The 115,343-nt window shown below is 66.9% G+C and carries 93 protein-coding genes (1 of these 93 only partly in view); 54 read left to right on the top strand and 39 right to left on the bottom strand.

Annotation, left to right across the window (positions count from 1 at the left end; genetic code table 11):
* Nucleotides 1-249 carry the 3' portion of a YrhB domain-containing protein gene (locus ACGFNJ_RS06785; protein ID WP_393444245.1) on the top strand. 645 nt of this gene lie to the left of the window's left edge, so only the last 249 of its 894 coding nucleotides appear in the window; its start codon lies off the left edge, out of view; its stop codon occupies nucleotides 247-249.
* 113 nt (nucleotides 250-362) lie between these two features.
* Here the strand turns inward: ACGFNJ_RS06785 and ACGFNJ_RS06780 are convergent, their stop codons facing one another.
* Together ACGFNJ_RS06780 and ACGFNJ_RS06775 are read right to left on the bottom strand one after the other, a co-directional pair.
* A complete protein-coding gene (locus ACGFNJ_RS06780) occupies nucleotides 363-551 on the bottom strand; it encodes a hypothetical protein (RefSeq protein WP_393444243.1) in 189 nt (62 codons plus the stop codon).
* A gap of 379 nt (nucleotides 552-930) precedes the next feature.
* Nucleotides 931-1,161: a hypothetical protein gene (locus tag ACGFNJ_RS06775; protein WP_393444241.1), complete on the bottom strand. Its 231-nt coding sequence runs from the start codon at nucleotides 1,159-1,161 to the stop codon at nucleotides 931-933.
* 208 nt (nucleotides 1,162-1,369) lie between these two features.
* Between ACGFNJ_RS06775 and ACGFNJ_RS06770 the strand changes: the two genes are divergently transcribed.
* Nucleotides 1,370-2,353 (top strand): helix-turn-helix domain-containing protein, encoded by a 984-nt coding sequence (locus ACGFNJ_RS06770; RefSeq protein ID WP_393444239.1) that lies wholly within the window; start codon nucleotides 1,370-1,372, stop codon nucleotides 2,351-2,353.
* On the opposite strand, the gene ACGFNJ_RS06765 is transcribed toward ACGFNJ_RS06770, so the two are convergent.
* The gene (locus ACGFNJ_RS06765) at nucleotides 2,330-3,172 is read right to left on the bottom strand and encodes a hypothetical protein (protein ID WP_393444237.1); all 843 of its coding nucleotides are present in this window, start codon (nucleotides 3,170-3,172) and stop codon (nucleotides 2,330-2,332) included. The two genes, ACGFNJ_RS06770 and ACGFNJ_RS06765, sit on opposite strands and share 24 nt — an antisense overlap.
* A 300-nt stretch (nucleotides 3,173-3,472) precedes the next feature.
* Here ACGFNJ_RS06765 and ACGFNJ_RS06760 point away from each other — a divergent pair, with 300 nt between their 5' ends.
* Nucleotides 3,473-3,961, top strand: coding sequence for a DinB family protein (locus tag ACGFNJ_RS06760; protein ID WP_393444235.1), 489 nt, complete (start codon nucleotides 3,473-3,475; stop codon nucleotides 3,959-3,961).
* A gap of 255 nt (nucleotides 3,962-4,216) precedes the next feature.
* Nucleotides 4,217-5,266, top strand: coding sequence for a fatty acid desaturase family protein (locus ACGFNJ_RS06755; RefSeq protein WP_393444233.1), 1,050 nt, complete (start codon nucleotides 4,217-4,219; stop codon nucleotides 5,264-5,266).
* 10 nt (nucleotides 5,267-5,276) lie between these two features.
* Here ACGFNJ_RS06755 and ACGFNJ_RS06750 read toward each other — a convergent pair whose 3' ends face one another.
* The 6 genes from ACGFNJ_RS06750 to ACGFNJ_RS06725 all read right to left on the bottom strand — a co-directional run bounded on the left by ACGFNJ_RS06750 (nucleotide 5,277) and on the right by ACGFNJ_RS06725 (nucleotide 10,264).
* Complete coding sequence (locus tag ACGFNJ_RS06750) at nucleotides 5,277-6,377, bottom strand: AAA family ATPase (RefSeq protein ID WP_393444231.1); 1,101 nt, start codon at nucleotides 6,375-6,377, stop codon at nucleotides 5,277-5,279.
* On the bottom strand, nucleotides 6,374-6,985 hold the full coding sequence (gene pnuC, locus ACGFNJ_RS06745; protein WP_393444229.1) for a nicotinamide riboside transporter PnuC: 612 nt from the start codon (nucleotides 6,983-6,985) through the stop codon (nucleotides 6,374-6,376). The genes ACGFNJ_RS06750 and pnuC overlap by 4 nt, the downstream gene beginning before the upstream one ends.
* Nucleotides 6,986-7,057: 72 nt before the next feature.
* Nucleotides 7,058-8,095: a hypothetical protein gene (locus ACGFNJ_RS06740; protein WP_393444227.1), complete on the bottom strand. Its 1,038-nt coding sequence runs from the start codon at nucleotides 8,093-8,095 to the stop codon at nucleotides 7,058-7,060.
* A 103-nt stretch (nucleotides 8,096-8,198) separates the two neighbouring features.
* Nucleotides 8,199-8,873 carry a PhzF family phenazine biosynthesis protein gene (locus tag ACGFNJ_RS06735; protein WP_393444224.1) on the bottom strand — a complete coding sequence of 225 codons (675 nt, stop codon included), beginning with the start codon at nucleotides 8,871-8,873 and terminating at the stop codon, nucleotides 8,199-8,201.
* A gap of 66 nt (nucleotides 8,874-8,939) precedes the next feature.
* A complete protein-coding gene (locus ACGFNJ_RS06730) occupies nucleotides 8,940-9,842 on the bottom strand; it encodes a phosphotriesterase (RefSeq protein WP_393444222.1) in 903 nt (300 codons plus the stop codon).
* Nucleotides 9,839-10,264, bottom strand: a complete 426-nt coding sequence (locus tag ACGFNJ_RS06725; protein ID WP_393444219.1) for a carboxymuconolactone decarboxylase family protein — start codon at nucleotides 10,262-10,264, stop codon at nucleotides 9,839-9,841. The genes ACGFNJ_RS06730 and ACGFNJ_RS06725 overlap by 4 nt, the downstream gene beginning before the upstream one ends.
* 61 nt (nucleotides 10,265-10,325) lie before the next feature.
* On the opposite strand from ACGFNJ_RS06725, the gene ACGFNJ_RS06720 reads away from it, so the two are divergent.
* From ACGFNJ_RS06720 to ACGFNJ_RS06705, 4 genes are all read left to right on the top strand, one after another.
* Complete coding sequence (locus ACGFNJ_RS06720) at nucleotides 10,326-10,934, top strand: CGNR zinc finger domain-containing protein (protein WP_393444217.1); 609 nt, start codon at nucleotides 10,326-10,328, stop codon at nucleotides 10,932-10,934.
* Nucleotides 10,935-11,012: 78 nt separating this feature from the next.
* On the top strand, nucleotides 11,013-11,615 hold the full coding sequence (locus ACGFNJ_RS06715) for a YdcF family protein (protein WP_393444215.1): 603 nt from the start codon (nucleotides 11,013-11,015) through the stop codon (nucleotides 11,613-11,615).
* A 154-nt stretch (nucleotides 11,616-11,769) separates the two neighbouring features.
* Nucleotides 11,770-12,375, top strand: a complete 606-nt coding sequence (locus ACGFNJ_RS06710; RefSeq protein ID WP_393444213.1) for a TetR/AcrR family transcriptional regulator — start codon at nucleotides 11,770-11,772, stop codon at nucleotides 12,373-12,375.
* A gap of 31 nt (nucleotides 12,376-12,406) precedes the next feature.
* Complete coding sequence (locus tag ACGFNJ_RS06705) at nucleotides 12,407-13,096, top strand: response regulator (protein WP_393444211.1); 690 nt, start codon at nucleotides 12,407-12,409, stop codon at nucleotides 13,094-13,096.
* 4 nt (nucleotides 13,097-13,100) lie between these two features.
* On the opposite strand, the gene ACGFNJ_RS06700 is transcribed toward ACGFNJ_RS06705, so the two are convergent.
* A complete protein-coding gene (locus tag ACGFNJ_RS06700; protein ID WP_393444209.1) occupies nucleotides 13,101-14,549 on the bottom strand; it encodes a pyridoxal phosphate-dependent decarboxylase family protein in 1,449 nt (482 codons plus the stop codon).
* Nucleotides 14,550-14,778: 229 nt separating this feature from the next.
* Here ACGFNJ_RS06700 and ACGFNJ_RS06695 point away from each other — a divergent pair, with 229 nt between their 5' ends.
* The 4 genes from ACGFNJ_RS06695 (at nucleotide 14,779) to ACGFNJ_RS06680 (ending at nucleotide 19,378) form a co-directional block, all read left to right on the top strand.
* The gene (locus ACGFNJ_RS06695; RefSeq protein ID WP_393444207.1) at nucleotides 14,779-15,984 is read left to right on the top strand and encodes an acyl-CoA dehydrogenase family protein; all 1,206 of its coding nucleotides are present in this window, start codon (nucleotides 14,779-14,781) and stop codon (nucleotides 15,982-15,984) included.
* A 71-nt stretch (nucleotides 15,985-16,055) separates the two neighbouring features.
* Nucleotides 16,056-16,529 carry a flavin reductase family protein gene (locus ACGFNJ_RS06690; RefSeq protein WP_393444205.1) on the top strand — a complete coding sequence of 158 codons (474 nt, stop codon included), beginning with the start codon at nucleotides 16,056-16,058 and terminating at the stop codon, nucleotides 16,527-16,529.
* 44 nt (nucleotides 16,530-16,573) lie between these two features.
* Nucleotides 16,574-17,962 carry an MFS transporter gene (locus ACGFNJ_RS06685; protein ID WP_393444203.1) on the top strand — a complete coding sequence of 463 codons (1,389 nt, stop codon included), beginning with the start codon at nucleotides 16,574-16,576 and terminating at the stop codon, nucleotides 17,960-17,962.
* 27 nt (nucleotides 17,963-17,989) lie between these two features.
* Nucleotides 17,990-19,378, top strand: a complete 1,389-nt coding sequence (locus ACGFNJ_RS06680; protein ID WP_393444201.1) for an amino acid permease — start codon at nucleotides 17,990-17,992, stop codon at nucleotides 19,376-19,378.
* A gap of 72 nt (nucleotides 19,379-19,450) precedes the next feature.
* On the opposite strand, the gene ACGFNJ_RS06675 is transcribed toward ACGFNJ_RS06680, so the two are convergent.
* Nucleotides 19,451-20,680 (bottom strand): MFS transporter, encoded by a 1,230-nt coding sequence (locus ACGFNJ_RS06675; protein ID WP_393444199.1) that lies wholly within the window; start codon nucleotides 20,678-20,680, stop codon nucleotides 19,451-19,453.
* Nucleotides 20,681-21,120: 440 nt separating this feature from the next.
* Here ACGFNJ_RS06675 and ACGFNJ_RS06670 point away from each other — a divergent pair, with 440 nt between their 5' ends.
* The 3 genes from ACGFNJ_RS06670 to ACGFNJ_RS06660 all read left to right on the top strand — a co-directional run bounded on the left by ACGFNJ_RS06670 (nucleotide 21,121) and on the right by ACGFNJ_RS06660 (nucleotide 23,442).
* Nucleotides 21,121-21,267: a hypothetical protein gene (locus tag ACGFNJ_RS06670; protein ID WP_167837828.1), complete on the top strand. Its 147-nt coding sequence runs from the start codon at nucleotides 21,121-21,123 to the stop codon at nucleotides 21,265-21,267.
* A gap of 176 nt (nucleotides 21,268-21,443) precedes the next feature.
* Nucleotides 21,444-22,574, top strand: a complete 1,131-nt coding sequence (locus tag ACGFNJ_RS06665; RefSeq protein WP_393444197.1) for a serine hydrolase domain-containing protein — start codon at nucleotides 21,444-21,446, stop codon at nucleotides 22,572-22,574.
* A gap of 28 nt (nucleotides 22,575-22,602) precedes the next feature.
* Complete coding sequence (locus tag ACGFNJ_RS06660; RefSeq protein WP_393444194.1) at nucleotides 22,603-23,442, top strand: NAD-dependent epimerase/dehydratase family protein; 840 nt, start codon at nucleotides 22,603-22,605, stop codon at nucleotides 23,440-23,442.
* On the opposite strand, the gene ACGFNJ_RS06655 is transcribed toward ACGFNJ_RS06660, so the two are convergent.
* Nucleotides 23,417-23,698, bottom strand: a complete 282-nt coding sequence (locus tag ACGFNJ_RS06655; protein WP_393444192.1) for a hypothetical protein — start codon at nucleotides 23,696-23,698, stop codon at nucleotides 23,417-23,419. The two genes, ACGFNJ_RS06660 and ACGFNJ_RS06655, sit on opposite strands and share 26 nt — an antisense overlap.
* A gap of 135 nt (nucleotides 23,699-23,833) precedes the next feature.
* Here ACGFNJ_RS06655 and ACGFNJ_RS06650 point away from each other — a divergent pair, with 135 nt between their 5' ends.
* From ACGFNJ_RS06650 to ACGFNJ_RS06615, 8 genes are all read left to right on the top strand, one after another.
* On the top strand, nucleotides 23,834-24,727 hold the full coding sequence (locus ACGFNJ_RS06650; RefSeq protein WP_393444190.1) for a LysR family transcriptional regulator: 894 nt from the start codon (nucleotides 23,834-23,836) through the stop codon (nucleotides 24,725-24,727).
* A 122-nt stretch (nucleotides 24,728-24,849) separates the two neighbouring features.
* On the top strand, nucleotides 24,850-25,242 hold the full coding sequence (locus ACGFNJ_RS06645) for a VOC family protein (RefSeq protein WP_393444188.1): 393 nt from the start codon (nucleotides 24,850-24,852) through the stop codon (nucleotides 25,240-25,242).
* Nucleotides 25,239-26,099: a sigma-70 family RNA polymerase sigma factor gene (locus ACGFNJ_RS06640; RefSeq protein WP_393444186.1), complete on the top strand. Its 861-nt coding sequence runs from the start codon at nucleotides 25,239-25,241 to the stop codon at nucleotides 26,097-26,099. Before ACGFNJ_RS06645 ends, ACGFNJ_RS06640 begins: the two co-directional genes overlap by 4 nt.
* A gap of 54 nt (nucleotides 26,100-26,153) precedes the next feature.
* Nucleotides 26,154-27,629, top strand: a complete 1,476-nt coding sequence (locus ACGFNJ_RS06635; RefSeq protein WP_393444184.1) for a glycoside hydrolase family 76 protein — start codon at nucleotides 26,154-26,156, stop codon at nucleotides 27,627-27,629.
* A gap of 460 nt (nucleotides 27,630-28,089) precedes the next feature.
* Complete coding sequence (locus ACGFNJ_RS06630; RefSeq protein WP_393444182.1) at nucleotides 28,090-29,556, top strand: MCE family protein; 1,467 nt, start codon at nucleotides 28,090-28,092, stop codon at nucleotides 29,554-29,556.
* 119 nt (nucleotides 29,557-29,675) lie between these two features.
* Nucleotides 29,676-30,080 (top strand): MerR family transcriptional regulator, encoded by a 405-nt coding sequence (locus tag ACGFNJ_RS06625; protein ID WP_393444180.1) that lies wholly within the window; start codon nucleotides 29,676-29,678, stop codon nucleotides 30,078-30,080.
* Nucleotides 30,077-30,937, top strand: a complete 861-nt coding sequence (locus tag ACGFNJ_RS06620) for a TIGR03619 family F420-dependent LLM class oxidoreductase (protein WP_393444178.1) — start codon at nucleotides 30,077-30,079, stop codon at nucleotides 30,935-30,937. Before ACGFNJ_RS06625 ends, ACGFNJ_RS06620 begins: the two co-directional genes overlap by 4 nt.
* A 108-nt stretch (nucleotides 30,938-31,045) precedes the next feature.
* Nucleotides 31,046-31,372 carry a hypothetical protein gene (locus ACGFNJ_RS06615; protein ID WP_393444176.1) on the top strand — a complete coding sequence of 109 codons (327 nt, stop codon included), beginning with the start codon at nucleotides 31,046-31,048 and terminating at the stop codon, nucleotides 31,370-31,372.
* 76 nt (nucleotides 31,373-31,448) lie between these two features.
* On the opposite strand, the gene ACGFNJ_RS06610 is transcribed toward ACGFNJ_RS06615, so the two are convergent.
* From ACGFNJ_RS06610 to ACGFNJ_RS06600, 3 genes are all read right to left on the bottom strand, one after another.
* The gene (locus ACGFNJ_RS06610; RefSeq protein ID WP_393444174.1) at nucleotides 31,449-32,855 is read right to left on the bottom strand and encodes a M14 family zinc carboxypeptidase; all 1,407 of its coding nucleotides are present in this window, start codon (nucleotides 32,853-32,855) and stop codon (nucleotides 31,449-31,451) included.
* Between the two features lie 81 nt (nucleotides 32,856-32,936).
* Nucleotides 32,937-34,424 (bottom strand): M28 family metallopeptidase, encoded by a 1,488-nt coding sequence (locus ACGFNJ_RS06605; protein WP_393444171.1) that lies wholly within the window; start codon nucleotides 34,422-34,424, stop codon nucleotides 32,937-32,939.
* Between the two features lie 114 nt (nucleotides 34,425-34,538).
* A complete protein-coding gene (locus tag ACGFNJ_RS06600) occupies nucleotides 34,539-35,669 on the bottom strand; it encodes a diguanylate cyclase (protein WP_393444169.1) in 1,131 nt (376 codons plus the stop codon).
* Between the two features lie 238 nt (nucleotides 35,670-35,907).
* On the opposite strand from ACGFNJ_RS06600, the gene ACGFNJ_RS06595 reads away from it, so the two are divergent.
* On the top strand, nucleotides 35,908-37,527 hold the full coding sequence (locus ACGFNJ_RS06595; protein WP_393444167.1) for an amidohydrolase: 1,620 nt from the start codon (nucleotides 35,908-35,910) through the stop codon (nucleotides 37,525-37,527).
* Here ACGFNJ_RS06595 and ACGFNJ_RS06590 read toward each other — a convergent pair whose 3' ends face one another.
* On the bottom strand, nucleotides 37,528-37,968 hold the full coding sequence (locus ACGFNJ_RS06590; protein WP_393444165.1) for a hypothetical protein: 441 nt from the start codon (nucleotides 37,966-37,968) through the stop codon (nucleotides 37,528-37,530).
* Nucleotides 37,969-38,072: 104 nt separating this feature from the next.
* Nucleotides 38,073-39,065, bottom strand: coding sequence for an alpha/beta hydrolase (locus ACGFNJ_RS06585; RefSeq protein ID WP_393444163.1), 993 nt, complete (start codon nucleotides 39,063-39,065; stop codon nucleotides 38,073-38,075).
* A gap of 255 nt (nucleotides 39,066-39,320) precedes the next feature.
* On the opposite strand from ACGFNJ_RS06585, the gene ACGFNJ_RS06580 reads away from it, so the two are divergent.
* The gene (locus ACGFNJ_RS06580; protein WP_393444161.1) at nucleotides 39,321-40,367 is read left to right on the top strand and encodes a hypothetical protein; all 1,047 of its coding nucleotides are present in this window, start codon (nucleotides 39,321-39,323) and stop codon (nucleotides 40,365-40,367) included.
* A 36-nt stretch (nucleotides 40,368-40,403) separates the two neighbouring features.
* Here the strand turns inward: ACGFNJ_RS06580 and ACGFNJ_RS06575 are convergent, their stop codons facing one another.
* Complete coding sequence (locus ACGFNJ_RS06575) at nucleotides 40,404-41,957, bottom strand: AMP-binding protein (protein ID WP_393444159.1); 1,554 nt, start codon at nucleotides 41,955-41,957, stop codon at nucleotides 40,404-40,406.
* 203 nt (nucleotides 41,958-42,160) lie between these two features.
* Here ACGFNJ_RS06575 and ACGFNJ_RS06570 point away from each other — a divergent pair, with 203 nt between their 5' ends.
* Entirely contained in the window at nucleotides 42,161-43,705 is a 1,545-nt protein-coding gene (locus ACGFNJ_RS06570; protein ID WP_393444157.1) for an alpha/beta hydrolase, read from the top strand.
* Between the two features lie 148 nt (nucleotides 43,706-43,853).
* Nucleotides 43,854-44,381, top strand: a complete 528-nt coding sequence (locus ACGFNJ_RS06565) for an RICIN domain-containing protein (protein ID WP_393444155.1) — start codon at nucleotides 43,854-43,856, stop codon at nucleotides 44,379-44,381.
* 144 nt (nucleotides 44,382-44,525) lie between these two features.
* Here the strand turns inward: ACGFNJ_RS06565 and ACGFNJ_RS06560 are convergent, their stop codons facing one another.
* Complete coding sequence (locus tag ACGFNJ_RS06560; protein WP_393444152.1) at nucleotides 44,526-45,983, bottom strand: MDR family MFS transporter; 1,458 nt, start codon at nucleotides 45,981-45,983, stop codon at nucleotides 44,526-44,528.
* A gap of 692 nt (nucleotides 45,984-46,675) precedes the next feature.
* Between ACGFNJ_RS06560 and ACGFNJ_RS06555 the strand changes: the two genes are divergently transcribed.
* From ACGFNJ_RS06555 to ACGFNJ_RS06535, 5 genes are all read left to right on the top strand, one after another.
* The gene (locus ACGFNJ_RS06555) at nucleotides 46,676-47,563 is read left to right on the top strand and encodes a helix-turn-helix domain-containing protein (protein WP_393444150.1); all 888 of its coding nucleotides are present in this window, start codon (nucleotides 46,676-46,678) and stop codon (nucleotides 47,561-47,563) included.
* A 61-nt stretch (nucleotides 47,564-47,624) separates the two neighbouring features.
* Nucleotides 47,625-48,587 carry an esterase/lipase family protein gene (locus ACGFNJ_RS06550; RefSeq protein ID WP_393444148.1) on the top strand — a complete coding sequence of 321 codons (963 nt, stop codon included), beginning with the start codon at nucleotides 47,625-47,627 and terminating at the stop codon, nucleotides 48,585-48,587.
* 1,123 nt (nucleotides 48,588-49,710) lie between these two features.
* Nucleotides 49,711-50,637: a ParB/RepB/Spo0J family partition protein gene (locus ACGFNJ_RS06545; RefSeq protein ID WP_218023276.1), complete on the top strand. Its 927-nt coding sequence runs from the start codon at nucleotides 49,711-49,713 to the stop codon at nucleotides 50,635-50,637.
* 211 nt (nucleotides 50,638-50,848) lie between these two features.
* The gene (locus ACGFNJ_RS06540) at nucleotides 50,849-51,034 is read left to right on the top strand and encodes a hypothetical protein (protein ID WP_393444146.1); all 186 of its coding nucleotides are present in this window, start codon (nucleotides 50,849-50,851) and stop codon (nucleotides 51,032-51,034) included.
* A gap of 301 nt (nucleotides 51,035-51,335) precedes the next feature.
* A complete protein-coding gene (locus ACGFNJ_RS06535) occupies nucleotides 51,336-53,279 on the top strand; it encodes a lytic murein transglycosylase (protein WP_393444144.1) in 1,944 nt (647 codons plus the stop codon).
* A 152-nt stretch (nucleotides 53,280-53,431) separates the two neighbouring features.
* Here ACGFNJ_RS06535 and ACGFNJ_RS06530 read toward each other — a convergent pair whose 3' ends face one another.
* Nucleotides 53,432-54,919 (bottom strand): ABC transporter substrate-binding protein, encoded by a 1,488-nt coding sequence (locus ACGFNJ_RS06530; protein ID WP_393444142.1) that lies wholly within the window; start codon nucleotides 54,917-54,919, stop codon nucleotides 53,432-53,434.
* Nucleotides 54,920-55,106: 187 nt separating this feature from the next.
* Here ACGFNJ_RS06530 and ACGFNJ_RS06525 point away from each other — a divergent pair, with 187 nt between their 5' ends.
* The 5 genes from ACGFNJ_RS06525 (at nucleotide 55,107) to ACGFNJ_RS06505 (ending at nucleotide 59,752) form a co-directional block, all read left to right on the top strand.
* A complete protein-coding gene (locus tag ACGFNJ_RS06525) occupies nucleotides 55,107-56,453 on the top strand; it encodes an LVIVD repeat-containing protein (protein ID WP_393444139.1) in 1,347 nt (448 codons plus the stop codon).
* A gap of 84 nt (nucleotides 56,454-56,537) precedes the next feature.
* Complete coding sequence (locus ACGFNJ_RS06520; protein WP_393444137.1) at nucleotides 56,538-56,831, top strand: hypothetical protein; 294 nt, start codon at nucleotides 56,538-56,540, stop codon at nucleotides 56,829-56,831.
* 142 nt (nucleotides 56,832-56,973) lie between these two features.
* Nucleotides 56,974-57,570: a TetR/AcrR family transcriptional regulator gene (locus ACGFNJ_RS06515; protein ID WP_393444135.1), complete on the top strand. Its 597-nt coding sequence runs from the start codon at nucleotides 56,974-56,976 to the stop codon at nucleotides 57,568-57,570.
* 352 nt (nucleotides 57,571-57,922) lie between these two features.
* Entirely contained in the window at nucleotides 57,923-58,903 is a 981-nt protein-coding gene (gene sph, locus ACGFNJ_RS06510) for a sphingomyelin phosphodiesterase (protein WP_393444133.1), read from the top strand.
* A gap of 105 nt (nucleotides 58,904-59,008) precedes the next feature.
* Nucleotides 59,009-59,752, top strand: a complete 744-nt coding sequence (locus ACGFNJ_RS06505; protein ID WP_393444131.1) for an AAA family ATPase — start codon at nucleotides 59,009-59,011, stop codon at nucleotides 59,750-59,752.
* Nucleotides 59,753-59,755: 3 nt separating this feature from the next.
* Here ACGFNJ_RS06505 and ACGFNJ_RS06500 read toward each other — a convergent pair whose 3' ends face one another.
* Both ACGFNJ_RS06500 and ACGFNJ_RS06495 read right to left on the bottom strand, forming a co-directional pair.
* The gene (locus tag ACGFNJ_RS06500; RefSeq protein WP_393444129.1) at nucleotides 59,756-60,505 is read right to left on the bottom strand and encodes a class I SAM-dependent methyltransferase; all 750 of its coding nucleotides are present in this window, start codon (nucleotides 60,503-60,505) and stop codon (nucleotides 59,756-59,758) included.
* A 102-nt stretch (nucleotides 60,506-60,607) separates the two neighbouring features.
* Nucleotides 60,608-61,963, bottom strand: coding sequence for a DHA2 family efflux MFS transporter permease subunit (locus ACGFNJ_RS06495; protein ID WP_393444127.1), 1,356 nt, complete (start codon nucleotides 61,961-61,963; stop codon nucleotides 60,608-60,610).
* Here ACGFNJ_RS06495 and ACGFNJ_RS06490 point away from each other — a divergent pair.
* Nucleotides 61,950-62,153 carry a hypothetical protein gene (locus ACGFNJ_RS06490; RefSeq protein WP_393444125.1) on the top strand — a complete coding sequence of 68 codons (204 nt, stop codon included), beginning with the start codon at nucleotides 61,950-61,952 and terminating at the stop codon, nucleotides 62,151-62,153. The two genes, ACGFNJ_RS06495 and ACGFNJ_RS06490, sit on opposite strands and share 14 nt — an antisense overlap.
* Here ACGFNJ_RS06490 and ACGFNJ_RS06485 read toward each other — a convergent pair.
* The 6 genes from ACGFNJ_RS06485 to ACGFNJ_RS06460 form a co-directional block, all read right to left on the bottom strand.
* A complete protein-coding gene (locus tag ACGFNJ_RS06485; protein ID WP_393444123.1) occupies nucleotides 62,119-63,393 on the bottom strand; it encodes an MFS transporter in 1,275 nt (424 codons plus the stop codon). The genes ACGFNJ_RS06490 and ACGFNJ_RS06485 overlap by 35 nt on opposite strands.
* A gap of 106 nt (nucleotides 63,394-63,499) precedes the next feature.
* A complete protein-coding gene (locus ACGFNJ_RS06480) occupies nucleotides 63,500-64,420 on the bottom strand; it encodes a sulfotransferase family protein (RefSeq protein ID WP_393444121.1) in 921 nt (306 codons plus the stop codon).
* 21 nt (nucleotides 64,421-64,441) lie between these two features.
* Nucleotides 64,442-65,026, bottom strand: coding sequence for an adenylyl-sulfate kinase (cysC, locus tag ACGFNJ_RS06475; RefSeq protein ID WP_393444119.1), 585 nt, complete (start codon nucleotides 65,024-65,026; stop codon nucleotides 64,442-64,444).
* Nucleotides 65,027-65,043: 17 nt separating this feature from the next.
* Nucleotides 65,044-66,294: an aminotransferase class III-fold pyridoxal phosphate-dependent enzyme gene (locus tag ACGFNJ_RS06470; RefSeq protein ID WP_393444117.1), complete on the bottom strand. Its 1,251-nt coding sequence runs from the start codon at nucleotides 66,292-66,294 to the stop codon at nucleotides 65,044-65,046.
* A 36-nt stretch (nucleotides 66,295-66,330) separates the two neighbouring features.
* The gene (locus tag ACGFNJ_RS06465) at nucleotides 66,331-67,845 is read right to left on the bottom strand and encodes a GMC oxidoreductase (protein WP_393444115.1); all 1,515 of its coding nucleotides are present in this window, start codon (nucleotides 67,843-67,845) and stop codon (nucleotides 66,331-66,333) included.
* 140 nt (nucleotides 67,846-67,985) lie between these two features.
* A complete protein-coding gene (locus ACGFNJ_RS06460; RefSeq protein ID WP_393444113.1) occupies nucleotides 67,986-68,915 on the bottom strand; it encodes a LysR family transcriptional regulator in 930 nt (309 codons plus the stop codon).
* Between the two features lie 294 nt (nucleotides 68,916-69,209).
* On the opposite strand from ACGFNJ_RS06460, the gene ACGFNJ_RS06455 reads away from it, so the two are divergent.
* The 12 genes from ACGFNJ_RS06455 (at nucleotide 69,210) to ACGFNJ_RS06400 (ending at nucleotide 82,393) form a co-directional block, all read left to right on the top strand.
* On the top strand, nucleotides 69,210-70,154 hold the full coding sequence (locus ACGFNJ_RS06455; protein WP_393444111.1) for a GlxA family transcriptional regulator: 945 nt from the start codon (nucleotides 69,210-69,212) through the stop codon (nucleotides 70,152-70,154).
* A 39-nt stretch (nucleotides 70,155-70,193) separates the two neighbouring features.
* Nucleotides 70,194-70,922 (top strand): HD domain-containing protein, encoded by a 729-nt coding sequence (locus ACGFNJ_RS06450; protein WP_393444108.1) that lies wholly within the window; start codon nucleotides 70,194-70,196, stop codon nucleotides 70,920-70,922.
* 130 nt (nucleotides 70,923-71,052) lie between these two features.
* A complete protein-coding gene (locus ACGFNJ_RS06445; protein WP_393444106.1) occupies nucleotides 71,053-72,510 on the top strand; it encodes an amidase in 1,458 nt (485 codons plus the stop codon).
* 151 nt (nucleotides 72,511-72,661) lie between these two features.
* Nucleotides 72,662-74,449, top strand: coding sequence for an ABC transporter ATP-binding protein (locus tag ACGFNJ_RS06440; RefSeq protein WP_393444104.1), 1,788 nt, complete (start codon nucleotides 72,662-72,664; stop codon nucleotides 74,447-74,449).
* Nucleotides 74,446-76,179, top strand: coding sequence for an ABC transporter ATP-binding protein (locus ACGFNJ_RS06435; protein ID WP_393444102.1), 1,734 nt, complete (start codon nucleotides 74,446-74,448; stop codon nucleotides 76,177-76,179). Before ACGFNJ_RS06440 ends, ACGFNJ_RS06435 begins: the two co-directional genes overlap by 4 nt.
* Entirely contained in the window at nucleotides 76,176-77,279 is a 1,104-nt protein-coding gene (locus ACGFNJ_RS06430; protein WP_393444100.1) for a FecCD family ABC transporter permease, read from the top strand. The genes ACGFNJ_RS06435 and ACGFNJ_RS06430 overlap by 4 nt, the downstream gene beginning before the upstream one ends.
* Entirely contained in the window at nucleotides 77,276-78,331 is a 1,056-nt protein-coding gene (locus tag ACGFNJ_RS06425; protein WP_393444098.1) for a FecCD family ABC transporter permease, read from the top strand. Before ACGFNJ_RS06430 ends, ACGFNJ_RS06425 begins: the two co-directional genes overlap by 4 nt.
* Nucleotides 78,328-79,170 (top strand): ABC transporter ATP-binding protein, encoded by an 843-nt coding sequence (locus ACGFNJ_RS06420; RefSeq protein ID WP_393444096.1) that lies wholly within the window; start codon nucleotides 78,328-78,330, stop codon nucleotides 79,168-79,170. The genes ACGFNJ_RS06425 and ACGFNJ_RS06420 overlap by 4 nt, the downstream gene beginning before the upstream one ends.
* A complete protein-coding gene (locus tag ACGFNJ_RS06415; RefSeq protein WP_393444094.1) occupies nucleotides 79,167-80,003 on the top strand; it encodes a siderophore-interacting protein in 837 nt (278 codons plus the stop codon). The genes ACGFNJ_RS06420 and ACGFNJ_RS06415 overlap by 4 nt, the downstream gene beginning before the upstream one ends.
* A gap of 135 nt (nucleotides 80,004-80,138) precedes the next feature.
* Complete coding sequence (gene panD, locus ACGFNJ_RS06410; RefSeq protein ID WP_069161464.1) at nucleotides 80,139-80,546, top strand: aspartate 1-decarboxylase; 408 nt, start codon at nucleotides 80,139-80,141, stop codon at nucleotides 80,544-80,546.
* A 44-nt stretch (nucleotides 80,547-80,590) separates the two neighbouring features.
* A complete protein-coding gene (locus ACGFNJ_RS06405) occupies nucleotides 80,591-80,833 on the top strand; it encodes a phosphopantetheine-binding protein (RefSeq protein WP_393444091.1) in 243 nt (80 codons plus the stop codon).
* 48 nt (nucleotides 80,834-80,881) lie between these two features.
* Entirely contained in the window at nucleotides 80,882-82,393 is a 1,512-nt protein-coding gene (locus ACGFNJ_RS06400; RefSeq protein WP_393444089.1) for a tryptophan 7-halogenase, read from the top strand.
* A gap of 81 nt (nucleotides 82,394-82,474) precedes the next feature.
* Here ACGFNJ_RS06400 and ACGFNJ_RS06395 read toward each other — a convergent pair whose 3' ends face one another.
* The 4 genes from ACGFNJ_RS06395 to ACGFNJ_RS06380 all read right to left on the bottom strand — a co-directional run bounded on the left by ACGFNJ_RS06395 (nucleotide 82,475) and on the right by ACGFNJ_RS06380 (nucleotide 101,041).
* Nucleotides 82,475-87,055, bottom strand: a complete 4,581-nt coding sequence (locus ACGFNJ_RS06395; RefSeq protein WP_393444087.1) for an amino acid adenylation domain-containing protein — start codon at nucleotides 87,053-87,055, stop codon at nucleotides 82,475-82,477.
* A complete protein-coding gene (locus ACGFNJ_RS06390) occupies nucleotides 87,052-92,316 on the bottom strand; it encodes an amino acid adenylation domain-containing protein (RefSeq protein ID WP_393444085.1) in 5,265 nt (1,754 codons plus the stop codon). The genes ACGFNJ_RS06395 and ACGFNJ_RS06390 overlap by 4 nt, the downstream gene beginning before the upstream one ends.
* 106 nt (nucleotides 92,317-92,422) lie before the next feature.
* Nucleotides 92,423-93,421 (bottom strand): ABC transporter substrate-binding protein, encoded by a 999-nt coding sequence (locus ACGFNJ_RS06385; protein ID WP_393444083.1) that lies wholly within the window; start codon nucleotides 93,419-93,421, stop codon nucleotides 92,423-92,425.
* A gap of 39 nt (nucleotides 93,422-93,460) precedes the next feature.
* Entirely contained in the window at nucleotides 93,461-101,041 is a 7,581-nt protein-coding gene (locus tag ACGFNJ_RS06380; protein WP_393444081.1) for an amino acid adenylation domain-containing protein, read from the bottom strand.
* 294 nt (nucleotides 101,042-101,335) lie between these two features.
* Between ACGFNJ_RS06380 and ACGFNJ_RS06375 the strand changes: the two genes are divergently transcribed.
* Nucleotides 101,336-102,283 carry an AMP-binding protein gene (locus tag ACGFNJ_RS06375; RefSeq protein ID WP_393444079.1) on the top strand — a complete coding sequence of 316 codons (948 nt, stop codon included), beginning with the start codon at nucleotides 101,336-101,338 and terminating at the stop codon, nucleotides 102,281-102,283.
* Between the two features lie 6 nt (nucleotides 102,284-102,289).
* Here the strand turns inward: ACGFNJ_RS06375 and ACGFNJ_RS06370 are convergent, their stop codons facing one another.
* From ACGFNJ_RS06370 to ACGFNJ_RS06355, 4 genes are all read right to left on the bottom strand, one after another.
* Nucleotides 102,290-104,191, bottom strand: coding sequence for a sigma factor-like helix-turn-helix DNA-binding protein (locus tag ACGFNJ_RS06370; protein ID WP_393444077.1), 1,902 nt, complete (start codon nucleotides 104,189-104,191; stop codon nucleotides 102,290-102,292).
* A 291-nt stretch (nucleotides 104,192-104,482) separates the two neighbouring features.
* Nucleotides 104,483-105,541, bottom strand: a complete 1,059-nt coding sequence (locus ACGFNJ_RS06365) for a metallophosphoesterase (protein ID WP_393444074.1) — start codon at nucleotides 105,539-105,541, stop codon at nucleotides 104,483-104,485.
* A gap of 420 nt (nucleotides 105,542-105,961) precedes the next feature.
* Complete coding sequence (locus ACGFNJ_RS06360; RefSeq protein ID WP_393444072.1) at nucleotides 105,962-106,738, bottom strand: SAM-dependent methyltransferase; 777 nt, start codon at nucleotides 106,736-106,738, stop codon at nucleotides 105,962-105,964.
* Between the two features lie 123 nt (nucleotides 106,739-106,861).
* A complete protein-coding gene (locus ACGFNJ_RS06355) occupies nucleotides 106,862-107,902 on the bottom strand; it encodes a hypothetical protein (RefSeq protein WP_393444070.1) in 1,041 nt (346 codons plus the stop codon).
* A 412-nt stretch (nucleotides 107,903-108,314) separates the two neighbouring features.
* Here ACGFNJ_RS06355 and ACGFNJ_RS06350 point away from each other — a divergent pair, with 412 nt between their 5' ends.
* Nucleotides 108,315-109,448, top strand: a complete 1,134-nt coding sequence (locus ACGFNJ_RS06350) for an alpha/beta hydrolase (protein WP_393444068.1) — start codon at nucleotides 108,315-108,317, stop codon at nucleotides 109,446-109,448.
* 22 nt (nucleotides 109,449-109,470) lie between these two features.
* Here the strand turns inward: ACGFNJ_RS06350 and ACGFNJ_RS06345 are convergent, their stop codons facing one another.
* From ACGFNJ_RS06345 to gndA, 3 genes are all read right to left on the bottom strand, one after another.
* The gene (locus ACGFNJ_RS06345; RefSeq protein ID WP_393444066.1) at nucleotides 109,471-109,731 is read right to left on the bottom strand and encodes a hypothetical protein; all 261 of its coding nucleotides are present in this window, start codon (nucleotides 109,729-109,731) and stop codon (nucleotides 109,471-109,473) included.
* Between the two features lie 10 nt (nucleotides 109,732-109,741).
* Entirely contained in the window at nucleotides 109,742-111,076 is a 1,335-nt protein-coding gene (locus ACGFNJ_RS06340; protein WP_393444064.1) for a S8 family serine peptidase, read from the bottom strand.
* 113 nt (nucleotides 111,077-111,189) lie between these two features.
* Nucleotides 111,190-112,644 carry an NADP-dependent phosphogluconate dehydrogenase gene (gndA, locus tag ACGFNJ_RS06335; protein ID WP_393444062.1) on the bottom strand — a complete coding sequence of 485 codons (1,455 nt, stop codon included), beginning with the start codon at nucleotides 112,642-112,644 and terminating at the stop codon, nucleotides 111,190-111,192.
* A gap of 355 nt (nucleotides 112,645-112,999) precedes the next feature.
* On the opposite strand from gndA, the gene ACGFNJ_RS06330 reads away from it, so the two are divergent.
* Nucleotides 113,000-113,884, top strand: coding sequence for a siderophore-interacting protein (locus ACGFNJ_RS06330; protein ID WP_393444060.1), 885 nt, complete (start codon nucleotides 113,000-113,002; stop codon nucleotides 113,882-113,884).
* A 64-nt stretch (nucleotides 113,885-113,948) separates the two neighbouring features.
* Nucleotides 113,949-115,208: an enterobactin transporter EntS gene (gene entS / locus ACGFNJ_RS06325; RefSeq protein ID WP_393444058.1), complete on the top strand. Its 1,260-nt coding sequence runs from the start codon at nucleotides 113,949-113,951 to the stop codon at nucleotides 115,206-115,208.
* Nucleotides 115,209-115,343 lie beyond the last annotated feature (135 nt).

Here is a 115,343-nt window from a genome sequence, read left to right as displayed (position 1 = left end):
GAGCCGCTCGCTCTGTTCCCCGAGCACGATTGTCCCGACCTGGGCTGGGCCTGGGTGTATGGGTACACCACTGTCCGCTGGCTCGAGACCGGCGATCCGGACGCCGTGCCCCCGCCCGGCGGCGGCCCGATCGTCGTCGTCAAAGACACCGCCGACACCTGGATGCTCTCCGGCGCTCGGGATTACAACAAGCAACTCGCCGAGTACGCCGAACGGCATGGCTACCAGCACACCGTGCGGTACGGCTAGCGGCGTGCGGGGCGCAGCCTCGAGATGGGCTGGGCCCCATCGATACTGCCGCGGAAACGCAAAATGCGGGCGATGTTGCCGTTGTCGGCACATCGCCCGCATGGTGTCGGCTACTAGGCGCCGCTACCGGTTGCCAGCAGTTTCAGGATTTTGAGAATTTCGAGAACGGTTCCGGCCGAGCCGGAGTCGACCGATCCACTGGAGCTACCGGCGTCCGCCGCCGCGATACCGGCATCGGCTGCCGCAATTCCGGTGCCTGCCATCGCAATTCCCACAGCGGCAGCGCAGGTCACGCCGAACACGCACAATTTCCTCATACGTAACACAGTCCTCTGCAAATCGGAGCGTCCGGGACGCGGCGGTAGCGCGCGTCCCGGTTCACTGATCGGCGGCGATGTGCCACCTGAACCGGATTTATAGCACTGGGTTTGGTCTGTTCGACACTGTGGCGACTGCACGCAAATTGAACCTAAGAGCCCGCTATCTTGTTGGCGCACAATGTGTTCGACTGGTGCCGGTCACCAATCGAACGCCTCTGTGGATGCAGATCGACGCCATGTTCCGCGACTAGCCCTGTTGCTCAACGAAATTCGGAGTCGCCAATGGTCGGCCGGACTCCTCGAGACGCACGTGACGAAGGCTTCTTCGATCCGGGAAGGGGAGCAGTGCTGATCGGCGCGATCAGTCTTTGGTGGGGTCTGCGCCGGGCTTCTTGGATACCGAGTCGCCTGGTTCGATCGAATCCCACAGGGCGCGGTTCACTCGGACCTTGATGATGTTGCCGTCGTCGAGGCGGACGACCACGCGGCGATAGAGGTTCGCGCCGTCCAACAGTCCGCGTGACTTCTTGACCACGGTTCCCTGCCACTCCTGCTGTACCACTGGACCGACCTCCTCGCTCGATACCGACACCGTTGCCGCCTGTTGATGGCGCCCAGTCAGTCTGCTGGCTCGGGCAGGTCCGGGGCATCGCCTTGCCGGGGTATATCGCGGGATACCTGAGGCGTACGTGCGATCGTCTCAGCTGTTGACGGTCACTGGCCGTTGGTCTCGGCTCGAGCGCGGACCAGCAACGAGCACCTAGGCTGTTGGCAGCGAACACGGCGTGGATCGGCAGGTGATGGACAGCACGAAAGCGGAGGTCGGCTACTCGCACGGAGGGTTCTCGCTGGACTCCACCGGCGCGGGCGCGGTGTCTCGCGGTTTCGATGTCTTCCGGCACGGGTGGCAGACGCAGGTCGGTGACGGCTTCCCGCTGCCGACCTTCAGCCGGGCGACGACCGGTGATTTCCGGGTCAGGAGCCGGGTGGCGAAGGTGCGCGATGTCGCGATCACCGATCTCGACAGCGCATCTGTCATCCGGACGGCGGGCACCCCGTACGGCTATGCGGATCAGGCACGGATGTATGTGGTGCGCCGCGGCGTCTGGTCGTTGGGCGGCGGGCCCGATCGCGCCGAACACACGGTGCCTGCCGGACAGTTCCTGCTGCGGCATGGGCCGCCGCTGCACTTCGGGGCGGCGCCGCACACCACGGTGCAGATTCTCACGCTGCCCTCCGCCGTCTTCGATGTACGGCTGCGGAACCGGAGTTTCACCGCGTCGGCGGGCTCGGCCGAGATGCGCTTGCTGCTGGCCCACACGAACATGGTGCACGCGACGGTGACCGACCTCGGTCCTGCCGGTGTGCACGCCGCCCACGGCGCCATGATCGAGCTGGCCAAGGCAGTGGTGGCCGGTCGCTTCGACGATGCGGAAGCCGCGCTCAGGCCGCCGCTTGTCGAAGCGGCAAAGGTATTGGCGGACAGTCATCTTGCCGATCCCGAGTTGTCCGCGGCGATGCTGGCAGGGGAACTCAACGTCTCCGTGCGCACCCTGCAACGGGCGTTCACGGTGGCGGGGGAGTCGGTGACCAGCTACATCCGCCACCGCAGGCTGGAAGAGGCGCGGCGCGCACTCGCCACTCGGTCCCGGCTGCCGAGTGTCGCCGAACTCGCTGCGTACTGGCAGTTCTCCGACAGCAGCCACTTCGTCCGCGCCTTCAAGAAACGCTATGGCCAGACGCCCGTCGAGTACGCCCGCTCAGTGCGGGCCGCTGGGCCCTAAGGACTTGGCGGACAACACATCACGCGGTCCGATAGCGTCCGCGATGCTCAAACAGTCACTGCCGGAGAAGATTCCGAGTTCATAGCGCACGGAATCGGCGTCGAAGGAGTGGACGAGCACGCCGATCTCGTAGTCGCCGGGATAGGTGACTTCGCCGATGTAGTCGATGCGATACGACGACGGCGACAGATCTGGCACGAGCCCGCCTGCACCGAGTGCCGCCGCAGCGAACACCGCGACCGCCTCGTCGTACCAGGTGGCTTGGGCCAGGTAGTTGACGTGCTGATTGACGTCGACGTCACCTATCCGTGCACGTAGGGGAGCGAAGAACGCGTAATGCTCCCGTTGCTTGCGTTCGGCGCTCGGCTTGGCCGCTGTCGTCTCGCTCGAATCCGGTACGGACAGGTCGGTGAGATCCGCGATCAACTCGTCCGGAAGCGCAAGCGGCCCTGCGGAACCGAGGAGGAGCACGGTGGCGCCGCCGCTGCCGACCCGCCTGCCGCCGGCGAACACTGCTTGCTGGTAGGTGAACGATGACCGCCCGATGTGGCGAATGCCGGTGTGCACGACCGCGTCGGCGCCCGAACGATGGACGGGCGCAAGCACTTCGACTCGCTGGCTGACGAGAATGATCTGGTGCCTGCCGAATTCACCGGCGCCGACGAGCCTGCCGAATTGCGGCGTCTTCACCCGTATCCGCGCGTCCTCCAGCCAGCGGGCCATCCCGATCGCGCTCACCGCACCGTTGCGGCCGAGATCGCCCTGCCGCAGTCGGATATCGCACTGGGCCGGAAAGACAGGGTCGTTGATGGAAGCCATGAGAAAACCTTAGGAATGCCACCCAGACCTGCGCTTGAACAACCGCGCCAACTGGATAGAACATCCGCGCCACGTCCTGCGCTACGCTGATCGGACAGCAGCGCCTTCTGCCAGGCCTTGCCGCGGTGCCGATATCGGCCCGCCTCGCTCCGTGCGCACTCCCCGCGACGAGCACATCGAACACCCCTCTTCCCGGTCGTGCCATGACGCCGGACTTTCCCTCTTCAGAGATCCGCGGGACCGTCCTGCGCGATTCAGTCGATCGACACCAAAACGCACCAAGAAATGGAGTGAAACCCTATGAATATCAACCCAATTGCCAACGGCCCCGAGCGCGCGATCATCGAGGACATGCTCGACCGTAACCGCGAAGCCCTCATCGAGACCGCACGCGGCCTGTCCGAGGTCGACGCCCGCCGCCGACTCGTCGCATCGCTGACAACGCCGATCTCCTTGCTCAAACATGCCGCGGCCGCGGAACGGATCTGGTTTCAACGGTTCTGGGCCGGACTCGACGAATCCGACTGCGACGGCTACTCTCGCCGCGACGTCGGCACCTTCGCCGTCACCGACGACGAGTCGCTGGCCGATGTCATCGCCGAATTCGAGCGCGCAAGCCGGCGATCACGAGCCATCGCGGCCCGCTTCGACCTCGACGACACCAAGGAGAACCCGCGAGAGGGAATCGTCAGCATGCGCTGGACACTGCTGCTCATGATCCAGGAGTTCGCCAGGCACGCAGGTCACGGCGACATCCTCCGCGAACAGATCGACAAGCCCCTGGCCTGACCTGTTTCGGCCGAGGTCGGTGACTCGATCGTCGCCGACCTCGAGCCCGGGGTCGGCTCAACTTTCTGTTGGCCGGGTTCCGGTCTCACACTGCAGTCCTATTTCATGTCATACCAAGGTGTTACACGAAATGAGGATTCGGCCGTTAGCTTCGGTGTAGCGTACCGACGCACCTCGCGGCCTTCGATCGATCTCGACAGGTCGGCATCGAGCCGGGCGGAGGTGGCCTCTCCGACTCAGCTCTCAGGAAGATCTATGACGACAACGACTTTGGCCTCAGAGTCCATTCCGCGGCCGCCGCGGCGCGGCGCCGACGGTGACTACGCCCGGCTGTTGCGCCGGATCTCCGATGCGGGACTGATGGATCGGCGTCCCGGGTACTACGCCATCCGGCTCAGCTTGGTCGGGATTGCCTTCGTGGCGGGCTGGGTCGCGTTCGTCCTCGTCGGCGACTCGTGGTGGACGCTCCTGGTCGCGGCGCTCATGGCCGTGACCTTTGCCCAGGTCGCCTTGGTCATGCACGATGTTGCGCACCGCCAAGTCTTCCGGCTGCGCAGGCCGACGGAAATCGTCGGCCGCGTCGTCGGCAATGCCGGGATCGGCTTGGCGTACGGCTGGTGGCAGGACAAGCACACCCGGCATCACGCCAATCCGAACCACGAGGACCTCGATCCCGATGTGGCGCCGGACATTCTGGTCTGGTCGCAACGGCAGGCGCGGGCCAGCCGTGGTCTGGCGCGTCTCATCGGGCGGGCGCAGGCGTTCCTGTTCTTCCCCCTGCTGATGCTGGAGGGGCTGAACCTGCACCTGGCCGGCGTGCGCGCGCTCAGAAATCGATCGATCAAGCAGCGAAGTCTGGAGGGCGTACTGCTCTTCGGTCATTTTGCCGGCTACCTGGCCGCGCTGTTCGTGGTGCTGCCTGCCGACAAGGGCATCGCGTTCCTCGCGGTCCACCAAGCGCTGTTCGGTGTCTACATGGGCTGCATCTTCGCCCCGAACCACAAGGGCATGCCGACCTTGACCGGCGATGACCGCCCCGACTACCTGCGCAAGCAGGTGCTGACCTCCCGCAACGTGCGGGGTGGCGCGCTGACCGACTTCGCCCTTGGCGGACTCAACTATCAGATCGAACACCATCTGTTCCCGAGCATGCCGACCCCGAATCTGCGGCACGCCCAAGTGATCGTCCGCGACTACTGCGCCGAAATCGGCGTGCCCTATCACGAGACCGGGCTCATCGCCTCGTACCGCGAGGCCCTGCGCCACCTGCACCACGTCGGCGCACCGCTTCGCACCACCGAATGACACTCGAGTGTTAGCCCGAACTGGTTGCCGGGCGGATGTTTTCGGGCAATGGGTCCGCGAACTGCCATCCCTCGGCAAGCAGTTCGTCAACCGCAGCGACAGCTGCCGTCAGCCGCGTCGCTCGATCGCCGCGCATGATGCGGAACCGTCTTCCGGTGTGCGCGAGCTCTTCCCGGAAGCGGTCGGTCATCCACGGTCTGAGGTGTTCGCCGTCCCGGAGGCCGTCGTCGTCGAAGGGGACTCCGACATGGTCGGTCAACAGGTAGAGGTCCCGCCGAGTGCGGGCGGCGATCCGCTCGACCTCCGCGTTGCGCGTGCCCAGGTAGCGTTCGTGCCAGATGCCGGTGGCGAAAGAGTCGGTGTCGCAGATCAATACCGGTGCGCCGCTGCGCGCGGCCTGCTGTTCGTTCGCGTCCTGGCGGCGCGCGATCACCGGGAACTCCCCGGAGCTGAAGGACATATCCGGCCAGGTCGCCGTCGGGTCGGCGACCTGGGCCGCCGCCAACTTCTGCTCGGAGTATTCGCGCCCGTATTCGGCGACCCATGCGGTCGCTGCCCAGACCCCGCCGCGCTGCCGATAGTGCGCGGCCAGATCGATCGAAAGTGTGGTCGTCCCAGTGGATTCGGCGCCGAGGACGACGACCCGCCTGGCCAGCGCGGCCCGTACGGCCGGGTCGAGGAACTCCCAACAGCCGACCGGGTCCTGCCGAACGGCGGTGCCGGACACCGGGAATCGCGTGCGTTTCGGGTCGACGCAGATCGATTCGGCGCCGAATCGCCGCGCGAGCTCGGCCCCGTACTCCTCGGAGGTGAAGACGGCGTCGACCCGATCGGGCACGGCCGCACCGAAGATCGCCATGTGTGCGTCCCAGATTGCCGGGTCGCACAGGTCGACGGGGATCTCGTCCATCGTGCCGACGACCTCGACATCAGGGTGCGTCTCGCGCATCCACGCGACCCGCGTTGTCAGCGGAATCGATTCCACGGCAGACGCACACACCAGAACAGTGAGCCGCGCACACTGGTTCTGTGCGGTGCGCACCAGATGATGGTGTCCCGCGTGCGGCGGGTAGAACTTGCCGAGCACCAGGCCGTGGCCGAAGCGGGTCATGCGGTCGCCCGATGGACGTCGCGCGCACCAGGGCCGGTGTGCAGCGACCGTCGCCAGCGGAGCAGGCCCGTCACGCACAGCAGGAGGAACCCTGTGTACAGCAACGCCGTCAGATACAGGTCCTTATAGATGTAGAGCGGGATGTAGACGAGGTCTGCGGCGATCCACAGCAACCACGACTCCAGCAGCTTGCGGCACTGACCATAGGTGGCCATCAACGAGAGACCGGTGGTGAGAGCGTCCCAGAACGGCACGCTGGAATCGGTGACCTGGCTGAGCAACACCGTGAGAGCGAGCACCCCCACCGCTCCGGCCGCGACGAGCGCGACCCATTCATTGACAGTGGTCCGCCGCACCGGCAGGGCATCGGTGGCATTCGGTCCCGCGCCGTGAAGCCAGCACCACCACCCGTACCCGGCAAGCGTGATGAAGACGATCTGCAGCCCGGCATCGGCGTAGAGCCCGGCCTGAGTGAACAGCGCGATGAAGAAGATGTTGTTGGCGATCCCGATCGGCCAATTGGCGATGTGCTGCCGCCCGACCAGCCACACGCACACTGCACCCGTCGCGAACCCGAGGATCTCGGTCCAGCTTGTCGCCCAACCCACGAGGCCCCTCCCGTAATAGTCGTATCGACCATACTGTGGCAGGGGCGCGGCGCACGCGACGTCGCAGCCCGTTTACAACAGCGGCGACAGCATCAGGCTGTCGAGCTCGGGACCGAGTTCGCTGATACTGAAATCGCCCTCGATAAGCACGGCCGCTTCGCCGACCGCCAGATTCGGTGACGTACAGAGGGCGGTGTCACCGCCGTTGCCGGTCAACCACAGCAGTGAGGTCGAGGCGATGACATCGTCACGGTCCCAGTCCGGGATGTCGGCGGGCCAGCCTGCCCATGCGGCGAAGGTGGACATGTACGAGGGTTGCGCGAGGCCGAACGATTCGCCGTCGAGCATGGTGAAGCCGGCGTGTACTTCGCTGAGGAACTGGCGCGCCGCCGCGGGCAGTGTCGCCCAGAACGGTGGTCGCGGCTCAACGGAAAGGCGCGGTTCCCATCCCACCCACACCAGGATGTCACCGTTTGCGTCTTCGACGAAGTACAGCAGCGCCGCCCCTTCCAGATCCCAGTTGCAGACCCGCACGTCGCGCAGCCTGGTGCGCAATGTCGCAGCGAAACGGGGTACCAGGGCAAGAAAATCCGAGTTCCACAACGACATCGCCAGTCGTGCCCGCTCGCTCGGGTCCGGCGACGCGGCGATAGCACGCCACGGTCCGGTGTCAGCAACAGGAGAATCCGGCAGGTGAAGAGGACCGCCTTCCTCCGACAGCTCGAGCAGTTTGCGGATGCCGGAGACCGTCGTCGGCCCGTCGGGTTCGAGTTGATCCAGCAAGCGTGCATCACCGGCCGCTGCGGTCGCGACCACGTGGTAGAGCTCGCTGCGCACCTCATTCTCCAGCCGCACCTGATCGGCACGATAATCAGGATGGACACCGCGCAGCCATTCGGCGCCGCGACCTCGCTGCATCCAGTACACCGGCCGCGAGACCCACTGGAGATTCGTGGCTGTACGGGCCACGCGAAGCATCTGCTCCGAGGTGAGCTCGATGAACCCCGGAATCTGAATGATCTCAGCCAAGGTGATGATGCGTGCCGCCACTACCGCAGCCTCGAATTTCCCCTTGCCGATCAGGGCGGGGACGGAAAACTCATCCTGCATGACGACACGCTAATAGCGTCGGCGGAAGACGGAATCCTCAACGGCGGGAACAACGCCCGCCCTCTGAGTAGACGTGATCGGCGAAGCGGTGCCCCGGATATCTCTAGGCGTCGGCGACGACCCGACCGCCGAGCTTGATCCAGCCGTCAGCCTGCCACGCGGTGAACAATTGGGAGCCTTCCCCTTGAGTGATGGTCAGGTTGCGTTGCAGCAGCGCGGTGATCGCTACTGCCGCAGCACCTGTCGCCTCGTCCTCGGCGATGCCGAGCGTCGGCGCGAACATCCGCGAACGCAGCGCGCCGCCGTCTTTGTCGGTCCAGGCCCACAGATAGTGCGGCCCGCCTGCGAAATCGCCGGGCTGCAAGCGCGCCAGCTCCTGCACGTCGGACAGTTCGTGGAAGGTGAAGTCCGGCGTCCAGGCCGCGCGGGCGGTGATCCAGGTGAGGTCGCCCGCGTACTCGACCGCGACCGAACCGGCCGGGACCTCGAGCGCACGGATCGGTGCGTGATTGGTGGCGAACCACCATGCGGCGCCGACGCTGGGGTGCCCGGCGAACGGCAGCTCAACGGCGGGGGTGTAGATGCGCATGCGCGCGACACCGTCGACCGCGTCCTCGACGAAAACGGTCTCGCTGTAACCGAGTTCGGCAGCGAGTGCCTGCTGTGCGGATTCCGCGACGTCGGCGGCTCGGGCGATACCCAGTTCGTTCCCGAATCGACCGGCAGCGTCGGTGAACACCCGCACCACGTCGACCTTCGTGTTGGCGGAGACAGTCATGTTCGTGCCTTTCTCGATCTTGCAATACTTGCGTGGGTAAACGCCCGCACCATGGCGATGCAGGCTTCAATCGTGCCAACGCGCACTGAAGGCGTTGGCGGGGTTGGTGATGAAAATCGCTGTGGCGACGTCAGATCCGAGTTCACGTTCGATACTGGATCGCAACGTTCTGAGCAGATAGACCATTCCTGGTCCGTCCGCGGTCGAGCGCGCCGAGGCGAGCACGGTGTCGCCGCCGAGCAGGATCCGGTCGGCGTGTCCGCTGTCGACGAGGGCCGCGATACTGCCGAGCAGGCGCCAGTCGGTGCCGTGGTTGGCTCGCGACGGACCTTCGAAGCCGACGAATGCGCCCGCGGCGGCGATTTGCCGGTGCATCGTGCTGTCCGGGAAGCGGTTCAGATGACCGAGGATGATGTGTTGCGGTGGCACGCCGTGGGTTCCCGCGAGCTCGTCGAGTACCGCCAAGGCTGCGGTGCCGCCCTCGAGGTGGACACCGACAGGCGCTCCTGTCGCATGATGAGCGTGGGCCGCGGCGCTCATCACTGAGCTGGCGTGCTCGTCGATGTGGTGAAAAGCGCTGGCTATCTTGATGAATCCCGCGCGCACCGGTGCCGCGGTGAGCTCGTGGACGAACAACTCGGCGAGATCGTCTCGGCCGCGGGCTAATTCGGTGGGGTCGTAGTGCTTGGCCTGGTGCATCCCGGTGGCGGCGATCAGATGCACGCCGGATCGTTCGGACAGCTCGGGTAGGTCCGCCAGCCGCGCCCCCAACCCCCACGGTGTCCACTGCGCGACCGCCTGCCCGCCAAGCGCAGCGAACGAATTCAGTTCCACCAGAGCAGCATCCACGTCATCCAGTGCTTCCTCTGGTAACCGCGGTGAACGGAGGAACAGATGATCGTGTGCATTGCAGACGCCTAACCGCGCCGGCTCGATATCGCCGAGCACGGTGCGGATCCTGTCGGTCACCGGGCGGTTTCCTCGGCTTCGGTGAGCGCGGCGGTGGCCACCCGCAAGCCTGCCAGCGCCCTCGGCACCCCGATATAGGGCGCGAGATGCGCGAAGACCTCGAGGATCTCCTCGCGGGACAGTCCCACTCGCAGCGATGTTTTCACGTGTCCGTGCAATTGCGGATCCACGCCGCCGACGGTGGTGAGGGCGGCCAGGTTCAGCAACTGGCGATCTCGCAACGACAAATTCGTGCGCTGATAGGTCCCGCCGAACAGTGCGGTGACGATCCAGTCGGCGAATCCGGGCAGCGACTGCTCCAGGCCGGACAGTGCCGCGTGCTGGGTGGTCTGATCCTGGAGCAGATCCAACGTCCGGTAGCCCTCCTCGCGGTCGAATCGGGCCGGGGTCAGCTGCTGGGAGAGCGGAGAAATATGCGTCATGAGCGGGCTACCTCGAACAGTTGTAACGGGTTAGGCGTTACGACGGTAGCAGATGTAACGCATGAAGCGTTACGCTTTCCTGGTGGCGGACAAATACGCGTTCCGGTTCGACTGCGGTTCCACCTGGCTGAATCTGCTGGCCACCAAGGGCCGCAGTTTCAGTGCTGACCCGGTGGAACGACTCGGCTCGCCTGCCCGGTTCGCCGAGTGGCTCGAGCGCAGTGAGCTCCTTCCGGTGCGCGCACCTACCGCCGCCGAGCTCGCCCAGGCGATTCGGTTGCGAGAGACGTTGCGTGTCCTGGTGTTGGCGACCATCGACGGCACGGAACCACCGGCCGACTCGGTGACCGACCTGAGTGTGTTCCTTGCCGAACATGACGACCCGGTGCACTTGATCGCCGCCGACCGGGTACGCCGCGAGCCTCCGGCGACCGCGTCCGACGCGCTCGCCCGCATCGCCAGGCAGGCGGTCGATCATCTGACCGGCACCGACCGGGCCACGCTGAAGGTCTGCCCGGAACACGACTGCCGCGGCGTCTTCACCGACACCGCCGGTCGCCGCCGCTGGTGCCCGTCACCGGCATGCGCCAGCCGCGGGCGGGTCCGGGCGATGCGTGCCCGCCGCGCCACCGATCAGGCCACGAATCGAGGAGAGCCCGCACCCACGTAGCACCCTCGAACAGCGGTCCGGTCGCGCGTGGGAAGCGACCGCCACGTGGGAGTGGTCGACGTGTGAGGATGGCTAGTCATGGCACGGAAAATGTGGGTGGCTCTTGGGCTTTGCGGTTTCGTGGGGTGGGGCGAGTTCGTGCACTGGCGGGCCAGTCGGGCCGAGGTCGGTGTGCGATCGGGTGCTGGTTCCGAGGCGGTCGTCGTGCTCGGATTCCGGAACGGCCCCGGTGCGCGGGCGAACGCGCTGAATCGGTGGCGGGTGCGAGCGGCACTGCGCTCCATCGACCGCGCCGTCGGCACTTCGATCCTGATCTGCTCTGGCGGTAGCGGCGCAGGGTCGGTGTCCGAGGCGGCACTGCTGGCGCGATACGCGGTGGCGGAACGTGGTTTCGCCGGTCCGGTGCAGCTCGAGGATCGTTCGCGCAGCACCTGGCAGAACGTCGAAAACCTGATTCCATTGATCGAACACGTCGACCAGATCAAGTTCGTCTCGAACCCGCTGCACGCGCAGAAAGCGCGCCTCTACTTGCGGCACCAACGCCCCGATCTGGCGGCCCGGGTCGTCCGCTCCGTCGATTACCGTCTCGGCGAGGCGTTTCCGCTCAAACCCCTCTTCGCGTTATACGGACTCCGAGACCTCACTCGCGCCAAGCGCAGTCTTGCCGCGCAACAACTATGAACGTCTTTATCCGACAACGTAATTAACTGAGCATTCATCGATCGGCAGCTTCTGGGACCAATTCCATTGGGCAGCAATACCTGTTGGGCCACCAATAGTCCCATCATAGGATGTAGAGCATGTGCACCTGTCAGCTTCGATCGGACCGACGAGTATGGTCACACGTCCTGGGCTGTACCGAATATTGGGAGAGACACTGAACGAGGTCACCACAGACGGCCGCCGGTCGAAGGGCGAGCGTCGTCGGCGTGCACTGATCGAGGCGACCTTGCGGGTGATCGAGCGGGACGGCGCATCCGGCGTCACCCATCGCGCCGTCGCCAGGGAAGCGGGTCTGCCCACCACTGCGGCCACGTACTACTTCGACGGCGTCGACGGCCTGCTCACCGCCGCGCTGACCACCTGCATGGACGACGACGCCGAGAAGATGCGACAGCTCACCGTCGCGGCGGACGACTCCGACAGCCTGCACGCGCTCGCTCGGCTGATGGCCGAGATCGTCGCGACCCCCGGGCGGCTGCTCGCCGAGTTCGAGCTGTGCCTGCTCGCCTCGCGCAGGCCGGATCTGCGTGGACCGACGGACCGCTGGAAGGGTGCGCTCGCCGATTTCGCCCGCCGCTACACCGCGGACCCGGTGCGGATCCAGCTCTTCACGAACGCCTATGACGGCCTGCTGCTGCACGCCTTGCTCGCCGACCAGCCGCCGACGGTCGACGAGTTCGAGGCGATGCTGCGCGAGCTACTCCCCGATGCACGATGAGCACGGGCCGCGCGATGGCGACGCCGCCCCGATGACGATCCGCGTCCTGGTCGCCGATGCCCATGCGGCCGCGCGCGCCGGGTTCTGTCTGCTGATCGACTCCGCACCCGACATGCGGGTGGTCGGCGACGCCGCCGACGGCGACGCCGTCGTCGAACTGGCAGGCACGACGGAACCCGATGTGGTGCTGATGGATACCCACCTGCCCGGCACCGACGGGCTGGAGGCAACCCGGCGCATCACCAGCCATCCGTTGCTTTCCGGGGTTCGGGTGCTGATCTTCACCATCTACGACGATGACGAACACCTTTTCCGTGCGTTGGCCGCAGGGGCAAGCGGGTTCCTCCCGGTCAACACCGACCCGGAGGACCTCCGCAGTGCGATTCGTGCGATCGCGGCAGGAGAAGCGTGGCTCAATCCCCGGCACACCCGACGCGTCATCGACGAGTTCACCTCGGGAACCAAGACCAGCGTCCCCACCGCGACGGTGATCAAGCATTCGGTGATGGCCGAACTCAGCAATCGGGAGCAGGAGGTCTTCGCCCTGATCGGCCAGGGCCTGACCAATGCCGAGATCGCCGAACGGCTGCACCTCAGCCCGCTGACCGCCAAGACCTACGTCAGCCGCATCATGACCAAACTCGGTGCGCGGGACCGGATTCAATTGGTCGTCACCGCTCTCGGTTCCGGCGCGGCATGCCACGGCGTCCGCTGCGAGTGACCCGTTATCCGGGCACCGCGGCGACCGGCGCCGACATTCGCTCGTATCGCTCGAGATCGTAGGCGGCGCTCTTGATGATCCGCGCGGCTTCTTCGATCCGATCGAAGTGCGTGCGATGGGACACGATGCAGACGCGGATCACGAAGTTGCCGTCGAGAATGGTGCTGGACAGGAAGATTCGCTTGGAGGCGTTGATCCGGTGCAGCAGTCGCCGGTTGAATTCGTCGGCGTCGCCGTGCTGCGGGACGTAGCGGAATGCCACGGTCGTAAGGTCCGGTTCCAGCGGAACCTCGAAACCCGGTGTACCGGTGAGGTTGTCGTAGAGATATCGGGTGAGCGCGAGCTTCTCGTCGAGTGCGTCCCGGAAGGCGGCCATCCCGTGCAGCTTGATCGGCAGCCAGAGTCGCAGGCCGCGGAAGTCGCGCGACAGCTCCATGGAGTATTCGGAGAAGCTGGGAATCTGCTCCTCCAGGCCGGTGAGGTCCTGCAGGTAATCGGCGGAAACATGGTGTGCCGCGCGGAGTCTGGCGCCGTCGCGGACGATGAGGGCGCCGGTGCCGTACGGCACGAACAGTGCCTTGTGCGGGTCGAGGGTGATCGAGTCGGCGAGCTCGATGCCGTGGAACAGGGTCCGGCCGTGGTCGGTCATCCGGAACGGCCCGCCGTACGCCGCGTCGACGTGTAGCCACAGATCGTTGGCCCTGGCGAAGTCGCCGATGCGCGCGATCGGATCGACCGAGCCGGTGTTGGTCGTGCCCGCCGACGCGGTAATCATGAAGGGGCGCAACCCTGCCGCGCGATCGGCGGCCACCATGGCGGCGAGCGCGGCCACGTCCATCCGCAACGCGTCGTCGGCGGGCACGAGGCGCACCCTGGCTTTCGGGAATCCGGCCAGATAACCGGCTTTCACGCAGGACGCGTGCGCCTGCGCCGAGGTGTAGAGGACGCCGGTGGAAAAGTCCTCGTCCAACTTGGCTTTTCGGGCGGTGACCACCGCGGAGAAGTTGGCCATCGAGCCGCCGGAGGTCAGCACGCCGCGCGCCTGCTCGGGGTAGTCGAACATGTCGCACAGCCAGCGGACCGTTGTCGCCTCGATCTGCGCGATCGCGGGCGCCATCCCGGCCAGGCCGACGTACCGATTGAGCCCTGCCGCAATGAGATCGGCGAGGGCAGAGGTGTACAGGCCGCCACCGGGTATGTAGGCGAGGAAGCCGGGGCCGGAGCCGTTGATCGACTTCTTGGCGCTGATCGCCACGGTGTCGAGCAGGGTCTCGAACGACGTGCCGTGCTCCGGTGCGCTCTCCCGGAGACTGTCGGCCACCTCCATCGCCCCGTCCAGATCGGCGACGGGTGCATCCGGAAGATCTCTGATGAATTCCTCGACGAGCGCGAGCGCGGTCGCGCCCATCGCGCGCATTTCGAATGTGCTCGGCTCGAGTGGATGGTCTCGCATAAACCAACCGTAGCCAGCTGTCTCCGCTTTCGACAATTCCAGATGGAAACTGTATCCCCCGGGATACATGGCCGATAGGGAGTATCACCGCCGGGAGTACTCGCGAATTGTCACCGCCGGTCAGATGTAGTGCCGAATGGCTGCTGGATACAGTTTCGGCCGTCGCCGACGGAATGTCGGCGAACAAGAACGCTCGTATACCGCGAAATGAATACAAGGGAGCAATTGAATGTCCGGTTCGGTAGTCGGTGAATCGATGGACGCTGCTGCGTCCGATTACCTCGACGCTGCGGAAATCCTTTCTCGGGCCAAGAACACCGCGGCGGTCCTGCGTGAGCACGCGGTCGAGATCGAGCAGAACAGGCAGCTTCCGCAGACGGTGGTCGACCTCCTGCGCGGCACCGGTGTTTTTCGCATGGCAATGCCGAAAACGTGGGGCGGTCCCGAGCTGACGTCTGTTCAGCAGACCGAAGTAGTCGAGGCGCTCGCCACGGGTGACGCTTCTGCTGCCTGGTGCGCGATGATCGGCGCCGACTCCGGAATCTATTCGGGTTACTTGCAGGATTCCGTCGCCCGCGAGATGTTTCCCAGCTTGGATATGGTGGTCGCGGGCTTTGTCAATCCGATCGGCCGCGCCGAGCGCGTGCCCGGCGGTTATCTGATCAGTGGTCGATGGCCTTTCGGCAGCGGCGTCACCCATTGCGATTGGCTCGCGGCAGGCTGTCTGGTGTATCGCGACGGCGAGCTGGAGCCCGACACCGACGGCGACCCGACGCAATGGCGGGTGATGATGGCGCGTCCCAGCGATTTCGAGATCCACGACACCTGGTACACCACCGGCCTGGCAGGCACCGGCAGCCGGGACTACTCGGTGTCGGAACTGTTTGTGCCCGAGGAACATTCGTTCACTTTCGCGATCCCGCACCGCGAAGGACTTTTGCACAGAGCTCCCGATGCGATCGTCAGGAAGATGCCTGGCGTGCCGCTCGGCGTTGCCCGTGCAGCATTGGATTACGTCCGTTCGATGGCCGCGACTCGCGTCGACCGCACCACCGGCAAGCCGTGGGGGGAGAGCTATCGAGTGCAGATGACGATCGCCGAGGCCGAGATGGATCTCGCGGCGGCGCGCAGCGCGGTTTTCGCCAGCCTGGAACGGCAGTGGCACGGCTTGGCGAACGCGGAGCCACAGACCGCGGACGAGCGGGTTGCGACGGCGCTGGCCCGCCACAAGGCATTCCAGACCGCACGGTCGATCGTGGTTCAGCTGTTCAACCTCGTCGGCGGGTCCGCGATCTACCGGCCTTCGCCACTGGACCGCTGGCTCCGTGATGTCAACACCATGTGCCAGCACGCCGATGCCGGCGTGCAGAGCCTGCAGTCGGCCGGGGAATTGCTGCTCGGTGGCAACGTCCCGCAAAAGACCCTGCTCTGGTGAGAACGGCTGCTGACATGACTAGTGGTTTGACATATCCCGACCCCATCGCGCCTGCTGAGTTTCGTTCGCTGATGTCGACGTTTCCCACCGGCGTCTCCATCATCACCACCGGACGGCCAGGGGGCGCGGCGGCAGGCATGACGTGCTCCTCGGTCTGCAGCGTTTCGCTGGATCCGCCGACGCTGCTCATTTGTCTACGCAAAGGCAGCCAAACCCTGGATGCGGTGCTGCGCGAATCCACTTTCGCGGTAAACCTTTTGCACGACGGCGCCCGGTCTGCCGCGGAAGTATTCGCCTCGAACATCACCGGCAGGTTCGATCAGGTCGAATGGTGCAACGATCCCTCGTTCGGCGGACCGCACCTGATGCAGGACACGCATTCGATCGCGGACTGCCGCATCAGCCGAACACTGTCGGTCGGCGACCATCAGGTCATTTTCGGTGAGATCTTCCGGGTGACCCAGGAATCGCCGGAGCAGGCCAGACCGCTCATGTACGGACTGCGGCGGTTCTCGTCGTGGCCCGCCGAAGCGGAAGGGCGGTAACGACAGTGCCTTCCTCGACCATCGCTGCCGATGTTCGCGCGCCAGTGCGTCGCAATCTCCAGTTGATCCTTGCCCTGCTCGCGTTCGCTCATTTCATCATCGGGATCGACTACAACATCATGTTCGTCGCGCTCCCGGACATCGCCAGCGGGGTCGGGTTCTCCGCACAGACCCTGCAGTGGGTCGTGAGCGGCTATACGGTGGCGTTCGGCGGATTCCTGCTCTTCGGCGGGCGGGCGGCCGACCTGTTCGGGCGGCGCCGGATGTTCGTCTTCGGGTTGTTCCTGTACGCGGCGTCGTCCTTGCTCGGCGGCCTCGCAACCACGCCGACGATGCTGGTGGTTGCCCGCGCCGGCCAGGGAATCGGCGGCGCCTTCCTCACCCCCGCGACGTTGTCGCTGGTGACAACCACCTTCGCCGAAGGCCGGGAACGTAACCGCGCGTTGGCGATCTGGGCAGGGGCGGCGGGCACCGGGATGGTCCTCGGATCCCTGCTCGGCGGTGTGCTGACCGAGTTGTTCGGCTGGGCGGCGGTGTTCTATGTCAACGTGCCGCTGGCCTGCACCGGAATGCTGTTGGCCTACTTGCTCATTCCCGCCGACCAGGAGCAGATGACCGGCCGCAAGATCGACCTGCCCGGCGCGTTGACCGCAACGGCCGGATCGACCCTGCTCGTCTTCGCGCTCGTCCAAGGCCCGGAGTCCGGTTGGGCCTCGCCGACCATCCTCGCCAGCGTGGCGGCGGCCGTCGTGCTGCTCGGGGCGTTCCTCACCATCGAGGCGCGCAGCCGTGAACCGCTGATGCCACTGCGGTTGTTCCGCAACCACAACCTCAGCGCGGGCACCGTGGTGACCTTCCTGTTCATGGCCACGTTCGGGGTGCTGGCCTACTTCTTCAGCATCTACTTCCAGAATGTGCTGGGGTACAGCGCATTACGGAGCGGCCTCGCCTTCGTGGTGCCGTGCGCGGGCGTCCTCGTCGGCACCGTGCTCGGCGGGAAGCTGGCCACCCGTTTCGGGGTGCGGGCGACCCTGATCGGCAGCCTCGCCTCGGGCGCGCTGGGGACCATCGGATTCGGCCTCGCCGTCGGCCCGGACGGCGGCTTCGCCGAGCTGGTCCCCGGGCTCGTTGTGCTCAGCCTGGCGCAGGGCATCGTCTTCACGACCATGTACGCCGCCGCGACAACCGGTGTCGCCGAACAGGATCAAGGCATCGCGTCCGGCATTGCGACCACCGGTGAACAGGTCGGCAGTGCGGTGGGGCTCGCCATCCTCGTCGCGATCGCCAACATCGGGACCGAAGGCCGCACGGGCGAGGCGCTGCGCGTCGCCACCAGTGACGGCCTGCGGACCGCAGTCTTCGCTGCGGCCGCCGGTATCGCGTGCATGGTCCTCGTCGCAATGCGGTTCAAGCGGAACCCAGTCACATCCTGAAACAAGGCCAACCAATAGGGGTTACACATGCCTGGGACTGATAAGCCCGAGCTCGAGCACGCCCTGAAACCACGGCATCTGACCATGATCGCCATGGGCGGCGCGATCGGCACCGGTCTGTTCGTCGGCAGCGCGACAACGATCAGCAGCGCGGGGCCAGGGGCGCTGCTGTCCTATCTGATCGCCGGGGTGCTCGTCATGTTCGTCATGCGGATGCTCGGCGAGATGGTGGTGGCGATGCCGCTGGCCGGGTCCTTCGCCGCGTACGCGCGGCTCGCGCTCGGCAACTGGGCAGGGTTTACCATCGGCTGGCTCTATTGGTATGCCTTCGTCGTGATCGTGGCGATCGAGGCGATCGCGGGTGGCCAGATCGTGCACAGCTGGCTGCCCGCGGTGCCCGCATGGACGTTCAGCTTGCTGCTGCTCACCACCATGACCGCGGTGAACCTGGTCTCGGTGAAATCGTTCGGCGACTTCGAATTCTGGCTCGCCCTGGTCAAAGTCGTCGCGATCCTCGCCTTTCTCGGGCTCGGCGCCGCGTATCTGGTCGGTCTCTGGCCGGGCGGCAAAGGTCCTGATCTGACCAACTTGGTGGCCTACGGCGGTTTCATCCCGAACGGTGTCGGCGCCGTCCTCGCGGCGACGGTGGTGGTGGTTTTCGCGTTCGGCGGCGCCGAGATCGTCACCATCGCCGCCGCCGAGAGCCCCGAACCGGCCAAGGCGGTGGCCAAGGCGACCCGCACCGTGATGTGGCGCATCATCGTCTTCTTCCTCTGCTCGATCTTCTTGGTGGTGACGATCGTGCCGTGGCAGAAGGTCCATGCCGGGGAGAGTCCCTATGTCACGGCGATGACGGAGATGGGAATTCCGTTCGCGGGCACCGCGATGACCGTTGTCATCTTGACCGCGCTGCTCTCGGTGTTGAACTCGACGCTGTATGCCTCGTCGCGGGTGCTTTTCGCGCTCGGCGGGCACGGTGACGTGCCGCGGACGCTGATCACGCTGAACTCGCGGCAGGTGCCTGCCCGCAGCATCCTGCTCGGGACGATCGTCGGCTACCTGTCGGTGCTCGCGCAGGCCTTCTGGCCGGAGCAGGTTTTCCCGTTCCTGATCAACTCCACCGGTGCCGTGCTGATCTTCATGTACCTGACCATCGCGGTCTCGCAGTTGCGCCTGCGGTCCAGGATGGATCCGGCGCGGCTGACCTTCCGGATGTGGGGCTACCCGTACCTGACCTACGTCACCATCATTGCCCTTGTCGTGGTGTTGATTTCGATGCTGTGCGGCGAGGCGACCCGGCCGCAGTTGCTGATGAGTTCGGTCAGTCTCGCGGTGGTGCTCGCGGCCTACCTGGTCCGTGCGCGGTGGCGCGGCCCTGGCGGGTTGATTGCCGAGCCGACGGTGATGCCCGGTTAAGGCCGACGCCCTTGGTTGCCGATTCTCCTCGGAGTCGGACAGCCAAGGGCTTCAGGCTTTTTCGGCTTCGGACTAGCCTGCGGGCACGCTGACGGACGGCGCCGCGACCGTCGCCATCTGCGCCGTCTTCGCGCGCAGCAGCCGGTAGCTGAGCAACGCGGTGAGCAGCGCGAGCGTGCCGACCACCAGGGCGACGCCGAAGCCTGCCCTGGTGCCGAAGGCGTCGACGACCTGGCCGGATGCGGCGGCGCCGAGCGCGACGCCGACGCTGAGGCCTGCCAGCATCCAGGTCATGCCCTCGGTGAGTTTGGCTGCGGGAACGACCTTTTCGACGATGCCCATGATGACGATCATGGTCGGCGCGAAGAACACCCCCGCGAAGAACACCGCGATCGACAGGGTGGCAATGCCGTTGACCGCCAAGAACGGGAGCGTGGTCACCGCGGTTCCGGTCACGCCGAGCAGCAGGAGCCGGGGGAGTGGCACTTTCAGCTCGAGCGCGCCGAACACCAGCCCGGACAGCCCGGATCCGATGGCGTAGACGGCGAAGACGATGCCCGCGGCGCCCTTCTGGCCTTGCTCCTCGGCGAAGGCCAGGCCCATCGTGTCCACGGTGCCTGCGATGGCGCCGCCGAACATGAGCGTGAGGGCGAGCAGCAGCACCGGCCACGACCGGATCACCGATCCGCCACTGCTCTCGGTGTGCGGTTGCACGGGGGGCTCGGTGCGCTTCTGCGGGACGAACAGCAGCACGCCGAGCAGCAGGAAACCGACCGCGATCAGCGGCCCGGCCTGGGGAAAGAGCAGCGTACTCAGCATGACCGCGAACGCGGGCCCGACGATGTAGGTGAGCTCGTCCACCACCGATTCGAAGGAGTAGGCCGTGTTCAGCTGCGGTGAGCCCCGATACAGCTCAGTCCAGCGCGCACGCACCATCGCGCCCATGCTCGGCATGAATCCGGCGATCAGCGCGAAGACGAACAGCATCCAGGTGGGGGCGTCGTAGTAGGCGGACAACAGCAAGCCGCCGAGGGATACCGCGCTGATCCCGGTGGCGGGCAATAACACTCGGCCCTGGCCGAAGCGGTCGACCACCCGGGAGATCTGCGGTCCGATCAGCGCCATCGACAGCGTGAAGGTGCCTGCGACGGCGCCGGCCAGCCCGTACTGCCCCGTCAGCTCCGACAGCATCGTGAGGATGCCCATGTGCGTCATGGGCAGCGGCAGCCGCGCGAGCAGGCCCGCCGCGGTGAAGCTCTTGGTGCCTGGCGCGGCGAAGATCTCCCGATAAGGGTTAGGCATCGGCCGTCCCGATCTCGGGGGTGGTCGGCGGTAGGTGAGCCATATCAGCCTCCGGAGCTGTCAGAGAAAGTGGAACTTTTGTTCCATTTTCTACCACAGGGCTGTCTGCCGAGTCGACCTCAGTGGTTGCGCCGCGCTGCCGTCAGATTCCATGTCGTATCAAGAGATTCGGGGCGGCGAGACGTCCATCGACAGCATCGGTGCAGGTCGGCACGGGCGCGTCGGGCCGGCGATCGGCGGGTTGGGGTTGACGCAAACCTCGCGAAATGCTCATTACGGACCTCGACTGGCATTAACATGACTCGCGCACGCATCTGAGCGGCGGCCGAGTGCTTCGCCAACCACAGGTGATGTGGCCTCTACCAGTTCAATGCTTGATGGCACTTCGAGTCCTGGTGAAACTCGCAGTCTCCGGAAGTACGAACAGAGGAGGAATGGAAATGATCGGATCCGCCGTGGGCAACACGATCGCCATGTTTGTTGCCGCTGCGCTGGCCGTGGCCCTTCCGGGCGCCGGCTCCGTCATGGGTGCGATGCTGCTGCCGATGTCGGCCGTAATGAGCCCCTTGATGTTCCTGGGCAGCTGAGTACCTCATCGCTTCATTTCCCGCACACGATTTCACACGCTGAGTCGTGTGCGGGAACACACAATGTGTGCGGTGGCGGGTCTTCGACGCAACGCTTCGCCCCATACTTCGGTCCGGTGTCCTTGTAGTACTGCGGTCCAATGTGCATGTGGATCTTGGGTTCCTACCGTCGGGGCATGCGTGTACGAGCCTTCGCTCTCCCGATCTGCGCAGTGGCGATGCTGCTGTCCGCCTGTGCGACAAGTTCGGTCGAGTCGTCCTCCGTTCCTGCCAGCGCTGCCGCCAGGGCCGACAAGGTGCGTGGCGATCTCGAGGCGGCGACCCGTTCCGGCGCGGTCGGTGCTCTCGCCACGCTGACCGAAAACGGTGTCGACACCGTGGTGGCCGCTGGTCGCGCCGATCTCGCCGCGGGGACCCCGATCAGCACCGATCGTCCCGAGCACGTCAGGGTCGGCAGCATCACCAAGACATTCACCGCCGCGATCGTGCTGCAACTGGTGGCCGAACATCGGATCGACCTCGATCGCTCGATCGATACCTATCTGCCCGGCCTGCTCGTCGGCGACGGTGTCGACGGGCGCGCCATCACCGTTCGCCAGCTGCTGGGGCATCGCAGTGGGCTGCCTCAACCGGCGGAATCCCCGGAGACCAACGGGCACCAGGCGGCATTGGCTGGCCGCACCTTCACCCCCGCGCAGGAGATCGCCCTCGTCTTGCGGCATCCCGCGCAGTTCGCTCCCGGAGCCCGATTCGAGTACACCAACACCAATTACCTTGTCGCGGGCATGATGGTCGAGGCGGTGACCGGGCATCGCTATGCCGATGAACTGCGCGAGCGCATCCTCACGCCCCTGGGTTTGGCGAACACCTATCTGCCTGCCACCGGCGAGACAGGCTTGCGCGATCCGCATCTGACCGGCTACGGCATCGTCGGCGGCGCGGTGACCGACGTGACGCGGCTGGAGCCGTCGATCCCGTGGACATCGGGCGCGCTGGTCAGCACTGGCGCCGACTTGAACCGCTTCTATACCGCGTTGGTGGCGGGGCGGGTGGTTCCGCAGGCGCAACTGCGGGACATGTTCGACGGGGTCGACATGGGCAACGGTGACGGCATGTCCTACGGGCTCGGCGTCGGGTACACCGAACTACCTTGTGGCACAAAGTTTGTCGGGCACCTGGGCGGCGTCGATGGCTTCTCCACCGTGTCCGGTGCGACCACTGCCGGGCGCGCCGTCACCTTCTCCTACACCGGCACACCGACCGAGGGTGACGTCCGCGGTTCGCTCACCCTGTCACTGTGTGGGTGAGCGGCGCAGCGCGGTAGAGTCGGCTGACGTGGCGTCGGGTGTGGTGCTGGTGACCGGTTCTTCCGGCATAGTGGGGTCCGCGGTCGCCGACGAAATGCACACGGCCGGTTGGGAAATACGCGGTTGGGATGTCAGACCTGGCCGGTGGACGACCCATCGGGGCGATCTGCGCGACGCAGCGCTGCGCGCCCGTGCGGTGGCAGGCGTTGAGGTCATCGTGCACGCAGCGGCACTGCATGCACCGCATGTCGGTCTGGTTCACGATGGCGAGTTTCGGGCCGTCAATGTCGATGCCACTGCCGCCCTGCTCAGCCAGGCTGCCGAAGGTGATGTGCGGCGAGTGGTGTACACCAGCAGCACCTCGGTGTACGGGCATGCGCTGGTGCCAGACAGCCGAGCGGTGTGGGTCGAGGAGTCCCTGCGGGCGCAGCCGCGGGATATTTACGACGAGACCAAGCTCGGCGCAGAGACTCTCGTCGGGCAGCGGCACCGATTCACGACGATCGTGTTGCGCATCGCCCGCTGCTTTCCCGAGGAGCCCGCGGTCCAGGCTGCGCACCGGCTGTATCGCGGGGTCGACGTCCGCGACGTGGCTCGTGCGCACCGCTTGGCCATAGTACGCCCCGAGGTAAGCGGCATCTTCAATGTCGCGGGCCCAATGCTGTTCCGTCCCAACGATGCACGGCAACTGTTAGCGGATGCGGCGACCGTGTTAGGCGACCGCGCTCCAGGGGTTGTGGCTTTGTTCCGGCAACGAGGTTGGCCGCTACCGAGGTCGATCGACCGTGTCTACGATTCCGGCAAAGCGCAGCGTGAGCTGGGTTACCGGCCGATCTACGATGTCACGACACTCGTCGAATTGAGCTGACGGCACGGCGCTCGGGTGCGGGCGGGTCGGATACGGGTACGACCAGCAGGCCGAGACCCGCGAGGGCGAGGAGCAACGCCAACGGCTGTAGCCCGGCCAGTAGGGCCAGCGCCGCCAGGAATAGTGCTCGGCGGCCGGAGATTCGGAGTAGGCGGGCGACGTCGGCAGATGCTTCATCGATGTCGGGGGTTCTGGTGCCGGGCTGGCTTGTTGTCGTGAGCAGTACATCAGGGCTTGTGGCTGGCGGTGTCACCACAGCACCTCCCTATCGTGGTTCTTCTTGATTTCTGGTGCGAATCAGCACGTTAGATACCAAGAGTCGTCGAATCGGCAGATTCGCACAATGCGCGATCCACGCACGCAGCCTAAGGCGACAACATAGGCTCGACAGGTGCAATACGACTTGGTCGACCTGCGTTTGTTTCTCGACATCGTCACGGAGGGTTCCATCACGGCGGGCGCACAGCGGATGCATCTGAGCCTGCCGTCGGCCAGCGCCCGGGTGCGTGCACTGGAGAATCAGGCGGGCATCCCGCTGTTGATCCGTGGTCGGCGTGGCGTCCGGCCGACCCCCGCAGGCTCCACCCTGGCCAGGCACGCGCGCGAAGTGTTGCGGCAAACGGCCCGATTGGACAGTGCGCTAGCCGGATACACGCGCTCACCGGAGGTTTCGCTGACCTTGCTCGGCGGCGGCGGGGCCATGCATCGGATCATTCCGCAAGCGCTGATCTCGTTCCTGCGCGTGCAGCCCGGTGTCGATGTTGTTGTCGCCGAGCGTCGTACGCCCCAGATGGTGCGGATGTTGACCGACGGCGACGCCGACCTCGGGGTGGTGATCGACAACGAGGCAGGCGACTGCGGGTTGGAGGTCGAGCCGCTGTGTGACGGCTCTCTTGTGGTGATCGGTCAGACGGGCGGGATCCTCGCCGGGCGAAGCACCGTGACGTACCGGGAAGTCGCCGAGCATCCGCTGGTCGGCCTGGACACCGGCTCGTCACTGCAGCAGTGGATCGAGCGGAATGTCGGCGCCGACGGTGGTCCGCTCGCGCGCCATCGCACCCGCGTCGCGCACCTCAGCACGGTGATCACCCTGGTCGCCGCGGGTGTCGGGCTGGCCATCGTCCCGCGCAACGCGGTCGTCGCCGACCAATCGGTGCAGGTGTGCGAGCTTGCCGACGCGTGGTCGCGTCGCCACCACCTCTTGGCATGGGGCACCAAGGCCAAAGCCTCGTCGACCGCGCTCGCGGCCCTCGCTCAGCACATCCGCCTCGCCGCCGCAGACTGAATCATGGAGTCGGGGCGGGTGCCGGCGAGCGGATGTTGTTACCTTCGCGGGCCAGCGCTCGTCATAGGTGCGACGACGAAAGCGGAACGGTCGTCGCACCTGTCAACGAACTGGAGAACGAGATGCTGACCACCATCATGTACGTGACGGTTTACGTCACCGACCAAGACCGCGCGCTCGCGTTCTACACCGAGGGACTCGGCCTGGAGACGCGGATCGACGTCGCGGGGCCCGACGGACGGTTCCTCACCGTCGGCGTGCCCGATAGCCCGGTGCAGATCCTCCTGTGGTCGCACGCGGCCGCCGCCGGCCAGCCGGTCGGTGTGCTTGAGCAGCTCGCACCCGGCCCGGTCATCCTCGAATCCGATGATCTGCGAAAGGATTTCGACATCATGCGGCAGCGCGGCGTCACCTTCGGTCAGTCCGAACCCGAGGAATACCCGTTCGGACTCCGCGTCGAAGCGATGGATCCGGACGGTAACCAGATCTCGCTTCGCGAGCGGCGCACACCGTGACCGCCCACTCGACCGAGGCGTTCGAAGCCCAGCGTGCGCGGTTGCACGCCGTTGCCTACCGCGTGCTCGGCTCGCACGCCGACGCCGAGGACGTGGTCCAGGAAGCCTGGCTGCGCCTGGCCCGCCAGGACCCGGCGACCATCGCCAACCTGCCTGGCTGGTTGACCACCGTCGTCGGCCGAATCAGCCTGGACCTGTTGCGTTCCCGGCAGACCCACCCGGAAACCTCGTATGGGCAGGAGCCTTCGGACTTCGTGGTGACGCCGGACGACGAACCGGCACCGGACGAGCAAGTGGCGCTTGCCGATTCGGTCGGCTTCGCGCTGCTCGTCGTGCTCGATTCGCTCACGCCGAGCGAGCGGCTCGCGTTCGTGCTGCACGATATGTTCGCGGTCCCGTTCCACGAGATCGGTCAGATACTCGGCAAATCCGTCGACGCCACCAAGATGATCGCCAGCCGCGCCCGCCGCAAGGTCCACACCGTGGACCCACCGGCGGACGGCGGTCGCGAAAGTCGAGCGGTCGCCACGGCATTCCGTGCTGCCGCGCTCGGCGGCGACTTCGAAGCGCTGCTGCGGGTGCTCGACCCGAACGTGAAGTTGACCGTCGACACCCCCGACGGCGCCGTGGTCGTGCTCGGCGCCACCGAGGTCGCCTCCCGCGCTCGCATGTTCTCCGGCGAGGCCGTGCGCCAGCGACCCGTGCTGGTCAACGGTGACCCCGGCTACATGTCGTGGCTTCTCGACGGAACGCCGTTCTCCGTCATCGCCTTCGCGGTCACCGACGGCCGGATCACGGCCATTCACATCGTCGCCGACCCGGCCAGACTCGCCGCGATCGATATGCCGAGGCCCTAGCAGCACCCGACCACGCGCCGTGCTGCTCGAAGATCAGCAACTAGCGTGCATGGTGTGATCGGAAGCAAGCGGGCCCGCCTGGGGATCGTCGTCGGCGTGCTCGGGTTGACGTTGGCGACGTACCTGGTGGTGCAGTCGGAGCTCTCGCACAGCCGACCGAGCTGTACCGGTCAGCCGATCGACGGCGGCGATCCGCAGGCCGCGAGCGGGACCCGAGGGGAGAATCCGCAGGTTCGGTTGTGGTCGCGCACGGTCACGTTGGTCATGGCCGACTGCGGGGCGTCCGCAGGCATCGAGAACGGGCAGCATGGCGACGCGGTGTGGCTCGATCGTGCCCGCGACACCCGCGATGTACCGGACGGAATGCTCGGCGCCGCAACCGTTTCGGTGGCAGCCACGGCGCAGCGCACCGGGTTCTTCCGGTACTCCGGCAGCCTGCTGCGGGCCTGCGGAAAGGTCGGCGACCGGGCGGAGATCCGGTGCACTCGGTGGACCGCCGCGACGGACCCGCCACCGGACCGGCGGCAGCGGGCCCTCGAACGGTTGCTGGAGTCCTACGACCACGAGGAGGGACTCTGGCGGGGCGATAGCAGCACATGGCAGAGCGCCAACGCGCTGACCGCCGTGCTCGACTACATCCGGCGCACCGACGATGACCAGTATCTGAGCTACGTCGAGGAGACCTACCGGCACGGTGATGTCGCCCGGTCAGGGGTGCCACGCAAGACCCGGAACCACGACGACGAACTGTGGTGGGCGTTGGCGTGGACCGCCGCCTATGACCGCACCGGGGAGACTCGCTACTTGACGGCCGCGCGGACCATCGTGGACGGACTCGAGGACGCGAAGGCATCGTTCTGCGATGGTGGATTGGCGTGGGGGCGCACGGGCGCAGATCAGTTCCAGGTGAACACGATCACCAACGCGCTGTACCTGACCGCGACCGCGTCGCTGAGCACCCGGACCGAAGGGGCCGACCGGTCGACGTATCGTGCTCGCGCGCAAACGACTTGGGCCTGGTTCACCGAGAAGGCGGGTCGTGCGCTGTTCGACCGCTCCGGTCTGATCAACGACCACCTCGACAAGTTCGGCGACACGTGCGTTCTGGTCGACGAGAACGTCCGCTGGACCTACGACCAAGGCGCGGTGATCCGCGGCGCGGTCGCGCTGTATCGAGCCACTGGGCGACGCGAGTTACTCACCGCGGCCGACGCGATCGCTACGGCAACGACCAGGGATGGTTCGCCCTTCATTCGAGACGGTGTGCTGGACGAATACGCCGCCAGCACCTGCCCCGGCCCGGATTGCGGTGACGCGTACATCTTCAAGGGGGTATTCGTCCGCGACTACCGTGAGCTGGTCGACACAGGAAAGTCCACCGCCACCAAGGAATTCCTGGTTCGACAGGTCAACTCGTTGACCGGCGACGCCGATCAGTACGGCTTCCGCTGGCAGGGGCCGTTGCGCCCCGACGACCACCCCAACTTCGCCACCCAAGCAGCAGCATTGGACGCCCTCAACGCCGGCTGACCGGGTCTTGGGTTCGGCTCGGTTTCACCGTGGTGTCGGACGACCCCATGGGGCCGGATTCCCGGTGGGTCATGCTTGCCCACTCGGTGGCGGCGCCGCGATCACCCTGGACGGCCGCAATGTGTATGCCTGCCAAATGAATTTGTCATATCGGTTGTCTTTGTCGCCGCACTCATTTGGGTAATTGCCCAATATTGGCCTGTGTCTCTTAGTGATTCGCCGATGGTAGGCGGATTTATGAATGCGGGCACGCGAGAACTGTGTGTTATTCATCGCTGCGTTGTAGGCTGCGTCCAACACAACGAGTCGCCGGGGCGACCAACCGGCGTCGGGAGGGGGCGCGGTCGTGTATACAAATCTGTCAGTGCCGCAGGCGGTTTGGGGCGCAGGGGTCTTCTGTATCCGGATTGTCGGGTAGGTCGAGATGGTTCTCATCGATCCCAGCGGCCGTGGTCCGACCATGCGGCAGCTGTTGTTTGCCGGTGCGTCTGCTCTGGTGGTGTTCGCGTTGGCGCTTGGGTTCTTGATGGCGCGCTACACGGGGTACTTCGTGGACAAGGTGAACGTCATCGCGAACCTGACCACCACCGGTGACGGACTGCCGGCGGACGCCGACGTCAAGTTCCGTGGTGTGCTCGTCGGTGCGGTTGCCGGAGTTGAGGTCGCGGCCATGGGCGAGTTGCAAAAAGTGCAGATCGAGCTGAAACCGGAATTCGCCAAGGATGTGCCGTCCACCGTCACTGCTCGAGTGGTGCCGAGCAATCTCTTTGCGGTGACCGCGGTCGAGCTGGTCTTCAACGGTCCGGCCGATCAACCTCTGCGGGAGGGTTCGGTGATCGAGGAGGATCGCAGCGCGGGCACGATTGCTCTGCAGGACACCCTCACCACCGTGCGCAACATCCTCGACCGGATCGACCCGGTGCAGTTCGGTCGCGTGCTCGGCACGCTGTCGCAGGCACTCGACGGCAGCGGGCGGATGCCCGGCTCGTCGGTGGAGCGGTTCGATCGCTGGTTGCAGTCGGTCGATGAGTCGATCCCGAATCTCGCTGTCCTGCTGCACGATTTCTCCGGCTCGGTGCATGCGCTGAACCAGTCCGCGCCGGAACTGCTCGATGTGCTCGGCACTTCGGTGAACACCGCGCGCACCATTGCCGACCGGCGTAGTGATTTGGTCGCGTTGATCACCGGCACCGGCAACACGGTCGACACCGTCAATAATCTGTTCGCCCGCAACGGTGATATCGGCAAGCAGGTGACCGCGGGCACGAGCGACATGTTCGGCGCGGTGGCGGCAGACCCGAGCTTGATCACTCGGACGCTCCTCGATTTGGGCGAACTGACCCGCAGGTGGAACACCGTCTTCGTCTGGGGGCCGCAGGGCCAGATGGTGTGGAACTGGGGCTTCGTGCTCCCGCTGACCCCGTATGAGCCGTACACGGTGGCTGATTGCCCGCGCTATGGCGAGCTGGCCGGTCCGAGTTGTTTCACTGCGCCCGCGGTGAATCCGTTGCCGCCGTTGCCGGAGAACCTGCGCCCGCGTGCGCTGGAGTCGGCGAAGGGTTTGCCGCCGGTGGTGCCGATGCCGGGTCTGCCGGTGATCCCCGGTGTCACTACGCCGGAGGCGCGGCCTGCCGAGACCGGGATGCCCAGTGCCTCACGGCCGTTCGCGGGCACTCCGCTCGAGGGTCTGTTCCCGTTGATCCCCGGCCTCAGTCCGCCGCCGGCTCCCGCGGCACCCGCGCCGGAGCCCGCGCCGGTGGCGCCTGCCTCGGCGCGCACGCCCACCGCGGGTGCGATCTCCTACCAGGGTGATGCCGCGATCACCGCGCTGCTCGGCCGCACGCCGACCACCGCCGAATATCTGCTGCTGAGCACGATTTTGAAGGGCGCAACCATCCAGGTGGCCGACAAGGAATTGCCCCGCTGACATTCGACTCGTCAGCCACAGCCGCGCTCGCCGATGACCCGGAATTGGACAGTCGGTGCTTGCCTTGACACTGGTGACAAGGTCTAGCGTGGCCCGGGTTGGTGTGGTGAGGAGATCGGATGTTGATCGGGGAGTTGGCCGATCGGGCCGGGACCAGTACCCGGATGCTGCGGTATTACGAGCAGCAGGGGCTGGTGCGGGCGCAGCGGTCGACGAATGGTTACCGGGTGTACGAGGACGAACTGCGGATCGTGCGAAAGATCCGTGCGCTGCTCGAGCTCGGGTTCGATCTCGCTGATACGGGCGCGTTCGTCGCGTGTCTGCGGCACGGTCATCGATCGGGTGACGAATGCCCGGACTCGGTGGACACGTTGCGGCGCAGGCTCGCCGAGGTGGACGACGCGATCGACGAGCTTGCCGCAGTCCGGACGGAGTTGCGTCGGCAACTCGACGGAGCGCTGGCAGGTCCGCCGAAATGCGAACTCGCCCACCACCTTCCCGATACACCGAAGGAGTGCCCGTGAAGTTCGCCATCAGTTACAGCACGCCGTTCAACGGGACCGATCCCGATCGGCTCGTCGCCTTCGCGCAGCACGCGGAGCGATGTGGGTTCGAGGGGTTGTACGTGCAGGATCACTTCGTGCTGTATCCCGGTGCGTCGTATGGCGCTGCGGAATTGCCGCCGACGCTGCCCTACTTCGACCCGCTGGATTGTCTGAGTTTTGTCGCCGCCGCCACGCAACGGTTGCTGCTAGGCACCGGCGTGCTGCTGCTGCCGTATCGGCACCCGGTGGTGCTGGCCAAGCGGTTGGCGACCATCGATGTGCTGTCGAAGGGCCGAATGCGGCTGCTCACTGTGGGACTCGGCGCGCTGCCCGGCGAGGCGAAGGCGATGGGGGTGGACTTCCGTAGTCGAGGTCGCCGCGCCGACGAAGCGATCGATGTGTTGCGGCTGCTGTGGGCAGGCGGCGAGGATGGGGTCGGCTATCACGGCGAGTTCTTCGACTTCGACAATCTGTGCAGCTATCCGAAACCTCTTGGGGTGAGCGAGCTTCCGATCCACGTTGGCGGATCGAGCCGAGCCGCTGCCCGCCGCGTCGGCCTGCGCGGCGACGGCTATTTCGCCGGCGGCATGCTCGACGAGGCCGAGCGCGATCGGCAGATCGCGTTGGCGCGCAAGACCGCCGCGGACGCGGGCCGCGACCCGGCCGCCCTGGAGTACACCCGCTGGGGCTCGGCAGGGTTGTCGGTCGACCAGGTCGAGCAGCTCGCTAACCATGGCGTGACCCGCATCGTGGTCAACCTGACCGCGACGACCGCCGACGAGCAGCACGACCAAATGTCTGAATTCGCCGAACGGTTCGTTGCGCGCACCGACTGAATTAACGCATCAGGCGAAGCAGCACCGTACGACCGTTCGCCTGTGACGTGCGTCTCCGTATATACGTGGACTGTGTAATAGCTCGGCCGCATGACCGATAGTCCCTCTATGAAACGAGTATTCGCATGTGTAGGTGCTGTTGCGGCCGCTCTGCTGGTTGCGGCTCCGATCGCGTCCGCCGACCCTGACGCCGACGCCAGGCTGGCCAACCGTCATGACTGGTCGAGGGAGTTCGCTTCACAGAACAACCTGATCCTCTCGTCGCGGATCTTGATCAGCCCGTACGGCACGACCCGTCCGCTCATGTGCAGCGGCGGCGACGGGCACTACTCCCTGTTCCCGTACGACTGCACGCAGAACGACGACAACGGTGTCGCGCACCCGGTGGACCGGGTCGTCCCCCTCGGTGGCGGTGGTATCTGGGTCTACCGCTGACCCGTGACGCCGCGAAGGTTCCGCCTGTTCGCACAGGCGGAACCTTCTTGTCCAGCTACGACTTACGTCGCGTCGATCAATTGGCGGTCGGAGTGTTCTGCGCCTGCTTGTACGGTGCTCCGGCGGCCAGGGCGGCGGCGCTGAACGACTTCTTCATCTGGGGCCAGAAGGTGTCGTTCACGCACGAGTAGCGCGGCATGAAGCCCGTGCAGCTCCCGCCGCTGTTCGGCCCGATTTCGATGGTGAAGGATGCCAGTCCCAGGGCGCCGTGGGCCTGATCGTCGGTTGTTCCCGAGGTCGAGTATCCGACGGTCTCCTCGTCGGTGCCGACGACGAATCCGCTCGGCACGACCTTCTTGATCAGTGCCCGCAACTGTTCCCTGTTCTTCGGGGTCGCGGCGCCCGGAATGATCCCGTAGTTGCCGTAGGCATGCAGATCGATGACTACGCCTTTCGCGGTATCCGGGACGTCACGGCTGCCTGCGGGGCGCTGATTGGTGAACAGGCTCGCGTACAGCTTCGCGATCGCCTGGGTTTCCGGTTCAGAGCCGCCACGCGGACCTTGGAAGGTCTGCGAGCAGGGGTTTCTCGAGTCGGCACCCCAGCGGGTCGGGAAGTTGCGGTTCAGGTCGACGCCGGGACCGTTGCCTGACCCATCGACGACGGAGCAGGACTGCGGCGTCTGGCTGTTGTCGACGTTCTTGCGTTGCATCTTGGGCCGGTTGCCGCCGCTGGCGGTCACATCGACACCGTCCGGGTTGGTCACCGGAACGACCCAGACCTCGGTGGTGTCCAGGATCTTGGTCACCGCAGGATCGGTGCCGTAGCCGCTGGCCAGGTAGTCGATCCACTTCCATGCCAGTTCACCGGTCGCCAGCTCGCGAGCGTGGATCTGCGCGGTGAGCAGGAAGCGCGGCTTGGCCGAGTTGGGTGCCAGTGCGCAACCGTCGGGCTTGGCCGTCGTTTTCGCCGCGACCTTCTCCTTGTCGGTGGTGGCTTTCGCCGCACCGGTCAAGCAGATGACGTTCATGGTGTGGCCGCCGGTGCCGTTCTGGGCTTTCCAGGATTTGCCGATGTCGTACGACTGGGCGATTCCGGGATTCTTCGTTGCGACATCCTTGGCATGCCGGAGCAGGTCTGCCGCAGTGTGATAGCCGCCGTAGTAGGTGGCGTCCGGGGCCATTCGCTCCTGCGGCAGCGACTGGTAAACCGGCGCTTTCTTCGTCGGATTCAGTCCCTTGTCCCGCAGCGCCTGAGCGCCTGCCTCGTCGACCGCGATGGTGACTTTGCCGGGACCGGCGGGAACCGTTTCGATTCCGGCCTTTTCGAGGATGTCCGTCTGCGTCTTCGATGGCACCGGAACGTCCCAGTAGTAGGGCGTGTCATCGGCGGCATTGGCCAGCAATGGATTGCAGAGGAGTGTGGAGAAACCACCGACGACCACCACGGAAGTAGTTGCGATGATATTGCGTAATATGCTCATAGTCTTCCCTTTTCGCGCGCCACTGTCAGACACCGCATTCCGCGGCGTGGCGTTGAGTGCAGTGCAACGTTGTTCGGCGGACTATCCCGCCGTGCCCCTCGGCAGCGTGGTGGCCGCGGCGTATTTCTGTATTGCGTTGGCAATCGCGTTGGTGTTCACGGTCAGTGCCGTGTCACTGATGTTGGTTGTCGTGTCGCAAGACCGGTGGTAGCAGGGGTCGTACGGGCGTCCCGCCGTGCCGCCGAACAACTGCGCTTCTTGGCGGGTCTTGGTGCCCTCCGCACCGGTGAACAGTCCGCCCGCGGGAATCCCGACGCGGATGAACGGTCCGTAGTCCGAGCGGCCGTCGAACGGTGTGGTGTTGTGCGGGAGACCTTTCGAGTCGAAGTAGTCGGCGAAGTCCTTCTCGATCTGCGCGGAGCCTGCCGGTCCGCCCGCGCTGCCGTCATAGATCTTGTAGGCGAAGTTCGTCGAGCCGATCATGTCGAAGTTGAGGTACAGCCCGATCTTGGCGCGGTTGGCCTGGGACAGGTTGTTGACGTAGTACTTGGAGCCGACCAGACCGAGTTCCTCGGCGCCCCACCAGGCGAACCGGAGCTTGTTCTTCGGCGTGACCGCGGCCATCTGCAGCGCGACCTCGAGCAATCCCGCGCTGCCGGAACCGTTGTCGTTGATGCCTGCCCCGGCCCGCACGGAATCGAGGTGCGCTCCTGCCATCACGACCTTGTCCGCATTGCCCTGCTTGGACTCCGCGATCACGTTATGCGTTGTGGCAGGCAGACTTTCGGTGTCGGTCTTGAGCCGCACGACGGAGTCCTTCGCGGCGGCGAGGTTCTTGCCGACGGCGAAGCTCGCGCCGACCACCGGGATGGTGATGCCGGTCTGGTCGAGCGGCTCGGTGAAGGTGTCGGTCCGGCCCTGCTGACCCTCGTTGAAGATGATCACGCCGGAAGCCCCTGCGGCCTGGGCATTTCGAGCTTTGTCGGCGAAGGTGCAGGTACCGCGCTGGATCAGGGCGATGTTGCCGCGCTTGAAGCCGGAGAAGTCCGCGGCCTCACAACCGGAGGTCGAGGAGTTCGGCTCCGACCCGGCAGGCAGCTTCAGATCGACGTTCTGGACTGTCGCTTTGGCCTCGCCGGAACCGGAATAGGTCGAGGTGGCGAAGTCGCCGACCTCGCTGTAGCTCGGCGGGGTCGCCTTGAATGTCGTGGCGCCTGCGGAGACCTTCTCCATGACCGCCGTCGTCCGCTCACGGAAGGTCTGGAAGGAAAACGGCTGCAACGTCACCGTATAGCCTGCGCCGCGCAGCTTTTCGGCCACATAGTCGCGGGAGGCGTCGTAGCCTGCGGTGCCCGCGGCGCGGGTCCGGCCGTTGGCGTTGGCGATGGACTGGAATTTGTTCAGGTGGTCCTTGACGGCGGGCGCCTTGATCTCGGCCACCTGCGCCCCGGGTGGTGCGCCGGGGTCGGCGTACACCGCTCCCGCCACGGCGAGCGAGAGCGCGATGGGTACCGCAGCGGCCGCGCCGATAACGCGAACAGTTCTGGTGCTGAGGAAGATTGAGGGCATGTCGGCTCCTCCGGAGGATGGATCAAATCCCGATTCTCGGAGGGTATGCCGGTGCGGAACATTGGTAAAACCCCAGTTGAACACTGGTGAACACGCAGGAGCGGCCGAATGCGGTCAGTAGACGCGAGCCGCGTTCGGATCGTCTTCGGTGGCTTCGGCGATCGCGATGGTGTTGCCGCCCATGTGTTTTGCGCGATACATCGCGATGTCCGAATGGCGCAAAGCGTGCTGCTCGGCGGCGGGGTGCCGCGCGCCTGACGCCGCGATGGTCACCAGGCCGACGCTTGCGGTGATGGTGACGGGCAGGTCGGGCATCGTCTCGATGGCGTCGCGCAGTTGTTCGGCGACCTGGCGGGGGTCGGCGTCGCCGAGATGGCCGACAACGACGAATTCTTCACCGCCGGTGCGGGCGACGATGGCCTCGGCGGCGACCGTCGTGCGGAGCCGGTCGGCGGTGTGCCGCAGGACCTCGTCGCCGAACAGGTGGCCGAAGGTGTCGTTGACGAGCTTGAAGCGGTCCAGGTCCAAACTCGCGACGTACACCGTGTCGCGTTGGTCGGGGCCGAGGTAGCGCCACAGGTGGTAGTCGAGTCCGCGCCGGTTCAGCAGCATGGTGAGTGGGTCTTCGATGGCGTTCAATCGCCATACCCAGCGGCAGAATTGGGCCGTCGGCAACCCGACGACGTTGAGCGACACGGCAATCAGGGTGATGGCGATGCCGAGACGAAGGTCGCCCGAGGCGGAGCCGACCTGCGCGGGTCCGTCGTGCATGAGCAGGACGACCAGCGCGATGACGGACAGCAGCGACCAGGCGACATGGGCGGCGAGCACGCGCTGCCCGTGAAACGCTCCCACATACATCCCAGGGACTGTCATCAGAGTTGCTACCAATGCGCCGTAGAGGCGATTCTCCGCCGCCAATGCACCGAAGGTGATGGCGATGTCCGCGCCGGCACACCAGAGCAGCGATTCGACTCGGCCCGGCCATGGCAGCGCCCACCAGCGCAGCGCCCAGATCGCGGTCATGATTACGATCAGCCAGCAGCCTGCCTCGAAGAAGGCGTTGCGCGGCCCGATGTTCGATGCCATCGACAGCGCGGTGACCAGGCACATGACCGCACCACCCGCGCCGAGCATGATCTTCACCCAGCCCAGCGCACCGTGATAGCCGAGGACGCTGACCAGCCAGCGGTAATCGACCCGGTCACGCCACCAAGCCAGAATCAACGATCTGCCTTCGGTCATTCGAGCCACCACCTTCGCCGACATCGGACCTCCGGAAAGAGACCTATGTCATAGGTAGCTGAAATGTAGCCCATATCCGGACCGAAGTTCTGTTACCTGGGTCACACAGTGTCACTCGGCGGATCCGGCCCGCCGATCGTCTTCCTGGAAACCCTGGGTGCTGTCGGCCGTTGCGCGCAGGTCGATCGATGGAGTCGACTGTTTGGCTAGCGTCGAAGTCGTCCTACGGAGAGAGCGGGTGAGCGTGGTGGTGGACGCGGTGGCGGACTTGGTGATTCGCGCGGGGAAGGTGTATTCGTTCGGTGCGGGGCCGGTGACCGCGTTCGCCGCGCGCGGCGGGAATGTTGTTGCGGTGGCTGGGCCGGACGACGCGGGGGATCTGCTGCGTGCCTGGGTTGGTTCCGAGACTGTCGTCATCGACGATCCTCAGCTCGTGGTGTTGCCTGCCTTCGTCGACACCCACAACCATCTGATGCTCGCCGCGCGAAATGTGCTGGGGGTTCCGGTATCCCAGGCGACCGACATCGCTTCGCTGATCGCGCTTGTCCGCGCGCGTGCCGAGCGCACCCCGCCCGGTGACTGGGTAGTCAGTGCGGCCGACTGGCATGAAATGCGGTTGGCCGAACGCCGCATGCCGACCGCACAAGAACTGGACCTGGCCACCGCCGACCATCCTGTGCTCGTCCAGCGCGGCGGGCACAATATGGTGCTCAACTCCGAAGGACTGCGCCGTGCCGGGATCGGTCGCGACACCCCTGATGTGCCAGGCGGCGTCATCGTGCGCGACGCCGCGGGGGACCCCGCCGGGTGGTTGCAGGACAACGCCATGGCGGCGGTCATGCAGGTGGTGCCCGCGTATCCGGTCGATGCGCTGGCCGATGGGCTGGTGACCGCGGCCGCCCGGTACGCGGCACACGGGCTCGGCACCGTCCGCGATCCGGCGATCTCACCCGACGACTGGCAGGTGTATCGCGCTGCGGCACCTCGGCTTGCCGTGCGCAGTCACCCGATGATCATCACCGCGCCGGGGGCCATCGATACGCCGGATGCCTACCTGGATGCACTCGAAGCCCAGGGCATAACGCCGGGCGCGACACACGGCCGGGCCAGGCTGTGGGGCCTCAAGTTCGTCCTCGACGGCGGCGTCGAAGCCGCGGCATTGTCCGAGCCTTACCTCGACCGGCCCGACTTCTACGGCGAATTGGCTTGGGAGCGTGACCATCTGGCCATTGCCCTCGAAACCTGCCTGCGTCGAGGCTGGCCCGTCGGCGCGCACGCGTTCGGTGACCGCGCCGTCGGGCTCATCGTGGACCTGGCACGCGAGCTCACCGAGCGGCACGGGCCGATCCCGCCGGGACTTCTGGTCATCGAACACGGTGGATTGATCGGCGCCGAGCGGATCGCCGAGGCGACGAGCCTCGGCATCCACATCACGGTGCAGCAGGCGCTGATCACCGGTCTCGGTCCGGCATTGCTCAATGCGTGGGGCACGGAACGCACCGCCGCGCTGTTTCCGCTGCGGCACCTGCTGGATGCGGGCGCGTCGATCAGTGCTGGCACCGATCATCCGATCGGGCCGCTCGATCCGTTGGCGAACGTGTACCACATGGTCACCCGTGCTTCGCCGTCCGGAATCCTCGGCCCCGAACACGCGATCACCCGGATCGAGGCGTTGCGGCTCTATACGACAGCTGGCGCGCAGTTCCTCGGGCGCCGTGACGAGCCGTTATCCGTCGGCGCCCCAGCTGATTTCGTCGGATACCACACCGATCCCTACACCTGTCCCGACGAACAGCTCCGGCACCTTGCCCCTGCGGTCACCGGCATCGCAGGCGCCCTCACTTATCGCGCGGAGTGATCAGGGCAGGACGACGCACGTAGGGCCGACGTTCACGCCGGTTCCGACGGTGTAGGGAACCTCGTGCGTGTAGGGGTCGAACTGCTCTTCGCCCAGGTACTCGATCACCCAGATCTTGTGTGGCCCCTTCTTGTTCGGGATCCACGTGGTGCGCGCCGTTCCCGTCGCATCCGCGGTCGCATAAGACGGCTGGAATGTCTTGTTGGCGACATCGGAGTCGAACTCGTCGAGGAAGACCACCGCCCGACCCGGTTCCGTCTTCGCGACGACCGGGTAGGAGCAGCCGGTGCCGAGTGCGTCCCCCGAGCTGCCCAAGCTCTGCCCGCTCTCGACCCGGATGCTGGTGACAGTGGCCCCCGCCTGCGGTGCGGCCAGCGCGATCGCCGTGGCGAGTGCGCCGAGCGTCGCTACGGCAGTGGTGGTGCGTTTCGCTGTGAGCACGATGAACTACCTTTTCTGGCAACGATTTCCCCAGATAGCGGTCGCAGCGAACTCTCGCACGGGCAGTGCCGCGCGAGCAATACCCCGCTTCTGGGGTCCGGATCTCAGCCGGCGCGAAGGGCGTCGAGGATCGCGGGGCGCGCGGTGGCCAGGGCCTGCTGCCAGTAGGGCCAGGTGTGGGTGCCTTGGACGAAATCGATGCGGGCGGGGATGTCGAAGGTCGCGAGGCGGTCTCGGAGCATCTGGTTGGCGACGGTGGTCATTGCCTCGAGGCCCATCGCGTTGAGCGTGTTGCCGACTCCCTGCGGCAGATCGAGGGGGCCGGGCAGGCCGTTGCCTGTCCAGATGTACATCGGTAGTCCGCGGAGCAGCTCGGCTTGGACAGTGGCGTCGTTGCGACTCCAGGCCGGTGCGCCTGCCGGTCCCCACATGTCGTCGACGTTGAACCTGCCTTCGTCCCACATCGCGGCCCGCATCGCTTCGTTCCACATGGGGAACGTCGGATGCACGAATCCCGAGAAGGATCCGGCGAACTTGAACTGATCGCGGTGGTGCGCGGCCAGCGTCAGCGCCGCATTGCCGCCCATGGAGGCGCCGACGATGGCGTTGTTGGTCCGCGAAACGCCATAGCCGGCCAGGAAGGTGGGCAGCTCCTTGGTGAGGAAGGTTTCCCACTTGTAGGTCGACACTTGACCATTGGTGCTGCTCGGTCGATACCAGTCGGTGTAGAAGCTGGAGTGGCCACCGACCGGGAACACCAAAGTGACGTTGTCGCCTGCGAACTGGCGCAGCGCGTCGGTGTCGGTCGTCCACTGACTGTGGTCGGCAGGCGCGCGGAGACCATCGAGGAAGTAGAGCGCGGCGCTACCGCCGCGGGCCGCCCACTGCACCTGAACCTTGATGTGCCCCATGCTCGACGGCACCGACAATTCCGTGGAACCGCCTGCCGGAGCCCGTAATACCGGTGCCTGCATCGGCGCGGAATTGGCCGCCGCCGTGCCGATCCACCACACCAGGACAGCTGTGGCAATGATGATGCCGAAGCTCTTCAACCAACCGCGGCCCTGCAACTTGCTCTCAGAACGCGTCGCGCCCATCCCGCATACCTCTACCCTCGTCCCCGGCAACGTGCCGAGGAGAAACGAATCCGACTGTCACGCAAGCAAATATTCTGCCCGCGCACGCCCACGGTCCCCAGCATAGGGAGGTCTCGACGATGGCCGCCGCCGGGTCCGGCCCCGATCTTGATTCCGGCTGCGCGGCGCCTGCCGTACTGGTACACATGTCCCGTAACGGCAGATACGGTGTCGGGAGTGCGCGGTGGTCTCACCGTGGGGCAACAGAGGTGGGGCATGGACAAGGCCAGTGTGGTCGCTGCGGTACTCGGATACCCGAGCGCGGCGGTGATGAATGCGCAGGAAGGGCCTGCGCGGGCGTATCGGTTGGCGTACGTGCTGGATATCCCGGTGCACGGTGCCGAAGGGTTGCTTGTCCTCGATCGGGTGCTCGGCCTGTTCCTCGCCGAGGACGGCGTGCCGGCGAGCGACGACGTGCAGGGGCTCAACGACCAAACCCATCGGATCGCGGCCAGCGGGGTTCCGGTCGACGAGAAGTACTGCCGCGTTGTCGCCGAAGCGTTCGGGCACGGTGCCGAGACCGACCTCGGAGAGGCTGTCTACCAGGTGAATTCGCGGGCGGCGCGGTTCCTGTCGAAGTCGGTGATCGTCGCACGCGGCGATACCGATCGGCTCTTCGACGAGCCGGTCGACGAGCCGGGCTCCCTGATCGACCAGGGCGACATGCAGCGGTTGGTCGCCACCGAGGTCGCCAAGGGCATCCCGATCGAGGCGGTGCTGGCCACCATCAACGACATGCACCACTACGACTTCACCTTTCCAGACGACACCTACATCGACGGAGTCACCCAGACCTGCGCGGGATTGCGGGAGCAAGGGCATGTTCTCGTCGCGGTCGGGATGGCCGATCTCGCCGACGATCCCTCCGGCGCGGGGCTGAACGTGTCGTGGTCTGTTCCGGACGGCGGGCGCGGGATGGAGGTTCGATTCCGGGTTCGCGGCGACTCGCGCGCGGGTCGTGCCGCACAGGAGTTACGCGACGGCTGGCGTCCCGCGCAGACGCCTGCCGCCGGAACCCGAGTGCATGTCGACTCACACCTGTTCGTGCTTCGCGGACACGCCAACCTCCGCGGTGGTTGCACTGTGCTGCGCGGTGCCTACACCCATCTGGCTTTCGGAGACGCAGTCCTGCTCGATGTCGTCGAGCACCCCGGCTACTTCCACAACTGGCACGTTCTGGTAGCCGAACAAGACCGCCTAGCACAGCAATTCGGCGCCCAACCGGCGCACGCCGATCCGGAAGACGCCACCGCCGTTCGCTGAGATGCCCACCGGTAGCGGCTGATTCGCCGCGCGGTGCTACGAAGTCACTCCCGGACCGGTGATGCGCTCCGTGGCAAGACGGCGCAGTGCCACCCGGTCCGGTTTGTCGCTGCCGATGAGCGGCATCGCCGGAAGGATCAACACCACTTCCGGCGCATAGGCAGGTCCCATCTCAGCGCGGACCCACGCTGCCACCGCGTCCTCCGACAGGTCCTGGCCGGGCTTGAGAACTACTGCGGTGCAGATCTTCTCGTCGCGATCCGGGCCGGTCGTGGCGCCGAATACGACGGCCTGCTGCACGGATTGGTGGCGGTGCAGCACCTTTTCGATCTGCGCGGGGTAAATCGTTTCTCCGACGCCAACAATCGTGTCCTTTGTGCGGCCGACGACACTGAGGTAGCCGTCGTTGTCGAGGAAGCCGAGGTCGCCGGTGCAGAACCAGCCGTCCTGCACGGCTGCGGCGGTGAGGTCGGGCCGTTTGTAGTAGCCGGACATCAATCCTGGTCCGCGAACCCAGATTTCGCCGGTTTCCCCCGTCGGCAATGACTTGTGGTCGACATCGCGGATATTCACCTGCACTCCCGGCACCGGCTGGCCGACGGTCGTCAGCAGTTCCGGCCGCTGATGGTCGGCAAGGCTCAACAGAGTGATCTGGCCGATCTCGTTGGTGCCGTAGCCGGTCATGATGATGGGTCCAAACCTGTTGAGCGCCTGACTGATGCGCTCTGGAGCGGAGGGGCCGCCGGTGACCATCAGCAAACGCAGGCTCGTGGTGTCGGTGGATTCGAGCGCGGGGTGGTCGAGCAACCGATGCAGCATCGACGGCTGCATCCAGAGGAACTGGATCCGTTCGTGTTCGATCGAGTCCAGGACGTGGGTGGGGTCGAACGTGTTTTCTTGATGCAGTACCACCCGGCCACCCGCCGCGAGCACCACCTCAGCCAGCGTTCCCCCGAGATGTCCGATCGGCGTGCACATCAGCTGCGTCATTCTGAAGCGTTCGAGCGTCGCCGGAGCGTACGTGCTTGTGCGGGCGAAGGTACGCGGAATTCCCTTGGGCACTCCGGTGGTGCCGCCGGTGAGCGTGATCGATGACAGATCCTCCTCGCGGGCCTCGACTGTGATCGGTTCGGCGGATTCGGCGTTGGCCGCGGCCGCGAGGTCGACCGCGTCAGGGTGCTTGCCCAAAGCGAGAACGCGAGTGCCCGGCACCTGCTCGAGTGCCGCCAGCACTCGATCGTCGTCGCGACCGGGAGTGAGCACGACCGCGCTGGGTTCGACATACCGCAGCATCTCCACCAGCAGTGACGGCCCGAGCTCGTCATACAGCACCCACGTAGTGCAGCCGAGCGCATTGGCCGCGAACTTCAAAGCGAAGGTATCCGGATCCGCTCCGGTAGCGAGCGCAAGCACATCCCCCCGCCGTAACCCCTGCGCCGCAAGAACACGCGCCATCCGGTTGACCCGCTCGAGCAGTTCCCCATACGTCCACTCGCCGCCCGCATGCGAGATCGCCACCTGCGACGAGTGCCGTGCGAACGCCGCAAGGATGTACCCGATGCTCGTGTCTTCATTGGAAGTCGTTGTCATCGAATGCCTTTCGACGGACCGTCCGTCGGCGCGGACCGCGCCGACGAGAGCAAGTATGTCGCCTTCGACGATAGAACCTACGCGCACGGTGTGATGACGGACACAGATTGGAACTCCACGTCGGTAGGCTGCGTCTGAAGCGATAATCAGACGAAAGGTATTGCTCCAGACGGAGATCGGGGCCGTGCAAGTGGCTCCGGGTAATGGGGGTGGTTGGCGTGTGTGCGCAGCGAAATGCCAGCATAGTCATAGTACGAAAACTGTGGTCCGCCGCTGTTGTGTCGGCGTTGCTGCTCGGCACGGCCTGCGCCGGAGCGGACAGCGCGCCGGGGGAGGCGCTGGACAAGTTCTACCGGCAGACCTTGCAGTGGGGGTCGTGCGCCGAATTCCGGGGTGGCAGTGAGATTGTCGATGCTGGATTCGAGTGCACCAGGGTGCAGGTGCCGTTGGACTACGGCAAGCCTGACGGTGCGACGGCGCAGATCGCGATCTCACGGCGCCCGGCCAAGGGCGACCGCATCGGCTCGCTGCTCACCAATCCGGGCGGGCCGGGTGCACCAGGCCTGGCTTATCCCGCCGCCTACTTGGCGAAGGCGCCGATGACGCAGCGTTTCGACCTGATCGGCGTCGATGTGCGCGGGCTCGGCGCGTCAACGCCGAAGGTGACTTGCCTGACCGCTGCAGAGTTTCAGGCGCAGCGCAATGACCTCGATATCGATATGTCGCCTGCCGGTATCGCGAAAACCGAACAGAAGCACCGGGATTTTGTGGCCAAATGTGTCGAACGCACCGGCCTCGCGGTGCTCGGCCATGTCGGAACCGCCGATGTCGCCCGCGATTTCGATGTCATCCGTGCGGTGCTCGGCGATGCGGAGCTGAACTACTTCGGCGTGTCCTACGGCACGCGGCTCGGTTCGACCCTGGCCGAGATGTTCCCCGATCGCATTCGCGCGATAATCCTGGACGGTGGCGTCGACCCGGCGACGAACATCGCAGATCCGCTGATCATGATGGCCGGGTTCCAGCACGCCTTCGAGGAATATGCCGCCAGTTGTGCTGCGGCGCCGGTTTGTCCGCTCGGTGCTGACCCTACACAGCTGCGGACCGTGTTTCGCGCGCTGGTGGACCCATTGATCGATCGGCCCGCGACCACAACGGACCCACGCGGACTCGGGTACCTCGACGCACAGCGAGGAATCGTCAATTCGCTGTACAGCCCTAGTCTCTGGCCTGGCCTCACTGAAGGGCTCACTGAACTGGCCCATGGACGCGGTGACACTCTCCTGGCCTTGGCTGATGTCATCGCCTCGTCGACAACGGTCGATCGGGATCTGCAAGCCGCGGTGTTCTGCGGTGAAGAGATCCGGGTGACCGATCGGGCGACCGCGGCCGATCTCGACCGTCGGATCCGTGCTGCGGCGCCGGCATTCGACGACGGAAAGGCGACAGGGCAGGCACCGCTGGATGTGTGCGCCTTCTGGCCGCTGCCCACCGTGTCGCAACCGCACAAGCTCGACGTGTCCGGATTGCCCACCGTCGTGGTCGTCGCCACCACCCGCGATCCCGCAACACCGTATCCGGGCGGGGTGAACCTCGCCCGCGCCCTCAATGCCAGGCTGATCACCAATGAGGGCGTGCAGCACGGTGTGGCCGGCCAGGGCGTGCCCTGCGTCGACGAACCGGTGCTCCGGTATCTGGTCGACCTGACCCCGCCCCCGGCCGACCTGTACTGTCCCGCCGCGGCGTAAGGCAGCGCATGGGGCGCCCACTCCCGGGTGGTGATTTGCGCACCCTGCGGCGGCGGGCGCACGCCCGAGGGTGCCTATTGGATCGGTCGGGCTTGCTCGACCATTGGGTTATCCAGGCGAAAGCGACCTTCCCGCAGAGAGACCCCACTTGACACACTTCATCAGCCGCGCAGCAGCAGGATTGTTCTTCGGAACGTTGACCGCCGTCGGCATCGTTGCTGTTCCCGCCACCGCCAATGCCGCGCAGCCGGACGACATCGTCACGATCCAGCAGGTTTCCAGCGGTCGCTACCTCGACGCGTGGAACGACGGCACGCACGATTACAACGTCGTCACCCGGCCCAAGCAGGGCGACACGAGCCAGCAGTGGCGCATCGACTGGGACGACAGCGGCACCGGAACCGGCACGGTGCAGCAGGTGAGCAGCAAGCGCTACCTGGACGCGCACGAGATCGAATCGCTGGACTACCGCGTGGTCACTCGACCTGTGCAGAACAACCCGACGCAGGTCTGGCACATCCAGTCCATCGGCGGCGGGAAGTACACATTCCAGCAGGCCTCGAGCAACCGCTACCTGGATGCCCACGAGATCGCCGACAAGGACTTCGGCGCGGTAACCCGCCCGGCACAGAACAATCCCACCCAGCAGTTCGTGCTGGTAGTCGTCGGTCACTGACGAAGGGGCGTCCAACACTGCGACAGGCGTGGACCCGACGGTTCGGCATTCCCGTTGTTTGCGATCGTCGGCAGTAGGGGTGGGTCCAGATACGACGATGCCCCCGGCGCAGCGCGCCGGGGGCATCGAAGTGTCGACTTACGTTCAGCCCTTGACGAGTTCAGGGGCGTCGGCCAGATCCTCGACCTCTTCGGGTGACGCTGCCCGGTTGGGGAGCAGCACCGCGCAGACGATCACGACGAGGGCCAGGGCGGCGGAGACGCCGAAGGCCAGGCGCATGCCGTCCAGGTGGGCGGAGACGGCGTTGGCGCCGTCCTTGACCAGCTGGGTGCTGCGGGCCGACATGACCGTCACCACCAGGGCGGTGCCGAACGCGGCAGCCACCTGCTGCAGGGTGCCGAGCATGGAGCTGCCGTGCGAGTACAGCTGATGCGGCAGCGCGCCGAGGCTCAGCGTGAACACCGGGGTGAAGGCGGCGGCGAGCGACACCATCAGCACCACGTGCAGCGCGACGAGCTGCCAGTACGGCATGGTCATCGAGATCTGGGTGAAGCCGGCGAGCGCGACGGCGATGCCGATGGAACCGGGGATCACCAGCAGCCGTCCGCCGAACTTGTCGAACAGGCGACCGACCGTCGGTCCGAGCAGACCCATCGCCAAGCCGCCCGGCATCACCAGCAGGCCGGTGGCCAGCGGGCTCAGCCCGCGCAGGTTCTGCAGGTACAGCGGCAGCAGGATCATCGAGCCGAGCATCGCCATGAACGCGACCGACATCAGCACCAGACCCTTGGTGTAGGTGCCCGCCAGCACGACCCGCAGATCCAGCAGCGGGGTGCCGGTGCGCTGCAGGTGCAGCTGACGGAACACGAACGTGGCGATCAGGGCGACGCCCGCGCCGACGATCAGCGCAGGGCCTGCCACGTTGTCGGGCTGGAACTTGCTGAGGCCGAACACCAATCCGCCGAATCCGGTCGCCGCCAATGCCACGCTGAGCACGTCGATCGAGCCGGTGGTCGGTTCACCGACATTCTTCAGCTGGCGAAGACCGAGCCAGGTGATGATGCCGGCGATCGGCAGCACCAGCACGAAAAGCCAACGCCAGGAAGCGATCTGCAGGATCAGGCCGGAAATGACCGGCCCCATCGCAGGCGCCACCGAGATGGCGAGGGTGACGTTGCCCATGACGCGGCCGCGGTCGTGCTCGTGCACGACGGTCATCAGCGTGGTCATCAGCAGCGGCATCATCACCGCGGTGCCGCCCGCCTGAATAATTCGCCCGATCAGCAGCACCGCGAACGACGGCGCGATCGCCGACAGCGCGGTGCCTGCCAGGAAGACGCCCATGGCCGCGGTGTAGGCCTGCCTGGTCGTCACCCGCTGCAGGAACCAGCCGGTGGTCGGGATGACGGCCGCCATCGTGAGCATGAATGCGGTGGACACCCACTGCGCCGCCTGCTCGGTGACCTCGAGGTCTTTCATCAGCCGCGGGATCGCGTTGATCATGATGGTCTCGTTCAGGATCACCACGAAGGTCGCGAGCACCAGTACCCGGATGACGGTCGGCGTCCGCCCTCCCGAGGCGGGAGCGGATGGATCGGACATCGGGGTTACCTCCGGAAGGTCAGTGTTGACTGGAACGTGTGGCCCTACCGGATCGAGTCCCGCAGCCACAGTGGTTCTGACGGAGTGGGTTGCTCGTACTAATCGGGCGCGGGTCAGTATTCCGCTCGGCACTGACACAAATCACCCGATTTTCCCTCCCTCCCACCGGCGTCTCATGGCAAAACCAACGGTCAGAACGTTTTATTCCGAACCTGCCCGTCGGATAGTGAGCCTGATCACCCTCCCCCGCACTGGGTGGGCGAGCAGACCCGCGCTGTCCGGCCGAATGGCAGCCGGAGTCCTACCTCTTCGCCTACCCTGGGTACCGGACAGTTTCTCGCCGGGCAACCAAAGTCGCTGGCAGGTCTGGCATTTCGACAAGTTTCCCGTTGCCGGAGTTTGCCGGATACGGTGCTGTCGGCTCGATCGAGCTGCTCCGGCAGCCTTCCGCAGCGGGTCGATGGTGCCCGATCGGCGCATCGGTGCACGCTGCGGCACAAGATCGGCGCGGAGACCCGGGATGCGGGGGTCCAACACGCGCAACTCGCCGAACAATTGCCGAGCATGATGGCGAAACGCCGATTCGGCGGTTGGTCGGGCGTATTCGAGGGATACCATCGGTGGGATGCGGTGTAGTTCGCAAGGCGCTTCGTGCTGCCCCGTTGATCTTCGAACGTCGGAGTAGGAAGGTCATGATCCCAGAACCGGTCAGGGTCGGTGTTGTCGACTCACATGTTGCTGAGCGTGGCCCCACCGCGTTGCGGATCGCGATCGGCGGCCAACTCCGCAGACTGCGGGAAAAGAGCGGCATCACGCGCGAGGACGCCGCGGAGTACATCCGCGGATCGCACGCGAAGATCAGCCGCCTCGAACTCGGACGGCACGCCTTCAAAGAGCGTGACGTCCAGGATCTGCTGAGCCTCTACGGTGTCACCGAACCGGAACAGCGGGAATTGTTCTTCGGTCTGGTGCGCAGGGCGAACCAGCCGGGCTGGTGGCATCGCTACAGCGATCTGCTTCCGCAATGGTTCGAGACTTATCTCGGCTTGGAAGGCGCCGCGCAGACGATCAGAACCTTTGAAGGCCAGCTGGTTCCGGGCTTGCTGCAAACCGAGGACTACACCCGCGCCGTCGTCGCGGTCGGGCACAAGAGCCCCGACTCGGCCCGCCGGGTCGAGCTGCGCAGGAAGCGCCAGGAGATCCTGGACGTGCCGGGCGGGCCTTCGCTGTGGGCGGTGCTGGACGAGGCCGTGCTGCACCGGACGATCGGCGGCAAGGCGGTGCTGCGCGACCAGATCGAGCACCTGATCGCGATGTCGAAGAAGCTGAACGTGACGATCCAGGTGCTGCCGTACCGTGCAGGCGGTCATCCGGCGGCGGGCAGCTCGTTCACGATGCTGCGCTTCACCGAGCGCGAGCTGCCCGACATCGTCTATCTGGAACAGCTGACCAGTGCGATCTATCTTGATCGCCGGGAAGACATCGCGCTCTACCGCGAGGTGATGGACCAGCTCGCGGTCCGCGCCGAACCGCCACGCGAGTCGCTCGCCTTGATGATCGCCGCCGCCGAATCGCTGTAGCGTTCGGAATAATCAGAGCTGCTTCACCACTGCGCCTTTTTCGTCGAGAGAATGGCGATGGATGGCGTCGGACACAAGGGAGTGTGCGGTGCGTAGGTCCCTCTTATGCGGTGCTGTCCTGATCCTGACGGCGTTCACGGCGACCACCGGAATGGCAGCGGCGGATGCGCCGGACGGTCCAGCGCCGATCGAGGCGCCCGAGTCCTGGTCTGCCGACGGCGATCTGGTCCCTGCACCGCCGGGGGCCAATGATTGGTCCTGCAGGCCGAGTGTGGCGCATCCGCGACCAATCGTTCTTGCACATGGCATATATGAGAACCGTCTTGGTAGTTGGCTCGCTATGTCGCCTGCCCTGACCGCGGCGGGCTATTGCGTCTATGCGCTCGACTACGGGCGTGGTCTCGGTGGGGTGATCTCCGGCGTCGGCTCGGTGTCGGTCTCGGCCGAGGAGATATCGGCGTTCACCGATCGTGTGCTCGCGGCGACCGGTGCGCAACAGGTCGATTTCGTGGGTCACTCGCTGGGTGGCGTGCTGCCGCGTTACTACATGAAATTCCTCGGTGGCGCGAACAAGGTGAACACGCTGGTCGGCATCGCCCCGGACAATCACGGCACCACCTGGGGTCTGTTCGGGCCGCCGACCACCCTGTCCGCGTCGACCCTGTCGGCGGGACCGACGGCGCTGTGCCCGGCGTGCATCCAACAATTGCCCGACTCGGAATTCTTCCGCGAGCTGAACCGGGACGGGGAGACGTTGCCAGATATCAACTACACGGTGATCGCGACCAGAACCGACGAGTTCGCCACCCCGTACACCACCGGCTTTCTGCCGCCCGGCCCGAACGTAGAGAACATCACGCTGCAAGACGTTTGCCCGAGCGACCTTTCCGAGCACATGGCGCTCACCCTTGATCCGGTCGTGATTCGGATGGTGCTCAACGCGCTGGATCCGGCACATCGTGCGCCGATCGACTGCGGCGGCCCTCGGTTCGACTCGATCGCGGGCGAACAAGGGCCCAGGTAGGTCGGCCTCGACCCGGCGCCGGAATGGCTGCGCCGGTCGTCGTGCGCACTATCCCACACGAATCCGGTGCTGTCGGAATTACGACGTTACGTTTGTGTGATTGTTGCGAGCTGCCGAATCGGTGCGACCTGCGGCGCTGCGTGATTCGCGATGAGTGGAATACGCTGATGATTTGCAACGTGAGGTACCCAAGCGCTTGACCGGGTGGGCTCCGTAACCACATCAATGGCGAAGAGCCGGGTACGATCGTTGTCAGCGACCGGTTGATGTACCGATTGCACACCATCGAGCACCGTAGGGTTGCGATCGCAATCATGCAGAACGACTGGAACTTCCAACGCCCTGACCGGCGGCGGGCCCGCCATCGCCGCTGGTTCAGCTGGCACGCATTCGAGCCGCCGACATCACGTATTCGGCCGAGCGACACCGGCTATTCAGAACTCCGGGGTAGCTCCGTGATCGCCGAAGGTACGCGAAGGTACCGTTCTCGATACTGAATTTTCCGGGAAACTACAGATGAGCGGCGAAGTTTGCGCTTCGGTAGCAGGTTCTGCGCGGAAGCGACCCCAACCCCATATCGTATAGAGGATCGGCATCGTAGCGTGCGCAAAATGCGGAATCCACCGATCTTCTCGGACGGTTGACCTACTGTTCGGATTGTTATAATGTCGTCATCGCTATTAAAGGATTTCTCTCCTATTGAACTAGGCGGGTATTGATGACGGTGAGTATTCGGCGCTGCTCTTGTTGTCAAGTCTGCGATTGCAGCTGAAACCATCCACTGCTCTACGGTATGGACCGCGCAATCGAGAGAAATTCGAATCAGGCCATCGGCCGAAAATGATTTCCGCTGTTACCGCGCTGTAAATGCGTGCATGAACAGCGCTTCGGCCGCCTGAATGCAATACCTCCTTGCAGTACAATTTCATACAGCCAGGCACGCTACCCGCGTGATCGCTGCTATTCATGTTCGCTTGATCAAGGTGACATCCTTGTGTGGGGAGTTACGTCGATGAACCAAGAACCCTGTGTCACGCCCACCGGCCGTGACGTCCCGAGCTCGCCGTTATCGATGGTCTTTACCGATGACCATCAACCGACGAATCGTGCCCACACTATCGAGGTGCGGGTCGACACCTTGGTCCTGGCCGACTCACCGCGACTCGCGGGTGAAGACTCCGCTCACATTCGCGCACTGGCGGAGGCGGTCGAAGCGTTGCCGCCGATCCTCGTGCATCGCCCGAGCATGCGGGTGATCGATGGTGCGCATCGAGTCGGCGCGGCCCGGTTGCGCGGTGACAAAACGATCGCCGCGCGCTTCTTCGACGGGACCGAGATGGAGGCGTTCATCGTTGCCGTGCGCATGAATGTCACGCACGGCCTGCCGTTGTCGCTGGCAGATCGCAAGGCCGCGGCCGCGCGAATCATCCGTGAGCGCCCGGAATGGTCGGACCGGGCCATCGGTGTGACATCGGGACTGTCGCACAAGACAATTGGCGTGCTGCGGCGTTCGACTGGGCCGGATACCCAGTCGAACGTGCGCATCGGCAGGGACGGTCGACCGCGTTCATCGAGCACCGAAGAGGGGCGCAGGCTCGCCAGCGAGATGATCGCGCGCTCGCCGCAGGCTCCGCTGCGCGAAGTTGCCGAGGCGGCGGGCGTTTCGCTCGGAACCGCGCACGACGTGCGGCAACGACTGCGTCGTGGCGACGATCCGGTGCCTGCGCGCCAGCATCGCGGCACGCCGAGCGTTCCGCTCGGGAAGACGCCTGCCAAGCGGCCGCAACCGGACCGGTTCGCCGACCGCACCCAGATCAAGGACCCCAAGGTGGTGATCCAGCGGCTCAGGGCGGATCCCTCGCTGCGGTTCACCGAGTCCGGGCGGGCACTACTACGCAGGCTCGATCTGTGCGCCGGCGCGAACACCGGGCTGGAGGAGGTCGTGGATGCGCTTCCCGCACACAATGTCTGGCTGATCATTCAGCTGGCATATTGGTTCGCCGAGGACTGGCGGCGGATCGCGGCGCATCTCGAGCACCGGAAAGATTGACGAGCCGACATTCGATCGCGGGCCGCCCGCAGGGGTGGCGGCCCGCTCGGAATCACTTGCTGGAAAACGTCGACGACGACGAACCCGATGACTCGACCAAAAAACATGCGAGGCAACAGTGTTCAAAGTTCCGATGCTTTTGTGGCTGTGCTGGATCCCTTACGGTGTGCACAACATCTATTGAGGTTTCCCATGAGAAGGGGAGGCTCGAATGCGCTCGCGGTGGCAACCATTCGCGGCTGAGCTCAGGGCTGTCTTCGCCGCGGCGCTATTCCTGATCGTCACGGTGGTCGTCGTCGCGGCGTACGCTGCGGGCCAGCAGCTTCCCGCGTTGTGGACCGTTGTCGACGCAGGGTGGGCAGCATGCGTGGACGCGGCAGCGGATCTCGGGCGGTAAATGATCCCAGCGGCGAGTTGACCCGAGCGGTGCAGCATCCCCGCACGGTGCGGCGGGATGTCTTCGGTCGCAGCCGATCCGGCGCCGCCAGTGAGACCGAGGTCTCGCTCAGTGAGATCGCATGCATTGAACATGCGATGCAGGACGCCCGGTCCGATACGATTATCGCGTACCCGACATGAATTGCCTTGCACGGCAATTATTTTCGTTGAAAGCGGCCTGACTGACACTGCTGTGCGCCGCCACACAGATCGCCGCTGCGCTCGACGAGTTCGACAATGACGAGGGGAATGGTTTCCCAATGCGGATATCTGGATCTATCGCAGTATCGGCGCTGGCATTGATGGGGTTGGTGACCGCTGGGTCGGCGAATCAACCCGGCCCGCCGAAAACGCCAGGGACCCAGTGGGCCAACGCGGCCGGTCCGGCGGTGCAAGTGCACGACAGATTCGCCGACATGATCCCGGTGAGCTTCAAAACATCGTTGACGTCGGAGACGGCCACCCGGCCGGTCGACGGCGCGCCGCCACCGGACGGAGCGGTCGGCAAGCTCGCGGTGCCGGGTGACGGACCGCTCGGCATCCCGGAAATCGTCCTTGCGGCGTATCGCAACGCAGAGCTGGCAATGCAAACCGCGGCGCCGAACTGCGCCGTGCCATGGCACTTGCTTGCCGGCATCGGCGAAGTGGAGTCGAATCACGCCGCGAACGGCCGCACCGATGCCAACGGCACCACTCCGACCGCGATTTACGGTCCGGCACTGGACGGCACGCTGCCGGGCAACGAGATCATCAAGGCCTCCGACGGCAGCGCCGTGCGCGCCGTCGGGCCGATGCAGTTCCTCCCGAGCACCTGGTCGACGTACGCCTCCGACGGCAACGTGGACGGTGCCAAAGACCCGAACAACGTCTTCGACGCGGCGCTCGCGGCGGCCAAGTACCTGTGTTCGGGCGGGCTCGATATGCGTAACCACGATCAGTCGATGCGAGCGGTGTTGCGCTACAACAATTCCAAGGCCTACGCCGCGCTGGTGTTCGCCTGGTCCGAGGCGTACAAGAACCGCGGTGCAGGCATTCAGGCGCCGAACCCGCCCAATCTGCTTGCCGCGATGCCATGGGGGACCGGGTCGAGCATGATCGTGTCCGAGCCGGTGGCCCCTGGAGACCCGAATACGCCGCCCGCCGAGGAAAATACGCCGAGTCCCGAGACGACTACCACCGATGTGCCCAGCGACCCGGTCACGACGAACCCCGACGCGCCGATAACGACCGAGGCGACGACCGACGGCAATGGATTGCGGATCGAGCTGTACGTCAACGTCTCCGGCCTGGGTAAGGTCCTGTGCGGCATCTTCTGTCCGTCGTCGTCGGATCCCGCATGGCCGAACGAACCGCAACCCCCGGTGATCATCACGACGACAGTCACCGCGCCCTATCCGACTGAGCCGCCGGTCACTACGACGACTGTCGCGCCGACCACGACAGTGCCGCCGGTCACCACGACGACCACGACCGCGCCGCCCGTGACCACGACCAGCTCCGCGCCGACCACGACCGTGCCGCCGGTGACCACAACGAGCCCCGCGCCGACCACGACTCAACCACCGGTCACCACAACGGAATCCAGCACGATGAACCCGACAACGCCGTCCTCCTCGGTGCCGCCGTCGCCGACGCAGGTCACTACGGCTGTGCCGCAGCCGATCCCGGCGCCGGTGACCACCACGAAGCCGAAGCCTGAGCCGACGACCCAGCCGCAGATCCCGGCCAAGCCGAAACCGGAGCAGCCTGCCCTGGTGACGCCGACAACCGAGCGCACGCCGGCCCAACCTCCGGTCAAGACACCGGAACCCGCGCCTAAGGTGCCGACGCAATCCTCGATTGCCCCGGTGCCACCGAAACCGGCTCAGCCCACCACTACTCAGCCGGTGCCCAAGCCGCAGCAGCCGATTCCGGCGGTGCCGCAGGTCCCGGCGGTGCCTAAGCCGCAGCAGCCGGTCCCGGCCGTGCCCAAGCCGCAGCAGCCGAACCCGGTGGTGCCGCAGGTCCCGGCGGTGCCTAAGCCGCAGCAGCCGAACCCGGCGGTGCCGCAGGTCCCGGCCGTGCCTAAGCCGCAGCAGCCGGCCCCGGCCGTTCCTCAGCCTGCGAAACCTGCGGTGCCGACCATCCCTTCGGTGAACCAGAAACCGGCCCAACCGCCAGCACCCGCCCCGGTGAAGCCGGTCAAGCCGACGCTGACACCGTGACCTGACGGTCGGTCGCACGCCGTCCAGCTGAGAACACGGCTCCTTCGGACGAAGGAGCCGTGTTCGTCTGTCCGGCCACGGTCTGCCAGACCGCTACGGCAGTTGCCGAGCATCGTGCGCACGAAAGCGGAACTGGCCGAAGCGATCCACGCTCAGACCGAGATCGAGGCGAGGTCGATGCCGCGCATCGGCGTTGCCGTCACATCCCGCACGCGCTGCGTCCACACCGCGTGTCCGTGGCCGGACCACAGCGGCGCGATCGGAAGATCGCGGAGCAGCTGGTTCTCGGTGAGCCGGTACAGCTGAGCGCTTTCGGCTGCCGAACCTGCGGCATCGGCGGCGGCCAGCAGCTGGGCGAAGCCCTCGTCGGCGTATCCGGCGGTCTTCGCGAGCGTGGCGAGTAATTCGTGCGGGCCTGTGGTGCTCAGCGAGCGGGTCGTCAGGAAGGGACCGTCGACGGTTTCGTTCGCCGCACCCTCGCGTGGCCTCGCGATCAGATCCACCGCCAGCGCGGTGCGGATCTGGTGGGCGAAGGGTGCGGCCCAACGCTCTTGTCTCGCATCGAAGTACATGGTGACCGGTCCGGTGAAGTCGACCTGTCCGAGCAACGACTTCGCGGCAGCCTCGTCATGGGTACACGGTCGGCAGGTGCCGGAGCGTTCTCCCGGTGCGACGCCGGGCGACAGCATCGAGCGGGCCGGGTCGACCTGGTGCGCGAGCGGGCCTGCCGCCAGTGCTGCGCGGTCCACCGCCATGGCGAACGCGTGCCGCGCGGCCGCGTCCTCGAAACGCTTGTCGGACAAGGGGAAAACCAGATAGTCGGCCTCCGGCAGCGGCCACATCGCGTGCCGGTCGGCGAAGTCGTGATGCATCGCGTCGTGCCTGCCGCCGGGCACCTCGGTGGCCAGGTCGAGCGAGCCCGCCTGGACCTGGTCGTACTGTGCGGTGGGATCGCCTACCCGCAACCGGATTTCGCGGGCCTTCCCGGCCGCTTCGCCGACCCGGGTGAGTCGGCCACCCGTACCGGGGTGCCACGGCTCCGCCATCCGGAATGGTCCGTTGCCAATGGGATTCGCGGCGAAACCGGTCCAGTCCCTGGAGACGAGTACGGACGCGGGCAGGGGGAGCAGCGCCGGTGCGGCCAAGACCGCTGGGACCTGACCGAAGGGCCGATCGAGCACGATCCGGAGGGTGTAGTCGTCGGGGGCGCTGATCTCCTTGGACCGCAACACGTCGGTGAGCGCGCCGGAACCGGCCCAGCGCTCGCCGGCGACCGTCCGCCAGGTATCCACATAGGACTTCGCGGTGACCGGCGTCCCGTCGTGGAACTGCCCGTCGCCGCGGAGTTTGACCTCCCAGGTCACTTGGTCGGTGCTGGTGACCGACTCCGCGGCCCGCGGCGTGCGCTGCCCGGTCGCCGCGTCGTAGTCGAGCAGCGGCGTCCACAGCGCGCCGACGAGCAGCTGCCCCGCCTGGTCGCGTAGGTCGGCGGGCAGCAGGCTGGCCGGATCGCGGACGCCGACCGTGAGCACACCAGGCGTCGGTGGCTCCGGCGTCGTGGCGCAGCCTGCGATGCCGAGCAGAAATGCGGCGAGCACGGCGATGAGTCGGGCGATGTGGTGACGTGGATTCCCAGACATAGCAACATCATTGACCCGTGCCTGCGCGAATTACACGGCTATGCGGGGTATTACGCGGCTACTGCCGTGAAAGTTTGTTCAGCGATGCGAGGTATCGCGCCGAAGTGGTGTGGACACCTACAGTGAGGCATCCCTGCTACCAGGACTCCCTGGTCATACAGGTGATCACGCCCGCTGGGAGGTAGTCGTGCGCCACTGGTTGTTCCGGACGTCACTGCTGTTGGCCACGGTGCTGGCCACCGCAACCGCTACCGCCGTGCCAGCGGCCGCCTGCGAGGACGGCCCGCACGGCATTGCCGCTCAGCCCACCGGTTCGCCGGGTGCGGAGAAGAACGTCAAGGCGGTCGGCAACGTCCCGGACGCCAAGGGCGCGATCGCCCTGCAGTTCCTCCAGTACGGTGAGCGCGATGTCATGGTGGTCTCCGGCCAGTTCGGCGTGAAGACCTATGACCTCACCGCGAATCCGGCGAAGCCGAAGCTGATCGGCCAGCTCAACCTGCCCGGCATGTGGGAAACCGAGGACACCGAGGTCGATCCCGTGCGCAAGCGCGTCTTCCTCGCCCGCGACCCACGCGCGTTCGGCGGCAACGTGCGCACCGGCGAGTCCGGCATCTATGTCGTTGATCTGGCCGATCCGGCGAAGCCGTCCGTGATGAGCTACGTCAAGGTCCCCGCAGGGCACACCACCACCTGCATCAACGACTGCCAGTTCCTGTGGACCGGCGGCCCGGCGAAGGCGGACAGCCAGCCCGCGGAATGGGGCGGTCGCCCGATCTGGGTCACCGACATCAGGAACCCGCGCCAGCCGAAGGTCAATCCCAACCCGATCGAGCTAGCCCGCAACGACGGCAAGACCGACTACGTGCACGACGTCCAAGTGGACGAGATGGGTGTGGCCTGGGCTTCCGGTCGCGGTGGCGTGCGCGGATATTGGACGGCAGGCATGCACAAGGACCCGGTGACCGGCAAGCTCCGCCTTGCGACGCCGACCGATCCGGTGCCCTATGCAGGCGGCGGCATCAAGGAGACGGCGGCCCCCTCCAAGTTCATGCACAACAGCTTCCGCCCGATCGGCAACCGCGCGCAGGACGGCGGCGGCACCGGCCAGTGGGGCGACGGAAACCTGCTCTACGCCACCGAGGAGAGCTTCGTCGACGGCTGCGCGGGCGACGGCGTGCTCGTCATCGCCTCGCTGGCAGGTTCTTACGGCGGCGAAGGCTGGCGGTCCACCCCGCAGAAACCCTTCCGGCTCAACACCATCGGCACCTGGAGCGTCGCCGGACAGGAAGGGAGCGACCCGGCGTCCGCCGACTGCTCGGCGCACTACTTCGACGTGCGTGACAAGGTCCTCGTCCAGTCGTTCTATGCCCAGGGCACCAGGTTCCTGGATGTCAGCGATCCGACCAACCCCAAACAGATCGCGTACTACCGTCCCGCCGACGCCGCCGCATGGGCACCGTACTGGCACCGCGGGTTCGCCTATGTAGCCGACAACAACCGGGGAATCGACATCCTCCAGCTCAACGGTCGATGATTGTTTGATGACGCGCACCAGGATGCGTTGGTCAACGGAGTCTGCCACCCTGACGGAGTTCAACGGTCCGCGAGGAAGCGAAGCATGGTGAGCAGTCGAGACGAAGCACAGCCCAGCATCAACGCAGAATTCGAGCTGGCCATGGCGTGGCTGCGCGCCGTCGCGTCGGCCGGTCTGTCCGCCGAAGCCGCACACGAGGCCGCGCAGGCCAGCCTCGTTCGGCTCATGCGTGACCTCGATACCGCGTGGAGCGAGGCCGAGCAGATCGTCGCGACCGCCAACGATCCGCGGCTGACCGCGGAACTCGAAACGTTCGCCGAGTCCTTCCAGGCCGCCCGCGCCGAACGCACCAAAGAGGCGGCCGCCGAGCGTTCATAGCCGGCTACTCGGTCGAGCCGGAGCCTTCCTCGGCTGGTCCGCGACGCGCGGTAGCGAGGGCACCGAATCGGATTCCGCCGTGGTCTACCTTGTAGATGGCATCTACTCAGTAGACGGAAGGGACACCGGAGGTGGTCGGCGGATGAGTGCGCGCAATCCGGCGCCGACGGTCCGGACCACGCTGAATCGCGACTACATTGCCGCGGTGGCGGTCTCGGTGGTCGACGAGCAAGGCATGGACGGGTTCTCGATGCGCAAGCTCGGCGCCGCGCTCGGCGCCGACCCGATGGCGGTCTACCGCCACTACACCGATCAGCAGGACCTCTTCGACGGCATCGCCGCGTACATGTTCGCCGAGCTGGACATGGAAAGCCTGCCGTGGCAGGAGGATTGGCGCGAACTCCTGCGCGCGTACGCCGATCGGCTGCGCTCCACCCTGCGTAAGCACCCGAATGCGGTGCCGATCTTCGCCACCCGCCAGGTGCACAGCCCGTCGGCCGTCGAGACCGGCACATGGATGGTCGAAACCCTGCAAGCGGCAGGTTTTTCCCCGGCGGTGGCGCCCCAGCTGACCCGCTGCCTGCGCGAGTACGTGATCGGCCACATCCTCAGCCGGGCGATCGCCACCGTCACCGCGGAGCGCACGGGAGAGGCGCCGCTCGCCGGCCTGGACGCCGACCATTTTCAGCTCGGTCTCACCGCGCTGCTCGACGGGTTCGGCAACCTCCGGACTGTGTAGGCGCGAAGTCCGAGCCCATGCTGCGGATCCGCACTCTTTTGTTTTCTCGCACACGAATTGGCGTGCCTCATCGGGCCCGGAAAATCAATAGATATGCGGCTCTGGATTTTTGGCCTTGAACGCTCGAAATAGTCGATGAACGCTTGACAAGTGGGCGGAACTAGCATTTGAAAGTCCGCCCTTCACTGCCAATAAGATTGCGGCCGTACGGAATTCGATAAGAGACACCGGTCTGGCATCGATTGATAATGGGTCGATCATCCAGTCGTCATCTGTGCGTAAATGTGGGCGCTTTGTATTCAGCAATGCCGTCCGAGAACCGGACGGGCCTTGTTGGATCGAAGGAGAAAGCATGCCGCTAGTCGGATGCAAACCCGTGCGAGCTCTCGCCGTCCTCGCCGCCACCGCGGTGCTCGGCGTCGCTCTTCCGCAGTCCGCGCAGGCGGCCCCTGCCCCGGCTGCGCCAGGGCTGAAGGTGTTGACGTACAACGTCTTCCTGTTCAGCACGACCCTGTACCCGAATTGGGGGCAGGCGCACCGCGCCAAGGCCATCGTGGCGGCCGACTTCTTCCAGGGCAACGATGTCGTCGTGCTGCAGGAGGCGCTCGACAACGACACCTCGAACGCCTTGAAAGCCGATGCGGCAAAGCAGTATCCGCACCAGACGCCGGTCGTCGGGCGCAGCAAGGACGGCTGGGACGCCACCGGTGGCAAGTGGTCGGACAACACCGCGGAAGACGGCGGCGTCGCGGTGCTCAGCAAGTGGCCGATCGTGCGCAAGGAACAGATCCTGTTCAACAACGGCTGCGGCGCGGATTGGTTGGCCAACAAGGGATTTGCCTATGTGGTGCTGAACGTCAACGGCGCCAAGGTGCACGTGGTCGGCACGCACGCGCAGTCCACCGACAGCCGGTGTCGCGCAGGCGAGGCCGTGTCGGACCGCGCCAAGCAGTTCCGCCAGATCGCGGAGTTCTTGGACGCCAAGAAGATTCCCGCGGCCGAGCAGGTCATGGTGGCCGGCGATCTGAACGTCGACTCGCACAGCGCGGAATACCCGACGATGCTGGAGAACGCGGGCCTCGAGCCGGCCAACGAGCGCACCGGCCACCCGTACTCCTTCGACACGAAGGAGAACTCCATCGCCTCGTACCGTTACCCGAACGACGCCCGCGAGGACCTCGACTACGTCCTGCACCGCAAGGGCCATGCGCGCCCCGCGAACTGGCAGAACCGGGTGATCAAGGAAAAGTCCGCCCCATGGACCGTCACCAGCTGGGGCAAGGACTACACCTACACCAACCTCTCCGACCACTACCCGGTGGTCTCCGGCTGATCCGACGCCGTTGACCACGGCACCTGCGCCGCCGCTGCGCCGCAGGTGCCGTCGACGCTGCCCCGCGCCCGGTTGTCGCGTCCCAGCTACTCGTTAGCATGAGGTGTGCGAAGGGACGGTGGCTACATCCGCGAGGTGCTGCTCGGGGCGGGGGAGCGGCCGGATGAGTATCCGTTCGCCCTGCCTGTGGTCGAGCAGCTGGCGCGGGCAGGCGGGTTGGCCTTGGCGCCCGGGGTGACGTTTCTGGTCGGTGAGAACGGTAGCGGGAAATCGACGCTGGTCGAGGCGATGGCGGTGGCGGCAGGGATGAATCCGGAAGGGGGAAGCCAGCACTATCGGTTCGCGACGCGTGCGAGTGAGTCGTCGCTCGGCGCCCACCTGGTGCTCAAGTGGGGCATCAACAAGCCGCGGAGCCGGTTCTTTCTGCGGGCCGAGTCGTACTACAACGTGGCCACCGAAACCGAGGCGCTCGGACCCGAGCAGCTTGCGGTGTTCGGTGGGGTGTCGCCGCATGAGCGATCGCACGGTGAATCGTTCGTCGACTTGATGCGCGTGCGGTTCTTCCCCGGTGGGTTGTATCTGCTCGACGAGCCGGAGGCGGCGCTGTCGGTGCGCGGCTGCATGGCTGTGCTCGCTCGACTGGCGGAGTTGGTCGAGCAGCGGTGTCAGATCGTGGTGGCGACGCACTCGCCGATCCTGCTCGCGTTGCCAGGGGCGACGATCTACGAGATCACCGAGGACGGCGCGATCGTTGCGGTCGACTACGACGACGCGTTGCCGGTGCGGTTGACCAGAGACTTTCTCGCCGAACCGGATCGGTATCTGCGACACCTGTTCGACGACGAGTGAGCCTCAGGTGTCGTGTCGGAGGACGACACGGTATTCCCATGCGTCCCAGAGGGGATGGGTGGCCGGGTTGCGGTGGTCGGTCCGAATCTCCTTGCCGTCGAGTTCCATTCGCTCCACGGTAAGTCCGGTGCCTTCGAGTAACAGCAGGAGATCGGCCGGGGTGTAGCACCGGCCGAACTGGTCGATCGCCTGTGCCTCGTCGCCGACCGGCCACCAGCGGTCGTTGAACCGGTTCGCCACGGGGTCATAGTCGTTCGAGTTCGCGAGTTCGATGACGTAGCGGTCGTATTCGAGTTCGCCCGCGATGCGTGCCCACTTCCACGGGCTGAACACATCGAGGATCATCCGGCCGCCCGGTCGCAACCATTCGCGGCTGACCCGGCGCAGCAGGGTGCGCTGTTCGGCGTCGGAGCCGATGCCGAAGCCGTTCCAGTAGACGACGCAGTCGACCTGTTCGTCGAGATCGACTGTGTAGAAATCGCCCTGGACGATCCGCAGGTTCGCGACCTGCTCGGCACGGGCGGCGGCGCGCTGCGCGCGAGTCGAGCTGAGCTCGATCGCCACCACGGAGTAGCCGAGGTCGGCCATCGCTGCGGCGGTGGTGCCGTCGCCCGCGCCGAGTTCGAGAATGCGCTGGACATTCGGACCTGCCAGCCGGGAGATCGATTCGGCGCGTTGGCGATCCGACTCTTGGGGTTGCAGCGGTCCCCACCAGTCGGCCGCGGTGTCGAAGAACGGTTTTACCCATTCCATGTGTGCACTCCGGACGGTCGTCGGCGAGATGCGTTGATCACGGGAAGAATCCTGCCGTACCTCGGTGGGCACGGGGAAATGATTTTCCGGTCGGTGGGTAGGTCACGTCGTGCCGATGAAGATCGCAGTGACGAGTGCGCCGACGAGGAAGGCCAGAGTGCCGAGGACGGCGGTAATGTGCAGTCCTGGAAGGAAATTGGCGCTGAGCATGGTGCCTGCCAGTGCGACGCCGACCGCACTGCCGAGCTGGCGGGCGGTATTGAGCAGCGCCGATGCCGCGCCACTGCGATCGGCGGGTGCTGCGGTCATTGCCGCGCCGGTGGCGGCGGGCATGGTGAACGCGGTGCCCGCGCCCGCGGCCAGCATCGGGGCGACCAGGACGAGGTAGGGGGTGTTCGGTCCGGCGAGGAGCCAGCCTGCGATGCCTGCGGCGCCGACCAGCAACCCGATGAGCATCGGCCTGCGCGGACCGGTGCGGGCCATCACCCGACCGGCCAGTGCCGACGACACGGCGACCAGGCCCGCCATCGGCAGCAGGGCAAGGCCGGTGCGCCACGCGTCGAGGTGGTAGGTGCGTTGAAAGTACAAGGGCGCCGCGAACAACAGCGCGTAGAAGCCGAGGTTCATGAGGAGTCCGACCACGGTGGCTGCCGCGAGCTCACCGCGGCGGAACAGCGCGAGCGGCAGCATGGGCGACGCCGAGTTTGCCTCCAGCGCAAGGAAAACGGCGAGTGCGACCACGGCTACCGTGCCGAGGACGAGGACCGACGGGTGTGTCCAACCGACCCGCCCTGCTTCGTTCAAGGCTCCGACAAGCAGTGCCACACAGGCGAACCCGGTGAGTTGGGCGGGCAGGTCGAGCCCGCGCCCACGGGTTCCGTGTGGTGACGGCACCGTCCGAACGGTGAGCAGCAGGGCGAGCGCGGCAACCGGCAGATTCACGAAAAACACCGCGCGCCAGCCGAACATCCCGGTGAGTAGCCCACCGAGCACCGGCCCGAGTCCCGCGGCGAGCCCGGCGACCATGCCCCACACGCCGAACGCGCGGGCCCGATGGGCCGGGTCCGGGTACGCGGCCCGCAGCAGCGACAACGAGGCCGGTACCAGCAGCGCGGCCGCCGCACCCTGCGCGAGGCGAGCAACGATCAGAACCACCGGCGTCACGGCGAGCCCGCAACCGGCCGACGCGACGGAGAACGCGGCAAGACCAGCCACGAAAACCGGTTTCGCGCCGAACCGATCGCCGAGCCCGCCCGCGAACAACAGCAGACCGGCGAAGGTCAACGTGTAGCCGTCGACCACCCACTGCAACGCGTTGACCTCGGCGCCCAGCGAGTCGCCGATCGTCGGTATCGCCACCGCGACCACCGTGACGTCGAGAATGACCAGAAAATAGCCGAGGCAGATGGCCAGCAACGGCACCCGCCGGGTGTCGGAATCGAGGGTGATCGCGGTCATCGGTCCATCGTGGTCCCGAGTTGGTTCGTCATTCGCCGAACTATCGCCGTCGCACCTCTACGTGCGCTATCCGAAGGGCGATGTCCAGATCCCGAACCCAGACCCCGGCGACCTCGGCGCCCACTTCGCCACCCTCACCCACGACCGCGACGACCTCACGGGTTGGGTCGCCGACCGCTTCCGCGACTGACACCGCTGCGTGGGCTCAGACTGAACTCCCGGCCGAATTCCATTGCGGCATCGAGGTTGTCGATCCGGGTGACCCGGGTGCCGATCAGCCACACCGCGGCGAGGGCGGCCCCGACTCCGCTCACGATCAAGGTGGTCGGCAGGCCGACCAGGTTGCCGGCGAGCCCGCCGATCAGTGCCCCGAGTGGTGCCGTTCCCCACACCGTGGTGCGCACGGTCGCGTTGACCCGGCCGTGCATCGCCGCAGGCGTCACGGCGTAGCGCACCGGCACCTGCAGCACGTTGTAGATCTGCAACGCGCACCACATGAGTACCTGTGTGCCCGCAACGAGTGCGACAGACGCGACCGAGGAGTCCCGCGCGACCACCACCAACGCCGAACCTGTCCCCGCCACCACGATCGCTCCAGTCATGGTGCGGCCCATCCCGATTCGGGCACTGAGTCGAGCGGCGGCGATCGATCCGATCACGCCGCCGACGGCGCCTGCAGACAGGGCCGCGCCGACGACCGAGGGACTCATTCCCAGATCCCGCACGAGATAGAGCACGAATACCGCGGTGAACGCATTGAAGAACAAGATGTGCGTGGTCGTACACAGCGTCACGTAGCGCAGCACTCGATGCCCGAACACGGCGCCCGCACCGGCCATGATCTGGTGAATCATTCCGGCCCCTGGTTCCTTGCCTGCCGATGGCTCCTGAATCCTGATGCGCCCCATCGTGATTGCCGCAACCAGAAAGCTCACCGCATCGGCGAGGATGGCCAACGGCGCGGTGAGCACCTGAACGAGCCACCCCGCCAGCGCGGGCCCGGCGATCTGCGACACCGATTGACTCGTCTCCAACGCCCCTTGACTGCTGGTCAATTGGTCACGCGGCACGACCATCGGCACCAGCGACAGCGTCGCGATATCGGCAAACACGGCGAACGCACCCGCCACGAAAGCCACCACCGCCAGCAACGCCAACGACAACAGATCCGCGGTCCCGGCCAGCGGCACCATCGCCAACGTGACCGCTTGCCCAAGGGCGCACACCATGAACACCTTCCGGCGCGGCCACCGATCGATCCACACTCCCGCGGGTAGCCCCAACACCAGGTACGGCGCCCGCCCACAAGCGACGAGCACCCCCATCTCCCACGCACTGGCGCCTAACGTGATTGCCGCGACCAACGGCAATGCCAGCACCGTCACCTGCGACCCGATCAACGAAACGCTGTGCCCCGACCACAGCAACACAAACGACCGGTTCCCCCACAACGATGTGCGCCGCTTCCCCGCCTCCGCCAGCGTCCGCCCTTTCGCCCCGGTCAAATCGGAAACACCCGCCGCGCGGCCTGTACAGTCACGACGCGTCGGCAATGCCATAGCCGAGGCGAGTGAGCTCGTCCCCTGCGATCGCTTCGAAGGCGCTGATCTGCGACGCGGTCAGATCACGTCGATACCGGCTGACTTGCTCGCGGTACAGCGGTTTCGCCGCCGCTGCTGCGGCGGGATGCCCCCACGACTTGTGGAACAGCGAGTGGTTCAGCGACGAGTGATCGAGCACCTCGTCGCGCCACGCCACCCCGACGAAGTCCAACACCCGCGCCAACGTCCGCTTCGGGTCGTCGACGAGATCCTCGTATCGGATCTCGAGGTAGCGATCGACGGGCGCCACTCGGCGTGGCCGCTCGACGACCTCGAGCCAGCCGCGGGCCGCCGCCTCGGAGTCCCGATATCCCCAGGTCACCGTGTTCAGGTGGGATGCGGCGACGTCACGGCCGTCTCGAATGATGTGGACGAAGTGCGCCCGTGGCCAGATGGCCGCGAACTCGTCCACCCTGGCGATCTTGCGTTGCAGTTTGATTCCCCAGCGCTGTTTCCCGGTTCGCGACTGGCGGTATTCGCCGACCGCCTCGACGAGTCGGCAGCGATCCTCGAGCGTCTCGAGGTCGGAGCCGCAGGTCACCGCGACCTCCTCGACCAGAGAACGCAGTACCTCGGGCGGCACGCCGAAACGTTCGCATTGTTTGACGAAATGTGCGCCGTGGTACCAGTACGGATCGCCGGTATCGGTGCCGGGACCGAGCACCCGACTGTCACCGGCCAGCAACAGATCACAGGCCTCAATGACGTGCGGGCCGAGGTTCACCGGTTCGACGAAGTCGAGCTCGGGCCCGACCGCGAGGTCGGGGTGTGAGTCCAGTACAACACTGAACAGTGTTGTGCCGGAACGATTCTCCCCGCCGAGGAGAACGGGGTTGGTGACGAGCGGGCTTCCCATGATGGCGTGCACTCCTGCTTGTCAGGCGAACGTGGAACCGATCGGCTGCGTGGACTGCGGTAGTCGGGTCGCCAGCACGGCGAGCAGCTCCGCCAGGCTCTGGTCGACGGTATCGGTGCTGGTGTCCAGCCGGAGATCGGGCTTCTCCGGCGGTTCATACGGGTCATCGATGCCGGTCAGTCCGGTGATCTCGCCTGCTTTGGCGCGCGCGTAGAGGCCTTTGACGTCTCGTTCGACGCACACCGATAGCGGTGTCGCGACATGCACCTCGACGAAATCAATGCCGCCCGCTCGATGATAAGCACGGACACCGTCCCGGGCTGCTCGATACGGAGAGATGATCGAGGCGATCACGATGACCCCGTGCGTGGCAAGCAAGCGAGCAACCCAACCCACCCTGCGCACATTCGCGTCACGATCATCCCTGCTGAAACCGAGGTCCTGTGCGAGGTGCTGGCGGACGACATCGCCGTCGAGTACCTCACAACGTCGGCCCTCGGCGCGAAGTTGGCCGGCCAATGCGCCTGCCAAGGTGGTCTTTCCAGCACTGGGCAGGCCGGTCAACCACACCGTGATGCCGTGCTTCGGCCGTTCGATGAATTCCACTGTTCCTCCCGTTCCGTTCATTCGACCGAGGCCTCGGCCGACCAGTGCGTCACCGCTTCGGCGGACGCGGCGAAGTTGTCTCTGGCGAAAGGGATCAGCGCTTCGGCCGGCGGCAGATCAGGCCGTGCTCCCGGTGTCAGTCCTGCGGCGATGGTCTCCCGTGCAGCATCGAGCGCGTCGTCGATGTCGTTGTCGGTGGTGCCTGCCGAAGGCAGGAATCGGCCGCCGTACTGCATCAGAAAGCCCCGGCACCACATCTGTGTGCAGAAGTGGTGACCGGTCTCGGCGTCACCGAAGACCAGGTCGAACATGGCAGTCCGCGCGAACGCCCATGCCGGGATGTCCGCAGCGGCGAACAGGCCGTTCAGCCCGTCCATGAGTCGGCGCCCGATGCGGTCGATCTCAGCTGCTGGCGAATCCTGCTGATACACATCGAGTGTGGCCGATGCCGCCGCGAACGGTGTCACCTCACGTTGAAAAGTGTTGCCCACGTAAGTCCTCTCCTGCGCCAGCAGGATTTCACCGCGGCCGAGCACTGCGGACAATGCCGTACCGTTCGCCAACCCCTTGCTGATCGTGATGAGGTCCGGCTGCACGCCTGCTGCAGCCGCGTAACCACCTGTGGCGTAACGGAAGCCGGTCATCACCTCGTCGATGATCAGCAACGCGCCGGACGATCGGGCGACCCGCTCCAGTTCTCTCAGATATCGCTCCGGAAAGAAATTCACCTCGGGCGTGACGATGACCGCGGCAACGTCCCCGGCCCCGCTCAATGTGGCCAGGCGGTCCAGGTCGTAGGCGAAGTCGGTCGTGTCCAGATCGCGATCGGGCAGTGCGAGGTGGGGGCGGTACTGCAGCTGCCAGTCATGCCAACCGTGGAAACCACTGGTCAGCACTCGTCGTTTGCCGGTGTACACCCGCGCAAGCCGGACCGCCGCGGTCGTCGCACAGGAACCGGTGCGAAAGAACAGTGCGCGCTCAGCACATGGGAACAACTCACAGAGCCGCTCGGCCACTTCGACCCGAAGCGTGGACAACGGGCCCGCCACGATCCCACCCGTTCGGTACATCTCTTCGACGGTCCGGTCCAACACCGCGCGATGGCCTGCCCCCAAAGGTGCGGCACCGCTGCACGAGGTGAAGTCGACATAGCGATTGCCCTCGTGATCCCACATATGTGCTCCGGATGCACGTTCCATGATGAACGGGAATCGTGGATGAACCTCCCAGTTCTGTGACGCGGTCACTTTCCTGGCACGATCTACCATCGCAGAACACATAGGAATCCCTTTGGTCGATGTCGGTTAGGCAAGGTTGGTCGATAGATATCGGCTGATGCGCAGCGCATTCGCTTGGATGGTCAGCGTCGGATTGACACCGCCCGCGAAAGGAAAGAAGCCGCCGTCGACAACATGAAGGTTGGCCAGATCGTGGACCCGGCCCGTGGCGTCGACCACCGAATCCGCGGGATCGTCGCCTGCGCGGCAACCTCCGTGCAGGTGCCGACTGCCTCGGTGGTATTGCGATTCCAGATAAGCGACATCGGAAGCACCTGCGGCGACCATTATTTCGGTCGCGCGCTTTTCCAGATAGTGCAGGCGCTCGGCGTCGACGGGGTGAGTCGTGTAGTCGATCGCGATCGAAGGGACGCCGAACTGGTCGAGGTCTCGATCCAACCGGACGCGATTCGTGCGCATCGGCTGATCTCCGGCCACGAAATGCATCCGCACTGCGATCCGACCGTCAACCGGCGCCCGGGATTCCGGGCTGGCTTCATACATCATCCCGCCGAGCCCGGTCGGGCAGTCGGGGTCGACGTAGTAGTTGGAGAACGCGACCGTGGAGTGCGGTCCGGTCGGCCGGTTCACCCTGTTCGGTGGGATCGCCAGCCTGCCCTCCACCGACCCGCTGACCTTGAATGACAGTCCGCGACCGACCATGTCATGCCGGTTGCCGAGCCCGGTCAGCGCAAAGCGCTGCGCGGATCGAAGCAACAGCGCCGAAGATTGCACGGCATTCGCGGCAAGCACTACCGACCCCACCCGGGTCCGATGGCGGGTACGTGTTGCCAGGTCGAGCCACTCGACCCAGCCGACGCGGTCGGCCGCGGCGAGCACGAGCTGCAGCGCCCTGCTGCCCGCGACCACCGAGAGTCCGTCGGCCCCACGATGCGGATCGAGAAACACTGCGGCTGCATCGGCTCTGGCGCCGGTCGGGCAGGCGTATTCGTTGCATGGCGTGAGTCGGGCACACGACGGCCGACCCTGGTAGGGAACGGAATTCACGGCAAGCGGGGTAGGGAAGGGACGCAGCCCGATGGTGTGGCCCGCGTCGGCAAGCAGGCTGCCAGGCAGGCTCAGCGGATGGGGTGGCATCAGTGCCGCCGGGCTGAGCGGGGCGTGCGGATCACCGTCGTCCCTTGCGACACCGATCCGTTGCTCTATTTCGTCGTAGTACGGCCGGAGATCGTCATAGGAGATAGGCCATTTCGGATCAAGGGCATCGCCCGCCACATGATTTCCGATGTCGAAATCAATATGCCGATAGCGAAAGGATATTCCGGCATAGAACGCCGTACCGCCGCCCATGCCGCGTGCGCTCCACGGACGCCCGGAGTTGCTCCGTATGCCGTTTTCCACGACGTAGGCGCGCGGCCAGCCCGGTTCGACGTCGCCCATCCTCGGCGCCTGGCGAATTTCGCCTTCCTCGAGCACCAATACCCGCAATCCGGCATACACGAGTTCTGCCGCCGCCACTGCACCGCTAGCCCCGCCGCCGATAACGCAGACGTCGAAGTACGCCGAATCATTCTGCGTCATGCCACTATCCGACCCCCCGTTACCCGAATTTCTGATACTGCAGCGTGCCCTGATGAGGCAATTGTTGCGAGCGATCCCGACCGGATCAAGGGCCCGATGCCGATCGCAACGATCAGCCGTACTACTCGATGGCAGCTCGACTATTCGGTACACAGACCAGGGTGGCAGGTGGCAACCTCTCGGGCACACGCCACGAACGCTCGGGCCGCAGGCGTCATCGCTGCTGTCGGCCACACCAGCCCGCTGCGACTCGGTGCCGCGTCCTTCAAAGGCACAGCGACGACACCTGGGTGACCGTGATAGTCGGCAAAGGAAGCCACCGTGGGATGAACGACATCGCCTTGCGCAACCCGAAGCAGGATCTCGCTGAATGTGCGGGCTTCCGGACCACGCCGGATGGTCCGGCCTGCAGCGGTGTACTCGGGAACCAGATCGCGAGTCGATTCCTCCGGAAGCAGCGGTGCGCTGTGCACGGCGTACTCTGCCACGTCTTCCCAACTCACCGCTGCGCACGCGGCAAGGGGGTGTTCCTTCGCGACGGCGACAACCCGGCTCTCACAGGACAGGACCGGATCGACTGTCAAATCCTCGCGTTCGATCGGCAACCTGATTGCCAGCACGTCGATCTCGTTGTCGCGCAGGCAGGCCAGCAGATCGCGGTCGAATCCGAGATCGAGGTGCTCGACGCTGCACTCGGGGTGTTGCGCACTGAACCGGCACACGATGTCCGGCATGAGCGGTCCCGCTGCGATCGGTGTGCCGAAGCCGACACGCACGGTGCCGGAGACGCCGCTCGCTGCTTCTTCGGCGGCAGTCAGCGCATCACGCAAATCGGAAAGCGGCCCCTCGACGCTGCCACGCAGCCGTGCGCCGAGCTCGGTGAGCTCGACCTTGCGACTCGTTCTGGTGAACAGGGGGCCGCCGATGCGTTGCTCGAGCTCCCGGACCAGCTGGCTGACTCGTGATTGCGATATGCCGACGCGCTGTGCCGCCCGCCCGAAGTGTAGTAGTTCTGCGACTGTCAAGAACACTCGCAGGTCCTGAAACTCAACTCCCTCTCCCGAATTCATCCCACGACAATACCGCTCGGCATTCTTTCGGCTCGCTGAATAGTGTTACGGCACAACGATGTTCAGGTGGGAAGCAAAACGGTGGTGGCGTGTTGGGGACATCCGCACTTCGCGAATTGTCCGGATGGGCAATTCGGCTTTGCGCTGGACGGCGGGCGGCGACGAGCGGCCATACCGCAGACGACCTGCCGTGCGGTGTTACGGAAAGTTTGCTGAACGGTGTTCAGTGTGATGTCTCGATTTGTGGGGTTCGTGTCCTTGTGGACGTTGGGTGGGTCGATGAGACTTGGCGGTATGGAATCGGTTGGCGACGTCGTGGTTGCGGTGGCGGACGGTGTGATGCTGGTCGATGTCGCCGGGCCGGTGCAGGTATTCGATTGGGCAGGGCATCGGATTCGGTTCGCTTCGCCCAATGGGGAAGCGGTGCGGACGAACGTTGGTGTGCCGCTCGGGGTGAGTTGCGCGATCGCTGAGATGGACGGGGCGGTGGACACGTTGTTGGTGCCGGGGTATCCGCACCAGCAGGCCATGTCGGCGGAGTTGGTTGCTGCGGTGCGAACGGTCAGTGTCGGCGCGCGGCGGGTGGCTTCGGTGTGCACCGGTGCCATGGTGCTCGCCGAGGCCGGATTGTTGGGCGGACGGCGGGCCACCACCCATTGGTTGATGTGTGAGCAACTGGCGCAACGGTTTCCGGATGTTCAGGTGGATGCCGATGCCATTTATGTGCGGGACGGGCGGGTGACAACGTCTGCCGGGGTGACCGCGGGCATCGATATGGCGCTGGCGCTTGTCGAGGATGATCATGGCGCGGCGGTGGCGCGTTCCTTGGCGAAAACCCTCGTCGTCTTTCTGCGGCGGCCCGGCGGGCAATCGCAGTTCAGCGTGCGCGAGAGTGCGGGGTTGGCGCGCAGCGCCGGGTTGCGGCGAGCGGTGGACGCGGTGGTCACGGACCTGGCGGCCGACCACAGCCTGCCTGCGATGGCGCAGCGCGCCGCGCTGAGCGAGCGCCATTTGAGCAGGTTGTTCCAGCAGGAGATCGGGATGACGCCCGCGCAGTACGTCAAACAGGTTCGGGTGGAGGCGGCGCAGGCGCTGCTGGAGGCGGGCGACCAGCCGATCGCCACCGTCGCACGGCGCAGTGGTTTCGGTTCCGAGGAAACGTTGCGCCGCACCTTTCTCGAAGCGCTCAGCACCACGCCGAGTGACTACCGCAAGCGGTTTCGCACTGCCGCTCGCTGAACCATTTCTCGTCGCATGTCATTAGTTGGGAGTAGAAGCATGTCTATATCCAGTCGCGCCGATGACAATCTCGCCGGAGCTGCCACGGTGGATACCGGCATATCAGTGGCGGCACAATCCGATTCGCTGGCATTGCCGTCGAATCCGTTGGTGAACAAAGCAACTGCCCTGATGGTCAGGACGCTGCCGCCTTTCCTCTGCAATCACAGCGTGCGCGGCTTCCTGTTCGGCCGGGCCATCGCGCAGCAGCAGGGCCTGCGTCCCGGCACCGACTACGACGAAGAAACCATGTACCTCATCTGCGTCCTGCACGACCTGGGCCTCGCGGAAAATGCCACCGGCGACTTGCCTTTCGAGATCGACGGCGCGGACATCGCCGCCCGATTCCTCGAGGACAACGGCGTCACCGACAGCCGAGTGGACACCATCTGGGATGCCGTCGCCGCGCACACCATCGGCTTCATCGAATCCCCTGTCTTCCAGCGCCGCAGGCCACCGGAGATCCGAATCGCCATCCAGGGCATCGGCATCGACGTCGGCGGCGCACCGACCGACCTGCCGCCTGGTTACGCCGACCTGGTGCACGCCGGCTATCCGCGTCTCGGCGGCACCCGTGCGCTCACCGACACCATCGCATCCCAGGCCATCGCCAACCCACGTAAGGCCCCGCCCGTCAGCTTGGCCGCCGAGATCCTGCGTGTGGTGCACCCCGACCGCCCCCTTCCCGGCTGGGACGATTTCACCGACGCCAGCGGTTGGCAGGACTGACAAAGGCTCAGGGGGTGGCCGGTCGAACAATGCCAGTTCAGAGGCATATTCGGGGCGAATAGTCAAAGTCGTCAAGGGCCGGATGCGTGTATAGGATCGGCAGCGGCACAACGAGTTCAAGGGGGACCTGATGTCTGGACTGGAATTCGCGACGCTGCGTGATCAGGTGGCCGCGCTGCGGGCCAAGACCATCTCGGCCACCGAACTGCTCGAGCTGAGCATCGCGCGCATCGAGAAATACGACGACAAAGTCAATGCCGTGGTCGTGCGGGATTTCGACCGTGCTCGGGCGGTCGCGGCGCAGGCCGACGCGGCACTGGCGCGCGGTGAACGCGCGCCGCTGCTCGGCGTTCCAGTGGCGGTGAAGGAATCCTTCCACGTCGCGGGCCTGCCGACCACCTGGGGATTTCCCGACGCCGAAGGTTGGCAGCCCGACGAGGACGCGGTGCTGGTGCAGCGGGTCAAGGCGGCGGGCGCAGTGGTGGTCGGCAAGACCAATGTGCCACGCGCCCTGCACGATTGGCAGTCCTACAACGACATCTACGGCACAACGAACAATCCGTGGGATCTGACGCGCTCGCCGGGCGGCTCCTCGGGCGGCTCGTCGGCCGCGCTTGCCGCCGGGTATGTCGCGCTCGCGCTCGGTTCGGACATCGGCGGATCGCTGCGGGTGCCCGCGCATTTCTGTGGCATCTTCGCGCACAAGCCGTCGCGAACCCTGTTGCCCGGCCGCGGAAATACGCCGCCGCGGACGCCGACGTTGCCCGCTCCGCCAGACCTCCCCGTGGTCGGGCCGATGACGCGTACCGCCGCCGATCTGACGTTGGCGACCCTGCTGCTCGCCGGTCCCGACGAGGTGGAGGCGGTCGCCTATCAACTGGCGCTGCGTCCGCCGCGCGGCGCCGAGCTCGCCGATTTCCGGGTGCTTGTCGTCGACAGTCATCCGCTGCTGCCGACCTCGGAGGTCGTCCGCACCGGTATCGACCGGATTGCGCGCGGGCTCGAACAGGCAGGCGCCACCGTCGCCAGGCAGAGCACGCTGCTGCCCGACCTCACGCTGACGGCGAAAACCTATCTGACACTGCTGAGTTCGCAGTTCAGTGCGGACACGCCCGCCGAGGCATACCGGGCCGCCCAAGCCACCGTCGCCGCATTGCCGCCGGAGGCCGACAGCGTGGAAGCGGTGATGAGCCGAGGTTTCGTGGCCACCCACGCCGACTGGATCAGGGCCGACCGGGTCCGCATCGGCCTCGCCGACCAGTGGCGACGCCTGTGCGCCGAGTTCGACGTGGTGCTGTGCCCGATCTCACCGACACCGGCCTTCCCGCACGATCATTCGGAGATGAGCACCCGCAGGCTCGACATCGATGGCACCGCACACCCTTACGGTCGCCACCTGGTCTGGGCGAGCGTGGCCACCGTGCTCGGGCTGCCGTCCACCGCGGTGCCGATCGGGCGGTCCCCGGACGGGTTGCCGTACGGCATGCAGATCATCGGCCCGTATCTCGAAGATCACACCACGCTGCGGTTCGCGGAGTTGATTGAGCAGGAGTTCGGCGGCTTCACGCCGCCTCCTGGCTTCGACTGAGGCCGAAGGGAGTCCGGTCCGAGGGCGTGCCGCAGCGCGGAGGAGCAGGGGACGGGTCCCATCGCGGACAACTTAGCCTGTACTTTCTTAATGCAAGCATGTAAACGGAAAGGTCGCCCGGCCCGGGGCGCTGGGTTCAGGAGGTCGCCCCATGGCACAAACAGTCGCGGCCGACGCCGTGCCAGTTCCCTCGGGCCTGGCCCAGTTGGCGCGGCTGTTGCGGCCGGTGCGTGCGCTTCTCGCGGTCGCGGGACTCCTGCAGATGGTTGCCGCGGTCGCGACGATCGCCTCGTTCGTCGGACTGAGTCAGCTCCTCATCGATCTGATCCGGGACGGCGCGCCAGGCACGATCCCCGGCTGGGTCTGGGTCGTGGTGATCGCCCAGTTCGTGGTGCCCGCGGCGCACGGCGTGTCGTTCGCGCTGAGTTTCGCGGCGAGCAGGCGGGTCGAGTTCGCGGCGCGGCAGGACGTCGTCGCGCATCTGCAACGGATTCCGCTCGGCTGGTTCACCGAACACGGTTCCGCTCGGGTGCGCAAGGCGGTCGGCTCCGACATCGGCTCGCTCACCGGGCTTGTCGGCGAGACCATCCCGATGCTTGCGCGCTTCGTGACCACCACGGTGCTCGCCACCGGATACCTGGTGCTGGTCGACTGGCGGACGGCGTTGCTCGTGCTCGCGCCAGCGGTGGCGGCAACCGTGCTGCTGACCAGGCACGGCCGCGACCGCTCCGCCGAGGACGCCGAGTTCGAGGACGCGGCACGGCTGCTGACGGCAAGGACCACCGAACTCGCCCAGGGCATCTCGGTGTTCAAGATGTTCGGCCGCGCCGAGCGGGGCACCGCCCGGTTCGACGCGGCCGCGGATCAGTACGCCGCGGCCTACCTGCGCGCCGAGGCGGTCGAAGCCCGGCGCACCCGTGCGACCTCGATCCTGTCCTCGTGGCTGGTCACCCTCGTCGGCACCGCGGTGATCGGCGCCGCGTTCACCGCGGCGGGCTGGATCGACGGCGTCGACGTCGTGCCGTTCCTGCTGTTGTCGTGGATCGTCTCCCGCGGTGTCTGGTCGCTGCCGCTGGTGCTGCTCGTGCTGCGGCGGGCCCGCGCGGTCGCGGGGGGCATCGGCGAGATCTTCGCGGAGCGGGCGCTCCCGACCACCACACTGGCGGCCGCACCGGTCGACTCCGCGCCCGCGGTCGAGTTCACGGACGTGCGATTCGGCTACCGGCCGGACACTCCGGTGCTGCGTGGCATCGATCTGCGGCTCGCACCGGGGACGGTGACCGCGCTGGTCGGCGCGTCCGGATCGGGCAAATCGACGCTCGCGCGCTTGCTGCCGCGCTTCTGGGATGTCGACGGTGGCGCGATCCGGGTGTGCGGCCGCGATATTCGTGACTATCCACCCGAGCAGCTGTATCGGATGATCGCGTTCGTCTTCCAGGACCCGGAGCTGCTGCGCCGTTCGATCGCGGACAACATTCGGCTCGGTCGGCCGGACGCCGACGCCGCGGCGATCGCCGCGGCCGCCCGCGCGGCCTGCATCGACACCAGGATCGAGGAACTGCCCCGCGGCTACGCATCGGTGGTGGGGGAGGACGCACTGCTCTCCGGCGGTGAAGCCCAACGCGTCGCGATCGCCAGGGCGATCCTCGCGGACGCCCCGATCCTGGTCTTGGACGAGGCGACCGCGTCCGCCGATCCGGAGTCGGCGGCGCGGATCCAGGATGCGCTGTCGAACCTGATGGCGGACAAGACAATTCTGGTGATCGCGCATCAACTCGCCAGCATTGTCGATGCCGACCGGATCGTGCTGCTCGACCGGGGCCGCATCGACGAGGTCGGCACGCACGCCGAACTGCTCGCCTCGGACGGGCGCTATGCGCGCCTGTGGGCCGCGGCCACCGGCACGGCACCGAGTGAGAGCGAGGCGACCGCACGATGATGCGAATCTCCGATGGGGTGGTCGCGGAACCGGTGCGGCGCAGGCTGCGCCGGTGCTTCGGGCTCGTCGCCGCGGCGGCGCTCGTCGAGGGCGGGTGTTTCGTCGGGCTCGTTCCGCTACTCGGCGCACTGCTCGAACGGCGCTTCGCGGCGGCCGGGTGGTTGGCGGCGGCGCTGGTCGGGCTTGCGGCGGTCGCGGTCGCCGCAGGCCGGTCGGCCTCGGCCCGCCAGCGCGCGGTGACCAGCGCGATCGTCGCCTCGTTGCAGCATCGGCTGGCCGAGCAGGTGGTCCGGCTACCGCTCGGCTGGTTCGGACCTGCCCGCACCGATGCGTTGACCAGGCTGACCAACGAGGCCGCCAGAATGCTGGCCGCGGCACTCAATGGTGTTGTCGCGGTGAATATTCGAGCGGTGACGTTGTCCGCGGTGGTGTGGTTGACCTTGGTCGTCGTCGACCCGGTGACCGGCGCGGTGGCCACGGCGGGCCTCGCCTTGCTTGTGGTGCTGTTCTTCGCGGCGGCTCGGCTGCTGCGTGGTGCGACGGCGGCGGAGAACGCGGCGACCGAACGGATCAACGGTGAACTGCTCGAATTCGCCAGGCAGCAATCGGTGTTGCGGGCCTACGGGCGCGCCGGTCAGGCGAACGCCGAGTTGACCGCGGCGCTGACCAGGGTGCGGTCGGCGGCGGCCGCGTATTTCCGCGGCGCCATCATCGGGTCGGTCGCGTTCCAGCTCGGCACCGCCGTGTTCCTGTCCTCGGTGCTGATCACCGCGCTGCTTCGCGCAGCGACTATTGGCGTCGTGAGTGCGCTGACGGTGATCGTGCTTGCGGCCTTGCTCGTCGACGCGACGGCCGCGCTCGGCCGCACCGGCAGCGTCATCTGGGCCGCCGAACGCACCATCGCCGAGATTGCCGAGATCATCGAGACGCCAGTGCTTCCCGAACCAGGCACCTCGGCGACCACGGACGATGCGTCGATTGTCTTCCGGGACGTGGTGTTCGGTTATGCGCCGGGTGACCCGGTGCTCGACGGCGTCTCGTTCGAGGTGCCGCAGGGTTCGGTGTGCGCGGTCGTCGGCCCCTCCGGGTCGGGCAAGACCACGCTCGCCCGGCTGGCGGCCCGCTTCCGCGATGTCGACAGCGGATCGATCACACTGGGCGGCGCCGATATTCGTGAACTCCGTGCGGCGGACCTGATGGCGCGGGTGTCGATGGTGTTCCAGGACGTGTTCCTGTTCGACGCGACGATCCGGGAGAACGTGCTGCTCGCGCGCCCCGACGCCACGCAGGCGCAGCTCGCCGAGGTGGCGCGGCTGGCCAGGGTCGACGAGATCGTCGACCGGCTGCCGCACGGCTGGGACACCGGGGTCGGCGAAGTCGGGTCCGCGCTGTCCGGCGGTGAGCGGCAACGGATCTCGTTCGCCCGCGCGCTGCTCAAGGACGCGGACGTCGTCCTGCTCGACGAGGCGACGTCGGCGCTCGATGCCGAGAACGCGGCCGCGATCCGGTCCGCGACCACGGCGCTCACCCGCGATCGCACGGTCCTTGTCATCGCGCACCGGCTGGAGACGGTGCGCACCGCCGACCGCATCGTCTTCCTCGAGCACGGCCGCGTCGCCGAGACAGGCACGCACACAGAGCTACTCGCTCTCGGCGGCCGATATGCGAGCTTCTGGCACGAACAAGAACGGGCACAACGGTGGACGATCGGCGCGGGGATCCCGGTATGACGCAGGAGCGGAACACTACTGCGACCGTGGAACACCACGCGGCATCCACTGGCGCACTCGTCGAAAAGGGCAGCGACGCAACGGCGCCCGTCGGCGCCGTCACCTCGGGCACCGCGCGCATGTCCGGGCTCCTCGTCGTCCTCGGCATCCTGGTGGTGGCGTGTGTGCTCAGCCTGACCATCGGCACGCGCGATATCCCGGTGCACACCGTGTGGGATGCGCTGTGGCACTTCGACGGCTCGGCGGATCAGCTGGTGGTGCGGTCGCTGCGGGTGCCGCGGACCCTGCTCGGGCTGCTCGTCGGCATGGCACTCGGGGTGTCCGGTGCACTGATCCAGGCGATGACCCGAAATCCCTTGGCGGACCCCGGCATTCTCGGGGTCAACGCGGGCGCGGCGTTCTTCGTCGCGCTCGCGGTCACGCTGTTCGGGTTCACCAGCATCTGGTCCTACGTCTGGTTCGCGTTCCTCGGTGCGGTGGTCGTCACCGTCGCGGTGTATGCGCTCGGCTCGCTCGGTCGCGGCGGCACCACCCCGATCCGGATCACGCTCGCCGGCGTGGCGATCGGCGCCGTCCTGAGCGGCGTCACCACCGGGCTCATGCTGCTCGACCCGGCCACCTTCGACCAGCTGCGCAGCTGGAATGCCGGGTCGACGGCGGGCGCCGACATGGACGTCGTGCTGGCGGTCGCCGGGTTCGTCGGGGTGGGGCTCGCGGTCGCGGTGGCGATCGCGCGGCCGCTCAACGCGATTGCGCTCGGTGACGACATGGCCCGCGCACTCGGCGCCGATATCGCGGGCACCCGCAGGCTCGGCGTGCTCGCGGTGACGCTGCTGTGCGGTGCGGCAACGGCGGCGGCGGGACCGATCGGCTTTGTCGGACTGATGATTCCGCATGTCGCCCGCTGGATCGTCGGCCCGGATCAGCGCTGGATCCTGCCGTACGCGGTGTTCGGCGCACCCGCGTTGTTGCTGATCGCCGATGTCGTCGGGCGGCTGGTGGTCCGCCCGGCGGAGCTGCAGGTCGGCATCGTCACCGCGTTCGTCGGTGCGCCGGTGCTGATCGTGCTGGTCCGGCGCAAGAAGGTGAGCGGACTGTGACACGAGGTACCGCAATAGATTTCGGTCGCGGGGTCGCCGTGGTCCGGATCAACGGGCGCTTCTCGGTGCGGATCGGTCTGCGCGTGCTGACCGTGGTGCTGGTGCTGCTTGGGCTGACCGCCGCCGTCGCGGTCCTCGCACTCGGCACCGGCGAGTACACCATTGCGCCGGGCGAGGTGCTGCGCGCGATATTCGGAACGGCCTCGCGCAAGGTCGAGTTGGTGGTCAATGAGTGGCGGATGCCGCGGGTGCTGCTTGCGATCATGCTCGGCGCCGCGCTCGGCGCGAGCGGCGCCATCTTCCAGTCGCTGACCAGGAATCCGCTCGGCAGCCCGGATATCATCGGTTTCAACACCGGCTCCTATACCGGAGCGCTGGTGGTCATCCTGTTCACCAACGGCGGCTATTACCAGACCGCGTTGGGTGCGCTGGTCGGCGGAATCGCCACGGCGGCAGTGGTGTACGTGCTCGCCTTCCGGCACGGCGTCCAGGGCTTCCGGCTGATCATCGTCGGCATCGCGATCAGCGCGATGCTGCATTCGATGAATGTGTGGCTGATCATCAAGGTCGACTTGGCCGCCGCGATGACGGCGGCGGTGTGGGGGTCCGGCTCGCTCTCCGGCCTGCACGTGGCGCAGGTCGTTCCGGTGGCCGTGGCCTTGCCGGTGCTGCTGACCTGCGCGGTGCTGCTCGCCTATCGAATACCGGTGCTCGATCTGGGCGACGATGCCGCACGGGCGCTCGGTATCAGGGCCGAGCCGACTCGACTCGGCCTGGTCATGGTCGGGGTCGGTCTCACGGCCCTCGCGACGGCGGCGGCAGGCCCGATCGCGTTCGTCTCGCTGGCCGCGCCACAGCTGGCGCGCCGGTTGACCAAGACGTCGTCCGTCGCGGTGCTGCCTGCCGCGGCGATGGGTGCGCTGCTGCTTGTCACCGCGGATCTCTTGGCCCAGCGCGTATTTTCCCCGACCCAGCTGCCGGTCGGGGTGGTCACGGTATCCATCGGCGGTGGGTATTTCGTCTGGCTGCTTGCCAGGGAGGTGCGACGATGAATTCGGCTCCATCGAGATTGTCCGCGAACGACATCACGATCGGCTACGACAAACGGGTGATCAGCGCGGATTTGACCGTCGCGATCCCCGACGGCGCGTTCACCGTGATCGTCGGCCCGAACGCGTGCGGGAAATCGACGCTGCTGCGGGCCTTGTCGCGCCTGCTTGCGCCAACGGCGGGTCAGGTGCTGCTCGACGGCAAGGCGATTTCCTCCTATCCGGCGAAGGAGGTCGCCAGGCGGCTCGGCTTGCTGCCGCAGACATCGGTTGCCCCCGAAGGGATTTCGGTCGCCGATCTGGTCGCGCGTGGTCGCTATCCGCATCAGAAGCTGATCAGGCAGTGGTCGACCGCGGACGAGGCGGCGGTGGTCGCGGCGATGGCGGCGACCGGGGTCACCGAGCTGTCGGCGCGGCTGGTCGACGAGCTGTCCGGCGGGCAACGCCAACGCGTGTGGGTGGCGATGGTGCTCGCGCAGCAGACGCCGCTGATGCTGCTCGACGAGCCGACGACGTTCCTCGACATCGCCCATCAGATCGAATTGCTGGAGCTCTTCGCCGATCTCAACCGCGACCACGGCCACACCCTCGTCGCGGTGCTGCACGACCTCAACCACGCGTGCCGCTACGCCGATCACCTCATCGCGATGAAGGACGGCGCCGTCGTCGCCGAAGGCGCACCGGCACAGGTGATCACGGCCGAGCTGGTCGAATCCGTCTTCGGTCTGCGCTGCCGAATCATCGACGACCCGGAATCCAATACGCCACTGGTGATTCCGCGGGTACGTGAGCGCGAACGGCAGCGCGTCAGCGAAACCTCGACATGGAAGGAACTGTTGTGAACCACGTACGAACGCCAGACCTGGACACGGTGAGCCTGGTGCTGCATCCGCTGCACCCGCGCACCCTCGAGGTGCTCGACTCGCAGCGACTCACCCCGCGGATGCAGCGGATCGTGCTCGGCGGCGCGGAGTTGGAGGCCGACTTCCCGTTTGTGCCGATGGCTCCCGACGACCATCTGAAGCTGTTCTTCCCCGATCCGGCGACCGGCGAGCTGATCATGCCGGTCATGGGCCCGACCGGGATGCAGCCGCGCCCCGATGGGCGGCGACCGGAGTTCCGCGACTACACGATTCGCGCCTTCGATGCCGAAAAGCGGGCACTGACTATCGATTTCGTGCTGCACACGCACGGTGTCGGCGGAACGTGGGCGGCCACGGCCCGCCCCGGCGACCGGATCGGCGCGGTCGGCCCGCGTGGTTCGCATATCTATCCGGTCGGCTACGACAGCTATCTGCTGGTGGCCGACGAGACCGCGCTGCCCGCGCTGAGCCGCTGGCTCGAAGAGCTGCCCGTCGGCAAAGAGGTGATCGCGTTGATCGAGGTCCGCGACGCCGCGGACGAGATCGCGCTGCCCGAGTGGGCGCGGGTGCGGTACCTGCATCGCAACGATGCCGCGCCGGGCACCACCACCTTGCTCGCGGACGCGGTCCGTGCGCTCGAGCCGCCGAGCGGGCGGCTGTTCGCCTGGGCCGCAGGGGAGGCCGATTCGCTCAAGCCGATCCGCCGCTACCTGGTCGATGCGCTGAAGTTGCCCAAGACCCAGCTGAAGATCGATGGGTACTGGCGGCGCGGCACGGTGAATCTGGACCATCACGCCGAAGAAGACAACTGACTCGACTTTTTAGCCTATACAGAACTACAGCGTCTCGGGTAGCAACTTCACTCAAAGTTAGTGTAGCCTAACTCCGGTATCGGGGTCCGGCACACTGCCGTTCAGCCCATCGAATTACCCAGTGGGAGAGAGTGAATGCTTCGGACGCTCGTCAACGGAAAGATCCACCGCGCCACCGTCACCCAGGCCGATCTGCACTACGTCGGGTCGATCACCATTGACGCGGACCTGATGCGGGCGAGCGATCTGGTCGAGGGCGAACGGGTGCAGGTCGTCGACGTCACCAATGGCGCCCGGCTGGAGACCTACGTGATCACCGGGGCCGCAGGCTCGGGCGTGATCGGCATCAACGGCGCGGCAGCCCATCTGGTGCACCCCGGCGACCTGGTGATCATCATGTCCTTCCTGCAACTCGATGCCGCCGAGGTGCTGACTCATCAGCCCAAGGTCGTGCATGTCGACGCCGACAACGCGATCGTCGCGCTCGGCAACGACCCGGCACAGCCCGTGCCGGGTGCGGTCGGCCAACTCTCCTCCCGTTGAGCACATCACGCACCGATCGATATCCAGAGAAACGAGCACACGCCATGGCCGAGGAAGCCACCACCACTGTCGACCGCGAGACGGTGATCGCCGATATCGCCGCCATGCTGGGCATCGCCCCGGCCGAGCTGACCGAGGAGACGAATCTGCTCGACGCCGGGATGGATTCGGTCCGGCTGATGTCGCTCGTCGAGCGGTGGCGGGCCGGCGGCGCGGCGCACGCCGACTTCGTCACGCTGGCCTCCGATCCGGTTCTCGGTGTGTGGCTCGACGTGCTCGCCCCGTGAGTTGTTGGTTCCCCGCAGTTTTGGTTTGACAGATTCGAGGTATGACAGATGGGCGTTGTCGAAACGGTCGACGTGGTTGTCGTCGGCGGCGGGCCTGGCGGTTCGACCGTCGCGACCTTGCTTGCCCAGAGCGGCCGGTCGGTCGTGCTGCTGGAGCAGGAGCAGTTCCCGCGCTACCAGATCGGTGAATCGCTGCTGCCCGCAACGATTCACGGCGTCTGCCGGCTGCTCGGCGTCGACAAGGACATCGAGGCGGCAGGCTTCATGCACAAGCGCGGCGGCAGCTTCCGGTGGGGCACCAGCCCGGTGCCGTGGAACTTCCTGTTCGCCATTTCCCCCGAGTTCTCCGGTCCTTCGTCGTTCGCGTACCAGGTGGAACGGATGAAGTTCGACGAGATCCTGCTGCGGCACTCGGCCAAGTCGGGGGTGGACGTCCGCGAACAGGCCAGGGTCACCGAGGTGATCAACGACGCGACCGGCCGCGTCTGCGGCGTGGTCTACACCGATGCCGCGGGCAACACCCGGCGGATCGAGGCGCGCTACGTCGTCGATGCCAGCGGCAACAAGACCAGGCTCACCAAGCACAGCGGCGCCGAGCGGGTCTACGCGGACTTCTTCCAGAACGTGGCCCTGTTCGGCTACTTCACCGGCGGAAAGCGCTTGCCCGCACCGGATTCGGGTAACATCCTGTGCGCGGCATTCGACGAGGGCTGGATGTGGTACATCCCGCTCACCGACGAACTCACCAGCGTCGGCGCGGTCATCGCCAAGGAGCACGCCGCGAAGGTGCAGGGCGATCAGGAGGCGGCGTTGCGGCGCTTCATCGGCCGCTGCACGATCGTCGAGGACATGCTCGCCGACGCGACCAGGGTGACCGAGGGCACCTACGGCGAGATCCGCACCCGCAAGGACTACTCCTACGCCAACACCAAGTTCTGGGGCAACGGCATGGTGCTGGTCGGCGACGCCGCGTGCTTCATCGACCCGGTGTTCTCGACCGGCGTCCACCTGGCCACCTATTCCGCAGTGCTGGCGGCCCGCTCGATCAACAGCGTGCTGTCCGGCGAGCTCACCGAGGACCGTGCGTTCGGCGAGTTCGAGGGCCGTTACCGGCGCGAGTACGCGGTGTTCTACGAGTTCCTGTCCGCCTTCTACGACATGGAACAGTCCGAGGACTCCTACTTCTGGCGCGCCCGCAAGGTCACCAAGATGGATCGCGACGATGTCGCCGCGTTCGTTTCCCTTGTCGCGGGCGGTTTCTCCGGCGAGAGCGCGCTCACCGACCCGGAGGCGCTGATCGGCAAGTTCCGGGCCTCGACCGAGGCGCTCACCACCGCGACCACGAAAACCGGTGGCATGGAAACCGATTCGGGCCAGCGGATGGGTCACCTGTTCAACGCTCCGGTGGTCCGCTCGGTGATGGAGGAGATGAACGCGCTGCAGGCGCGCGGTCTCAGCGGCACGGCGACGGTCGAGCCGCCGCTGCTCGACGGCGGTCTGGTGCCCTCGGCGGACGGATTGTCCTGGGCCGAGCCTGTTTCGGTGTCGCCGACGCGATGAGCCGCTGCTGACAGCATCAAAGGCCGGGCCCGATAACCGTGAGTGGTTATCGGGCCCGGCCTTTCGTGCGTGCGGACGCTGTCAGAGGTCCCAGTCGGCCTCGAACTCGTCGATCTCGTCCTGGGTGAGCCCGCTGACCACGGTGTCGGACGGAGTGAGTCCTGCGGTATCGCTCTCGGCGAGGTAGATCGACAGACCCGTCAACGCGCGCAACCAGTTTCGGTGCAGGTCCGTGACGGTGTCGGCGGCGAGCAGCCCGGTGGGCCACGACCATTCCGCACGGACCAGGTTGCCCGCCGTGCTCGGCACCGTCATCGCGTTGATGACCAGCGTGTGGCTGCATGGCATCGAGGGGTCACGCCGAACCTGCAAGGGGCGGTTCGGGTCGGCCGGAGTCCACGGGTGCGGATCGATCGAATTCGTGCCCATCCTGCCCAGATAGTTGAACAGGACCTCCGGCCGGTCGCCACCGAGCTCGGCGCGGCGGTCGGCGGGATCGAGTTCGGCGAGAACCGAATAGCCGATCCCGTTGTCGGGTGCCGCACGCAGGCGTTCCTTGGCCAGCTTGAGGGCGGTGCCCGCGGCGTGGCCGCCCTGCATCGCGTGGTGCACGTCGAGGTCGCCGAGTGCGACCCGGACCGGATAGAAGCTGGTGAACCAGCCGACGGTGCGGGAAAGGTCGGCGCCGACGGCGATGGTCTCCTCGCGGCCGTGACCTTCGATATCGAAGACGAAGTCCGTGTCGCCGGTGGTGCTGGCGACGGCGATGGCCAGCGCGGCAACGAGGCCGTCCTGCACACCGGCGTTGAACCGCCGCGGTAGCTCGCCGAGCAGACGTTCGGTGATCTCGGCGGGCACCTCGACGGTCATGGTCTCGGCGGTGGCCGCGAGGTCGCGTCGCTCGTCCAGCGCTCTGGCGGCGAGGGCGTGCGCGCCGGTGCGACGGGCGGTCTCCCGCCAGTAGGGCAGCTGGGCATCGAAATGCCCTGTGCGGCCGAGCTCTTCGAGCGTCTGCGCCCAGCGCCGGAACGAGGTCGGCACCGGCGGCAGCGCGAGGGGTGACCCGGCCGCCGCGAGGTCGTAGGCGGCGGCGAGGTCGTCGAGGAGCACCCGCCACGAGACGCCGTCGACGGCAATGTGGTGCACGAGCACACCGAGCCGTGGACGTGCGCCGGAACGGTAGCGCAGCAGGATGATTCGGAACACCGACCCGGCGGCGAGGTCGAGCTCGTCGGCGAGTCGATCGAGCACGGTCCGCTCGTCGCCTGGCGCGTCGAGCAGCTGCTCGGAAACCACCGGCGCATAGTCGACCTCGTCGGGGCCCGCCACCGTCAACAGGTCGCCACGCAGGCTCGCGCGCAGCATGTCGTGGGTATCCAGCAGCGCGGCAACGGCTTCGGTGAGCGTCGCCAGCTCGACCTCCGCCGGTGCGTGCAGCACCATCGCGTGGGAGAAGCGATCGAGCCGCCCACCGTGCGCCATGACCCTGGCAATGATCGGGGTGCGTGGTAGCTCGCCGATGCCGTAGCCTGCGGGCTCGAGCACCGTCGCCGCGACGGCGGACCGGCCACGCGCCGCAAGCGCGGCGGGCGTGCGGCCCTCGAACACGTCGCGCGGGGTGGTCCCGAGGCCGAGGTGTTTCAGCCTGGTGGACAACCGGATCGAGACGATGCTGTCGCCGCCGAGGCTGAAGAAGTCGTCGTCGGGACCGACGGCGGCAAGGTCGAGCAGGTCGGCGAACACCGTGCAGATGTCGCGCACCAGGTCATCGGCGATCGGCGCACCCGTGCCGCCGTTCGCGAGTTGCGGCTCGGGAAGTGCCGTCCTGTCGACCTTTCCGTTGGGGCTCAACGGAAGTTCGGCGATGCCGACGAAGGCCGCCGGGATCATGTAGTCGGGCAGCTCGTCCGCCAGTGTGCGGCGCAGCGCGTCGATTGTCGTTGCGGCCCACTCGGTGTCGCGGCGGACCAGATACGCCACCAGCCTCGGCGCCCCGTTCGGACCGGTGCGCACATCGGCGACGACCCGATCGGCGTCGATGCGGCCAGCGACCGCGGACTCCACCTCGCCGAGTTCGACACGGAAGCCCCTGATCTGGACCTGATCGTCGCCACGGCCGAGGTACTCGAGCTGCCCGTCGGCCTGCCAGCGCACCAGATCGCCGGTCCGGTAGAGCCTTTCGCCCGCCTCGAAGGGATTCGCGACGAAGCGCTGCGCCGTGAGTCCGTGTCGCCCGTGATAGCCACGCGCCAGTTGCGGTCCGCCGATGTAGAGCTCGCCGATGTGCCCGATGCCGCAGGGCGCCAGGAACGCATCGAGCACATAGAGCCTGCCGCCGTAGGTCGGGCGGCCGATGGTCGGCGTCGGGGCGTCGGCGACCACCGCGAAACCGGAGTCGACGCTCGCCTCGGTCGGCCCGTACAGATTGAAGGCGGTGAGCGCGGTGTCCTCGTGCATGCGGGTCCAGAAGCTCGCGGACACCGCTTCGCCGCCGACCGCGAGCCGGGCGGGGCGGTGCGGGCCGCCGTCGAGCAGACCGTGGTCGAGGTACTGCTCCATCAGCACAGGCACCGCGTCGAGGTAGTCGATGCGCTGTGCGCCTGCGTATTCCACCACCGCGGCCGCGTCGAGCGCGGCGTCGCGCCCGAGTGCGTGCAGTTCGTTTCCGTCGAGCATCCACAGGAGTGGGCCGATCGAGGAATCGAAGGCGAAACTGTAGGTGCTGAGCACCCGCAGCGGTCGCTGAGCCGCCGTGTCGATCGTGTAATGCCGGTGCGAGCGAAGGAGATTGCGTGGGCCGCGGTGCGCGACGACGACGCCCTTGGGGCGGCCGGTCGATCCGGACGTGTAGATCACATAGGCGCTGTTGTCCGCGTGCAACCGGCCGCCGCGCTCCTCCGCAGTCACCGGCTCCGGCGACAGCTCGTCGAGGTCGGCGTCGACATCGGCGCGGGTGAGCACACTCGCCGCGGCGTCCTCGAGAATGTGGCGGACCCGCTCTGCCGGATAGGCCGGATCGACCGGCACATAGGCGGCGCCTGCCTTCCAGGTGGCCAGGATCGCCACGACCATGGCGGTGCTGCTCGGCATGTGCAGGGCAACCCGATCGTCGATCTCCACCCCGTCCCGGATCAGCTTGCGGGCCAAGCGGTTCGACCGCCGGTCGAGCTCGGCGAAGGTGAGCGACTCGCCCGCGACGACGATCGCGGTCGACCGTGGGCGGCGGCGCACCGAGGCGGCGAAGATGTCGAGCAGGGTCGCGTCGTCGGCGGGGCCGACCTCGGCCCCGCTCCACCGGTCGCGCAGCAGGTCGAGCTCGTCGGCCGCGGCGAGCGGCAACCGGCGCACGCCGCCGCCCGGCTGCTCGGGTGCGACGAACGCGCGCAGGAACCGGCGGATCGACACGAGGTGCCGTTGGAGTTCCTCGGCGCTGTAGCGGTCGGCATCTGCGTCGCATTGCACCCGCAGATCGCCGTCCGGGGTCGCGGAGATGGTGGCGGACAGGTCCTGCACGGGTCCGCGGCACAGCGACCGGATGGTGGCCCGCAACGGACCGAAGCGGATCTCGTCGCCGAAGGGCTTGACGTTGACCACCGGGCCGATCCGGTCGCTGAATCCGCTCGCCAGCCGCGTGCCGTCGCCGATCGGGACGCCACGGAACCGTTGGTGCGGTTGGATATCGGCCATCGCCTCATGCGCCTGCCTGACCAGCTCCTTCGGCAGGGCGGACGGCCCAACGTGCATGGCGAGCGGAAGCAGGTTGACCACCATGGTCGGTACCTTGGCGGCCACCGACCCGAGCCGGTTCATCATCGGCAGGCCGACGGTGATGTCGGGCCGCGCGAGGTGCCTGGCCACATAGGCGGCGAACGCGGCGATCATCACCGTGCCCCACGCGGTGCCCGTTTCGTCGGCGAGACGGTTGGCGTCGGCGAATGCGTCGGTGCCGAGGGTGATCTCACCGACGCGGCTGCGCTGCGCCAACCGTTCCGCGCCGGGCTGCAGCACCACTCCAGGACCGATCGATCGCAGGTGCTCGGACCAGAAGTCGGCGTCGGCGCGATGCGCGGGCGAGTCGAGGTACTGCTGCTCCTCGTCGAGTAGTTCGCGCGGATCGGCGAAGCCGCCGCGTGGCTCGCGCCCGGCGGCCAGCGCCGTGTAGATCAGGCCTGCCCGGCGGAACAGCAGGTTGACCCCGTAGCCGTCGAGCAGCACATGGTGGGTGCGCAGGTACCAGAGGTGTCGATCGGGTGCGAGCCGAATCAGCTCCTGGCGCACCGGCGTTCCGGTGGTGACGTCGTGCACGACGGCCACATCGTCGGCGACCAGGCGGTGGAAACCGGCCATCGGGTCGGCCTCGGCGGACAGATCGAGCAGCGGGCCGAGCGGCGCGGGCGGTGTGCCCGGCCGCTGGCCGAACAGCTCGGCGCCCGGCTCCACTCGCATGGACAGCGCGGTCGCCTCGGCCATGGTCCGATCGGCGGCACGGCGGAAGAGGGCGAGATCCACATCGCCCTCGATCTCCACTGCCGTGGCGATATTGAAGATCGGGTTGGCCGGTTGCAGCTGTTGGGCGAACCAGAGCGCGGCCTGTGCGCTGGACAGTGGCAGCCGATCGGTCGCGGTCTCGGCCGGAGCAGGTGCGACGATGCTTCCGGTCATCGGGTGAGCTCCTGTGCCAGCTCGGGGCCGTAGCAATCGACCACGGCGCGATCTACCAACTGGGCGTGCGTGGCGTCGACGTCGATGACGCGAATGTGCCCGTCCACGAACTGCTCCCACTGCCTGGCCGCGTCGGCGGTCAACACCTCGGCCTGCGGTGCGGCGACGGTGGCCCGCACGAACAACACATCGCCCACGTAGACCGGGTACTGCGCCGCGGCCATCACCTCGAGGCTCCACGCGCTGCTGCGGATGACGGCCTTGATGGTCGAGGCGTCGAAGTTGGCCAGGAAATGCTGTGAACCGCGGATCCGCTCGACGGCGTCGATGATCGAGAGCGTGCCGAGATCCGCTGGTGCGACCGGGATGCCGAGCGACAGCAGCGCCGCGCTCGCCGGGGCCAACTCGGCATTGCGGTCCAAGTACCGCTGCGGCACTGCGGCGGCCGCGTCGAGCAGCACCACCGAAGGCACGTCGTGCCCGCGCGCCTGGAGTTCGGCCGCGACCGCCACCGCGACGTTGCCGCCGAACGACCAGCCGACCAGGCGGTACCGGTCGGCAGGCGCGGTCGCGACGAGCAGATCGGCGTAGGTGCGCGCCAATTCCTTTATGTCCGTTGGCACGTCACGATCGCCCGCGAGGAACGGCGCTTGGATGGCGAGCACCGGGGACGCCTCGGGGAGGTATCGGGTGAGTTGGGTGTACTGCCACCCCAAACCGGTACCGGGTGGCAGGCAGCAGACCGGGTCGCCGCCCGCGCCGTGGCGCAGCGTGAGGATCGGTGCGGTCATCCGCGCGGAGCTGCCTTCGGCATCCGCACGGCCGAGCTGCGCCGCCAGCGCGGACGGACTGGGGTGGGTGAACAGATCGGCGATCGCGACATCCAGCTCGAGCCGATCGCGCAGCGCGCGGCGCAGGGTCATGATCAGCAGCGAGTGCCCGCCGAGGTCGAAGAAGCTGTCGTCGACGCCGATCGGGCGCTCGAGGACGTCGCCGAAGATATCGCACAGCCGCTGTTCGAGCAGCGATCCCGGTGCGCGCCCTGCGGCGCCCTCGGGTGCGGGGACCGGCAGTGCCGCGCTGTCGAGCTTGCCGTTCACCGTCATCGGGATCGTGGTGATGGCGGTGACCGCGGCCGGAATCATGTACGTGGGCAACAGATCCGCCAGTTGCCCCGGCACGGTTGCCGCGGTGTCCGGATCGGCGTCGGGCGCGAGCACGACGTACGCGAGCAGCCGGAGCGCGGACGTCGACCGGTCGGCGATCACCACGGCCCGCTCGATGCCGGCCAATCGGGCGATGGCTGAGGCGATCTCGTTCGGCTCGACTCGGTAGCCGCGGATCTTGACCTGGTCGTCGCCGCGGCCGTGGAACTCGAGATTGCCCGCGCTGTCGAGCCGGACCAGGTCGCCGGTGCGGTACATCCGGCCGCCCGGCACGGCGGGATCGGCGACGAAACGTTCGGCGGTCAACCCGGAACGGTCGAGATAGCCACGGGCCAAACCGATTCCGCTGACGTACAATTCGCCGATCGAACCCGTCGGCACCGGCCGCAACCAGTTGTCCAGGAGGTAGGCGTCGGTGTTGAAGATCGGTCGGCCGACGGTCGGTGTCGCACTGTCCGCGGTGCCGCCGCCGAGGGTGTTGATCGTGTACTCGGTGGGGCCGTACAGGTTGTAGCCGAAGGTGTCGTCGGTGTCGCGCAACAGATTCCACACCCCGTCGCCGACGGCTTCCCCGCCGAGCAGCACCAGCGCAGGCCGGTGCCTGCCCGCGCCGCGGTCGAGCAGTCCCTCGGCGATGAGGTGTTCGGCATAGGTCGGGGTGACGTTGAGGACGTCGATCCGGTGCGTATCGCAGTAGCGGACCAGCTCGCCGGGGTCGCGGCGCAGTTGTTCGTCGCAGACGTGCACGGTGTGCCCGAAGGCGAGCCAGAGCAGCTCCTCCCAGGACATGTCGAAGGCGAACGACACGGTGTGCGCGATGTTCAGCTGCCGGCCGCCCGCGAGTTCGATGGCGGGCGCGAAGATTTCGCGCTCGTGATTGCGCTGCATGTTGGTCAGCCCGGCATACGGCGTCACCACGCCCTTCGGTGCGCCGGTCGAACCGGAGGTGAAGATGACGTAGGCGGGATAGTTCAGCCTCGCTGGATTGTGCCTGCCGAACGCGCCGAGTTCGGTGTCGGTCAGCGCGGTCGCGGCGGTGGCGGCGAGCCGTGCCAGCACCTCTGGGCTGTCCAGGACGAGCGTGGGAATCTCGCGTTCGGCGAAGCGGTGGGCGGTCGCGGCGGTGGTCACCAGGACCACCGGTGCGGCCGCGTCGAGAATGGTGTGCAGCCGATCATCCGGGTGCTCCAATTCGAGCGGGATGTACCCCGCGCCGGTGCGCAGCACGGCGAACAACGCGACGACCATCTCGATGGTGCGGGGAATCGCCAGTGCCACAAAGGCTTCCGGCTCGGCGCCGGCCGACTGCATGACCCGGGCCAGCCGATTGATCTCCGCGTCGAGTTCGGCGAAGCTGAGCCTGCGGTCGCCGAGCACGAGCGCGGGCGCGTCCGGGGTGGCCAGCGCCTGGGCGGCAAGCAGGTCGGCGATGCTCTCGGTGCCGACCGCACACGCGTGCCCGACCACTACGTCGCCGCGCAGGCTGCCGACATCCAGCGCGGCCAGCGGCGTCGTCATGGCCTGCTCGACGGTCGCGATCCTGGTGAGCAGGCCGACGAACTCGTCGAGGAACTGGTCTGCGCGCACCGTGTCGATCAGATCGGGGCGTGACTCGAGTTTGACGGTCAGCGTCGGGCCAGGCGTGACGACCACGGTGAGCGGATAGTGCGTGTGGTCCATGCTGGTGCCGCCGACAATGCCGTGTTCGGCACCGAGTTTCGCGTCATCGATGAAGTTCTGCAGGACGAACAGCACGTCGAAGAGCTGTCGATGCCCGGCCGCCTCGGTGATCCGAGCCAGCGGAAGGAACTCGTGCTCCATCCGGTCGAGCCGCTCGTGGTGCGCCTGACGCACCAGCTGGGCGAGGGTGTCCGCGGGGTGCAGGCGGGTACGCACCGGGACGGTGGTGAGGAACATGCCGATGGCGCTGTCGACGTCGGGGATCTCCGGCGGGCGCCCGGCGACGGTGTTGCCGACGACGATGTCGCCGCGCCCGAGGTAGCGCGAGATCGTCAGCGCCAGTGCGGCATTGAGCACGGTGTTCACCGTGACCGCGTGCTGCATGGCACGCTGCTCCAGCGCACTGGAATCGGCGGCGGACAGCGTCACCGTGCGTACCTGCGGTGTCACCGGCACGTCCAGTGAGGCGTTCGGGGCCATCAAGCACGGCTCGGTCAGGTCGGCGAAGGCCGAACGCCAGTACGCCGTCGCCGCGACCGAGTCCTGGCCGCGCAGCCAGGTCAGATAGGCGGGGAACGCCTGATGTGGGCTGGTGTCCTGCGTGGAATCGCCGTAGTACGAGAGCAATTGGGCGATGAACGGCCCGTTGGACCAGCCGTCCCACAGCAGGAACTGCCGGTTGATCGCCAGCACGTCGCCGCCGTCGGCGCGGCGGATCAATGTCGCGCGCCACAGCGGTGGCTCGGTCAGGTCGAAGCCGGTCGCGCGGTCTTGCGCCAAGGCATCCGCCAGGGCCTGGGCACTGTCGTCGCCGCCGAGCTCAGACAGATCGACCACGCGCAGTGGTACTTCCGGCGCACGGGCGATGATCTGCACCGGGTCCGACAGCCCGCTGTCCACGACGCCCGCGCGCAGGCTCGCGTGCTTGCGCAGCAATGCGCCGCAGGCGGCGCGCAGCGCGTCGACATCGAGGGCATGGTCGAACTCGAGGGTGAACTGGGCGGTGTAAATGTCGGCCGTGGGCAAGGACGAGCCCGCGGCGTAGCGAGCTTGGAAGTACAACCCGTGCTGGAGCGGCGAGAGCGGCCAGATGTCTTCCAGCGCGGCAGAAGTCGCGGCCTGCACGGCGATGATCTCGCGCACCGACAGGTCGATCCTGGTGAGATCGGCGGGCACGAGCCCGGCCTGGTTCGCCGCGTCGGCCAGGTGGTGGACGGCCTGCTCCCACGCGTTCGCGAACGCGTCGACGATCTTTGCCGCTCCATCGATGGTCACCGCGAGCCGGAGCCCGGAGGTGGTCTGTGCGACCACGGCGGTGAGTGCGAGCGGACTATGCGAGCGAGTGGGTGCTTGCACGACGACGGCCGCGTCGAGCGCGCCGTGGTCGAGCACCGACAGGGTGATATCGCCGATGACGCTGTCGCCCAAGGCAATCGCGGTCTGCGGGTTCAGGTGGCGCAGCAGCGCATAGTCGACACCGTTCATCGGCTGCGCCCGCAACTGCTGGCTGGCGTCGGCCAGCGCGAGCACTGCGTCGGCATGGGAGGTGAGCGCGACCGGCGCGGTGACCTGGAATCGGCCGACAAGCCCGGAGTGGTCCGTGCTGCTCCTGCCGTCGCGCGCGAGATCAACGACTACGGTCGCGTCCGGCCGTGCGGTTGTCTGCGCGGTGGCGATCGAAATGGCTGCGAGTAGTACGGATTCGAGGGAGCGCGCAGACGTGTCGGCGAACCGGTCGAGCGGAATGTCCAGGCGCACCTGCGTCGGCGACGAGCCTGCTCGGTCACCGAACGGTCGCGTCGAGGCGGTGCGGATGCGCTGCCATTCCGGTAGCAGCGCAACAGTATTCGGGTCCGCAGCGGTAGCGCTGGCCCACTCGGCGTAGCCGCCGAGGCTGCCTGCGCTCGGGTCGGCGTCCGCGTCCCGGCGCAGCGATGCGTCGAGCTCGCCGCACAGGATCGGGAGCGTGTACGGGTCGGCAGCGAACGGATGGACGGCCAGCGTGAGTGTCCCGGTCCGGTCCGGTTCGCCGGGGGTCCACGCGGCGGCGACCACGATCGCGTCCTCGGCGGACAGCAGCTCTCGTGGGTCGATATCGGCGGAGTGCACGTCCGCGGTGATCGCGCCGACCGGGCACACCTCGAAGTCCCACAGGTCGTCGACGATGGCGACGGCACGCAACCGCAGGGCGTCGTGGCGATCGATGAGTGCCTGCACGGCCGCGCCGACCTCGGGTGCGCCGAGTCCGGGTGGCGTCGGCATCGACACGGTCAGGAATTCGTCGAGTCCTGGTCCGGTGCCGTTGCGGCGCAACAACTCCTCGATGCCCGGCAATGGCGGCAGCGGACCGTGGCCCGGGTCGGTGCGGACGATCGCGGCGCGGCCATCTGTCGGATTCTGCGTCAATTTCTCCACTTCCGTTCAGCTTTCCGCGGTGCCCGCGTTGCGGTCCGCGCGACACCGCGCCGCCGGCGGAGCCGGTCGGCGCGGTGGCACAGGGTCGGTCGGTCCGGTTGCCGGATCAGGCCGCGGTCGTGTACCGCTGCACCGCATTTCGCACGTCCTCGAGCTGCAAGTTCGCGGACTCGAAGGTGTAGGTGTACGGCGTGCGGATCGGGAAGAGGTTCCCGGCCTTCGCCGCGGGCAGCGCCTTGAACACCGGCGAATCGAGCAGCGCCTTGGTGCGCTGAGTCGGCTGCCCCTGGATGTCGGCCTCGAAGAAGATGGCGTTCGCGGTGGCCAGGCGCGGGAGGTCTTCCATCGAGATCTGCTGCTGGTATCGAGCGGGGTTGGGATCGGCCCCGGCGAAGTAGGTGAAGCCCGACTTGGTCAACCGCTCGTAGGTCAGCGCCTTGTTCGTCGCGATCTGGAAGTTGCCCGCCTGCGCGGAGCCCTCGGCATAGACCACCTGCCCGATCTTGGCGAGCTTGTCCTTGTTGGCCGCCGCGATATCGGTCCACGCCTTGTCCAGGTCGGTGAGCCGCTGCGTGGCATCCGAGCCCTTGCCGACGACGTCGGCCAGTTTTGCGTAGTTCGCCCAGACCGCGGGCGGATCGGGGACCTCGAGGGCGACGGTCGGTGCGATGTCCTGCAACGCCTTCAGATCGAGGTTCTTGATGCCCGGCCTGGTCATGGTGACGATCAGGTCGGGGTTCAGCTCGACGATCTTCTCCAGGTTCACCGAGCTGTTGGGGCCGCCGACGGTCGGGACGTCCTTCACCTTCGCCAGCGCGGTCGGGCTCGCGTTGTCCTTCAGGTCGTCGAACATGCCGACCGGGGTGATGCCGATGTCGACGAGCAGGGTGCCGACCAGCCAGCCTGCCAGCACCCGCTTGGGCTGCGCAGGCACCTGGACATCGCCGAGCACCGTGCCCGAGATGACGCGCGTCGCGGACGCCGAACTCTCCGAACCGGATTCGGAATTCGTACCGCAGCCGGCGACCAGGGTGGTGACGGCAAGCGCGGCGACCAGCGCGCGAGCACTCGGGCCGAAACGGAGGCGGGGCACAAGCCTACTCATATATCTTCCATTCATGGGGTTAATTCAGGTTAGGCTTATCTAACCTGACGCGGTCGCCTTTGTCAGATCCGTGGTCTCCAGCAGTGCCTGAGCCCACAGCTCCGCGACGGCCGCCAGCTCTGTGTGTCGAATAACCTTGGGCAGGAAGGTGAACCGGGCGCGGAGCACCGTCTTCCCGGCCACCACCTCGGCGCGAATGTTGATCTCGAGCGGATACTCGACCGCGAGATCGGCGTTCGGTGCCACCGCGACCGCGCGGGATTCGGGAGCAACCCGCCAGTCCTGCGCCGCACCGAACTCCACCCGCCCCAGGTAGTTGAACAGCACCTGCGGCCGCGGGAGCGCGGCGAGAACGCGCGCGGCGCGCGGGTTTCCGTAGCGGAGCAGCCCGAACCCGATGCCACCGTCGGGAGCCGCCGCCATCGCCGCCGCGGTCGCGAACACGGTGCTCTCGACGTCCTCGTGCGCGGGCAGCCGGACCGGGGTGACATTGGTGAGCCAGCCGACGGTTCTGGTGAGATCGAGTCCGCCAAGTCCGTCCCTGCCGTGCCGCTCCACATCGACAACCAGTGCGTGATCTGCTGTGCCCGTGCGGGCCCGCCACCGGGTGACCGCGACGCGCAACGCGGCGAGCAGTAGGTCGGTGGTCGGTATCGGGCGAGCCGGGGCGAGCACCGCCGCTGCGACCGCGTCGCCGACCTCGATATCGAGGTGCGACAGGTCGCCCATGACGCCGGAATCATGCGGTTCGGCAATAAGATCCGCCCCCGGCGCGAGCACATCGCGCCAGTGCGCGAGCTCACGCAGCCGCGGTGCCGACTGCGCCTGCGCGGCCATCGCTTGTGCATAGCTGCGCAGCGACACCGGGACCGGATCGAGCGTGCCTCCGGTGCCTGCGGTGGCCAGATCCTCGAGCAGGATCCGCCAGGACGCGCCGTCGACCACCAGGTGGTGCGCGACGACGAGGAGGAAACCGCTGGTGCCTGCGCCCCGCTCGACGTGGACGAACTGCACGACGATGCCCGCGTCCGGATCGAGCCGATCGGCGGCCGCGTCGGCGAGCTCGGCCAGCGTCTCCGCGATCGGCGTCGAGGCCGCCGCGGCTGCGTCGTGCACCAGCGCCTCGATCGGCACCGTGCCCGCCGGATCGGTGCGCAACGTCCACACCTGGTCCTGTACCCGGGTCAGCCGCAGTCGCAGCGCATCGTGCCGCGCGACCAGCGCGGTGAGGACCAACTCGACGGCCGTCAGGCCCGTTGCCGGTGGAATGCGTACCACGACGGTCTGATTCAGCCGGGAGCTCGGGCCGCGCCGCTGAGCCAGCCTGCTGACGATCGGCGTGAGCGGTACGTCGCCGACGGTGTCGTCGTGGACGATCGTCTGTGCCACCGTCGCCGCGGCCGCCATCGCGCGCACCGTGCGGTGCTCGAAAACCTCGCGGGCGGACAGCTCGAGCCCGCGTTTGCGCAGTCGGCCGACCAGGCTGAGCGCGACGATGCTGTCACCGCCGAGCGCGAAGAAGTCGTTGTCTGGACCGACGTGTTCGACGCCGGTGATCTCGGAAACCGCCTGTGCCACCAGGGTTTCCCGGTCGTCCATCGGCTCGTCGACGGTGGCCGCCGACGGTTCAGGGGTCAGCGCGGCGAGCGCACGGCGGTCCAGCTTGCCGTTGGCCGTCACCGGGAGCGCGTCGACAGCGAGGACGGCGGCCGGGATCAGGTGCGCGGGAAGCCTGCTCGTCAGCTCCGCGGTGATTCGGGCGCCGTCGAGGGTGCTGCCCGCCGCGGGCACGACATAGGCGACGATGTTGTGCGTGCCCGTTCGGAATGTGTGGACCAGCGCCGCCGCTTGCGCGACCGCGGCGCAGTCGAGCAATGCGGCTTCGATCTCGCCGAGCTCGATGCGCTGCCCGCGGATCTTCACCTGATTGTCGCCGCGGCCCACGTACTCGAGCAGGCCGGTCGGGCTCCAGCGGCCGATATCGCCGGTGCGATACAACCGGGATCCGTTCGCCGCGAACGGGTTCGCGACGAAATGGGCCGACGTCAGCGCCGGACGCCCGAGGTAGCCGCGCGCGAGCTGCACACCCGCGAGGTAGATATCGCCGTATCCGCCGACCGGCAGCGGCGCCAGATCGCGGTCGAGCACGTAGATCTGGGTGTTCCACACCGGTGCGCCGATCGGGACGGTCGAGCCTTTTCCTGGCCGGACCGGTGTCGCAGTGACATCGACCGCCGCTTCGGTGGGGCCGTAGAGATTGTGCAGCTGCGCGGTGAGGCGGTCGTGGAATCGGTCGCGCAGTGCCGGACTCAATGCTTCGCCGCTGCACAGCACCCGGGTGAGTTCGGGGAGCGGATGGTCGGCCACCGCCGGTTCGGCCAGGAACGCGCCGAGCATCGACGGGACGAAATGCACGGTGCTGACCCGGGTTCGGCGGATCAGCTCCGCCAGATACGCCGGATCGCGATGTCCGTCCGGCTCGGCGATCACGACGGTCGCGCCGACGGCCAACGGCCAGAACAGCTCCCAGACCGAGACGTCGAAGGTGATCGGCGTCTTGTGCAGCACCCGCTCGTCCGGGCGCAGGCCGTATTCGTGCTGCATCCACAGCAGGCGATTCACGATCGCGGTGTGCGACACCACGACGCCCTTGGGCTGCCCGGTCGAACCGGACGTGTAGATCACGTACGCGGCTCTGGACGGCGGAAGGACGGTCGCGTCGGCCGTGGCGCGTGCCGGCGCCACGGTAGTGCCGAGCGCCGAGCCGTTCGAATCGACAAGCAGCACAGGGATATCCCCGTTGGGTGGCTCGGTAGCGGAGCCGAGCGGTAGGTCGGTGACGAGCAATCCCGGCCGTGCGTCCGCGAACAGATACCTGAGGCGTTCGGCGGGATAGCTCCGGTCCACCGGGAGATACGCTGCGCCACACCGGTGTACCGCGAGCACGGCGACGAACAGGGCGAACGAACGCTCCAGCGCCACCGCGACGATGTCGTCGGCGCCGATGCCGCGTGCGGCGAGCTGGTCGGCCAGTGCGGTGACCGCGCTGTCCAGCTCCCGATAGCTGAGCTGCTGGTCGCCGAACAGCAACGCGACACGATCGGCGTTGGCGCGGCAGCCACGGCTGATCAGGCCGGGCAGATCGAGGTTCGGGTCGACCTGCGCATGGGTGTCGTTCCACTCGTGCAGGATTCGGTGCCGCTCGGGCGGCGCGGTCACCGGTATCGATCGCAGCCCGGCGCCGGGGTCTGCGGTGACCGCGTCGATGACGAGCAGCAGCCGGTCCGCAACGGCACGCACCGTGGTGCGGTCGAACAGCGCGGTCGAATACTCGATCCGCACCGAAATCCCTTGCCGGTCGGCGTGTTCCATGAAGTCGAAGGTGAGGTCGAACTTCGCCGACCGGACCGGAGCATGCCGCACCTCGGCGGTCAGGCCTGCGAAATCGGGAACGGTGATCGGCGTCCGGTACTGGACCATGGTCTGGAACAGCGGGGTGCGCCCTGGCACGCGTGGCTGTCCGATCAGCTCGGCCACCGCGTCGAACGGCAGGTCCTGGTGGTCGAACGCCGCGAGATCCGCAGCCCTGACGCGCCGCAGCACCTCGGTGAAGTCGGGATTGCCGTGGAGATCGATGCGCAGCGCGACGGTGTTGGTGAAGAGCCCGACGATGGATTCCATGCCAGGCCCGGCCCGGCCGGACACCGGTGTGCCGACGACGATGTCGCGCGCGCCGGTGACCTTCGCGAGCAGCACGCCGAGCAGTGCGTGCGCCACCATGAACCCGGTCGTGCCGGTCTCGCGGCCGAGGCGGGCCAGGCCGTCGGCGCGGGCCGCATCGATCCGGAATTCGACTGCGTCGCCGCCGAAGTCGGCTCGCTCCGGCCGCGGCCGATCGTAAGGCAGGCCGAGCTCTTCCGGCGCGTCTGCCAGGGTGTGCCGCCAGAACGTGCGTTGCGCGGCCAGCGGACCGGCTTCGGTGGTCGCGACGAGGCCGCGTTGCCAGACGGCGTAGTCGGCGTAGCCGGGGGAGGGCTCCTGCCAGGCAGGTGCGCCGCCGAGCACGCGCTCGCGATAGGCGGTGGCCAAGTCGCGGAAGATGATTGGGGTCGACCACTCGTCCCCGGCGACATGGTGCATGCAGATCAGCAAGGTGTGCTGATCCGGCCCGGTGCACAGCAGCGCGGCCCGGATCGGAGGTTCGCGGTCGAGCCGGAACGGTTGTGCGGCAAGCTCTGTCACGTCAGCGACGACGGTGTCGGGCGTGCTGCGCAGCTGGCTGAACGCGAGTGGCTGCCCGGGCGGGAGGATCCGCTGCACCGGTTCGCCGTCGGTCTCGACGATGAGCGTGCGCAGCGCGGCATGCCGGTCGACGACGTCGGTCAGCGCCGCGGCAAGACACGCGGCGTCCAGCGCTCCGCTGAGCGCGAGCACGAACGAGAGGTTGTAGGGCACCGAGCCGCCGACGATCTGTTCCACGGCCAAGAGCCTGCGCTGAGCCGAGGAGAGCTCAACGGTCGCTCCGTGCGAGCGCACTGCCAGCGCAGGCAGTTTCGGCGCGGTGCCAGGGTTTGCCGCCAGTTCGTTCGCCAGCTCCGCGACGGTGGGATGGTCGAAGATCATGCGCACGGAGACCGGGTGGCCCAGCTCGGCCTGGACCCGGATGGCCACGCGGGCCGCGAGCAGCGAATGCCCGCCACGGGCGAAGAAGTCGTCGTCGACGCCGAAGTCCGTGACCGCAAGCACCTCGGCAACGATCGCGCACAGCTCGCGTTCCAGCTCGGTGCGTGGTGCCACGGACGCTGTCGGCGTTGCGGTTCGGCCCGCGAGCGCCCGCCGGTCCACTTTGCCGCCGGGCAGGCGGGGGATCTCCGCGATGATCTCGACGGCGGGAACCAGATAGGGCGGTAGCCGATCGGCCAGGGTGCGCCGGACGGCGCCGGGATCGAGATTCGTGCCGACGACGAACGCGCGCAACGCGATAGCGCCGGTGGCGTCGGTCACCGCGACCGTCGCGCTGCCTTGCACGCCGGGGACGGTGGCCAGCGTGGCATCGACCTCGCCCGGTTCGACCCGGTTGCCGCGGATCTTCACCTGCTGATCGGCTCTGCCGAGATAGTCGAGGGCGCCGTCCGCCCGCCAGCGCACCAGATCGCCGGTGGCATACCGGACTGCACCGCCGGGACCCGCGACGAAGCGGGCCGCGGTGGCGCCGGAATTGCGGTGATAGCCCCTGGCCACCTGGGGTCCACGGACATACAGCTCGCCGACCGCGCCCGGCGCGACCTGGCGCAGGTATCGGTCGAGGACTTCGAGATGGACACCGGGGACCGGGGCGCCGATGGCGACATCGTCCGGCGCGAGATCGTGCCAGGTGACATCGCCCGCGACCTCGGAAGAGCCGTAGGAGTTGATGATTCGGCTGTTCGGATTGCCCGCGCGCAGCTGCGTCACCAGCGCGGGGTTGGTCGGTTCGCCGCTGAGTACCCAGGTCGACACCCGCTCGGCCAGCGCGGGATGGTTGGCGATCAGTTCCGCGGCGAGCGTCGGCACCGCGGTCAGTTGGGTGACCTGCGCGTCGACGACGAGCCGGGCGAGCGCGGCGGTGTCCCGCGCTTCCGCGTCGGTGGCGAGGACGACGAGCGCGCCTGCGGCCAGGCCTGCCAGCAGTTCCGTGCTGCCGTCGATGAAGGCGAACGAGCTCTTGCTGAGCCGGATCTCGGGTTGCGCCGAATGCCACTGCGCGACGGCCCATTCGATGCGCCGATGCAGCGCGGCGCGGGTGCCGAGCACGCCCTTCGGGCGACCGGTCGAACCGGAGGTGTAGACGAGGTAAGCCGGATGCCTTGGATCGAAGTCCGTGCTCGGCGGCGCGGTGGTGGTCGCCGGGAGCGCTGCCGGATCGAGCATCGGGACATCCGCGTCGAGCGCGCCGATGACGAGCGCCGGTGCGCTGTCGGTGAGGATGTGCGCGATCCGTTCGCGTGGGTAGCCGAGATCGATCGGCACGTACACGGCGCCGACGCGCAGGACGGCCAGCATTGCCGCGGCGAACTGGCCGCCGCGCGGCAGGGCGATCACCACACGGTCCTCGGGACCGACGCCGCGGTCCCGTAGTGCGGCGGCGAGCCGGGCGGTGACGGCCGCGAGTTCGGCATAGGTCCAATCGATTCCGGCGCAGCGGAGGGCGACCGCCGTCGGATCGGCCGCGTGGTCATCGATCACGGCGGTGACCGGACGGACCTGGTCGGACAGGTGGCTCCCGGCTTGCCAGCGGGCCAGCGTCGCGCGTGCTGTGTCGTCGCACAGGTCGAGCAGGCTCAGCGGCGTCTTCGGCTGATCGGTGATCAGTTCCAGCAGCACGGTGAATTGCCGTGCAATGGAGGCGATCTCGGCTGCGTCGAACACCGTCGAGTGGTAGAAGAGGTGGATCGTGAGCCTCGGCTCGAGAATCACCGTGACGGTCAGTGGGTAATGCGTCGAGTCGCGCGGTTGCACCGAGGTGATCTCGAGCCCGGCCGCCGCGGTGACCGCGGCAAGGGCGTCACGGGCATCGGGATAACTCTCGAAGACCAGCAGGGTGTCGAAGAGTTCACCGTGCCCGGCGACCCGCTGAATCGCAGGCAGGCCGAGGTGCTGGTGATCCATTGTGGCGGTGTTCGTTTCGTGCGTCCTGCGTACGACATCGGCCAGGCAGTCCCGGGGCTCGGTGCGCACCCTGACCACCGCGGTGCCGAGGAACATGCCGATCATCGACTCGACGCCGTCGAGTTCGGGGCTGCGCCCGGAGACGGTGGCGCCGAAGAGCGCGTCGGTCGCGTCGACCGCGTGCCCGAGCGCAAGGCCCCACGCCGCGGACACGATCGAGTTGACGGTGACACCGAGATCGCGGGCGCGTTCACCGAGCCGGGCGCCGATGTCGGCGGACAGGTCGAGCGTATGGCGTTGCGGGCGTGTGGCTTTGCGCGTCGCGCCGACCGGCGCGAGCATGGTCGGACCGGATACGCCTGCCAGCGCGCCACGCCACGCCGCCGCCGCGCCGTCCCGGTCTTGGTTCTGCAGCCAGCGCAGGAAGTCGCGATACGGCCGAGGAGCAGGGAGGGCGGCCTGGTCGGTGCTCGTGTACAAGGCGAACAGCTCATGCACGAACAGCGGCGAGGACCAGCCGTCGAGCAGCATGTGGTGGTTGGTGAGCAGCAGCCGGAATCGGTGCTGGCCCAGCGTTGCCAGGGTGAAGCGGAGCAGTGGCGGGGTGGCCGGATCGAAGCGGTTGCCTCGATCGGCGTCGAGGATCGCGGCCCATCTGCGATCCTGGTCCTCGTGCGCGAGACTGCTGAGATCTATTGACCGCCAAGGGATATCGATCAGTGAGGGGATCAATGCGACCGGCTCGCCGCTCTTGCGTGTACGAAAGCAGGCGCGCAGGTTGGGATGTCGATCGAGCACGGCCAGCGCGGCCGCGCGCAGCCGTTCACCGTCGAGCGGGCCGGTGATGTCGAGGGTGGCCTGCACCGTGTACACGTCGACGTTCTCGTCCAGCGTGCTGACGAACAGCAGCCCCTCCTGCAGCGGAGTCAGCGGCATGATGTCGGCGATCCGGCTGCGTGGCGTCTCGGTCATGCGATCGGCCCGAGCGGAGCGGCCGAGCGGCGGTCGGGAAACACGGCAGACCTGGCGGTGCAACCAGGCATCAGTTCGTCCAACGTCCAGGCCTTCCAGAGCGAGTGAGATTAGGCAAAGTATTAGTTTAGGCTAAACTTACCTGCGTGTCGGCCCCGGTCGGTAACCCCCATGTGATGATCTGTTCATCCCAGGAATGTGGGCCTTGTCACACCTCGCACTGATTTATTAGGTTTGCCTTACCTGTATGTCAAGATGTCCTTGAATGTGGGTTCCGATCGGGAGTGTTGGGCGGTGTCGAGGACGGTGCGGGTCGCGAGTGCCGTGGTGGCTGCGGCCGCCACGTTCCCTGATCGAGCGGCGATCAGCGACGGCGACTGTCTGCACGACTACGCGTCCTTGTCCGATGCGGTGCAGTACTTTTCCGCCGACCTCGTCGAGGCGGGGGTGCTACCCGGCGCGCGGGTCGGGATCTACGTCGGGTCCGGATACGAGGCGTTGCTGGCGGTGCTCGCGGTGGAGCAGATCGCGGCCGTCGCTGCACCCCTTGACATTTCCGCGGCACCGGAGTTCACCCGTCGCCAGATCGCCGATATCGGCATCGATCACCTCATCGGGCATCGCGAGCACGAGCACCTCGTGGTGGACGTCGCCGACGAGATGGATGCGTTCGGACCGACCATGACCTCGATCGCGGGCGACTACACGCTGGCGCGGTCGGGGCGCGGTCCGCTCGCGCCGGGCAGCAGCGGTGGCGCCGTGTTCGGACTGCGGAACGGTGCCGGTCTGCTCGAGGTCAGCAGCGAGGCGCTGATGTCGGCGGCGCACGAGATGCGCGCCGACATCGGGACGACGCCGGACGACGTGGTTGCGGTCACCGAACCACTCACGACCCGAGTGGTGCTCACCTCGTGCCTCGCGACATTGCTTGCCGGTGCGTGCCTTTCGGTGCGGCGCCACGGCGGCGCGAATCCGGTTCGGGTTGCCGAGCAATTGGACTGTGACGAAGCATCGATCCTGCTGTGCTCGAACGATCGGCTCGCCGCATTGCGTTCGGCCGGGGTGCAGGCACACCGTTCGTTGCGCGTGCTCGAGCTCGCGCAGGAACGCTTCGGTGCCGATCACCAGGACGGGTGCGGCCCCGACGGCGGCGAAAGACGCTACGGGACAACGCTGTTGCCCGAGAGCGCGGTTCCGGTGTGCTACAGCCGGGATCCAGGGCCGTGGTTGTGCTCCCGATAGGTCGGCTCACTCCGTGAGGAGATCGGCCAGCTCGTCCTCTTTGCGTGCGCGCAAGGTGTCTACGAGCGTCGCGATGCTCGCCGACCGCGGTAGCCACAGTGCGTCCGCCAGTGTCGCGGTCACCTCTTGGGTGCTCATCGCCGGGTCGGCGACGTGGCCGATCGCGGCCAGTGCCGTGCGCAGCGGGTCGGCCGCGACCGGCTGCGGCACCGGGATCACGTCGAATTGCGCGCCGTCGTCGGCGTCGGGTGCGAACTCGAGAAAGACCTCGTCACCCGAACGCAATCCCAGATCATCGATGAACCGCTTGATGGTGCCCGCACGAGCCTGCACGCCCACCCAGATGATCGACTGGGGGCCGAGTCTGCTCGTCAGTTCCAGTGCATGGCCGGGGCCTGCCCCGATCAGCCCGGCCAGTGCGGACGGCAGGTTGAACGCGGAACCCTTGAGATGCGGTGGCGCGAGAGTGGTTCGCCAGCGCAGCAATTCGCCGTCGCGGTACAGGTGGCGGGTCTTGGTCGGCGACTTGCGCGGCCGATAGGACTTGTCGCGCCGGGTGACGATCCCGTCGACGGTCGCGTACTCGCCGGTGGCGGCGTAGGTGCGCACGCTGAACTCTTTGACGTCGAAGGTTTCGGTGAGCTCGGTGACCAGATCGTCGAGCGCGATCCGGCCCGCGTTGCGGTCGAGCACCTCGCCGATCTGGCGGTGGATCGGGAGATACCGCGGGGTGCCCCATCGGGCAAGCGCCCAGCGGTTGCGGTCGGCCTTGACGAATCGCTTGTCCGAGACCATCGCGTTGCGGACGCTGGACACCGATCTGGCCGGGCGCATCGACGCATGAATTTCGTTGAACGTCAACGGTTTTCCGGACAGTGCCAAGATGGCGGCGATGCTGTCCGGTACCGAACCGGTCCGGCTGAGCACGTGCTCGCCGAGCACGCGGTACCCGCAATAGGTGAGCCACGCGCCCGCTTCCGAGACCGGAATGCGAAGGGCGGCGGCGAGGTCGGCGAGGTCGGCGACCCCTTCATCGCCTGCCTGCTGCGCCATGAGCTCCTGGCTCCGGTGACGGGCGGCGTCCATGGTCTCCGCGACCACCCAGCCGTCGACGATGTCCACTCGATCGTCCAGCTTGGCCAGCGCGAACCACAGCGGCACCGCGGCGGCGGGCAGCATCGCGTCGAGATCGGGGTCGGCGGCGCTCAGTCTGGCCAGGGCGGCCACCGGCGTCGCGGTGCGGACCAGCGCGTCGGCGGCGCGGCGCAGCGCCTGTGCGGTGTGGAACGCGGTGTGCATGCGCGCGCGCAGGCGATGGTCGAGCTGATTGACCCGCTCGCGGGAGACGCCGAGCGCCGCACCGCATTCCGCCAGGGTGCTGCGCCGGTCGGTGAGGATGCGCGCGGTGAGCAGGTAGCGGTCGCGCTCGTCGAGGGTGGCGGCGATGCGCTCGAACTCCGCGACCGCCGCGGGCGTCGCCGCATCGGCGGTGCTGCCTGCGCCGATCAGGGCGGCGACGATCTCGGTGACCAGCGCGGGTCCGACGCCGGGCAGTGCGCCGAGGTCGGCGACGGTGTGTTCGCCGAGCGAGGCCGTGCCGTGCAGTGCGGTCCGTGCGCGTGCGGAGAGCGCGAGTTCGGCAGGATCGGTGGTCGCGTAGGGGAAGGCCGAGGCGAAGGGGGTATGCCGATGGTGGGTGCGGAAAACCACGGCAAGACGACGGGACACCTCGGCGAGGTGTGCGGCGGGGACGGCCGCGCTTGCGGCCGTGGACATCCACGCGTTCGGCAGTAACTCGCCTTCGCCGAGCAGTGGCGGGCCGTCACGGTGTTCGGCGAGCCAAGGCAATAGCTCGAGCCAGGTCCGGCCCGCCAGATCACGGATCGCGGAATGGGGAAACCCACTCACCTAACTTTTCTCCTGCCAGTTCTGCGTTGACTTTCAAAAGTATAGGCTAGGTGTTTCCCATAACCAGGTAGGCGGGGTGCCACGCGCGAAATGTCCGATATCGGAATCCGGCAGAATTTGTGGGCTACCAACCGTTTTCGGTGGATTCGCCGGTCAAATCCGGACGTGACCCGATTCCGCCGAGATTCGCCGTTCGCTTTCTCGCGTGCTGCGCTCGTTGTCTTGCGGTAAGCGGCACGCCCCTCCTGCGTCGCGCAGCGTGCTCGGTTGCTGTGCGACGCAGGAGGCGACTCAGCGGGGGCGGTGGTGGGTATAGGCCAATCGGGCGGTAGAGGTGGCCGGGTCGACGGTGTAGGCGTCGAGGGTCAGCGCGTTGCCGCGGATCTTGGCGATCATGAAGCCGAGGCTGGAAAAGTCTTGCCAGAAGGACGGATTGGTGACATTCGAGGAGCCGTCGCCCTTCTTGGCGGCCGCGCCGCAGATGATTTGCTGGGTGCCCTTGGATTTGAGCGCGGTGTCCAGGATCTGCAAGGTGTGGTCGTGGCCGGAAAGGATGTAGTCCGCACGGCCGACGACGACCTGTTCGAACAGTTCCTGGAGGTGTTTACCGCTCATGTAGTCGCCGGTGGTGACACCGTCATAGGCGCCTGCGTTTCCGTGCTTACCGTTATTGCGGTACGGGTGATGGGTCAGCACGATCTTCCAGGTGGCGCGGGAGGCGCCGAGCGCGCGGTCCAGCCATTGCCGCTGCTGGCGCATGTAGGGGCCGTCCCATGCGTAATTCGGGTCGGTCTGCATCACGGTCGAGGCGACCGGAACCGTGTCCAGCGCGAAGAATTCGACAAGCGGTGCACCCGAGGCGGGCAGTGCGACCTGGTAGTACCGCGACGGCATGTACCAGCGGCGCGAGCGCTGGTGGTAGCCGACCTCGTAGTCGCCCTTGCTCGGGTTGCCGCCGCTGCCGGGAAAGATGCCGCTGCAGTCGTGGTTGCCGAGCACCATCAGCCACGGCACGTCGATGCCTGCGTTGGGTTGTTCGAACTTGGTCGAGAACTCGTCGTCGTCAACGCTTTCTGCGCCGTCCTCGTAGATGTTGTCGCCGAGCCCGACCGCCAACCCGATGCGCTCGGCCTGGTAGATCTGCTTCGCCGCGGCGGCCACCGCCCGCTGCCCTGCCTCGCCTGTCCCGGCGTCGCCGGTGATGAGCACGTTGAGATCCGAGCCGGTCGGCATCGGAAACTTGGTGTCCGCGTTGGCGATACCCGGCACCACCAAGCTGCCCGCGAGCACCCCCGCGCCGACGAGCAGACCGCGTCTGGAGATCACCGGATGGTCGTTCCTGTCCTGCATCAACTAACTCCCCTGCGTCCGATTGATATGGCGGGACAACGTTTAACGGGACCGAGCCAACGCCGAGCGGTAAACATCGGACGAATCCGCATCATCCGGACGAACAGGAGGTAGCGGGCGGAACTCGGGGTTCGTTTCGCGCCCAGAAACCGAGCAGGTGTGCCGCGATGGTGCGCCGAGCCGGGTGTCGGTGCTGGTGACAGGCCCGGAAAAGAGGGTGGATCACCCGTCCGGAAACCGAGTTGAAACACCGACGGTTCACCGGAAGAATAAGAGCCGCAAGGCATTCCGAGGCATATGTCGAGACGGGTTCGCCCCGCCCGTCCGCGGCTGGTTTGCCCGAGAATTCGGCAACCACCTTGCCGGGTGCGGCGCGGGCTTTCCGCAGATGGCCTGCGCCGCTCGGAAGGATGCTCGCCGTTACTTGCGGCCGATGCCGCCGTACATCACCATCTGGGTCTTGGGCAGGTCGCCCTCGAGCCATTGCTGGGCGGGCGCCACGCCGGGGCCGATTGCCTCGAAACCGTCGAGGAACGCGGCTATTTGGTCGGGCCGTCGGTAGACGACCTGAGACGGGCTCTTGTTGGTGTCTTCGTGCGAGCGGCTCTTGAACTCGGCGTTCGTCTCGTCGGAGGTATGAGTGAAGACGAATTGGCTGCCCGGCGCCATCGCGTCGCGGAAGGCGGCCACGATGTCGTACGGCTTCTCGTCGTCCATCACGTAATGGAGCACGCCGATGAGGAGGACGGCGACCGGTTCGCTGAAATCGATGAGGGATTCGGCTTTGAGATGGTCGATGATCTCGTGCGGGCGGCGGATGTCGGCTTCCATGGCGCTGAGCCCGGGAGCGTTGGCCAGCAGTGCATCACAGTGGGCGCGCACGACCGGGTCGTTGTCGATGTACACCACGGTGGCCGACGGATCGACCTTGCGGGCGACCTCGTGCACGTTGGGGGAGGTGGGGATGCCCGCGCCGAGGTCGATGAACTGGCGGATGCCCGCCTCCGCGGCCTGCTGCACGGCCATCACCAGGAACTTGCGGATGAACCACGCCAAGGTCCTGGTGTCGGGCGCGACGGCTAGCATGCGGCGGGCGACCTCGCGGTCGACGTCGTAATTGTCCTTGCCGCCCAACATGTAGTCGTAGATCCGAGCCGAGCTCGGCACGTTGGGGTTCAGTCCTGGTACCCGGTCCATTCCTGACAAGGTTTCCTCCCGATCCTCGTCCACAATCGTAGCGATCTTCCCGGACCGTCAGTGCGGCATTCCACCTGAGAATCAGCAATGGATACCGGGGTCCTGGCGCCGCCGGCGTGGACTTCATCCACCGGTGGTGAGCGTACTGGCCCTCACCATCAGTGCGTCGGCCACCGTGCGGGATCGGCGGCCGAGGCCGCACGCGGTGGCGACGCCATCGACCGGCCTGCCCATGGCCTGCTCGATGTTCTGCAAAGTTTGAAACTGCGCTGCCTCACTTGGGATGTCGTGCACCAGGCCCGCGTAGAAGCTGGTGCCCGCGCTCATGGCCAGTCCCGCGAGCGGTGCGTAGAACTCGGGGTCGACCGACGGTGGCTTGTCGCCCGCCGCGAACGGCGCATGGATGAATTCCAGGGTGCGGCCGGACGGCCAGTGGCGCACAACGGAATTGGCCAGATCGACCAGCGGCTGAGCGTCCCGCATCGTCGCCGTCGACTTGTTGTTCATGCTGCCGAGGCACAGGTGCACGCCGAACCGCGTTCCCTCGGGTGCGGCCGCGGCCACCGCGGCGATCCCCTTGCTCATCCCCATGATTCGGTCGACGAGCTTGTGCCTGGGTTGTGTCTTCGACATCACCACCAGTTCCGCCGTTGCTTCCAGCTGGATGACGACATCGTCGCCGACCAGCGCGTGCACGGCGGTTATTTCGCGAACGGTGGCGTCGACGAACGCTATTCGGTGCCGCAGCACCCCCGGTCGGCCCATCGCGATGAACGCCAGGGTAAAAGGCGTCGGCATCCCGATTTGGAGCGAGAGGCTCGGCACGTCACGGCCCGCGCGCAACTTCTTGAATATGGGCAGCGCTTCCTCGGCCTCATGGAGATACCACAGATCCATCATGTCGCCGGTGAGTTTCTTTCCGCGTGGCGCCCGATAGATGGTGCGATCCGCGGGTGACGTCCAATCCCCGGGTTTCTTCAATTCCAGGGCGCCCTGCGACGCCAGATCTTCGATTATCGGTTTGATGTAGAACTCGTAGCGTCGTGTCTCGCCCGTCGGCAGTGTCTTCAGCAGTGGCCCCGCGCTGTCCAGCATCGCTTGCATCGCGTCTGCTGTGCTCTCGGCCGGAAAACTTCCCACGAAGTGCACCGCTCGCGTACCCATGTGTCGCATCCTAGACCCACCGATTGCTGTTCGTGCACCTCTGAGACTTCCGCTGCGGCGTTGCGGCTGGAAGCATGCGCGCAGGCTTCGGTTACCGGATGATGGCTGCGAATCATGATGTGCAGTAGCATCATTGGCCGAATAATGTTCGAAGCTCGACCTGCCGATATCGCGGTGCGCACGCGCTGAGGTCGGCTGCCGTCGCCGAATGCTTGCCTGCCCCATGCTGTCATCTCTGCGTGCGCGCCAACCATGGCGGGTCCGTGGGGAGCTCGGCGACACGGCCCTCGCCGCGCGCGTTCAAGGGTGTCGTGAGTGCCGTCGATCCCGACGTTCGCGAGGTAGATTTCGCCAAAATTGTTCCGCCGCTGAAATCTTAAACGCAGGTCGTGCAACTTATTTTCGGTTTCTTTTGCGCAACAATGTATCTGATCTAGGTGAAGGTGTTGCGTGCTGTTCTCTCCGCGAGCTAATCTCCCCGCACCAAAAGATCGAACGAGAATGCCGCACAGGCATTCCCGTGTTTCTCCGAGGGGAGATCCTCGTCATGCGAGTCGCTATCCGAGCAATTGTCGTGTCATTTATTCTGATTTTCGCGCCCGCGGTGGCGCATGCCGATCCAGCGCCACCCGGCGGCTGCACGGCAGTTTCCTTCCCGCAACCCCTATTGGGAAATCTGGCCGCGACGCTGTGCCTGCCGACAACGGCGACGAACGCGGTCATCGTGATGATGCCGGGATCCAATTACAACCACACCTATTGGGACTTCCCCTATGCCCCTGATACCTACAGTTTCAGGCGGGCGATGAACAATGCGGGGTATGCGACCCTGGTGGTCGATCGGTTCGGCACCGGCGCCAGCAGCAGGCCGCTGAGCACCCTGGTCACCGCGACCGCTTCGGTGGTCGCGCTGCACAATCTCGTCGGCGCCTTGCGGCAGGGGTTGGCCGGGTCGCAACCTTTCGGCAAAGTCATCACCGCCGGGCACTCGCTCAGTTCCGGCATCGCGGTGAACGAGGCGAGCACTCACCACGACGTGGATGGTGTTCTGCTCACTGGCTTTTCACATTCACTGGACATAGTCGGCGTGACGGCGGTTGTTGCCACTTATCATCCCGCCGCGGCGGATCCGAAGTTCGCGGGTAAAGGGTATGACCCCGGCTACTTGACGACGCAGCCAGGCACCCGCGCGTTCGATTTCCACGGCACCGGCGTCGATCCCCAGGTGATCGCGACCGACGAGGCAACCAAGGACGTCTTCGCGCTGACCGAGTATCCCGATGGGCTGACCTCCACCGTGCCGCCGATCACCAACACCATCAACGTCCCGGTCATGGTGGTGAACGGTAGCCAGGATCGGTTGTGCCTCAACGCCTGTGCGACAACGGCAGCCTTGCAAGCCTCGGAGGCGCCGTTCTTCAGCGCCGCCGCCAGGCTGCGCACGTTCGTGCTGCCCGGCAGCGGACATTCGGTCAATCTCGCACCGAACACCGCGGACTATCAAGCCGCCGTTCGTGATTGGCTGAGCTCGACGGTATTGCACTGACGCTTCGCGTCGAATCCTGCTGTCACAGCAGGTTGTCGGGATCCCGCGTCGGGCCGTTGATCGGCTCGACGCGGGGGTCCGCGAAGACCTCGACATCGCCGTTGCCGCTGGTGGACATGCGGGCGGCGGCCGCGTCGGTGACCCGCAAGGCGTAGAGGCCTTGGTCGGGATCGACGGCGACCAGGCCGAAGGCGGTGTCGACCTCGTCGGCGGTGAGTGCCAACTCCCGTAATGCGGTGGCCAAGGTGGCGTTTCGCGGGAGCCGGACAGTGAGCAACGGCATGCGCACCACGTTACGCGCGGCTCGACAACCGGTTCAGTTCCCCGAGGACCGCCGCGGTGTCGAGGACGCCGTATCCGTAGTCGTAGTTGTAGCCGCCCGGTCGGCCGCTCGCGGTGCGCTGCAGCAGGGACCGCAGCTGTGCGGGCGGCAACGTGGTGGCCGACCAGGTGGTGCGGATCGCGGCGACCAGGCCCGCCGCGACCGGGCATGCGGCCGAGGTGCCGGTGTCCGGTTCGGTCGCGCCGAACGCGGTCGACCCGAGAAAGTGGGTGTAGCCGCACACATCCGGCTTGCGGTCGGCCAACCGGCCGGGGCCCTGGGAGGAGTAGCCGACCCACTGACCGGTGGTGTCGACGCCGCCGATGGACAGCACGGCCGGATGCGAGTTGGCCCCGGTGATCGGCCGGTCCGGAAACGCACAGCGGCCGTCCGGGCAGTTTCGCCCGCAGTTGCCCGCGGCGAACACGATGTCGGCGCCCGCGGCCTCCAGCGAACCGACGATCACGTTGAACGGGTGCGACGGATTGTCCGAGTAGTTACCGGGTTTCCCGACGGGGAAGTCCCAACTCGGCGAGAACGAACCCCAGCTGTTGCTGATCACCAGCGCGCGGGACGCGGCGGGCTGATCGGTGAGCACCGTGCGCAGCTGCGCGTAGCCGGCGAGCGCATCGGAGAGCAGTCCGTCCATGACGCTGCCGCCCTGGCGCCTGCTCTGCAGGACGGGGATGTCGATCAACGCGGCCCGCGGCGCGCCGATGAGCGCGTCGAACGCGCACATCGAGCCGTGCGCCACCGGGAATTCGCCCGCAGTTCCGGTCACCCCCGGCGGATTCCAGCTGCGTGCCTTGTCGATGGTCACTTCGCCGCCGCGCACCCGCTTGACGTGTGCGGCGTTGATGCCGGTGTCGACGATGGCCAGCGCAACGCCCGTGCCGTCCAGGCCCGCCGCGGTCAGGTCGTCGTGCCGCAACAGCGTCTCGACATCGTGCCAGGTGCCGACTGCGGGAGTGTCGCCGCAGGTGATATTGGTCTGGATCACCGGGTCCGCGAAAATCCCTGTGACACTGCGAGATCGAGCCAGTTGCAGGACGCCGGTCGCGACGTCGTCGTCGGCGATCTCGCCGCGCACCACCACCGAGGCGTCGGCGGCGGCCAGCGAGTACGACGCCCGGCTGGTATCGGTCACGGCGGGAACGGGTTTCGGCACCGCGACCGGAGCGTAGTCGTGGTCGAGCACGACGCCTGGCAGATGACCGGCAACATCGGCCGATGCGACCTCGACTGCGGGGTCGGCCACTGCGGTGATCAGATCGGCGGGCGGACGAAGCTGAATCAATACGCGCATGCACGACATACTGCCGTGGCGGACGAGGTTTCGCTGCTACAGGGTAGTTAACCGTCTCAGATTGCGACCAAAAAGGGTGCGCTCGTTGCCGAGCGCACCCCTCGCGTCCCGGCTCAGTCGGCCTTGATCTCGCTGCGGTCGCCGCTCCACAGCGTGTGGTATTTGCCCGCGACGTCGATGCGCTCATAGGTGTGTGCACCGAAGTAGTCGCGCTGGGCCTGGGTGAGCGCGGCGGGCAGCCGCTTGGCGCGCAGGCCGTCGTAGTAGGCCAGCGACGAGGCGAACGCGGGCACCGGGATGCCGAGCTGCACCGCGGTCGCCACGACTCGGCGCCAGCTGTCGATGGCGTTCTCGATCGCCTCCTGGAAGAACGGCGCCAGGATCAGGCTCGGCAACTGCGGATCGGCCGCGTAGGCCTCCTTGATCCGGTTGAGGAAGCGGGCCCGGATGATGCAGCCGCCGCGCCAGATGGTGGCGAGGTCGCCCGGCTGCAGGTTCCAGTCGTATTCGACGCTGGCGGCGGCGATCTGGTCGAAGCCCTGGGCGTAGGCGACCACCTTGGACGCGTAGAGCGCGCGCTCGATGTCGTCGGTGAACTGCTCGACGTCGGCGGGCTTGTCGGCGAGGTGTCCCGCCGCGAGGCCGACGGCGGCCTTGCGCTGCGCGGTGGCGCCGGACAACGCGCGGGCGAACACCGCCTCGGCGATGCCGGTCACCGGGACGCCGAGGTCCAGCGCCGCCTTGACGGTCCAGCGGCCGGTGCCCTTCTGCTCGGCCGCGTCCAGGATCACATCGACCAGGGGCTTGCCGGTCTTCGCGTCGACCTGGTTGAGCACCTCGGCGGTGATCTCGACCAGATAGCTCTCCAGCTCGCCCTGGTTCCAGTGCGTGAACACGTCGGCGATCTGCTTGGCGTCGAAACCGAGCGCGTCGCGGAACAGGTGGTAGGCCTCGCCGATCAGCTGCATGTCGGCGTACTCGATGCCGTTGTGCACCATCTTGACGAAGTGGCCTGATCCGTCCGGCCCGATGTGGGTGCAGCACGGGGTGCCGTCGACCTGTGCGGCGATCGACTCGAGCAGCGGGCCGAGCACCTCGTAGGACTCCTTCGGCCCGCCGGGCATGATGGCGGGCCCGTTCAGCGCGCCCTCCTCACCACCGGAGATGCCTGCGCCGACGAAGTGCAGGCCGCGCTCGCGCAGCGACTTCTCCCTGCGGATGGTGTCGGTGAAGAGGGCGTTGCCGCCGTCGATGATGATGTCGCCCTCGTCCATCGCGGCGGCGAGCTCCTCGATCACCGCGTCGGTCGGCTCGCCCGCCTTGACCATGATCAGCACCCGGCGTGGCGTCTGCAGCGCGGCGACGAATTCCTCGATCGTCTCGGTGCGCACGAAGTCGCCTTCGGCGCCGTGCGCGGCGAGCAGCGCGTCGGTCTTGGCGATGCTGCGGTTGTGCAGCGCCACGGTGTGTCCGTGCCGGGCGAAGTTGCGCGCGATATTGCTGCCCATCACTGCGAGGCCGGTGACCCCGATGTGGGCGCGTGCGCTCGATCCCGCCGATGACGTCATGCTGAAGGGCCTTTCACTCGGCGCGGACTCGACCGCGCTCCACCGACTGTCGACAACCGAGCGCACAGCTGATCGCCCGAGCAAGTGGTCCACACCGTCGCCGCGGGTCGCGCGGGTCGGGTAGGTCCGCTTGTGCCGCAAGAGAACCGTCGTCCAACCTACAGGTGCGCCCGGCGGCGTATTCGGCCCCGGTTCGTTGACCATTGCCTTTGCTCCGGCGGGCGCGGTCGGGCACAGTTCCGGGCGGTAGCGGTCACCTTGTCTCCGAAATTAAGTTAGGCTAACCTCATGCGTTGCGCTCGAGGTGCGCACCGTCGACCCGGGTCGGTCGACGGATCTCCATAGGACGCAAGGGATGTCACGCAATGCCGAAGATCTGCGCGGCCGGATGAACCGGACCGCACATCTCGTACGGATCGCCGAAGTGCTCGACAGCACGGCAGGCGCGAAGGTGCCCTACCCGATCGGACTGCGCGAGGTCACCGTGCTCGACGCACGCATGGTCGGGTCCGGGCTGCGGCGGCTCACCTTCGGCGGCCCAGGCCTCGACGGCTTCGAAAGTCATGTGCCCACCGAGCACGTCCGGCTGGTCTATCCGGATTCCGACGGCACCCTGCGGCTGCCGGAACAGGTCGATCTCGAGCTGAAATGGCCACGCCCACTGCCGATCTCGCGGGAGTACACGGTCCGGCGCTTCGATCCGGTGGCCGGCGAGCTCGACATCGATTTCGCGCTGCACCCCGGCGGTCACGCGGCGAGCTGGGCCGCGGCCGCCACACCGGGGACGACCGTGCACATCGCGGGGCCGCCCGGCGGGCTGGTGGTGCCGCTCACCTACGACCGCTATCTGCTGGCAGGCGATATCACCGCGCTGCCCGCGATCGCGCGGTGGTTGGAGGCGCTGCCGTCGCACGCGCGGGGATGGGTGTTCGTCGAGGTGGCCGACGCCGCCGAGGAGCTCGACCTGGTGGCGCCCGAGGGCATCGAGGTCCGCTGGCTGCATCGGGGGAGCGTGCCCGCCGGATCGTCGGACCTGCTCGAGCAGGCGGTGCGCGGCGTTGCGCTGCCGGAGGGCGAGCGGGTCTATGCGTGGATCGCCGCCGAGGCAGGCGTGGTGCGGCCGCTGCGGCGCTGGGTGCGCGAGGTGCTGCGGGCCGAACCTGGCGGGGCCGAGGTGACCGCCTACTGGAAGCGCGGGCACGCGGACTTCGACGAGGACGAGGCGGGTGACGCCGCATGAGGCTGCCGGGAACGCTTGTCCTCGTCGGGTTGTCGCCGCTCGACGCCATCGCGACGACGAACGGATGACCGTGCTGCGACGTCTGGTCATCGATATCTCGCCACTACGGGAGAGCAGGGCCTTCCGTTTCATCTTTGTGGCACGGCTGATTTCGCTGCTCGGCATCGGTCTGCTCATGGTGGCGCTGCCGTATCAGGTCTATCAGCTCACCCACTCCAGCCTGCACGTCGCGGGAGTGTCGGTGACGACCGCGCTGTCGATGTTCGTCGGCAGCCTGTCCGGTGGCGTGCTCGCCGATCGGCACGATCGGCGGCGCACCATTCAGCTGGCCCGCTCGCTCGCCGGGCTCGGCTTCCTGATCCTCGGCGCGAACGCGCTGCTGGCACATCCACTGCTGCCGGTGATCTACGGCGCCGCTGTGCTCGACGGCGTGGCAGGCGGGGTGAGCAGCTCGGCGTTGATGGCGCTGACGCCCGCGCTGGTCGGCCGGGAGCGACTGGCCGCCGCGGGCGCCTTGATCACGCTGACCACCGAGCTCGGCACCGTCGTGACGCCGAGCGTGGCCGGCGTCATCATCGCCACCGGTGGGGTTTCGGTGACCTACTTCGTCGCGGCGGCCGCCACCGCGGTGACCGTGACGCTGTTCCAGGAGGTCGGCGCGCATCCGCCCACCGGGTCGGTGCACGAGCCGCCGCTGCGGGCCCTGCTAACCGGAATGCGTTTCGCCGTAACGCATCAGATGGTGCGGGGGGCGCTGCTGGTCGGGCTGGCCGTCATGCTGGTGAGCGGGCCGATGGTGCTGCTGCCCGCGTACAACGACACCGTGCTCGGCGCCGGATCCGGTGTGCTCGGCCTGCTCTACGGCGCACCCGCCGCGGGCGCGCTGATCGGGTTGTTCACCAGTGGCTGGACCGGGCGCGTCCGGCGCAACGGCAGGGCGCTGCTGCTGTCGGTGGCGTTGCTTCCGGTCGCGTTGATCGTCGTCGGGGCAGGCGGCACCACGGTGCTCGCGGTGCTCGGGCTCGCCGGATTCGGGCTCGGCCGCGCGGTCAACGACACCTTTCGTTTCGCGCTGCTGCAGCAGCACACCCCCGACGAGTTGCGCGGCCGGGTGTCGAGTCTGTGGCTGGTGCAAGCGGTTTCGGGCACCGCTGTCGGATCGCTGGTGGCCGGGCTGCTCGGCAACTTCTTCCGCGCGGACACGGCGCTGTTCGTCTATGGCTGTGCTGCGGCGGTGCTCGGCGTGCTGCTGTGTGCGGTGCTGCGTCCGGTCTGGTCGAGCACTGTTCACACGGCTGAGCCGGTCGCGGATCGCGGCAAGTGAACCGCCGCTGATTGCCGTGGGGGGGGGGGGGGGGGGGCCCCCCCCCGCCCGGCGGGGGGGGCCCCCGGGGGGGGGGGGGGGCCCGCCCCCCCCCCCCCCCCCCCCCCCGGGCCCTGGGGCGCCCCGGCGGGGGGC

Source organism: Nocardia sp. NPDC049149 (assembly GCF_043197455.1).
Taxonomy (GTDB): Bacteria; Actinomycetota; Actinomycetes; order Mycobacteriales; family Mycobacteriaceae; genus Nocardia.
Note: the sequence above shows the minus strand (reverse complement) of the source record. Positions and strands in the feature narration are given on the sequence as shown.

Bases quoted from the DNA above. Each gene is read 5' to 3' on its own strand.
- ACGFNJ_RS06770 (WP_393444239.1), top strand. From the start codon at position 1,370: ATGGACAGCACGAAAGCGGAGGTCGGCTACTCGCACGGAGGGTTCTCG.
- ACGFNJ_RS06765 (WP_393444237.1), bottom strand. From the start codon at position 3,172: ATGGCTTCCATCAACGACCCTGTCTTTCCGGCCCAGTGCGATATCCGA.
- ACGFNJ_RS06760 (WP_393444235.1), top strand. From the start codon at position 3,473: ATGAATATCAACCCAATTGCCAACGGCCCCGAGCGCGCGATCATCGAG.
- ACGFNJ_RS06755 (WP_393444233.1), top strand. From the start codon at position 4,217: ATGACGACAACGACTTTGGCCTCAGAGTCCATTCCGCGGCCGCCGCGG.
- ACGFNJ_RS06750 (WP_393444231.1), bottom strand. From the start codon at position 6,377: ATGACCCGCTTCGGCCACGGCCTGGTGCTCGGCAAGTTCTACCCGCCG.
- ACGFNJ_RS06740 (WP_393444227.1), bottom strand. From the start codon at position 8,095: ATGCAGGATGAGTTTTCCGTCCCCGCCCTGATCGGCAAGGGGAAATTC.
- ACGFNJ_RS06735 (WP_393444224.1), bottom strand. From the start codon at position 8,873: ATGACTGTCTCCGCCAACACGAAGGTCGACGTGGTGCGGGTGTTCACC.
- ACGFNJ_RS06725 (WP_393444219.1), bottom strand. From the start codon at position 10,264: ATGACGCATATTTCTCCGCTCTCCCAGCAGCTGACCCCGGCCCGATTC.
- ACGFNJ_RS06720 (WP_393444217.1), top strand. From the start codon at position 10,326: ATGAAGCGTTACGCTTTCCTGGTGGCGGACAAATACGCGTTCCGGTTC.
- ACGFNJ_RS06715 (WP_393444215.1), top strand. From the start codon at position 11,013: ATGGCACGGAAAATGTGGGTGGCTCTTGGGCTTTGCGGTTTCGTGGGG.
- ACGFNJ_RS06710 (WP_393444213.1), top strand. From the start codon at position 11,770: ATGGTCACACGTCCTGGGCTGTACCGAATATTGGGAGAGACACTGAAC.
- ACGFNJ_RS06705 (WP_393444211.1), top strand. From the start codon at position 12,407: ATGACGATCCGCGTCCTGGTCGCCGATGCCCATGCGGCCGCGCGCGCC.
- ACGFNJ_RS06700 (WP_393444209.1), bottom strand. From the start codon at position 14,549: ATGCGAGACCATCCACTCGAGCCGAGCACATTCGAAATGCGCGCGATG.
- ACGFNJ_RS06695 (WP_393444207.1), top strand. From the start codon at position 14,779: ATGTCCGGTTCGGTAGTCGGTGAATCGATGGACGCTGCTGCGTCCGAT.
- ACGFNJ_RS06690 (WP_393444205.1), top strand. From the start codon at position 16,056: ATGTCGACGTTTCCCACCGGCGTCTCCATCATCACCACCGGACGGCCA.
- ACGFNJ_RS06680 (WP_393444201.1), top strand. From the start codon at position 17,990: ATGCCTGGGACTGATAAGCCCGAGCTCGAGCACGCCCTGAAACCACGG.
- ACGFNJ_RS06675 (WP_393444199.1), bottom strand. From the start codon at position 20,680: ATGCCTAACCCTTATCGGGAGATCTTCGCCGCGCCAGGCACCAAGAGC.
- ACGFNJ_RS06670 (WP_167837828.1), top strand. From the start codon at position 21,121: ATGATCGGATCCGCCGTGGGCAACACGATCGCCATGTTTGTTGCCGCT.
- ACGFNJ_RS06665 (WP_393444197.1), top strand. From the start codon at position 21,444: ATGCGTGTACGAGCCTTCGCTCTCCCGATCTGCGCAGTGGCGATGCTG.
- ACGFNJ_RS06645 (WP_393444188.1), top strand. From the start codon at position 24,850: ATGCTGACCACCATCATGTACGTGACGGTTTACGTCACCGACCAAGAC.
- ACGFNJ_RS06630 (WP_393444182.1), top strand. From the start codon at position 28,090: ATGCGGCAGCTGTTGTTTGCCGGTGCGTCTGCTCTGGTGGTGTTCGCG.
- ACGFNJ_RS06625 (WP_393444180.1), top strand. From the start codon at position 29,676: ATGTTGATCGGGGAGTTGGCCGATCGGGCCGGGACCAGTACCCGGATG.
- ACGFNJ_RS06615 (WP_393444176.1), top strand. From the start codon at position 31,046: ATGAAACGAGTATTCGCATGTGTAGGTGCTGTTGCGGCCGCTCTGCTG.
- ACGFNJ_RS06610 (WP_393444174.1), bottom strand. From the start codon at position 32,855: ATGAGCATATTACGCAATATCATCGCAACTACTTCCGTGGTGGTCGTC.
- ACGFNJ_RS06605 (WP_393444171.1), bottom strand. From the start codon at position 34,424: ATGCCCTCAATCTTCCTCAGCACCAGAACTGTTCGCGTTATCGGCGCG.
- ACGFNJ_RS06600 (WP_393444169.1), bottom strand. From the start codon at position 35,669: ATGACCGAAGGCAGATCGTTGATTCTGGCTTGGTGGCGTGACCGGGTC.
- ACGFNJ_RS06585 (WP_393444163.1), bottom strand. From the start codon at position 39,065: ATGGGCGCGACGCGTTCTGAGAGCAAGTTGCAGGGCCGCGGTTGGTTG.
- ACGFNJ_RS06580 (WP_393444161.1), top strand. From the start codon at position 39,321: ATGGACAAGGCCAGTGTGGTCGCTGCGGTACTCGGATACCCGAGCGCG.
- ACGFNJ_RS06575 (WP_393444159.1), bottom strand. From the start codon at position 41,957: ATGACAACGACTTCCAATGAAGACACGAGCATCGGGTACATCCTTGCG.
- ACGFNJ_RS06570 (WP_393444157.1), top strand. From the start codon at position 42,161: ATGGGGGTGGTTGGCGTGTGTGCGCAGCGAAATGCCAGCATAGTCATA.
- ACGFNJ_RS06560 (WP_393444152.1), bottom strand. From the start codon at position 45,983: ATGTCCGATCCATCCGCTCCCGCCTCGGGAGGGCGGACGCCGACCGTC.
- ACGFNJ_RS06555 (WP_393444150.1), top strand. From the start codon at position 46,676: ATGATCCCAGAACCGGTCAGGGTCGGTGTTGTCGACTCACATGTTGCT.
- ACGFNJ_RS06550 (WP_393444148.1), top strand. From the start codon at position 47,625: ATGGCGTCGGACACAAGGGAGTGTGCGGTGCGTAGGTCCCTCTTATGC.
- ACGFNJ_RS06540 (WP_393444146.1), top strand. From the start codon at position 50,849: ATGCGCTCGCGGTGGCAACCATTCGCGGCTGAGCTCAGGGCTGTCTTC.
- ACGFNJ_RS06535 (WP_393444144.1), top strand. From the start codon at position 51,336: ATGCGGATATCTGGATCTATCGCAGTATCGGCGCTGGCATTGATGGGG.
- ACGFNJ_RS06530 (WP_393444142.1), bottom strand. From the start codon at position 54,919: ATGTCTGGGAATCCACGTCACCACATCGCCCGACTCATCGCCGTGCTC.
- ACGFNJ_RS06520 (WP_393444137.1), top strand. From the start codon at position 56,538: ATGGTGAGCAGTCGAGACGAAGCACAGCCCAGCATCAACGCAGAATTC.
- ACGFNJ_RS06515 (WP_393444135.1), top strand. From the start codon at position 56,974: ATGAGTGCGCGCAATCCGGCGCCGACGGTCCGGACCACGCTGAATCGC.
- sph (WP_393444133.1), top strand. From the start codon at position 57,923: ATGCCGCTAGTCGGATGCAAACCCGTGCGAGCTCTCGCCGTCCTCGCC.
- ACGFNJ_RS06500 (WP_393444129.1), bottom strand. From the start codon at position 60,505: ATGGAATGGGTAAAACCGTTCTTCGACACCGCGGCCGACTGGTGGGGA.
- ACGFNJ_RS06495 (WP_393444127.1), bottom strand. From the start codon at position 61,963: ATGACCGCGATCACCCTCGATTCCGACACCCGGCGGGTGCCGTTGCTG.
- ACGFNJ_RS06480 (WP_393444121.1), bottom strand. From the start codon at position 64,420: ATGGGAAGCCCGCTCGTCACCAACCCCGTTCTCCTCGGCGGGGAGAAT.
- ACGFNJ_RS06470 (WP_393444117.1), bottom strand. From the start codon at position 66,294: ATGGTAGATCGTGCCAGGAAAGTGACCGCGTCACAGAACTGGGAGGTT.
- ACGFNJ_RS06465 (WP_393444115.1), bottom strand. From the start codon at position 67,845: ATGACGCAGAATGATTCGGCGTACTTCGACGTCTGCGTTATCGGCGGC.
- ACGFNJ_RS06460 (WP_393444113.1), bottom strand. From the start codon at position 68,915: ATGAATTCGGGAGAGGGAGTTGAGTTTCAGGACCTGCGAGTGTTCTTG.
- ACGFNJ_RS06455 (WP_393444111.1), top strand. From the start codon at position 69,210: ATGGAATCGGTTGGCGACGTCGTGGTTGCGGTGGCGGACGGTGTGATG.
- ACGFNJ_RS06450 (WP_393444108.1), top strand. From the start codon at position 70,194: ATGTCTATATCCAGTCGCGCCGATGACAATCTCGCCGGAGCTGCCACG.
- ACGFNJ_RS06445 (WP_393444106.1), top strand. From the start codon at position 71,053: ATGTCTGGACTGGAATTCGCGACGCTGCGTGATCAGGTGGCCGCGCTG.
- ACGFNJ_RS06440 (WP_393444104.1), top strand. From the start codon at position 72,662: ATGGCACAAACAGTCGCGGCCGACGCCGTGCCAGTTCCCTCGGGCCTG.
- ACGFNJ_RS06435 (WP_393444102.1), top strand. From the start codon at position 74,446: ATGATGCGAATCTCCGATGGGGTGGTCGCGGAACCGGTGCGGCGCAGG.
- ACGFNJ_RS06430 (WP_393444100.1), top strand. From the start codon at position 76,176: ATGACGCAGGAGCGGAACACTACTGCGACCGTGGAACACCACGCGGCA.
- ACGFNJ_RS06420 (WP_393444096.1), top strand. From the start codon at position 78,328: ATGAATTCGGCTCCATCGAGATTGTCCGCGAACGACATCACGATCGGC.
- panD (WP_069161464.1), top strand. From the start codon at position 80,139: ATGCTTCGGACGCTCGTCAACGGAAAGATCCACCGCGCCACCGTCACC.
- ACGFNJ_RS06405 (WP_393444091.1), top strand. From the start codon at position 80,591: ATGGCCGAGGAAGCCACCACCACTGTCGACCGCGAGACGGTGATCGCC.
- ACGFNJ_RS06400 (WP_393444089.1), top strand. From the start codon at position 80,882: ATGGGCGTTGTCGAAACGGTCGACGTGGTTGTCGTCGGCGGCGGGCCT.
- ACGFNJ_RS06395 (WP_393444087.1), bottom strand. From the start codon at position 87,055: ATGACCGGAAGCATCGTCGCACCTGCTCCGGCCGAGACCGCGACCGAT.
- ACGFNJ_RS06385 (WP_393444083.1), bottom strand. From the start codon at position 93,421: ATGAGTAGGCTTGTGCCCCGCCTCCGTTTCGGCCCGAGTGCTCGCGCG.
- ACGFNJ_RS06380 (WP_393444081.1), bottom strand. From the start codon at position 101,041: ATGACCGAGACGCCACGCAGCCGGATCGCCGACATCATGCCGCTGACT.
- ACGFNJ_RS06365 (WP_393444074.1), bottom strand. From the start codon at position 105,541: ATGCAGGACAGGAACGACCATCCGGTGATCTCCAGACGCGGTCTGCTC.
- ACGFNJ_RS06360 (WP_393444072.1), bottom strand. From the start codon at position 106,738: ATGGACCGGGTACCAGGACTGAACCCCAACGTGCCGAGCTCGGCTCGG.
- ACGFNJ_RS06355 (WP_393444070.1), bottom strand. From the start codon at position 107,902: ATGGGTACGCGAGCGGTGCACTTCGTGGGAAGTTTTCCGGCCGAGAGC.
- ACGFNJ_RS06345 (WP_393444066.1), bottom strand. From the start codon at position 109,731: ATGCCGTTGCTCACTGTCCGGCTCCCGCGAAACGCCACCTTGGCCACC.
- ACGFNJ_RS06340 (WP_393444064.1), bottom strand. From the start codon at position 111,076: ATGCGCGTATTGATTCAGCTTCGTCCGCCCGCCGATCTGATCACCGCA.
- gndA (WP_393444062.1), bottom strand. From the start codon at position 112,644: ATGACGTCATCGGCGGGATCGAGCGCACGCGCCCACATCGGGGTCACC.
- ACGFNJ_RS06330 (WP_393444060.1), top strand. From the start codon at position 113,000: ATGTCACGCAATGCCGAAGATCTGCGCGGCCGGATGAACCGGACCGCA.
- entS (WP_393444058.1), top strand. From the start codon at position 113,949: ATGACCGTGCTGCGACGTCTGGTCATCGATATCTCGCCACTACGGGAG.